The sequence below is a fragment of the Serratia surfactantfaciens genome (genome assembly GCF_001642805.2).
Taxonomy (GTDB): domain Bacteria; phylum Pseudomonadota; class Gammaproteobacteria; order Enterobacterales; family Enterobacteriaceae; genus Serratia; species Serratia surfactantfaciens.
In genome coordinates, this window is sequence record NZ_CP016948.1 from 5,014,346 (window position 1) to 5,117,644 (window position 103,299).

Genomic DNA, 103,299 nt, shown 5'->3' on the forward strand with positions numbered 1-103,299 from the left:
CACCGCGTTAACCTGGCAGCCGAACAACTGGTATATCGTCGGCACCGCCAGCTACTACAAAGACTATGTGCCGAGCACCCGCCAGCGCACGCTGTCGCATTTCTTCGCCGGCGACGGCTACGGGCTGGAAGGCTTCGTCGGTTACACCTTCAATATCGACAAGCCGTTTCTCAAATCGATCCAGCCTTACGTGGCGGCGGACTCGCTGCGGCTGAAGGGTGACGAGGCGTATCACGCCAACCACGTTTACCTCGGCGCGGGCACCACCATCGGTTACGGTCTATCGGTGTATGTGGAGCGCACCTTGGCCAACAGCAGCGACAATGAGCCGGACTCCACCTGGATTACGGTGTTCTACGACTTCTGATTTTCACCTGCTCCAAGCCGGCGCCTGCGCCGGCTTTTTCACATGGTTATCGCGCCGCCCAGGGTTTCTCCAGAGGCGTTGCGCTCCGCCAGGTAGCGCGCCGGCGGTTTGCCCACCGCCTTTCTGAACATGGTGACGAAGCCGCTGGCGCTCTCGTAGCCCAAATCCAGCGCCACCGTCTGTACGCTCTCGCCCTGCGTCAAGCGCTGCAGCGCCAGCATCACGTGCAGCTGGCGCCGCCAGTGGCCGAAGCTCATGCCCATCTGCTGTTGCAAGGTGCGGCTGAGGGAGCGCTCGCTCATGCCGATGCGCTGCGCCCACTGCCCGAGGGTGGATTTGTCCGCCGGGCTGCTCAGCATGCCTTCGGTCAACTGCCGGATGCGCGCGTCGTCGGACACCGGCAGATGCAGGTTCTCGATCGGCGCGGCCGCCAGCTGGTCCAGCAATACCGCCGTCAGGCGCCCCTCGGCGCCCTGTTCGTCGTAGAGCGGCTCGAAGGTGCTGGCCTGCAGCAGCAGCTCGCGCAGCAGCGGCGAGACCGACAGCGTGCAGCAGTTTTGCGGCAGGCCGGCGGCGGCATGTTGATCGACGAACAGGCAGTAGGCCTCGGTGGAGCCGGCGCCCTGGGCGTTGTGCAACACGTTGCCCGGCATCCACAGCGCGCACTGCGGCGGCACCAGCCACAGCCCGTTTTCCACTTCGCAGCGGATCATGCCGCGTACCGTGTAGATCAGCTGCGCCTTCTGATGGCGGTGCGGCTCGACTTCCCAGTCCTGCTCGAGGGTGGAACCTTGCAAGGCAAACAGCGGGCGCGGCACCTGATCGATATCCAAACAGTGGCGGGGGATCTGTACTTTCATGAGAACAATTCTCAATTTGGCGGAATTGAAAAGTATTATGTCCTGATTGCGCAATGTGGTCTAGCGCCGCTGCCGATAAAGTAAGCGCCAGTGCTAAACCCTTTCGTGAGGAAACTGATTATGTCATTGGATACCGCCGATTTTCCGCTGGTGTGGATGCGCCGCAGCGGGCGCGATACCCAGGCCGATTTGGCCGAATTCAGCGCGCTGCTGGCGCGCGCCGAGCCGTTCGTCCTGATGACCGACCGCAGCGTCGGCGATGAAGAAGAAGAGGGGCACGATCGCGATGCCCGCACTCAGGTGGCGCTGTGGAAACGTGATAACCGCGAGGCGCTGAAGCTATGGGTGAAAGGCATGATCATGCTGGAGCCGGACGACGCCAAACGCACGGCGGCGGAAGAGTTCGCCGAATATGGCGCCAAGTTTTGGGGCTATCCGGTGCTGGTGGCCGCCGACGAAGCCGCTGGCCGGGTGCTGGCGCAGACGTTATTGATCAAATAAGGGGAATACCATGCATCAGCAACAGGTGATTGAACAACTGCTGGCCTGGATCGAGCAGAGCCTGGATCAGCCGCTGACGCTGGACGATATCGCCGCCCGCTCCGGCTACTCGAAGTGGCATTTGCAGCGGATGTTCAAACAGCAAACCGGCCATATCCTTGGCACCTATGCGCGCCGCAGAAGGTTGACCGCCGCCGCGCGCGAATTGCGCCTGACCGGCACCAGCGTGGCCTGCATCGCCGATACTTACCAGTTCGATTCGCAGCAGACCTTCACCCGTTGTTTTCGCAAGCAGTTCGGCCTGCCGCCGGCCAGCTATCGCCGCAGTCAGGATTGGTCGAGCTATGGCCTGCAGCCGCCGCTGCGGCTGACCGAAGCGCCGTTGCCGCAGGCGGAAATCGTGACGCTGCCCGCGATGCAGCTGGTGGGGCACACTCAACGCCGCCACTGCACGCTGGGGCAGCTGGCGGCCTCCAAGTGCGAGCTGCGCCGCCACGCCTGGCGGCAACTGCTGCGGCCGCAGGCGCTGCCGGAGGTGATGTATGGCCTCACCAGCCTGGAGATCGACAGGCAGCGGCGCGGCAATCCGCGCATGGCCTACACCGCCGCGTTGCCGGACGAAGGGGCTGTGGGGGAGCGGGTGCTCATCGAACAGGGGGAGTACGCTCGCTTTACCTATCAGGGGCAGGTCGAAGGGTTACAAAACTTTATCGTCCGGCTTTATGACACCGCGATGCCGCAGATGAATGCCATTCGCCGGCCAGGGCAGGATATCGAGCGTTTCTACCCGGCGCAGGAGGGCAGCAGCCCGCTCGGCGGCGCGGCGATCCGCTGTGAGTATCTGATCCCGATCCGGCGGGTGGAGGTGCTGGCCGCCGCCAGTTAGGCGGCGGTTCTCGCAGAAAATCGCCTTCGTGGCGCGTCAGGTTACAAAAAATTGCGATATTACATCGGTAATGGTTCACACTTTGATTGATGTGCACATATAATGCGCATCCGGTCAAATCCCCCCTGGTCTTTCAGGCCGCAGCGCGCTTGGCTGCCGGCTGAAATTCATCGGGGCAAGGTGGCCGTAGAAACCGATACCCATAATCGCCAGTGGCCTTGACCAACACGAAGATGAAAATGAGCATTCGCGCGTTATTAACCCTGTTTACGGCACTGGTTGCATTCAGCCAGGCTGCCTTCGCCGTCGTTTACCCGCTGCCGCCTAAAGACAGCCGCTTGGTGGGCGAGAATATCCAAATCACCGTACCGGAAGACAGCAAACTGCCGCTGGAAAGCTTCGCCGCCCAGTATCAGATGGGGCTGAGCAACATGCTGGAAGCCAACCCGGGCGTGGATCCGTTCCTGCCGAAGGCCGGCAGCACCCTGACCATCCCACAGCAGCTGATCCTGCCGGACGCGCCGCGTGACGGCATCATCATCAACAGCGCCGAGATGCGTCTGTACTACTACCCGAAAGGCTCCAACACCGTGGTGGTGCTGCCGATCGGCATCGGCCAGCTTGGTAAAGACACCCCGCTGAACTGGACCACCACCGTTCAGCGCAAGAAAGATGGCCCGACCTGGACGCCGACCGCCAAAATGCGCGCCGAATATGCGGCAGAAGGCGAAATCCTGCCGGCGGTGTTCCCGGCAGGCCCGGATAACCCGATGGGGCTGTACGCGCTGTATGTCGGCCGTCTGTACGCCATTCACGGCACCAACGCCAACTTCGGCATCGGCCTGCGCGTGAGCCACGGCTGCGTGCGCCTGCGCGCCGACGATATCAAGTACCTGTTCCAGAACGTGCCGGTCGGCACCCGCGTGCAGTTCATCAACGAACCGATGAAAGCCACCGTGGAACCGGACGGCTCGCGCTACGTGGAAGTGCACAACCCGCTGTCGGCCAACGAAGAGCAGCTGCAATCCAAAGATCCGGTGCCGCTGACTATCTCCGCCCCGGTCGGCAAAGTGCTGATGGACGCCGGCGTCAATCAGAGCGAAGTGGACGCGGCGATCAAGGCCCGTTCCGGCATGCCGGTGAAAGTGAACTGATCGCCCTCAGGCTGCAGTGAACGAGATAAAAAAGACGCCCGCGGGCGTCTTTTTTTATGCTTTCAGCCGCACGCTGTTGGCGCGGCGAATTTATTGCTTCCCTATCATCGTCTTTAAAACGAAAAGCGCCGATTCATGTTGGTCTTTATTGACCCGTTCGAGATATCTATTATCAATCGCGTCGGCAATGGGGCGGCTGGATTCGAACAGCGCCTGCCCTGCAGGCGTCAGGTAAATAAATCGGCGGCGCTTATCATGCTCGCCGGCTTCCCGTTTTAACAGACCTTTCCCTTCCATGCGGCTGAGCAATTCGGCCAGCGCGGCTTTACTGCTGATCGCCGCTTCCATTAATTCGACTTGTTCAATGCCCGGAGTTTCTGAAACGGTGGCCAGAATGGAATATTGCTGTTTGCTGAGTTCAGGAAGCGATTTTTGCCATTGAGCACTATGATCCTGAAGCAGCTCACGGATGAGATGGAAAAAAGTATTGGCCAGCGTTCTGTTCATACGTTTATCCCAGCGAGAAAAAAGCGAGTAATAATATCAATATAACAAAACCGGCCGGTAAGAGATACTTGCCTTGATAGGTCGTTCGCTTACGAACGGTTACATCTCGCCCACTTGTTTTATCGCCATCTCGGGACTAGATTTGACATATCGTTCGTATACGAACTTTGTGAAGTGTTGCATGAGACTGGTGATCGCGATGACGGGGGCGACCGGGGCGCCGCTAGGCACGGCGCTGCTTCAGGCGCTGAAGGCCATCGAGGGGATAGAGACGCATTTGATCTTGAGTAAGTGGGCCAAAACGACCATTGAACTCGAAACAAACTTCACCGTGCATGAAGTGATGGCGATGGCTGATGTGACACACAGTTCTGCCGATCAGGCCGCCACGATATCTTCAGGTTCTTTTCATACGGACGGCATGATCATTATTCCCTGCAGCATGAAAACGTTGGCGGGTATTCGAGCTGGTTATGCCGAGGGTCTTATTGGCCGAGCGGCGGATGTGATTATCAAAGAAGGGCGGAAATTGGTGCTGGTTCCCAGAGAAACGCCACTGAGCACCATTCACTTGGAAAATATGCTCGCGCTCTCGAAATTAGGAGTGTCATTGGTGCCGCCAATGCCCGCTTATTATAACCATCCTACTCATATCGATGACGTCACCGATCATATTGTCGCACGGGTTCTGGATCAATTTGGCATTGATTACGGCCGGGCAACGCGCTGGGCCGGATTAAAAAAGAATGGCCAAAAAACCACTGACACCGAGGAGGATTAAATATGGCTTATGACGATCTGCGAAGTTATTTAGCGGCGCTGGATAAGGCCGGACAATTACTCGATATCACCGAGGAAGTTCAGGCGGAACCGGATATTGCCGCGGCGGCCAACGCCACCGGCAGAATCGGTGAAGGCGCCCCCGCCATTGCATTCAGGAACATTAAAGGCTTTGAACATGCGCATGTGGTCATGAATACCCTTGGGTCATGGCAGAATCACGCCATAGCCCTGGAGCTTCCGCCGACCACGCCGGTGAAACAGCAAATCGATGAGTATATTCGCCGCTGGGATCATTTCCCTGTCTCTGCGGAACGCCGCGATAATCCGCCCTGGGCCGAGAATGAGGTCAACGGCGAGGAGATTAATCTGTTTGATATCCTGCCGCTGTTTCGCCTAAACGACGGCGACGGTGGATTCTACCTGGATAAAGCCTGTGTCGTTTCCCGTGATCCTGAAGATCCGACCCACTTCGGCAAGCAAAACGTCGGCATCTATCGTATGGAGGTGAAGGGCAAGCGCAAGCTGGGTCTGCAACCGGTACCGATGCACGACATCGCGCTGCATCTGCATAAAGCGGAAGAGCGCGGTGAAGATTTGCCTATTGCCATTACGTTGGGTAATGACCCGATCATTACGCTGATGGGGGCGACGCCGCTGAAATACGATCAGTCGGAGTATGAGATGGCCGGCGCCCTGCGCGAAAGCCCGTATCCGATAGCAACGGCTCCTTTGACCGGCTTTGATGTGCCGTGGGGTTCCGAAGTGATCATCGAAGGGGTGATTGAGGGCCGCAAGCGCGAGATTGAAGGCCCGTTCGGCGAGTTTACGGGCCATTATTCCGGCGGCCGCAACATGACGGTGGTGCGTATCGATAAGGTTTCTTATCGAACACGCCCAATTTTTGAATCCCTTTATCTGGGCATGCCCTGGACAGAAATCGACTATCTGATGGGGCCGGCTACCTGCGTGCCGCTGTATCAGCAGTTGAAAGCCGAGTTTCCGGAAGTGCAGGCGGTCAATGCGATGTATACCCACGGGTTGCTCGTCATCATCTCCACCAAAAAGCGTTACGGCGGTTTCGCGCGCGCGGTGGGAATGCGGGCCATGACCACGCCGCATGGGCTGGGCTATGTGAAAATGGTGATCATGGTCGATGAGGATGTCGATCCCTTCAACCTGCCGCAGGTTATGTGGGCGCTGTCCGCCAAGGTCAACCCGGCCGGCGATCTGGTGCAGTTGCCGAACATGTCGGTGCTCGAGCTGGATCCCGGCTCCAGCCCGGCGGGGATCACGGACAAATTAATCATCGATGCGACAACGCCGGTGGCTCCGGATACGCGTGGCCACTACAGCCAGCCGGTCAAGGATTTACCCGAAACCGCCCTGTGGGTGGATAAATTAACCGCCATGTTGGCTAACCGTCCTTAAGGAGCTCCTATGATTTGTCCTCGTTGTGCCGATAAACAGATAGATGCCATGGCGCATTCTCCGGTCAAGGGCGTGTGGACGGTATACCAGTGTCAACACTGCCTTTATACCTGGCGGAGTACCGAACCCGCTCGCAGAACGGAACGGGAGCATTATCCGCCCGAGTTTCGTATGATTCAGCAGGATATCGATAATGCGCCGGAAGTGCCGACCATTCCTCCTCTTTTGACAAAATGAAACCGCAGGCGGGGAAAGGCCCGCCTGTACATGGATATGGCAATGATGAAAAATGAAGACGTCGTTTTGCTTGATGCCGCCTGGCAGCCTTGCGGGACGATGCCCAAAAACCAGGTCCACACGCGCCATACGCCGCTGCATTTGGCCTTTTCCTGCTATCTGTTCACCCCAGAGGGCAACGTGCTGGTCACAAGACGCGCCTTGAGCAAAACCGCCTGGCCGGGAGTCTGGACCAATTCCTTTTGCGGCCACCCTTTGCCGCAAGAAGCGCTGGAGCAGGCGGTGATGCGCCGTGCCCAGGTTGAGTTGGGCACGGAAGCCGAGCAGATAACGTTGCTGAGCGACGCCTTCAGTTATCAGGCGACCGACGCGTCCGGCGTGATGGAGAATGAGGTCTGCCCGGTATTTGCCGCGCATAGTAAAGGCGCTCTCTATGCTAATCCGGATGAAGTGGCGGATTATGCGTGGGTCGAGCTCAACCATTTAATGGCGGCGGTAAAATTAACGCCTTTCGGTTTCAGCCCGTGGATGGTTTCGCAATTGAATACCGACGCGATAATTTCAGGTTTGAAAGAATATCGGGATGCGATCGTGACAAAGCGTTCAGCGGGCGACGTAGGGCAAGGGTGGCAATAAAATAAATAGCCACCGCAAGGGTGACTATTTATTAATGCTTACAGGCTGCCGCCGACCGAGGTCGAGGTGGAGCCGATAGTTTCGCGGAAATGTTTAGCGTAGTCGGCCACTTCCTGCTGCGTATGCGTCAGACCATAAAGACCCAGCCCCACGCCGCCTGCAACGCCGCCGATGATAGTGCCGACCAATTGGCCGACGGCGCCGGCAATGAAGCCGCCTGCACCTGCGGATTTGCCTGCAATCAGCGCGCCGGTCATCGCGCCATCCAGCAACCCATCCCAGGCCGCGTTCAGATCGCCACCGCTGACGTACTGCTCTTCATATTGACTAAGTACTTTCATATACATTCCTTATAAATAAAAGGGTGACTTAGTGGGTTTAATTAACACCGAGAATAACGCTGTGGCGCTACTCCACTTTAAAAATATAACAGCTTATAATCTGTTGGCAATAATATATCCAATGAGGAATATTGTTTGGTTATATATGCGAACATTTATTTTCTGTCGATATTTTTATGACAGATATTGAGAATATTCTTGGTTAAAAAGGGCGATATCACTGGAAACGCCGCTGGAAAACTCATCATGCCTTATTGTGGATGGGCTGAGGCGATTTCTCTAAGGGGGGCTTTTTTCCGCCTTTGCCGCGCAGCCCGCTGTGGCTGTCACTATTTTCACATTTCAGGCTCTGCTACCGGTCAGGGAGTACGTCCGTATTGTGATTATTCCATTAAAAACTATAACTAATTAATAAGTTATATCTCTTCCGTTATCTCCTGCCATTGAAAAAATTCTCGCAAAAAATCCACACTGTGAAAATAAGATCACACAAGCGTAACAAAAGGTAAACAAAGCCCTCCTATATTGGCTGCTTCGCTTTTGGGAGGGAGTGTCATGCGTAACTGGAACGAACCGAAAAAGAATAAAGCGCACATCGAACTGATCCCGATGATCGACGTGATGATGTTCTTGTTGGTGTTTTTCGTCTTGATCAGCCTGAACGTCATTCCGGCGCTCGGGTTGAAAACGCAGCTGCCGTCCGCCGGCAGTGCGCAGCAGCTGAAACCGCAGAAGAAGGCGATCATTACGCTGGGGGCTGATGAGCAGCTGCAGCTGGATGGCCAGCCGATCGCGCTCGACGCGTTGGTCAACACGCTCAAGCAACAGCAGCAGGCCAACCAGACCACCACCATCATCGTCAACAGCGATAAAGGCGTGGCGGTCGAGCGGCTGGTGGCGGTCATGGACAACCTGCGCCAGGGCGGTTTCTTCTCCGTCTCCATCGCGACACGGAAGCTGTGACATGTATCTGCTCTATCGCTCACGTCATCTTTTCAGCTGGTTGCCGGCGCTGATTGTCGCCGGTTGCCTGCTGTTCGCCAGCCAGCAGGCGGCGCTGAAGATCCAGCCGCGCTACGACGAAACCGCCATCGAACTGGCGCTGGTGGAGCCTGAACCGGCGCCTGAACCTCAACCGGAAACGCCGCCGGAGCCCCAGCCTGAACCGCCGCCGCCCGAGCCGGAGCCGATTCCCGAGCCGGTGGTGCCGGCGCCGGAACCGATCGTGGAAGCCAAGCCGGTGCCGAAACCGCAGCCGAAACCCAAACCGAAACCGGTAAAAGAGAAAGCCAAACCGGTGGAAAAGCCTAAACCGACGCCGGCGCCAGCCGCGCCGCGCGCGCTGGTCAGCAAACCGGCGGCGCAGCCCGCGCCGGCCGCCCCTGCGGCGCCGAAGGTGAACGCGCAGGCGATTGAAAACGGCTATCTGCTGGCCTTGCGCCGCGAGCTGGAACAGCGCAAGCGCTACCCGACCGGCCGTCAGGCCTCGCTCGAGCGCCCGCAGGGCAACGTCGAGGTGTGGCTGGAGGTCGATCGCAGCGGGCGGGTGCTCTCTTCCGGCATCGCCAACAAGGCCGCCAGCATGCTGCTGAACCGCGCGGCGATGAGCAGCCTGCAAAGCATCAGTTCAGTGAAGCCATTCCCGAGCGACGCGTTCGCCGGGCAAACAACCAAAAGATTTACCGCGACGTTCAATTATCAGGCGCCTTAGCGCAAGAGTTAATCGTTTGATTTTTAAGGGATGCACACCATGAAATCTTTCAATCGTTCTGGGATCTATCTGGCGGTGATGTCGGCGATGCTGCCGGGCGCCGCGCTGGCGGCCGACGCCACCGATGTCGGCACCATCAGCGTCAAGGGGCAGTCGCTCGGCGGCGGCATGATGGTGCAGGACGACAGCGCCAAGGCGCGCTCCACCGTCACCAAAGAAGCGATGGACAAAATGCCGTCGGCGGCCAACGCCATCGATAAGCTGAAATTCACGCCGGGTCTGAACGTCAACAGCAACGACGCCAGCGGCCTGAGCGGCGTGGACTACACCATGCGTGGCATGAACTCGGATCAGATCGGTCTGTCGATGGACGGCATTCCAATCAACGACTCCGGCAACTACGCGGTGTACCCGAACCTGCTGGGCGACGCGGAAAACCTGGAGGAGGTGTTCGTTACCCAGGGCTCCTCCGAAGCGGACGGCCCGCACATCGGCTCCAGCGGCGGCAATATCGGCCTGGTGACGCGCCGCCCGGCGAAAGACTTCGGCGGTTTTCTCAAGCAGACGCTGGGCAGCAACAGCCTGAGCAAAACCTTCGCCCGCCTGGATACCGGCGAGTACAACGGCTTCAGCAACTGGCTCTCCTATTCGCATACCGAGGCGAAGAAATGGCGCGGCGAGGGCCGGCTGTACTCCGACAAGTTCGAGATGAATTCGCTGTACGAAGACGGCAACGGCAACAGCAGCAATCTGGTGATGAAGTACAACCGCCAGAACAACACCAACTACAACACCCTGAGCAAGGCGCAGTTCCAAAACGACGGCCGTGACACCGACTACGCCACCACGCCGGAATACAACAGCAAAGGGCAGTTGAACAAGTACTACAAGATTGAACGCAACCCGTTCGAGAACTTTACGCTGTCGTTCACCCAGAAGCTGCAGCTGCGCGACAACCTGTCGCTGACCCTGCAGCCGTATTACTACTGGGGCAACGGCGGCAGCTTCACCGGCCAGACGGCGTCGGTGCTGTCCAACACCTCTAGCAAGGCCGGGCAGTACGATCTCAGCAATCTGAAGTCCAACACCTATTACCGCCCGTCGTGGACCCAGACCTGGCGACCGGGCATCACCACCAAACTGAAATGGGACATTAACGATCAGCACAGCCTGGATATCGGCTACTGGTATGAACGCGCGCGTCAGCTGCAGACCCAGCCGTTCATCAGCATCAAGGGCGACGGCAACCCGTCGCAGATTTGGGGGCAGCCGGGCGGTTCCGATCAGGTGAAAGACGCCAACGGCAATACCGTGCAGGGGCGCAACCAGTACACCATCACCCCGGCGCAGAAGGTGTGGCTGCAGGACACCTGGTTCGCCACGCCGGACTGGACCTTCGTCGGCGGCCTGGCCTATCAGTACGTGGAGCGTAAAGGGGACAACCGCGGTAGCCTGTACAACGTGCCGGAGAAGCGCAAAGCCACCTATCATGAATTCCTGCCGAACTTCAGTGCCAGCTATAAGGTGAACCAGGAAAACCAGGTGTTCTATAACCTGACGCGCAACATGCGCACGCCACCGAACTACGTGCTGTACAACGTCGGCGATTCGCTCAGCACCAAGCCGGAGCTGAGCTGGAACCACGAGCTGGGCTGGCGTTTCCAACAGGAAGACATGCTGCTGAGTGCCACGCTGTTCTACATGCGCTACAGCGATCGCCAGATCTCCACCACCAACTCGTCGGGCGACTACGAGATGATGAACATCGGCAACGTGGAGAACAAAGGGCTGGAGCTGGAGTGGAGCGGCCAGCTGCCGCATAACTTCAACTACTACACCTCTTATACCTATACCCAATCGAAGCAGAAGAGCGACATCGTCAGCAACGGCGGGCTGCCGCTGCCGACCTCCGGCAAAGAGGTGCCGAACGTGCCGAAAAACCTGCTCAACATGACGCTGGGTTATGACGACGGGCTGTATTACGGCAGCGTCAGCGGCAAGTACGTCAGCGCGTTCTACGGCGACTTGACCAACGACGAGAAGATCGGCGGCCGCACGGTGTTCGATCTGGCGGCGGGGGTGCATCTGCCGGTGGACAAAAAAATCGTCAAAAGCGCCGCGCTGCGCTTTGGCATCAGCAACCTGTTTGACAAGGAATACCTGACCTCGGTGCGCACCACCACCTTCAACGCGGCGCCTTACGGCGGCGTGAAGGCCAGCACCCCGTATTACAACGTCGGCGAAGAACGCACCTTCAGCGTCTCGCTGGAAGCCACCTTTTAACTGAACGCCCTGCCGCCTGCCGGGCGGCGGGGCAGAGGAGCCCTGTATGGACGCCAATCTGTTGCACGACATTATTTTCTACGTGATGTACGCCGCGCTGGCGATCGCGCTGGTGATCATCATCGAACGCACGCTGTACTTCGCCTATACCCAGCGCCAGGCGCGCCGGCTGGAGCAGGCGCTGACGCCGGACGTGCGCCGCGCGGCCGATCTGCCGGACGAGCTGACCCAGCGCAACAGCCTGCCGATGGCGGTGATCGCGCCGGTGCTGGCGCAGAAACACCGCGCCGGCGATCGCGAGGCGATCGGCGATCTGATCGACGCCCAGTATCTGCTGAGCAAGCCGCCGATGGCGCGCGGCCTGTGGCTGCTGGAAACCGTGGTCACCGCCGCGCCGTTGCTGGGGCTGCTGGGCACGGTGATGGGGATCATCGAAACCTTCAAGGCGCTGGCCGCCTCGGGCGTCTCCGAGCCGAGCCTGGTGTCGGCCGGGATGGGCACCGCGCTGTACGCCACAGGTCTCGGTATCGCCATCGCGCTGCTGTGCCTGGTGGCCAACAACTTCCTGCAGAGCCGCATGGAGCGCATCAACGAGCTGCTGAAGGTGCTGCTGATCCGCGCCGGTCAACCGGCCAGCCGCCCGGAGAGCGGCAGCGGTGAACAATGGGTTGACAGCGGGGCGCCGCGCTATGCCTAATGGCCATCCAACACGGCGGCCGTTCGGCCGCCTTTATACGGCATTGTGGGGCGGTTGTTTGTTGATGTTGAGCCAGAGCGCTGCGGCGCGTTTTGCGATTCCCGGTTATGAGCTGGTGTATACCGCACCGGTAGAAACTGCGCTGCAGGCCGACGACCTGCGCAACACCGCCGAGGTGTGGCGCGAGATGTTCGACGCGGCGAAAACCCGCATCGATCTGGGGCAGTTTTACGTGGCGAATCAGGACGGCTCCTTGCTGGACGGCGTGCTGCAGCGCCTGAAGGCGGCCGGTGAGCGCGGGGTGAAAATCCGTTTCCTGATGGAGGAGAAAGGCATCCGCAACTCCACCGCCGAGACGCTGGAACAGCTGAAGGCGATCCCCAATCTGGAGCTGCGCATCATTCCTTACCAGAAGCTGAGTGGCGGCATCCTGCACGCCAAGTATCTGCTGGTGGACGGCGAACAGGCGTTTGTCGGCAGCCAGAACTTCGACTGGCGCGCGCTGGAGCATATTCACGAAACCGGGCTGCGTATCAGCGACGCCAAGGTGGTGGGGCAAATTCAGGCGATCTTCGAACAGGACTGGCAGGCGCAGGCGCTGCTGGCGCAGGATAAACCGGTGCCGGCGCTGCCCGATGCGCCGCCGACCGCGCCCCCGCAGGGCGACTATCTGGTGGCCAGCCCGCGCGCCTACAACCCGGCAGGGGTGATCGACTCGCAGGCTGAGCTGCCGCGCCTGCTGGCCGGCGCCAAGCGGCGGGTGCGGGTGCAGGTGATGGATTACGCGCCGCTGTCTTTCGGTCCGGAGCGCAGTCGTCCCTTTTATGCGGTGATCGACAACGCGTTGCGCGGCGCGGCGGCGCGCGGGGTGCAGATCGAGCTGATGGTGGCCAACTGGAACACCAAAAAGCCGGACATCGCCTGGCTCAAGAGCCTGGCGCTGGTGCCGAACGTGCAGATCAAAGTGGTGACCATTCCCCCGGCCAGCAGCGGTTTCATTCCGTTTGCCCGGGTGATCCACAGCAAGCTGATGACCATCGACGATGAGATTGCCTGGGTGGGCACCAGCAACTGGACCGGCGGCTATCTGGACAACTCGCGCAATCTGGAGCTGGTGTTGCACAATGCGACGATGAGCGGGCGGTTGGACCAGCTGTATCAACAGCTGTGGAACAGCGTCTACGCCGAGCCGTTGAAGCTGGATTACGATTACCCGACGCCCAAGCCGGGCGGCGAATCCTGATAAGCAGGGCGCGGTTAATCCCCGCGCCCCGTTTTTTTATCGCCGCCAGCCGGCCTTCTCCAGCGCCGTCACCAGCTGTTCGGCGCTCAGCCCTTCCGCCCGATGGCCGTTGCCGCTGACGCTATTGGCCGCCAGCAGCGCATTGACGATCGCTTCCTCTACCGCTTCCGCCGCCGCGGCGAACAGCGCCGAAATATAGTCGTTGTTCACCATGCGCAGCGGCGTGGTGAAAGCGCCTTTATTGGCGTAGTCGGCGGGCGGCAAGCCGTCGTTTCCGGTGGCGAAGGCGATAAAGATATCGCCGCTCGAATCTTCGGTGCCGCCGCCGGTGCGGGCGATGCCGATGCTGGCGCGCTGCGCCAGGCGCGCGCACTGGTGCGGCAACAGCGGCGCGTCGGTCGCCAGCGCCACGACGATGGAGCCCATGCCGGGATGCGGCAGCTGCGGCGTGAACGGCGAGGGGATATGCCCCAGATGGCGGCCCACCGGGTAACCGCCCACCAGCAGCGACTCGCGCTTGCCGTGGTTGGCCTGCACGATGGCGCCCACCGTCCAGCCGCCCTGATCGGCGGGCAGGCGGCGCGACGCGGTGCCGCTGCCGCCTTTGAATTCATGGCAGATCATGCCGCTGCCGCCGCCGACCGCGCCTTCCTGCGGCAAGCCGCCCCGGGCCGCCTGCTGCGCCTGGCGCACGTGCTCGGCCTTGACGTGAAAGCCGTTGATGTCGTTGAGCAGGCCATCGAAGGTTTCCATCACCACCGGCATATTCCAGTACACCGCGTGGTCGCCCGCGGGCAGCGTTTCGCGTTCCAGCGCGATCAGCGCATCGCGCACCACGCCCACGCTGTGGGTGTTGGTGAAGGCGATCGGGCTGGTCAGCAGGCCCGCTTCGCGTACCCATTCCAGGCCGGTGGCGTCGCCGTTGCCGTTCAACACGTGCACGCCGGCGAAGCAGGGCGCGTGGCGGGCGGAGCCGGGGCGCGGTTCGATCACCGTCACGCCGGTGCGCACGCTGCGCCCGTCCGCCAAATCGGCATGAATGCTGGCATGGCCGACGCGCACGCCGGGCACGTCGGTGATGGCGTTCAGCGGGCCGGGCGTGCCCTGGCCGATGGTGATGCCCAGATCCTGAGCGCGCTGCGTCATGGTTATTCTCCTTCTATTGAGGGGGCGGCGAGGGGCGCCGTCTGGCGGCCGCGCAGATGGTTCAGCGCCAGCCCGAAGCCGACGATGCCGGCAATGATAATAAAGTCTTTCAGGCTGCTGGCGATCAAAATCGTCCACAGCACGTACAGGCAGCACAGCAGCGCCGCCAGTACCGGCAGCGGCCACAGCGGCATCAGGTAAGGATGGTGGAAGTGGCGGCGGCGGCGGCTGATCAGCGCCGCGATCGCCATGATGATGTACACCAGCAGCAGCAGGATCACGGTGAAGGAGGTCAGCGATTCGAGATCGGAGCAAAACGCCAGCAGCGCCGACGGCACGCCGAACAGCAGGGTGGCGATCCAGGGTGTACCGAAGCGCGGATGGATGATTTTCAGCGCCCGGTTGAACGCCGGCAGCCAGAAACCGTCGCGCCCGCTGGCGAACATCATGCGGCTGAATTGCGCCACGATGGCGATGATGGCGTTGAACACCGACAAGTAAATCGCGCCACTCACTATCCGCGCCAGCGTCGGGCCGCCGAGCTGGGTGACCACATAGCCGACCGGGTCGGCCTGTTTGGCCATCTCCGTCAGCGACGGCGAGCCGATCAGCAGGGCGGTGAACGGCACCAGTTCCACCAGCACCACGATGACCAGCGTCAGCATGATCGCCATCGCCATCGGTCTGCCCTGTTCGCGCATGTCCTCCGCCATGTACACCGCCGCGCCGTAGCCGTTGTAGGAGAACAGCGCGACCCCGACCATCGCGACGATCAGCGGCAGCGACACCGGCGCCAGGCTGCCATGCGCATCCAGCATCACCGGCGCGGTGAGGATCTCCGTGCTCTGATGCGGGTGGCTGAAGCCGAGCCAGGCGATCAGCGCCAGCACCGCTACTTCCACCACCAGGAAAGCGCCGGTCAGCAGGGCGTTGGCCTTGATGTTGAAAATGGCGCAGATGCCGCCGACCAGCACGGTGAGCATGCCGGCGGTCGAGGCGTCGAATTGGGTGCCCAGCGCGGTGTTCAGGTAGGGCACCGCGCCGGTGGCCAGCACCGCCGGCACGAACAGCGAGGCGCTGAGGATAAACAGGTAGGTCTGCAGCCCGCACAGGGTGCCGAACAGGCGTTTGATGATGCTGTATTCGCCGCCGGCGCTGGGGTGTGCGGCGCCGAGCTCGGCATAGCACAGCGCGATGGTGGCGGCGACGCAGGCGGCGATCAGGAACGACAGAAAGGCGCCACTGCCGGCGCTGGCGATCGCCAGCGGGGCGATGACGAAGATCGAACTGGCCGGCGTCACGCCGGACGCGGTGATCATCACCACGTCGAGGACGCTGAGATTGCCTTTGAAGGTGTGTTCAGGGGCGGACTCTTGCATGGTTAACGACTCCATTAACGTGTGAGTGAGTTATTGTTTTGCTGCACAGGCTGTACGCAGGAATCAAATGGAGCGCGCGAAATGCCGGGGAGCTTTGCTCCCCGGAAGTTTATTGTTCTTATGTGTTACCCCTGCCCCGACGGGAAGCTGAAGCTGGCGCGCCGGGCGTCGCCGGAAGCCGGCCAGCGCTGGGTCACGGTCTTGCGTTTGGTGTAGAACCTGACCGCGTCCGGGCCGTAGGCGTGCAGATCGCCGAACAGCGAGCGCTTCCAGCCGCCGAACGAGTGGTAGGCCACCGGCACCGGCAGCGCCACGTTGATCCCCACCATGCCGACCTGAATGCGGCTGGAGAAGTAGCGCGCCGCTTCGCCGTCGCGGGTGAACAGGCAGGTGCCGTTGCCGTATTCGTGGGCGTCGATCAAGGCCATCGCCTCCTGCAGCGAAGCCGCGCGCACCACGCCGAGCACCGGGCCGAAAATCTCCTCCTGATAGATGCGCATGCCGGGCGTCACGCGGTCGAACAGCGTCGGGCCGAGGAAGTACCCCTGGCTGGGGCGGCCGTCGGCGTCCGTCACGCTCAGCTCGCGGCCATCCACCAGCAGCTCGGCGCCTTCGGCCACGCCCTGATCGATATAGCCTTTCACCTTCTGATAATGCTGCCGGGTCACCAGCGGCCCCATGTCGTTGCGATTATCGCTGCCGGGGCCGACGCGCATGGCGGCCATCTGTTGCCGCAGCCCGGCGACCAGCGCCTCGGCGGTGCCTTCACCCACCGCCACTACCAGCGGAATGGCCATGCAGCGCTGGCCGCACGAGCCGAAGGCTGCGCCCATCAGCGCGCCGACCGCGCCGGGGATATCGGCGTCCGGCAGCACCACCGCGTGGTTCTTGGCACCGCCCAGCGCCTGTACCCGTTTGTTCTGCGCGCAGCCGGTGTGATAAATGTGTTCCGCCACCGGCGTCGAACCGACGAAGCTGATCGCTTTGACGCGCCCGTCATGCAGCAGCGTCTCCACCGCTTCGCGATCGCCGTTGACCACGTTGAGCACCCCCGGCGGCAGCCCGGCCTCCGCTGCCAGCCGCGCGATATACAGCGCGGCGGAGGGCACGCGCTCGGACGGCTTCAGCACGAAGGTGTTGCCGCATGCCACCGCCATCGGCCACATCCACAGCGGCACCATCGCCGGGAAGTTGAACGGCGTGATGCCCGCCACCACCCCCAACGGTTGAAACTCGCTCCAGCTGTCGATGCCCGGCCCCGCCTCTTTGCTGTGTTCACCCTTCAGCAGCTCCGGCACATAGCTGGCGTATTCGATATTCTCGATGCCGCGCTGCAGTTCGCCCAGGGCGTCGCTGAGCACCTTGCCGTGCTCGGCGGTGATCAACTGGCAGACGGCGTCGGCGTGCTGCTCCAGCAGATCCTTGAGCTTCATCATGATGCGCGCGCGTTTCAGCGGCGGGGTGTCGCGCCAGGCGGGATAGGCCTGTTCGGCGGCGGCGATGGCGCGCTCCACCGTGGCGCGGTCGGCCAGCTGCACCTCCTGCGCCGATTGGCCGGTGGCCGGGTCGTAAACCGGCTGGCTGCGTTCGCCGCCGGCGGCGGGCTCGCCGTTGATCCAATGGGTAATGGTCATGGTTCTCTCCTTATTCGGTGGCGTTGAGGGCGTCGCCCACGGCGTTGATCAACGCGTCGATCTGCGCTTCGCTGCTGATGAACGGCGGCGCCAGCTGCAGAGTGTCGCCGCCGTAGCGCACGTAAAATCCGCTTTCCCAGCAGCGCATCGCCGCCTCGAAGGGGCGCCGCGCCGGTTCGCCGGGCCGCGCCGCCAGCGTGATGCCGGCCGCCAGGCCGATATTGCGAATGTCGGCGACGTGTTTGGCCCCCTGCAGACTATGCACCGCGCGCTCGAAATAGGGCGCCAGCGCCTGCACGCGCTCCACCATCTGTTCGCGCTGCAGGATGTCCAGCGTCGCCAGCGCGACCGCGCAGCTGACCGGATGGGCGGAGTAGGTGTAGCCGTGCGGGAATTCGAGCTGGTAGTCCGGTTCGCCGCTGTCCATGAAGGTGCGGTAGATCTCCGGCCGCACCACCACCGCGCCCATCGGCTGCGCGCCGTTGGTCACCTGTTTGGCGATGTTCATGATGTCCGGCGTGACGCCGAACGCCTCGGCGCCGGTCATCGCGCCGCAGCGGCCGAAGGCGGTGATCACTTCGTCGAAGATCAGCAGAATGTCATGTTGGGTACAGATCTCGCGCAGGCGCTGCAGGTAGCCGACCGGCGGCACGATCACCCCGGCGGAACCGGAGAAAGGTTCGACGATCACCGCGGCGATCGTCGAGGCGTCGCGCAGCGCGATGATGCGGCTGAGCTCATCCGCCAGCTCCGCCCCCTGTTGCGGCATGCCGCGCGAAAAGGCGTTGCCGGCCAGCAGGGTGTGCGGCAGGTGATCCGCCTCGGCGCCGGCGCCGAACGCCTTGCGGTTGCCGGCGATGCCGCCGACCGAGATGCCGCCGAAGTTAACGCCGTGGTAGCCCTTTTCCCGGCCGATAAAGCAGGTTTTGCCCGCTTGGCCCTTGGCGCGCCAGTAAGCGCGTGCCATTTTCAGCGAGGTGTCCGCCGCTTCCGAGCCGGAGCCGGTGAAGAACACGTAATCCAGCCCTGCCGGCGTCAGTGCCTTGATCTTGTTGGCCAGTTCGAACGACAGCGGATGGCCGAACTGAAACGCCGGCGAGTAATCCAGCGTCGCCAGTTGGCGCTGGGCGGCGGCGGTGATTTCCTGCCGGCCGTGCCCCAATCCGCAGCACCACAATCCGGACAGGCCATCGAAAATCTTTCTGCCGTCGTGGCTGGTGTAATACGCCCCTGCGGCCTGAGTAATGATGCGCGGCTGCGCTTTAAAATTGCGGTTGCCGGTAAAAGGCATCCAATGGGCCTCTAATCCTTCGGCATCGAGACGATTCAGCGGGTAATTTTCAGCGGCCATGTTTTCCTCCGGACAGGAAAATAAGTGCGATTAATTAAATAAAACGAGTTGTTAACGAATTGTTGTGCGAAATTGACTATGTACCGCTTGTTCTCTACTGTGAATAATCATATGTCGAAACTTACTTAAGGTTTTATGCAAGTAAAAAAGCGCGCGTTGTTAGGGCAATTGTCGGATATGGATCTGCGTTTGCTGCGGGTATTCAAGGCCGTGGTCGACTGTGGCGGCATGAGCGCCGCCGAACTGGAGCTGAACATCAGCCTGTCGACCATCAGCAAGCACATCAAGGATCTGGAGCAGCGGCTGGGCTTGACGCTGTGCCAGCGCGGGCGCGAGGGCTTTGCGGTCACCGACGAGGGGCTGTTGATCTACCAGGAAACGGTCAACCTGCTGGCGGCCACCGAGGCCTTCCGGCGCGGGGTGGACGAGGTGCATCAGCGCATGGGCGGGCAGCTGCACGTGGCGATATTCGACCATACGGTCAGTAATCCGCAGGCGCAGATCGGCCGGGCCATCGCGTTATTCAGCGAGCGCGCGCCGGAGGTTTCTTTGCAAATGTATGTGGAGCCGATTAATACCATTGAACGCGGCGTTATTGACGGGCAATTTCAGGTTGGGGTTATTCCCATGCACCGCAGCGCAGAAAGTTTATCTTATCATTCGTTATTCAGTGAGAGGATGTTCTTATATTGCGGCGCGCAGCATGAATTATTTTCCGCCCGTCATGAAACATTAAATTGGGATCTGCTGCACAATTATGCCTTCGCCGGATTAGGCTATCATTCGCCGAATATGGAACTGAGCCTGCAGCAACATTTGCATCGCAAGGCGACGGGATTTGCGCAGGAATCGATAGCGACGTTAATTCTGTCCGGCAAATACGTCGGCTTTTTGCCCGATCACTACGCGGCGTTTTTTGTGGCGCAGAACCTGATGCGGGCGATCAAACCGGCGCTGTTCCGCTATCACTGCGAATACTCCTGCGTGCTGCGCCGCTCGCCGGTACCGCAGCGGGTGGTGAAGCTGTTCCATGAGTGCCTGCTGGCGGCCCACGGAACAGCGTGACGCTTACTGCTCTTTCTTCTTGCCGAAGATTCTGATCAGCGCGCCGACCAGGATGCCGACCGCGATGCCGGCGAAGATCCAGCCGATGATGCCCATTTCCTTAACTCCTGCTAGTGCGTTGATCTGATTATATAATCATTCGACGCGAAACGCCTCTTCGATCATCCGTTGCCGCTGCGCCGGCGCATAGTCGATCCAGGAATTCTTGCTGTTGGATTTCTCCAGCGCCACCGCCAATTCCTGGCCGGAAATCGGCAAATCGTCCTGCCAGAACGGCGCGATGGCGTGACGGGTGATGAAATCGGTCAGGTAGCTCTCCGGGCTGCCCTGCCAGTGCGGATACAAGCACGCGGCCAGCTCGGCCATCAGCGCGCGCTGCTGCGGCTGTTCGCTGCTTTCCAGCAGGGCGAGGAACGGCAGCAGCAGGCGGCCGCAGACCTGGCCGTGATGGTAGTCGCGCAGTGCGCCGATCTCGCCGGCGATGCCGTGAATGACCCCCAGCCCGGCGGCGCTCAGCGTCAGCCCCCCGAGGTACGAAGCTTGCATAATCGCTTCGCGCGCCGCGTTGCTGCGGTTGAGCGCCGGCCAGGCCGAAAGGAAGTGGCGGATGCCGCTTAACGACATGTCGCGCGTCATGGCACCGGCGGTTTTCGACAGATAGGCCTCGAACAGGTGGGTGAAGGCGTCGATGGCGCAGTAGGCCAGCACCTTGTCCGGGGCGCCCGCCAGCAACTGCGGATCGAGAATGGCGGTATGCGGCACGAAGTTGTTATGGCGCAGCGAGGCCTTCACTTTGCTGACCTGGGTGTCGGTGATCACCGCGTTCTGCGTCACCTCGCTGCCGGTGCCGGCGGTGGTAGGAATGGCGATCAGCGGCAGGGTGGCGCCGCTGATTTTACTGTCGCCCACCTTTTCCATATAGCGCAGCGTCGGCAGCGGGTGCTCCACCAGCGCGGAGAACGCCTTGGCGGCGTCCAGCACGCTGCCGCCGCCGATGGCCACCACGCGCCGCACCTGGCCGCGCCAGCGCGCCACCCAGGCGTCTATTTCCTGCGGCGACGCCTCGTGGCTGACGATCTCAGTGCCGATGAACAGCGGCGTCAGCGACTCGCGCAGGCCGGCGTACACCGGGCCGTTGAGAAAAGAGCGGCAGCTGAACAGCAGCGTCGGCTGCGGATCGGCCAGCAGCAGCGGCGGCAGCTGTTGGATGCTGCCGTGGCCGAACCAGGTCTGGCGGTTGGCGATGATGTGGCTGACGGACATGAGGTCTCCTTGACGGCGTTGCGGGGCGCGATGCCACAGCATAAGCCAGCGGGCGCGGAGCGGCCACCGCTTTCCCCGCCGTGGCAACCTGTGAGTTGTTTAACATGTAAACGATCTCGTTCTTGCATTTCGGCGCGCCGGATGCTTTTTTTAACAGTACCGGCCGTCATGCGGCCAACCCCATCCGAAATCGGTAGATTGTTAATGTATTAATAATGGCGAGGCGGGTATGGATATTCAGGTTGAACGCTTGTCTGCGGTGATCGATGCGGTGGCCAGCCCGCGTTTTTATCCCAGCCTGCTGAACTGGCTGGAAGGGTTTTTCGCCTTCGACAACGCCATCGTCTATGCCTTCGAACGCGGCCGGCCGCCGCGCTGCCTGATCAAAACCGAGCGGGAAAACAGCGACGCGGTCAACCAGATCTACCAGCAGGGCGCCTATCTGCAGGATCCGTTTTACCGCGCGCTGAACGACGGCGGCGAAGGCGAGGTGCTGACGCTGCGTCAGCTGGCGCCCTGCGGGTTTTATCACAGCGACTATTACCGTAACTTTTATCGCAAGACCGGCTGGCACGACGAGGCCGGGGTGCTGCTGCAATTGACGCCGGAGCGCGGGCTGGGCGTGTTCTTTGGCTCGGCGCGCCGCACGGTGGCGGTGCGCTACCCGCAGCGGGCGGATCTGCGCAGCGCGCTGACGCTGGTGAAAAGCGTGGCGCGGCTGCACGGTGAGGTGGTGGCGGCGCCGGCCGATGCCGCGACGGTGAACGACGACGGCGCGCAGGCGCGCTATCTGCTGACGCCGCGCGAGCGCGAGATCGTCGATCTGATCCTCGCCGGCTGCGGTTCGCAGCAGATCGCCGACCGGCTGTTCATCAGCCTCGGCACGGTAAAAAATCACCGCAAGAACATCTACGGCAAGCTGAACATCGGCTCGCAGGCCGAACTGTTCAGCCTGCTGCTGACCGCACCGCAGCGGCGCAGCGCGTGAATGTTAATTTTTTGTAGCGAATGTCCCTAAGGGGACATAGCGGCACGGCTGCTGCCTCCCGATAATCCGATGTCATGGCATAGGCAATCGGGAGTGCGGCAGTGAACAACGAAATCGAGTCCTTAACCTACTACGCGGCGACCAAAAAATACGATCTGCGCTTCCCGACGCTGGAAGAGGATCTGGACGTCGACGTGGTGATCATCGGCGGCGGCTTCTCCGGTATCAACACCGCACTGGAGCTGGCAGAGAAGGGCATCACCAACATCGCCATCCTCGAAGGCCGCTATCTGGGCTACGGCGGCACCGGACGCAACGGCGGCCAGGTGATGGCCGGCATCGGCCACGATCTGGAGAAGATCAAACGCCACGTCGGCCCGTCTGGGCTGGAAACCATCTTCAAGATCAGCAACCTCGGCGCCGGCATTATCCGCGAGCGCATCAAGAAATATGACATCGACGCCGACTTCTGCTTCGGCTACGGCTATCTCGGCAGCAACGCGCGCCAGGAGAAGACCCTGCGCGGATGGCTGAAGGAGTTCAGGGCGGTGGCGCCGGACGAAGAGATCGAGCTCTACACCGGCGCGGAGGTGAAGCAGGTGGTGGGCTCCGACGCCTATACCTGCGCGCTGAAACACATGGGCGGTGGCCATGTGCATTCGCTCAACCTGTTGCTGGGCGAGGCCAAGGCGCTGAGCGGCTACGGGGTGAAAATCTTCGAGAACAGCAACGTGCTCAACGTGGAATACGGGCCGCGCATCACGGTGCGCACCGCCATGGGCTCGGTGCGCGCCAACAAGATGCTGTGGGCCTGCAACGGCTTCCTCAACGGCATGGAACCGCAGATCTACCGCAAGACTATCAACACCTACGCTTTCCAACTGGCCACCGAGCCGCTGTCTGACGATCTGATCCGTCAGATCAGCCCGATCCGCGGCGCCTACAGCGACATTCGCCCGGTGATCGACTATTACCGGGTGACCAACGAAAACCGGCTGCTGTTCGGCAGCGCCACTCGCCTGATCGAATATTTCCCGTCGGATCTCAAGGCCTGGAACCGCAACCTGATGCTGAAGGTGTTCCCGTACCTGAAAGACGTGAAGATCGATCTGGCTTGGGGCGGCCCGCTGTGCTGCAGCGCCAACCTGTTCCCGCAGATCGGCACGCTGCCGGATCGCGACAACGTGTTTTACGTGCAGGGCTACTCCGGCTTCGGCGTGACGCCGAGCCACATCGTGTGCAAGGTGCTGGCGGAGGGCATGAGTGAAGGATCCGATCGTTACGATCTGATGAGCTCGATCCCGCACGTCAACATCTTCGGCAAGGACAAGCTGCGGCGAGTGATGACCACCGCCGGTAAGGTTTGGCACCAGACATCCGGCTATTGGAAAGGCCGCCGTTAATCCTCAGAGGAGAATGACATGAAACCGTTACTGCTTAAACAACCGCTGCCGGAACTGCTGGAGATCGGCAGCGTCAGCAACCTGGGCGCCACGGTGATCGCCGGCACGCCGACCGTCGGCGTGGCCAGCATCTTCGGCGAGCCGACCGACAATCTGAACTGTGGCGTGTTCAGCTGCACCCGCGGCAGCTTCGTGATGGAATATCCGTTCGCCGAGCACGCCACGGTGTGGGAAGGCAGCGCCACCCTGACCAACGAGCGCACCGGCGAGTCGGTGCAGTACCAGGCCGGCGACTCCTGGTTCGTCGAGAAGGGCACCCCGGTGCGCTGGGACATCACCTCGGATCGCTTCGTCAAACACTATCTCGCCATCGTCGAGGGCTGACGCCGCCATGCCCCCCTCAGCCCGCTGAGGGGGAGCGCCTTAACCTAACGCCCGCGCAATAAAGTCGCTTACCCGCTTGAGGATCTGATCCTTATTGGTTTCGTTAAAGCTCTCGTGCCGCCCGCCCGCATTGATCATCCGTTCGAAATCGTCGCCCCGCAGGCGATCGAGCGCGGTTTGCGTTTCGCTCATCAGCACCAGCCGATCGTCGTCGCCGTGGATCCACAGCGTAGGCAGCGCGCCGAACCCCGGCCCGGCGTTGATGGCGGCGAGGATCCGTTGCATGGCGCGCAGGGTGGGGCGTTTGAACGGCCCGTGCCACACCAGCGGATCTTCCTGATACGCCGCGCCAACCGCCGGATCGCGTGCCAGGGTGGCGGTATCCAGCGGCGCGTCGGGGATCGTCGGCAACTCTGCCAGATCGGAGATCGCCGTTCTGTCGCCGAGCAGCGGGCCGGACAGCACCAGCGCGCTCACCTCCTCGGCGTGGCGCTGCGCGTAGCGGGTGGCGATCATGCCGCCCATCGAGTGGCCGATCACCACCAACGGCAGCGTCGGATACTGTTGGCGAAGATGCTCGACCACGCGCTGAACGTCGTCGACGACGGCGTCATAATCCTCGATCAGCACGCGCTCGCCCTGTGACAGGCCGTGGCCCAGATGATCGGGGCCGAATACCCGCGCCCCCTGCGCCTGCAGCGTGCGCGCCACGTATTGATAGCGGCCGAGATGTTCGCCGTAGCCGTGCACCAGCAGCGCCAGATAGCGCGGCTTGTCGTTTCCCCAGTCATGCAAGGCGATGTCGCCGTGGCGGCCTTTGATAAAGCTGACGGTTTGTTCGGGCATGTTATTGTTCTCATAGTGGTAGGGTTGCCCTTCAGCGTAGCGGTTGGCGGCGAGGTTGTCAGGGGCGCCGGATGCGGCGCCCGCAGAGAGGACATTACAGACCGAACTGGCGCGCCAGTTCGTCGAGCGCTTCGCGCTGGAAGCGATTGAAGGCGTCGCGCGGCTGCTGTTGCTGGATGAACGCCAACAGCGGATCCTGCACTTCAGTGCGCACGCCGCTCAGCTGCTCCATCACCGCCAGCCCGCAGAACGGCACGTAGGATTCGGCGTAGCCGCCTTCATGCACCATCACCAGTTTGCCGCCGCACAGCCGGTCGGCGGCGTCTTGCACCAGCGCGGTCATGGCGCGGAAGCTGTCGCTGTGCAGCTGCATGCGCGCCAGCGGATCGAGCGCGTTGGCGTCGTAGCCGCAGGCGACGATGATCAGCTCCGGCTCGAATTTTTCCAGCGCCGGGATGACGATGCGCCGCATGGCGTGCAGGTAGCCGTCGTCGCCGGCGCCGGCCAGCATCGGCACGTTGACGTTGCAGCCCGCCCCGGCGCCTTCACCGCGATCCCGTTCGCCGGAATAGCCCGCCGGGAAGCAGCCGTCCTGATGCAGCGACAGCGTCAGCACGTCGCCGCGCTGCCAATAGATGTGCTGGGTGCCGTTGCCGTGGTGCACGTCCCAGTCGAGCACCGCCACCTTGCCGAGGCCGTAGCGGGCCTTGGCGCGCTCGATGGCGATGGGAATATTGGCCAGGAAGCAGAAGCCCATCGATTGATCCGGCAGGCAGTGGTGGCCCGGCGGGCGCGACAGCGCATAGGCGTTATCCAGCTCGCCCTGCAGCACCGCTTCCACCGCCGCGCAGGCCAGCCCGGCGGAGAGTTTGGCGATTTCATAGCTGCCCGGCCCCAGCGGCGCCTCTTCCCCCAGCAGGCCGCCGCCGCTGTCGCTCACCTGTTTGAAGCGCTGCAGATAGTGGGCGGGGTGGATGCGCAGCAGGTCTTCTTCCGTCGCCGGTTCGGCGCTCAGCAGGGTGAGCTGGCGCGACAGGCCGGACACGTCCATCAGGTTCTTCATGCGCCGTTTGGTTTCCGGCGATTCGGCGTGGCCGGCGCCCGAAGGCGGTTGCACCCAGCCGCCGACCGGCAGGGTGGTGGCGTGCAGGCCGGTGCTGTGCCAGAAACAGCGTTCATCAAACAAGAAACCGGTTGTTCTTTTCACCTTTCTCCTCCTGTTATACGGCGCGGTGTGCGCGGTGAAGCCAGCGAAATCAACAGTAGCGACAGCAGCGCGCAGCCCAGCGCGCCGAACAGCAAGGCGTTGAAACCGCCGGAAGATTCGATCAGATAGCCGGCCAGCGTCGGGCCGATGGCCATGCCACCGCCGATCACCAGGTTGATGCCGTTCATCAGCTTGCCGTCGTTATCCAACCCGGCGACCCGCGCGAGAATGAATGGCAGCACGAAGGTCCAGGTGAATTTGAACAGCAGGGCCGCCAGGGCGAAGCGCAACAGCAGGGGCTGGCCTGTCAGCAGCGCCACGCTGGCCAGTAGCAGGGCGTAACCGAGCACGATCAGGCGTCCGCCGCCGAAGCGCGCGCCGATCATCGCCGCGGCCCCCGCGCCGACGATGCCGAGCAAGGTGGCGACGGCCAGCACCTGGCCGCTGTGGGCCGGCGACAGCCCGGCGCCGGCGGCGATGCCGCCGATGAAGGTCCAGACCGCGCTCAGGCTGATGTAAAAGGTCAGCACCGCCAGCACGGCGCACAGCTTGCGCGACAGCGAAGCAGCGGGGCCGCTGCGGGCGGCGCGGGCGGCGGTGAAGCCGCTGGGAAACGCCGGGATGAGCGGCAGGCAGCACAGCATGATGGCCGCCAAAATCAGGTAGACCGCCATCAGGCCGAAGTGCGCGAACAGCGGCGGCAGCACCAGCAGCCCGACCGCGCCCAGCACCAGCTGGCCGAGCACCCAGAAGGCATACACCCGGCTGGGATTGGCGGTGCCGGCGGCGCAGGTGATGCACAGGATCATCAGGGTGCCGCCCGCCAGCGAGGCGATAAAGCGCAGTGGCAGCAGCAGGGTGAAGTCCTGCACCAGCGCCGAAGCCAGGTTGCCGGCGATAAACACCAGCGCCGACAGCGTAGCGACCCGTCGCCAGTTGATGCGCCCGATCCACCACCACGCCGGCAGCGTGGCCAGGCTCATGGCGCCGAGTTCGGTGGAAAACAGGTGGCCAATCTGCGCCGGGCCGAGCTGCCACTGTGCGGCGAGCTGGGCGGCCACGGCGGGGGCGGTCATCAGAATGCCCGGCGCGATGGCGGCGAAGACGATAATGGCGGTCAACAGCCGCGGCGGGCAGGGGAGCGCCGCGCCGACGGCGGGCGCGGAAACCGAATCACTGGACATAAAGCTTATTCCCCAAGCGTTGAGTGACGATGAAATATCCCGCCAGGCCCGATTGCGGGCAGGGGGAGGCCGCGCCATAGATGGCGAATACGTTCTGACGTTATTTTCCGGACGCCGGCGACGGCGGCCGTTATCGGGCGTTAACCGTGGGCGAGAAAGCCGCTGGCGACCAGTTCGGTGCGATTCACCACGTCGGTTTTGGCGAAAATATTGCGCATATGGGTTTTCACCGTAGACAGCGAAATGCCCAGTTTCAGGGCGATGCGCTTATTGCTGGCGCCTTCGCGCACCATATTGACGATCTCTTGCTCTTTGGCGGTCAGCATCTGCGCCTCGCTGTCGGGCAGCAGATCGCGCGTCGCCAGCTCGATCAGCGGCAGCACCGCGCGCAGGCGGCCGCGCTCCACTTCGGTGAACGGCGTATCGCGGATCAACGACACCCCGGCGACGATGCGCTTACGCTGGCGGATGAAAATCTCCGTCATGTCGCGCATGTCGTTCGGCAGCATAAAGTCGTGGTAATAGCGGCGGTTGCCGGCGATCGCCGCCGGGCTCATGCCGACCATGGTGATGTCCTGGCGATGGAAATTGGCCGGCTGCAGCGGGTCTATCTGTTGGAAGTGGTTCAGGTACTGCTGATGCGTTTTATCGGGCATGCCGTGCAGGATGTAGTGATCCGGCCGCAGGTTGCGATCGACCAGATAAAACACCCCGGCGGAGACCGGGATCAGGTGCGTAATGGTCGCCAAACAGCTGTTGATAAAGGCATCGGATGCGGTGCTGTGCATGATTCGTGTTCCTCCCTTTATCGTTCAATCTGGAGAATGTTGGCGGTCAATATATGAACGATACAAGCATAGTTGTAGCAATTTAGCAACACAATAAAAACATATTAACAACGTGAGGCTGATTGCAATAAAACACATAAATAACAAGATGACACTGCGTTAATCAGGGCTTTTTCATTCGGATTTATCGCGATTTTCATTAATAGGTTAATGAAATAGTTCACCGCTTTTCTCGCTGAATTTACAGCGCTTTTCAATGCCTGCCCGGGGGAAGCCCTCGCCGCCCTGCGCGTGCTACAGCCGCTGCTGTCGTCGCCGTCCCTCGTTCTTAAGAACGATAGCCAGGCTTTTCCGCCGCTTTCTACACTGCGAATTGAAGATAGCGCCAGGCGGCACCAAACGTATAAGACGAAAAAATGATGACCTTTCTCGGGCTGAGGCGTCGGGTTGTTCAGTCCGCATGACCATACAGGGGACGGACGATGCAGAAAAAAACGTTGGCGGTGGCGTTGAGCGGCGCCTTATCGGGCCTGGCGCACGGGGCGGACGCCGATCGCCCCAATGTGCTGATCATTCTGGTGGACGACATGGGCTACTCCGACATCAGCCCGTTCGGCGGCGAGATACCGACGCCCAACCTGCAGGCGCTGGCCGAACGGGGCGTGCGCATGAGCCAGTACTACACCTCGCCGATGTCGGCGCCGGCGCGTTCGATGTTGATGACCGGCAACACCAATCAGCAGGCCGGCATGGGCGGCATGTGGTGGTATGAAAGCACCGCCGCGCAGCCGGGGTATGAAATGCGCCTGACCGACCGCGTGACCACGCTGCCGGAGCGTTTTCGCGACGCGGGCTACGCCACCATGATGGCGGGCAAATGGCATCTGGGCTATGTCGACGGCGCCAAACCAACCGATCGTGGCTTTGAGCGTGCCTTCGCCTTTATGGGCGGCGGCACCAGCCATTTCGACGACGCGAAACCGCTGGGCACCGTGGAGGCGTTCCATACCTTCTACACCCTGAATGGCAAGCGCGTGTCGCTGCCCAAAGATTTCTATTCCAGCAAGGCCTATGCCGACCAGCTGGAACGGTGGATCCGCGAGACACCGCAGAGCAAGCCGATCTTCGCCTATCTGGCCTTTACCGCGCCGCACGATCCGCTGCAGGCGCCGGATGACTGGATCGCCAAATTTGACGGCAAATACGACGCCGGCTATCAGCTGGCCTATCAGCAGCGCATTCAGCGCCTGAAAGCGTTGGGATTGATTTCCGATCGCACGCCGATGCCGACGCTGGCGCTGGATAAGGCCTGGAACGCGCTGACGCCGGAACAGCAAAGATATGAAGCCAAGACCATGCAGGTGTACGCGGCGATGATCGCTTATATGGACGATCAGGTCGGCGCGGTGTTGAACACCCTGAAGCAGACCGGCCGCGACCAAAATACGGTGATCGTGTTCGCCACCGACAACGGCGCCAACCCCGCCAGCGGCTTTTACTACGGCTCGAAGCCGGAGTATTGGCGGCAGTTCGACAACAGCTACGCCAACCTCGGCCGCAAGGGATCGTTCATCTCTTACGGGCCGCACTGGGCCAACGTCAGCAATGCGCCGTACGCCAACTACCACAAGACCACCAGCGCGCAGGGCGGCATCAACACCGATTTCATCATTTCCGCGCCAGGGTTGAAGGGCCGCGGCGGTATCGATCGCACGCCGATGGCGGTGTATGACATCGCGCCGACGCTGTACGACTATGCCGGCATCGACGCCAATAAACCGCTGAAGGCCAAGCCGACGCTGCCGATGGTCGGCGTCAGCTTCAAACGCTATTTCAGCGGCGAGGCCGACGGCGTGCCGCGCGCGACCTACGGCGTGGAGCTGCATAACCAGGCCGCCTACGTGGATGGCGTCTGGAAGCTGCGGCGGTTGGTGAAGGCCGGGCCGACGGCGCAGATGGCGCCGTGGGGGCTGTTCAACCTGCATGACGATCCGCTGGAGACGCGCGATCTGGCCGCCGCCGACCCGGAGCGGGTCAAACGGCTGAGCGAGGCGTATCGCCGCTTTGCGCAACAGAGCATGGTTATTGAAGCCAAAGGTGCAGCGATCGACTATCTCGGCGTCGACGCCAACACCGGCGACTACATCGGCCTGCATCCGCAGACCCACAAACCGTTGCCACAGGCGGCGCCATGAACCTGGCCCAGCTGCGCGCGCAGCAGATCCCGGTAGAGAGCGAACCGCGCGCGGCGGCGCCTTTTCACCTGCTGGTGAAACCGATCGGTGCCGGCTGCAACCTGGGCTGCCGCTACTGCTACTACCCGCAGCGCCAGCAAGCGCGGACGCGCAAGATGGACGACGACTTGCTGGCGGAGTTTATCCGCGGCTACATTGCCGCCCAGCCGCGCCACAGCCGCGAGATCAACTTCGTCTGGCAGGGCGGAGAGCCGCTGTTGGCGGGGATCGGTTTTTACAAGCGGGCGCTGGCGTTGCAGCGCCGCTTTGCGCCGCCGGGTGTGCGGATCAGCAACAGCCTGCAGACCAATGGCACCCTGCTGAACGATGCCTGGTGCCGGCTGTTCCGGCAGCATCAATTCATCATCGGCGTCAGCCTGGACGGCGATCGCGAGGTGCAGGACGCCCATCGGCCGGACAAGCGCGGCGGCGCCAGCTATGACGCCGCGCTGCGCGGCATCGCGCTGCTGCAGCGCCATCAGATCGACTTCAACCTGCTGATGGTGGTGCACGACGGCGTCGCGGACCGCGCCGAGGCGATCTACGATCATGCGGTGGCGATCGGCGCGCGCTATCTGCAGTTTCAGCCGCTGATGCTGGAAGGGGACGCGCCCGCCGCGGGTTACGGGCTGAGCGCCGCCAACTGGGGGCGTTTCATGCTGGCGGTGTATCGCCGCTGGCGCAGCCGCGGGCACGTCGGCCAGGTGTTTGTGATGAACATCGAACAGGTCTACGCGCAGTATTTCACTCACGTCAGCCCCAGCTGCGTGCACGCCGAACGCTGCGGCGGCAATCTGGTGATGGAGCCGGACGGTCGCCTCTACGCCTGCGATCACCTGATCAATGCGCAGCACCTGCTCGGCCATGCCGATCGGCAGACGCCGCTCGCCACCCTGGCGGCAAAGGCGGTGGAGATGCCGTTCGGCAAGAACAAAAGCCTGCGCCGCGAGTGCCAACGCTGCAGCGTGAAAAGCGTCTGCCAGGGCGGCTGCCCGGCGCATGTGGGCGAAGATCGCTACAACCGGTTGTGCGCCGGCTATTACGCCTTCTTTTCCGCGTTGCTGGCGCCGCTGCTCGCCTACCCGCGCAGCCCGCAGGGGGCGATGCAGTGGCGCGCCGCCGTGAGCGCGGCCGCAGGTTGAAAGCGTCTCGTCCTTAAGGACGATAGTCAGCATTTTCCTTTCCTCTCTATAGTGAGATGACCGCCACTGGCGGTGAAAAACCTGCAAGCACCTGCATGCATCAGGCCAAAACTATAAGAGGAAATAACCATGAACCTGTCGTCGCGGTTGCACGCCCACCTGGCTCGAGGCAAGGTCGGCTTTCCCACCACCCTGGCCAGTTCGGTCGGGGTGATCATGGCCAGCCCGGTGATCCTGACGGTCACCAGCGGCTTCGGCATCGGCGGCGACACCTTCGCGCTGGCGATGCTGATCGCCTTCATCATGATGCAGGCGCAGCTCACCACCTTCTCCGAAGCGGCGGCGCTGCTGCCGACCTCCGGTTCGGTTTACGACTACATCTCCTGCGGCATGGGGCGCTTTTTCGCCATCACCGGCGCGCTGTCGGCCTACCTGATCGTGCATATCTTCGCCGGCACCGCCGAGACCATTCTCTCCGGCATCATGGCGCTGGTGAACTTCGAGCACCTCAACACCCTGATGGAAAGCCACAACGCCTCCTGGATGGTCGGCGTCGGGTTGGTTGTGGTGTTCGGCCTGCTCAATGCGTTCGGCATCGAGGCCTTCGGCAAGGCGGAGATCGTGCTGACCTTCGCCATGTGGAGCACGCTGGTGATCTTCGGCATCGTCGGGCTGCTGTCGCCGCATGCGGTGCCGCTCGAGGGTTGGTTCGGCAGCACGCTGAGCCTGAACGATCCCTTCGCGGTATTCAGCCTGATCGGCATGGCGATGTTCATGTTCGTCGGCTGTGAGCTGGTGACGCCGATGGCGCCGGAGATCAAACGCTGCGATCGGGTGATCCCGCGCGCCATGGCGCTCGGGCTGTGCGGCGTGGCGGTGTGCATGGCGCTGTACGGCGCGGCGCTCAGCCACCAGGTGGAAAACGTGGTGGTCGACGCCGCCAGCGGCACGCGCCTGCTGGAAACGCCGATGGCCATCCCGGCCTTCGCCGGCCAGGTGATGGGCCAGTTCGGCAAATACTGGCTGGGCGTCGGCCTGCTGCTGGCGGGCGCGGCGACCATCAATACGCTGATGGCGGCGGTGCCGCGCATCCTTTACGGCATGGCGCTGGACGGCGCGTTGCCGCGCATGTTCGCTTATCTGCACCCGCGCTTTAAAACGCCGGTGGTCGGCATTCTGGTGGCGGTTCTGATCCCCTGCGTGCACGCCTTCGCCATTCAGGGCAACCTCGACAAGATCATTCCGTTGGTGCTGGCGGCGGTGTGCGCCTGGGGCGTGGCCTACCTGCTGGTGACCTGCTCGGTGGTCATCCTGCGCCTGCGTCGCCCCGATCTGCCGCGCGCTTATAAATCGCCGTGGTTCCCGCTGCCGCAAATCGTCTCCAGCGTCGGCATCGTGCTGGCCATCGTCTACATCACGCCGCCGGGGATGAACCCGAGCGACGTTTACATTCCCTTCGGCTGGATGATCGGCCTGACCGCCGCCTATGCGCTGTTCTGGACGCTGTGCGTGCAGAAAGTGAATCCATTCAAGCCGGTGCCGGTCGAGCAGGTGCTGGAAAATGCCTTCGCCAAGGGCGAAAACGAGGAGGCGCAGTTTGATCGGCTTACTTCCCTCACTTAATCGCGCCTGGCGGCGAGCGCCGTCGGGCTATCGTCCGGGCGCCGCGCTGGATCGTCTGGCCCGCAACCTGGAACCCTACGCGTGCGAACGTCTGGCGCCGGGCCTGCTGCGGCTGACGCTGCCGCAGGGGCCGCAGATCGAGGTCAGCGAACAGGTGCAGGGGCTGTTTATGGCGCATATCGTCAGCCATCGTTTTCGGTTGCAGGGCGCGTGCGCGGCGCAGCCCCCGCTGACGCTGGACGTGGTGACCGGCGGTTGGCTGCGGCGGCGCGGCGTGCGCTATCTGCTGCGCCAGCGCCATGCGGCCGCGCAGCGGGTGCTGGATGGCCTGCTGCGCTACCCGCAGATCGGCGAGACGCTGGCGCAGCTGGATTTTCGCCGCGTGCGGCTGACGGTCAAAGACGGGCGCTGGCAGGTGGATATCGAGCATTTCGCCGCATCGGAGGTGGTCAGCCGTTTGCCGGCCGGCCGCCGCTATCTGCGGCTGGACGCCGAACAGCGGCGGCTGCTGTTGAGCAGCCTGCTGATGATCGGCCAACTGATGGAGAAGCTGAATCATGAATAGAGTGGTTGTGATTACCGGCGGCGGCACCGGCGTCGGCGCCGCCTGCGCCCGTCTGCTGGCGGCGCAGGGCGATCGGGTGTTCATCATCGGCCGCCGCCCGGAACCGCTGGCGGCGCTGGCGCATGAGATCGGCGCGCAGGCGCTGGTGGGCGACGCCGCCAGCGGCGAGAGCTGGAACCACACGCTGCTGCCGGCCATTCTGCGCGACGCCGGGCGCATCGACTGCCTGATCGGCAGCGCCGGTGGCATGGGCTTCAAGCGCATTACCGAGATGACCGACGAGCAGTGGCAAGGGGCGATGGACAGCAACCTCAACAGCGCTTTCGCCAGCGCGCGCGCCTGCTTGCCGGAGCTGATCAAGAGCGGCGGCAACCTGCTGTTTGTCGCCTCGATCGCCTCGCTGGCCGCCGGGCCGGAGGTCTGCGGTTACGTCACCGCCAAGCACGCGCTGATCGGACTGATGCGCTCCATCGCCCGCGACTATGGCCCGCTGGGCGTGCGCGCCAACGCGGTGTGTCCCGGCTGGGTGACCACGCCGATGGCGGACGAAGAGATGCAGCTGCTGATGGACGCCCATCAGATTTCGCTGGAGCAGGCTTACCAGATGGTCTGCCGCGATGTGCCGCTGCGCCGGCCGGCCAGCGCCGAGGAGATCGCCCGCGTCTGCCGTTTCCTCTGTTCCAGCGAGGCTTCAATCATTACCGGCGCGGCGCTGGTGGCCGACGGCGGCTCCACCATCGTCGATGTGCCGACATTGGCTTTCACTTCCCTGTAAGGAGCATTTCCATGAGTTCAGAAGCGGTATTCATTCAGGTTGGCGCGCTGGCGGAAGGCTTTGCGCCGCACAGCAATACGCTGGAACGCCAGCACGGCCTGGCGGGCACCACGCTGACGCTGCGCTTTCGCGACGGTGCGACACAGCGCTGCCGGTTCACCGACGAGCAGACGCTGGAGTGGGGAGAGCGGCGCGGCGTCGCCTATCGCGCCACCAGCATTCGCCCCGGCGTGCTGTTCATCGATTTTCTCGACCCCGCACGCGCCAACGCCAGCATTACGCTGGTGTGCGACCGCAATCAGGGCAACTTCACCGCGGTGTACGGCCAACTGCCGGACGAAGCGCAGGCGCGGCTCGACGCCTTCAGCCGGGTGGAACAGGGGCTGCCGCTGACCGCGGTCGAGGCCGAATTCCGCTTCGGCACGCTGGATGACGCCGACGTGGCGCCGCCGGGTTTTACCGATGAGCTGATCGGCATGCGCAATATGTACACCTACAGCCCGACCGAACGCTACGAGCATATCTACCTGAACGACAACTTCTACGCCTGGCAGTGTCTGGACGGGGTGGAGAAAGGGCTGGCGGACGTCGATCGCTGTCACTACGTGAAGGTGGCGGAGCAGCTTTATCTGTTCGTCTGGCGCGAGAAGATCATTCCGACGCTGGGCGTGGTGGTGATCGATCTGCAAGGCATGCGCACCGACGGCAAGATCCTCGGCTATCAGGGCAGCGATTTCAGCGCGCTGAGCAACTTTGCGGTCGGCGCCCACGCGCAGGTGCTGAACACCACGCGCCACCCGCGAGGATAGGCCGATGAACGCAACCTATGCGGCCGACGCCTTCGCGGGGCAGGCGGTGCTGGTGACCGGCGGCGCTCAGGGCATTGGGCTGGCGATCGTCAGCGCCTTCGCCCGGTTGGGCGCCGAGGTGACGATCGCGGACGTGCAGCTGCCGCAGGCACAGGCGGCGGCGCAAGCGCTGCGGGACGAAGGGTTGAGCGTGCAGGCGCTGGCCTGCGATCTGGCCGAGCCGGGGCAGATCGCCGAGGGGGTGGCGGCGGTGGGCGAGCGGCATCAACGGCTGGATGTGGTGATCCACAACGCCGCTTACTTTCCGCTGACGCCGTTCGCCGCCATCGACGCGGCCCTGCTGCAACGCACGCTGAGCGTCAATCTGATGGCGCCGTTCTTTCTGGCGCAGGCAGCGCTGCCGTGGATGCGCCGCTCCGGCGGCGGCAGTCTGCTGGTGACCTCGTCGGTGACCGGCCCGCGGGTGGCCTACCCGGGGCTGGCGCACTACGCCGCTTCCAAGGCCGGGGTGAACGGGTTTATTCGCGCGGCGGCGCTGGAGCTGGCGGCGGAGAAAATTCGCGTCAACGGCGTGGAGCCGGGGATGATCCGCACGCCGGCGATGGCCAACCTGGGCGACGCGCAGGTGAATCAGGCGATCGCCGCTGCGGTGCCGCTCGGGCGGCTGGGTGAACCGGAAGACATCGCCGCGGCGATGGTGTTTCTCGCCTCGCCGGCGGCGGCCTATATCACCGGCCAGACGCTGGTGGTGGACGGCGGCGCGCTGTTGCCGGAAACGAATTCTCCGCTTGCTTGACGCTGCAGCGTTGTTGGCTGCAGACGCCAATTAATTTGAGAATTCCGGTGGGTTAAATCACTGCTTGGCAGGATGCGCGGTGACGTTGGCGGGCAGGCTGTCGCCCAGGGTGATCAGCTCGTCCAGCAACGTCATCAACTGGTCCATTTTCTGCCGCGAAAAGGCGGCTTCAATCTCGGCGTAGCCCTGTTCCACTTGGTGGCGCGCCACTTCATACAGATCCTGACCCTGTTGGGTCAGCGACACGTACAGCTTGCGCTGATCGTTGACGGGTTTCAGGCGGAAGATCAGCTTGTCGCGCTCCATGCGCGACAGAATGCCGGTCAGGCTGGGGCGCAGGATACAGGTTTCCGCCGCCAGCTCGTGGAATTCGATCGAACGGCTGTTGGCCAGCACGCGGATGATGCGCCACTGCTGCTCGGTGAGATTGTGGCTTTTCAGGATCGGGCGGAAGAACCCCATGGCGGTTTCACGCGCCTGCAGCAGGGCGATGGTTAACGATTCATGCATAAGTTTGGCCTTAGCTATCAAGGTGTTCGTTATTACGGCGCTCGTTATGGGGGCGCCTGCCCCACAAAGCCCGATTTTGTTAATAACTTAATAGTAGCCAAAGTTACCCGTAGGGATAAAGCAAAAATGCAAGGCGCAGCGAAAAATGGTGTGAAAAAGGGTTAATACGTTGAGTAATCACGCTAATGTTCTTGTTTTGTGAATATTTTGTTATCACGATCACAAATCACTCCAAGCGCGTTGCGTAAAAGCTGCACAGCGTATAAAAGTAATCATTAATATATTAATGAATACCGGTTGTCATGTTTTGCCATTGGAGGAGTTCGCATGAAAGGCACCGTATTTTCCGTTGCGCTGAACCACCGCAGCCAACTGGACGCCTGGGATCAGGCGTTTCACCAGCCGCCGTATCAGACCCCACCCAAAACCCCGGTGTGGTTTATCAAACCGCGCAACACTCACCTCGCCAACGGCGGGGCGATCCCGTTTCCGGCCGGTGAAACCGTGCAGAGCGGCGGCACGCTGGCGGTGATCATCGGCGACACCGCGCGCAAGGTGCCGGCGGCGCAGGTGAGCCGTTATCTGGCCGGTTACGCGTTGGCCAACGACGTCAGCCTGCCGGAGAGCAGCTTCTATCGCCCGGCGATCAAGGCCAAATGCCGCGACGGGTTCTGCCCGCTGGGAGAGATCGGCCAGCTGGAGAATGCCGATCGGCTGGAGATCGTCACCGAGATCAACGGCGTGGAGCAGGATCGCTGGTCCACCTCCGATCTGGTGCGCTCGGTGCCGGAGCTGATCGCCGCCATCAGCGATTTCATCACCCTGCAGCCGGGCGATGCGGTGCTGATCGGCACCCCGCACCAGCGGGTGGAGATCAAACCGGGGGATGAGGTGACGGTGCGCGCCGCCGGCCTGCCCACTCTGAGCAACCGCGTCACCCAGGCAGGAGCCACATCATGAAACATGCCCGTATTCGCCATCATGGCCAGATCGTCAACGTTCAGGTGGACGACCAGCTGCGCGTCACGCTGCCAAACGGCGAGGTGCTGCAGGAGCGCGAAGTGGAATGGCTGCCGCCGGCGCAGGGCACGGTGTTTGCCCTGGGGCTGAACTATGCCGACCACGCCAGCGAACTGGAATTCAAAGCGCCGGAAGAGCCGCTGGTGTTCCTCAAGGCACCGAACACCCTGACCGGCCATCGTCAGGTATCGGTGCGTCCGGCCGACGTGGAGTACATGCATTACGAAGCCGAGCTGGTGGCGGTGATCGGCAAGACCGCGCGTAACGTCAGCCGCGAGCGCGCCATGGAGTATGTGGCGGGCTACACCCTGTGCAACGACTACGCCATCCGCGACTACCTGGAAAACTACTACCGGCCGAATCTGCGGGTGAAGAGCCGCGATACCCTGACGCCGATCGGGCCGTACATCGTCGATCGCGACGACGTCGCCGATCCGCACCGGCTGGCGCTCAGCACCTACGTCAACGGCGAGCTGCGCCAGCGCGGCAGTACCGCCGACATGATTTTCGACATTCCGTTCCTGATCGCCTACCTGAGCGAATTCATGACGCTGCAGCCGGGTGACATGATCGCCACCGGCACGCCGAAAGGGCTGGCCGACGTGCGGCCGGGCGACGAAGTGGTGGTGGAGATCGAGGGCATCGGCCGTCTGGTTAACCACATTATCAGTGAAAAAGATTACGAGGAGAGCCTGCGATGAAAACCATCAACCACTGGATCAACGGCAAGAACGTCGCCAGCAAAGAGTATTTCACCACCACCAACCCGGCGAACGGCGAGGTGCTGGCGGAAGTGGCCTCCGGCGGCCAGCTGGAGATCGACCAGGCGGTGGCGGCCGCGAAAGAGGCTTTCCCCAAATGGGCCAACACGCCGATGAAAGAGCGCGCGCGCCTGATGCGCCGTCTGGGTGAACTGATCGACCAGAACGTGCCGCAGATCGCCGAAATGGAAACTGCCGATACCGGCCTGCCGATCCATCAGACCAAAAACGTGCTGATCCCGCGCGCCTCGCACAACTTCGAGTTCTTCGCCGAGGTGTGCCAGCAGATGAACGGCAAGACCTACCCGGTGGACGACAAGATGCTCAACTACACGCTGGTGCAGCCAGTGGGGGTCTGCGCGCTGGTGTCGCCGTGGAACGTGCCGTTCATGACCGCCACCTGGAAAACCGCACCTTGCCTGGCGTTGGGTAACACTGCGGTGTTGAAGATGTCCGAACTGTCGCCGCTGAGCGCCGATCGCCTGGGCGAGCTGGCGCTAGAGGCCGGTATTCCCGCCGGGGTGCTGAACGTGGTGCAGGGTTACGGCGCCACCGCCGGCGACGCGCTGGTGCGCCATAAAGACGTGCGCGCGGTTTCGTTCACCGGCGGCACCGCCACCGGCCGCCGCATTATCGAAAGTGCCGGGCTGAAGAAATTCTCCATGGAGCTCGGCGGCAAGTCGCCGGTGCTGATCTTTGAAGACGCCGACATCGAGCGGGCGCTCGACGCCGCGCTGTTCACCATCTTCTCGATCAACGGCGAACGCTGCACCGCCGGTTCGCGCATCTTCATTCAGGAGAGCATCTACCCGGAATTCGTCAAACGCTTCGCCGAGCGCGCCAACCGTCTGCGCGTGGGTGATCCGCAAGATCCCAACACCCAGGTGGGGGCGCTGATCAGCCCGCAGCACTGGGAAAAAGTCTCCGGCTATATCCGCCTCGGGGTGGAAGAAGGGGCGACCCTGCTGGCCGGCGGCCCGGACAAACCGGCTGGTTTGAGCCACGGCAACTTCCTGCGCCCGACGGTGCTGGCGGATGTCGATAACCGGATGCGCGTGGCGCAGGAGGAGATCTTCGGGCCGGTGGCCTGCCTGCTGCCGTTCAAGTCGGAAGAAGACGGCCTGCGCATGGCCAACGACGTGGAGTACGGCCTGGCGTCGTACATCTGGACGCAGGATGTGAGCAAGGTTCTGCGCCTGGCCCGCGGCATCGAAGCCGGCATGGTTTTCGTCAACACCCAAAACGTGCGCGATCTGCGCCAACCGTTCGGCGGCGTGAAAGCCTCCGGCACCGGCCGCGAAGGCGGCGAATACAGCTTCGAAGTGTTCGCCGAAATGAAGAACGTGTGCATTTCCATGGGCGACCACCCGATCCCGAAATGGGGCGTCTGAGCCTCAGACCACAATAATAACGAGAGAGATGAGAACAATGACGACAAAACTGACCACTAATGCTGTCCCTGCTCCCGACGTCGTGCGCTGTGCCTACATGGAAATTCAGGTCACGAACCTTAAAGCCGCACGCGAATTTTACGTCGATATCCTCGGCTTGGTCGTGACCGCCGAAGATGACAAAACCCTCTACCTGCGTTCGATGGAGGAGTTCATTCACCATAACCTGGTGCTGCGCGAAGGGCCGGTGGCCGCCGTGGCGGCGTTTGCTTTCCGCGTGCGCACGCCGGAAGACGTCGATCGCGCCGAAGCGTATTTCAAGGCGCTTGGCTGCCGCACCGAGCGGCGGGTGAACGGGTTCGCCAAAGGCATCGGCGATGCGGTGCGGGTAGAAGATCCGCTCGGTTTCCCGTACGAATTTTTCTACGACGTGCAGCACGTCGAGCGTCTGGCCTGGCGTTACGATCTGTATACGCCGGGCGCGCTGGTGCGCCTCGATCACTTTAACCAAATCACCCCAGACGTGCCGCGCGCCGTGGAATATATCCAGGGGCTGGGCTTCCGCGTAACGGAAGACATCCGCGATGAAGACGGCGTGGTTTACGCCGCCTGGATGCGCCGCAAGGCGACGGTGCACGATACCGCGATGACCGGCGGCGCCGGGCCGCGCATGCACCACATCGCCTTCGCCACCCATGAAAAACACAACATTTTGGCCATCTGCGACAAACTCGGCGCACTGCGCAAATCCGATTTGATCGAACGCGGCCCTGGCCGTCACGGCGTCTCCAACGCGTTCTATCTCTACCTGCGCGATCCCGATGGCCACCGCGTGGAAATCTACACGCAGGATTACTACACCGGCGATCCGGACAACCCGACCGTGACCTGGGACGTGCATGACAACCAGCGCCGCGACTGGTGGGGCAATCCGGTGGTGCCGAGCTGGTACACCGAAGGATCGCTGGTGCTGGATCTCGATGGGCAGCCGCAGCCGGTCATCGAACGCAGCGCGCCCAGCGAAATGGCTGTCACCATCGGCGCAGACGGTTTTTCCTATACCCGCGAGGGCGATACGGAAAAAGGTTTCAAACTTGGCAATACGCTGTAAATGCCGTTGCGCGGGCCTGGCCCGCGCATATTCGCCGTCTGGAGAACGCTATGCCCCATTTTTACGCTGAATGTACCGACAACATCCGCCGCGAGGCGGATTTGCCGACTCTGTTCGCCAAGGTCAACGAAGCGCTGGCGGCGACCGGCATCTTCCCGTTGGCCGGCGTGCGCAGCCGCGCCATCTGGCTCGACACCTGGCAGATGGCCGACGGCAAGCAGGATTACGCCTTCGTGCACATGACGCTGAAGATCGGCCACGGCCGCAGTCTGGAAAGCCGGCAACAGGTGGGTGAGATGCTGTTTGCTCTGATCAAGGAACACTTCGCCGCGCTGATGGCGCAGCGTTACCTGGCGCTCTCTTTCACTATGGAAGAGCTGGATCCGGTACTGAATTACAAACAGAACAATGTCCACGCGCTGTTCAACAAAGCGTGAATAAGGGGTCGTAAATGCTGGATAAAGAGCAGGTTAACCGCGCCGTGCAGCGTCTGCATCAGGCGGAAAAGAGCCGTGAGCAGATCCGCGCGCTGTCGCTCGATCATCCCGAGATCACCATCGAAGACGCTTACGCCATTCAGCGGCAGTGGGTGGAGTTGAAGATCGCCGAAGGGCGCACGCTCAAAGGCCACAAGATCGGCCTGACCTCGCGCGCCATGCAGGTGAGCTCGCAGATCACCGAACCGGATTACGGCGCGCTGCTGGACGACATGTTCTTCAACGACGGCAGCGACATTCCGATCGATCGCTTTATCGTGCCGCGGGTGGAGGTGGAGCTGGCGTTCATACTGGCCAAGCCGCTGCGCGGGCCGAACTGTACGCTGTTCGACGTCTACAACGCCACCGATTACATCATTCCGGCGCTGGAGATTATCGACGCGCGCAGCCATAACGTCGATCCCGAGACTCAGCGGCCGCGCAAGGTGTTCGACACCATCTCCGACAACGCCGCCAACGCCGGGGTGGTGATGGGCGGGCGGCCGATCAAGCCGGATGCGCTGGATCTGCGCTGGATCTCTGCGCTGCTGTACCGCAACGGCGTGATTGAAGAGTCCGGCGTGGCGGCGGCGGTGCTCAACCACCCGGCCAACGGCGTGGCCTGGCTGGCCAACAAGCTGGCGCCGTATGAGGTGGAGCTGGAAGCAGGGCAGGTGATCCTCGGTGGCTCCTTCACCCGGCCGGTGCCGGCGCGGCGCGGCGATACCTTCCACGTCGACTACGGCTCGATGGGCTGCATCAGCTGCCGCTTCGTCTAATAAGCAGGCTCGGCGAACCGGGCCGCACTAAACCGGGCGGGGGCCATGCGCCGCGCCCGCTTGTCAGGGAGAATGCGATGTTAACCAACCACTTCAAACGTGCGCTGCAGGAAAAACGCCCGCAGATCGGGCTGTGGCTCGGGCTGTGCAGCAGCTACAGCGCCGAGCTGCTGGCCGGCGCCGGTTTCGACTGGCTGCTGATCGACGGCGAACATGCGCCCAACAACGTGCAAACGGTGCTGGGGCAGCTGCAGGCGGTCGCGCCTTACCCCAGCCAGCCGGTGGTGCGTCCGCCGTGGAACGACGCGGTGATCATCAAGCAGCTGCTGGACGTCGGCGCGCAAACCTTGCTTATCCCGATGATTCAAAACGCCGAACAGGCGCGTGACGCGGTGCGCGCGACGCGCTATCCACCGCACGGGGTGCGCGGCGTCGGCAGCGCCCTGGCGCGCGCTTCACGCTGGAACCGGGTGCCCGATTACCTGCAGCAGGCCGACGAGCAGATGTGCGTGCTGGTGCAGATTGAAACCCGCGAAGCGGTGAAAAACCTCGACGCCATTTTACAGGTGGAAGGGGTGGACGGCGTGTTTATCGGCCCGGCGGATCTCAGCGCCGACATGGGCTTCGCCGGCAACCCGCAGCACCCGGAGGTGCAGCGCACCATCGACGACGCCATCGCGCGCATCCGCGCCGCCGGCAAGGCGCCGGGCATTCTGATGGCCAACAAGGCGCTGGCGCAGCGCTATCTGGAAGCCGGCGCGCTGTTCGTCGCGGTAGGGGTGGACACCACCCTGCTGGCGCGGGCGGCGGAAGCCCTGGCGGACGAGTTCAAGCAGGGCGGGGCGTCAGCACCTTCATCGGGAGTCTACTGAACCATGAACCACGTCGATTCGCTGCAGCCGGCCAACCCGGCGCAGCAACATAAAGCGTTAACCGCCGCCGAGCAATCGGTGATTAAAAAGTTGTTTCGGCGCCTGATCATTTTCCTGTTCGTGCTGTTTGTTTTCTCTTTCCTCGACCGCATCAACATCGGCTTCGCCGGGTTGACGATGGGCAAAGATCTCGGCCTCAGCTCGACCATGTTCGGGCTGGCGGCGACGTTGTTCTATGTCACCTACGTGATCTTCGGCATTCCCAGCAACATGATGCTGAGCCGGGTCGGCGCGCGGCGCTGGATCGCCACCATCATGGTGCTGTGGGGCATCGCCTCCACCTGCACCATGTTCGCCACCGGGCCCACCAGCCTGTACGTGCTGCGCATGATCGTCGGCATCACCGAGGCCGGCTTCCTGCCGGGCATTCTGGTGTACCTCACCTACTGGTTCCCGGCGTTCTACCGCGCCCGCGCCAACGCCTTGTTCATGATCGCCATGCCGGTGACCATGGCGATCGGCTCGCTGGTCTCCGGCTATATTCTGGCGCTGGACGGGGTGATGAACCTGAAGGGCTGGCAGTGGCTGTTCCTGCTGGAAGGCATTCCGTCGGTGCTGCTGGGCGTGGTGGTGTGGTTCTATCTCGACGATACGCCGGCCAAGGCCAAGTGGCTGAGCGACGAGGAGAAAGCCAGCCTGAAGGCGATGATGGAGGCCGACAAGCTGCAGCTGGTGCAACCCAACGGGCCGAGCAGCCACCGCGCGCTGCAGCAGCGCAGCCTGTGGCGCGAGATCTGCACGCCGATCGTGCTGATGTACACGCTGGCCTATTTCTGCCTGACCAACACCCTGAGCGCGATCAATATCTGGACGCCGCAGATCCTGCAGAGCTTTAACCAGGGCAGCAGCAACGTGACGATCGGCATCCTGGCGGCGATCCCGCAGATCTGCACCATCGCCGGCATGGTGTGGTGGAGCAAACGATCCGATCGGCTGCAGGAGCGCAAGCATCACACCGCGCTGCCGTACCTGTTCGCCGCCGCCGGCTGGCTATTGGCGTCGGCCACCGATCACAGCCTGATCCAACTGCTGGGGATCGTGATGGCCTCGGTCGGCTCCTTCACCGCCATGGCGATCTTCTGGACCACGCCGGATCAGTCGATCAGCCTGGAAGCTCGGGCGGTGGGGATCGCCGTGATCAACGCCACCGGCAACATCGGATCGGCGCTCAGCCCGCTGTTGATCGGCTGGTTCAAGGACATGACCGGCAGCTTTAACTCCGGGCTGTATTTCGTCTCGGCGCTGTTGATCGTCGGCGCCGTGTTGGTGTGGCGCATCCCGATGAAGGATTCGCGCCCGAGAGCGACGCCTTGATGCGCAGATAGGCAGGATTGCAGGAGGTCATGAGGTGCGGAAAAGTACCGGCTTTATCGCCAACATCGATATTTGCAAAGAGTATGACGCGCGCTACGCCGCCGACGAGGTGCATTACGAAACCTTCGCCGGGCTGGCGGCGTTCTTCGGCCGCGACATGCAGGTGCATTGGCACGACTGCTTTTTCCAGGTGCATTTCCTGGAGACCGGCAAGATAGAGCTGCAGCTCGACGATCAGCACTATTCGGTGCAGGCGCCGCTGTTCATTCTCACGCCGCCGTCGGTGCCGCATGCGTTCTTCACCGAACCGGACAGCGACGGCCACGTGCTGACGGTGCGCCAGGAGCTGATTTGGCCGCTGCTGGAGCGCCTCTATCCCGGCAGCAATCTGGCGTTGGACATGCCTGGCATCTGCCTGTCGCTGGCCGACGCGCCGCAGGAGCTGACGGCGCTCAGCCACTATTGGGCGCTGATCCGCCGCGAGTTCGCGCAGAACCTGGCCGGGCGCGAACAGACGCTGGCGCTGCTGGCGCAGGCGGTGTTCACACTGCTGCTGCGCAACACCGCGCTGGAAGACAGCGCCAACAGCGGCGTGCGCGGGGAATTGCAACTATTTCAACGATTTAACAAGATGGTGGACGAGCGTTTCCGCGAGCACCTGCCGGTGCCGGAGTATGCGCAGGCGCTGGGGGTGACCGAATCGCGGCTCAACGACCTATGCCGGCGCTTCGCCAATCGGCCGCCCAAGCGGCTGATCTTCGATCGGCTGCTGCGCGAGGCCAAGCGCATGCTGCTGTTCAGCGCCTGCACGGTGCATGAAACCGCCTACAGCCTCGGCTTCAAGGATCCGGCCTATTTCGCCCGGTTTTTCAATCGGCTGGAAGGCTGTTCCCCTTCGACCTACCGCGCGGCGCAGCACGCCCTTTCGTAACCGCGATCACAGTTTGCCGCGAAAGCGGCAAACTGACCTGAAAAGTACCGGCGATTGCCGCAAAAGTCTCTTCTCGAAACCGGCTTTGGCAGCTTCAATTAAGCAACCAAAAGAAAACATTATTTTAACAAATGGCCAGCTCCACGGCCTGAAAAATGCCGATGACGAGGAAGACCCGATGAAACCAGAAGACTTTCGTGCCGACAGCAAACGCCCGTTCACCGGCGCCGAATACCTGAAAAGTTTGCAGGACAGCCGCGAAATCTACATTTACGGCGAGCGCGTGAAAGACGTCACTACGCACCCTGCGTTCCGCAACGCCGCGGCGTCTGTCGGCCAGCTGTACGACGCGTTGCACGATCCGGCCAGCCAGGATCGCCTGTGCTGGAACACCGACACCGGCAACGGCGGTTACACCCACAAATTCTTCCGCTATGCCCGCAGCCCGGAAGAGATGCGCCAACAGCGCGACGCCATCGCCGACTGGTCGCGCCAAAGCTATGGCTGGATGGGGCGCACGCCGGACTACAAGGCGGCCTTCGGCTGCGCGCTGGGCGCTTATCCGGAGTTCTACGGCCAGTTCGCCGACAACGCGCGCCACTGGTACAAACGCATTCAGGAAACCGGGCTCTATTTCAACCACGCCATCGTCAACCCGCCGATCGACCGCCATAAGCCGGTCAACGAGGTGAAAGATGTCTACATTCAGGTGGAGAAAGAGACCGACGCCGGCATCATCGTCAGCGGCGCCAAAGTGGTGGCCACCAACTCGGCGTTGACCCACTACAACTTCATCGGCTTCGGTTCGGCGCAGGTGATGGGCGATAACCCGGACTTCGCGCTGATGTTCGTGGCGCCGATGGACGCCGAAGGGGTGAAGCTGATTTCGCGCGCCTCCTACGAGCTGGTGGCTGGCGCCACCGGATCGCCGTTCGACTACCCGCTCACCAGCCGCTTTGACGAGAACGACGCGATCCTGATCATGGATCATGTGTTGATCCCGTGGGAAAACGTGCTGATCTACCGCGATTTTGACCGCTGCCGCCGCTGGAGCACCCAGGGCGGTTTCGCCCGGCTGTTCCCGCTGCAGGCCTGCGTGCGCCTGGCGGTGAAGATGGATTTCATCACCGCGCTGCTGCAAAAGAGCCTCTCGTGCACCGGCGTGCTGGAGTTCCGCGGCGTGCAGGCCGATCTGGGCGAAGTAGTGGCCTGGCGTAACCTGTTCTGGTCGCTGAGCGACGCGATGTGCGCCGAAGCCACTAAATGGGAAAACGGCGCCTACCTGCCTGATTCCGCCGCGCTGCAAACCTACCGGGTGATGGCGCCGATGGCCTACACCAAGGTGAAACACATCATCGAGAAGAACGTCACCAGCGGCCTGATCTACTTGCCGTCCAGCGTGCGCGACATGAACAATCCGGAGATCGACAAGTACCTGGCGCGCTACGTGCGCGGATCGGACGGCATGGATCATGTCGAGCGCATCAAGATCCTCAAGCTGATGTGGGATGCGATCGGCAGCGAATTCGGCGGCCGTCACGAGCTGTATGAGATCAACTACGCCGGCAGCCAAGATGAGATCCGCCTGCAGTGCCTGCGCCACGCGCAGGGATCCGGCAACATGGATCGCATGATGCAGATGGTCGACAAATGCCTGGCCGATTACGATCAGCACGGCTGGAAGGTGCCGCACCTGCGGAACAATGACGATATTAATCAGTTGGATAATCTGCTGAAGTAATTCAGGAGGAGGTTGTATGTCTCAGGAAAATGAACAGCGGTTGCGCTTTCGCGATGCCATGGCCAGCCTGTCGGCGGCGGTGAATATCGTCACTACCGATGGCCCGGCGGGGCGCTGCGGCATCACCGCCACGGCGGTGTGCTCGGTAACCGATACGCCGCCGACGCTGCTGGTGTGCATCAATCGCAACAGCGCGATGAACCCGGTGTTTCAGGAAAACGGCAGGCTGTGCGTCAACGTGCTCAACCACGAGCAGGAGCTGATGGCGCGCCACTTCGCCGGCATGACCGGCGTCAGCATGGAGGAGCGTTTCCGGCTGGAAGAGTGGCAGCTTGGCGCGCTGGGGCAGCCGGTGCTGCGCAATACCCTGGCCAGCCTGGAAGGGGAGATCGAACAGATCCAGAGCATCGGCACCCACCAGATGTACCTGGTGCAGATCAAGCAGATCGCGCTGAGCGAAGCCGGCAACGGTCTGATCTACTTCAAGCGCAACTTCCATTCGGTGATCCACCAGATGGCGGTGCCGGCCTGAGGCGTTGGGGCGCAGCAGCCTGCGCCCCGCGTTTCAACTCTTGTTGGCTGCCAGATCGCTCACCAGGCGGTTGACCGGATCGCTCATGTTGGTGAACTTGCTTAGCTCTGAGCGTGTCACCACCACGAACACCCCGACGTTTTTCGCCGGAATCATCGCCATGTAGGTAATGAATCCGCCGCCGCCGCCGGTCTTCTGAATGATGCCCGGCAGCCCGTCTTTCGGTGCCATATACACCCAACCCAATCCCAGCGCATCCGCTTGCCCCGGCACGTCCATGCCCTTCAGCGACACCAGATCGTGGCGCTGGAAGTACATGGTTTGCTCGCTGGCGGCGGTGGCTTTGCGCGGGCCGCTGGCGCTGGAAGAGAGGAACTGCTGCATCCAGCGCTGCATGTCGCGCGGGGTCGAGTAGACGCCGCCGCTGCCGGCTGCGGCGGTGGTGTCGCGGCAGGCGCTTGGGCCGGCCGCCGCCACCATCAGGCGAGAGCACTGTTCGGGGCTTGGCGTCAGCGTGGTGTCGACCATGCCGAGCGGCGCGGTGATTTTCTCTTTCAGCAGCGCGTTGTAAGGCTTGCCCGCGGCGCGCGACAGCGCATCGGCCAGCAGGTCATACGCCAGGTTGGAGTAGGCGGCGTGCACCCCCGGCGGCACCGTGACGTTGGCGTGCGCCAGCCACTGCCAGCGCTGGGCCTTGGTCGGCCAGGTGAACACCGGCGTTTTCGGCGGCTTCTTGCCCGGCTGCTCGCGCGGCAGCGAACTGGTGTGGGTCGCCAGGTTCAGCAGGGTGATCGGTTGACCGGCGTTGTAAGCCGGTACATAGGCGCCTTTGGGGGCGTACTTGCGCAGCGGGTCGGTCAGCTTGACCTGGCCATCCGCCGCCATTTTCACCATCACTTCGCTGGTCATCAGCTTGGTGATCGAGGCGATGCGGATCAGGGAATCCGGGCGCGGGCGCAGGTTGTTGCCGGGTTTGGTGTCGCCAAAGCTGCGGTTAACCACCTGATTGCCGTCGATCACTACCAGCGCCATGCCGGTGGCGCCGCTGTTGTAGAAAATATGTTCGGCATACTGGTCGACGATTTGCGAAGCCAGCTGCGGGGGCGCGGCCTGCACGGTCAGCGGCGCGGCGCACAGGCCCAGCGCCAGCAATAAAGCGGAGACAGAGTTCTTCAACGGTCGTTATCCATTTAACAATGCAGCGGGAAAGGGCGTCATTCGTCGCCCAGTGTAATGCGCCCAGGCCCCGGCTGCATGTAGAAAAAAGAGCGGTGACGATAAAATTTTTTAACCGCCGGCGGCCTACTGCGCGCGGGCGAAAATGGCGATCACTTCGTCCAGGTGCGCCTTCATCGCCTTGCGGGCGCCGCGCACGTCGCGCGCTTCGATCGCTGCCAGGATCGCCCGGTGTTCCAGTTCGGAGCGGTGCGGCATATCGTCCGGCGTATAGTGGCGCTGCAGCACGCGGAACATGCTGCCGTAGCGGTGGCCGAGCAGGTGGCCGATGATGAACGCATAGGCCGGGTTGCCGCTGGCCTGGGCGATGCGGATGTGGAACAGCCGATCGCCGGGGTGGGTGGCGGAACCGGCCCGGTTATCGCGGCAGTTCTGCTCATAGGCGGCGCGGATGCCCGCCAGTTCTTCGTCGGTGGCGTGGCGCGCGGCCAGCGCGGCGGTTTCCGGTTCGATCAGCAGGCGGGTTTGCAGCAGAGAAAACGGCGGCAGCTCGGCGTTGAAATCCAGCTCGATGTTCAACTCGTCGTCGATCTCCGCCCACTGGTTGCGGCCGGCCTGGGCCATCACCGGCTCCTTCGACGTCGCCAGCGGCGTTGGCGAACGCACGATCACCCCGTTGCCGACCTTAACGTCCACCAGGCCGATCACTTCCAGCGCGATCAGCGCCTCGCGCACCGACGCGCGGCTGACCTGCAACTGCTGGGCAAGATCGCGCTCCGAGGGCAGACGGCTGCCCGGCGGAAATTCGTTATTTTCGATAAGACGTTTGAGCTGATCAGCTATCTGTCTGTAAATTCGTGGGTTTTCCAGTCGGGTAATCGGCATTTTTGACCTTTGACGATTCGGCGTTCAGTGATTTGGCGCACAATTATGCGACAAGGCGCTTGAGTAATCGTTATTCAAGTGTAAAAAAATGGTTAATTGAAATGCGGTTTCAAGGCTGTTTTATTAACTTCTTCCCCCAACGATAACGCGTAAAGCGTCTTTTGTCATGTTAGAGGCCTGACCTTTAATCGCCCTTAGTGGCCTGACCATTAGACCTTTAGGCCGAGGAGTCAAGATGGATTTAACCGGGAAACGCGTACTGATCACCGCCGCTGGGCAAGGGATCGGATTCACCACCGCCAGGCTGTTCGCTGCCGCCGGCGCCGAAGTGATCGCCAGCGACATTAACCTCGAGCGCCTGCAGGGCTGCGCCGGGATCCGCGCGCTGACGCTGAACGTCACCGATCCGGCCGCCATCGCGGCGGCGGCGGAAGCGATCGGCCCGATCGATGTGCTGTTCAACTGCGCCGGCGTGGTGCACAGCGGATCGATCCTCGATTGCAGCGAAGATCAGTGGGCGTTCGCGCTCGATCTCAACGTGACCGCGATGTTCCGCATGATCCGCGCCTTCCTGCCGGGCATGTTGGCGCGCGGCAAAGGCTCGATCATCAATATGTCCTCGGTGGCCTCGAGCGTGAAAGGGGTGCCGAACCGCTTCGCCTACGGCGCCAGCAAGGCGGCGGTGATCGGCCTGACGCGCTCGGTGGCGGCGGATTACGTCACCCAGGGCATCCGCTGCAACGCCATCTGCCCCGGTACGGTGGAATCGCCGTCGCTGCGCCAGCGCATCGCCGAGCAGGCGCGCGAGCAGGGGCGCAGCGAGCAAGAGGTGTATCAGGCGTTCGTCGCCCGCCAGCCGATCGGGCGCATCGGTACCACCGAGGAGATCGCCCAATTGGCGCTGTATCTGGCCTCTGACGCCAGCTCATACACCACCGGCACGGTGCAGATCATCGACGGCGGCTGGAGCAACTGAACCGTCATTTTTGAGAGAGGAAGGCATGAAACTTTTACGTTACGGGCAACCCGGGCAAGAACGCCCCGGCATGTTGGATGCGCAAGGTCGCCTGCGCGATCTGTCGCAGCATATCGCCGACGTGGGCGGCGCTGCGTTATTGCCGGCGTCGCTGGCCAAACTGCGCGCGCTGGACAGCGCCGCGCTGCCGCTGGTCGAAGGGCAGCCGCGCCTCGGCGCCTGTGTCGGCGGCATCGGCAAGTTTATCTGTATTGGCCTGAACTACGCCGATCACGCAGCGGAAACCGGCGCGGCTATCCCTGAAGAGCCGGTGGTGTTTAACAAATGGACCAGCGCGGTGGTTGGCCCCAACGATCGGGTGGAGATCCCGCGCGGTTCGCAGAAAACCGACTGGGAAGTGGAGCTGGGCGTGGTGATCGGCCAGGGCGGGCGCTACATCAGCGAAGCGGACGCGATGCGCCACGTCGCCGGCTACTGCGTGATCAACGATGTCTCTGAACGCGAATATCAAATTGAGCGCGGCGGCACCTGGGACAAGGGCAAAGGCTGCGACACCTTCGGGCCGATCGGCCCCTGGTTGGTCACCGCCGACGAAATCGCCGATCCGCACAGCCTGAATCTGTGGCTGGAGGTGGACGGCAAGCGCTATCAGGACGGCAACACCAGCACCATGATCTTCCGCATTCCGCAGATCGTCAGTTACCTCAGCCGCTTCATGAGCCTGCAGCCGGGCGACGTGATCTCCACCGGCACGCCGCCGGGCGTCGGCATGGGGCAGAAACCGCAGCCTATCTATCTGCGGGCGGGCCAGACGATGCGTCTGGGTATTGAAGGGCTGGGCGAACAGCGCCAGCAAACCGTACAGGCTTAACCGGGAGCGCTGCCATGACCACCATTACCGCACTGCGGGTTGAAGACATTCGTTTCCCCACGTCGCTGGGGCTGGACGGATCCGACGCCATGAATCCGGATCCCGACTATTCCGCCGCTTACGTGATCCTGGAGACCGATCGCGCTGATCTCAGCGGCCACGGGCTGACGTTCACCATCGGCCGCGGCAACGAGATCTGCTGCGCGGCGATCCGCGCGCTGGAGCATCAGATCGTCGGCGAACGGCTGGAGACGATCGCCGCCGACATGGGCGCCTTCTGGCGGCACTTCACCAGCGACAGCCAGCTGCGCTGGATCGGGCCGGACAAAGGCGCTATTCACCTGGCGACCGGCGCGGTGGTCAACGCGGTGTGGGATCTGTGGGCCAAATCGGTCGGCAAACCGGTGTGGCGGTTGGTGGCGGAGATGACGCCGGAGGAGCTGGTGCGCTGCATCGACTTCCGTTACATCACCGACTGCATCACGCCGCAGGAAGCGCTGGCGCTGCTCAAGCAGCGGGCCGAGGGCAAAGAACGCCGCCTGGAACGGCTGCTGCAGGAAGGGTATCCCTGCTACACCACTTCGGCAGGGTGGTTGGGTTATCCGGACGACAAGCTGCGCCGCCTGTGCCAGGAGGCGGTCGACGCCGGTTTCTCCTACCTGAAACTGAAGGTCGGGCGCGATCTGGAAGACGACATCCGCCGGGTGCGCATCGCCCGCGAGGTGATCGGCCCGGATCGCCGGCTGATGATCGACGCCAACCAGGTGTGGGAAGTCGATGAAGCCATTCCGTGGGTGAAGCATCTGGCGTTCGCTAAGCCCTGGTTTATCGAAGAGCCGACCAGCCCGGACGACGTGGAAGGGCATCGCCGCATCCGCGAAGGGGTGGCGCCGGTCAAGGTGGCCACCGGCGAGATGTGCCAGAACCGCATCATGTTCAAGCAGTTCATCATGCGCGGCGCGGTGGACGTGGTGCAGATCGATGCCTGTCGCCTCGGCGGCGTCAACGAAGTGTTGGCGGTAATGCTGATGGCGGCCAAATACCAGTTGCCGGTCTGTCCGCATGCCGGCGGCGTCGGGCTGTGCGAATACGTGCAGCACCTGTCGATGATCGACTATCTGTGCATCGCCGGCACCCACGAGGGCCGGGTGATCGAGTATGTCGATCATCTGCATGAGCACTTTGTCGATCCTTGCGTAATCAAGGGCGCGGCCTACATGCCGCCGAGCCGGCCCGGCTATTCGATCGAGATGCATCCGGCGTCGATCGAGCAGTATCGGTTCCGCGGGTGAGGCAGGGGGATCCCATGCTGCGCATCGACGCTCACCAGCACTACTGGCGCTACCACCCGCAGCACTACCCGTGGATCGACGAGCAGATGCGCGTGCTGCGGCAGGATTTTGGGCCGACCCAGCTGCGGCCGCTGTTGCAGGCGCACGGTTTCGACGGCGCGCTGGCGGTGCAGGCGCGTCCCAGCGAGGAAGAGACGCTGGCCCTGCTGGCGCTGGCTGAGCAGAGCGAGGGCGTATGCGGCGTGGTGGGGTGGCTGGATATCGCTTCGCCACAGCTGGCGCAGCGTCTGGAGGCCTTGCAGCCTTATCGCGCGCTGCGCGGGGTGCGCCATCAGGTGCAGGACGAGGCGGAGCCGGCAGCCTGGCTGGCGCGGCCAGAGGTGGAGCGCGGCATGCAGACGCTGCAGCGCGCCGGGTATGTATACGAGATCCTGGTGACGCACCGGGATCTGGCGGCCGCGGCGGCGTTCGCCGCCCGCCACGACCAACACTGGCTGGTGTTGGATCATCTCGGTAAGCCGGACGTGGCGCGCGGTGCGCGGCACTGGGCGCAGCAAATCCGGCCGCTGGCGGCATTACCGCACGTGGCCTGCAAGCTCTCGGGGCTGATCACCGAGGCACCGGGCGGCCGGTGGCGGGCGGAGGAGCTACTGCCGTTCTTCGCCGCCGCGCTGGAGGCTTTCGGCCCGCAGCGGCTGATGTTCGGCTCCGACTGGCCGGTGTGCCTGTTGGCCGGCGACTACCGTCAGGTGGTGCAACTGTGCGAACAGGCGCTGTCGACGCTGGGGGCCGCCGAACAGGCGGCAATTTGGGGCGGCACCGCCTGGCGAATTTACGGTTTAACGGAGTCTGGTTATGGATCTGTATCTGCAAGATAAGGTGGTGTTGGTTACCGGCGGCGGTTCCGGCATTGGCGCGGCGATTTCTCATGTGCTGGCCGAAGAGGGAGCGATTCCGGTGCTGGTCACCAACGCCGCGCCGGAGGCGGCGCTGCTGGCTGATTTGCAGCGGCTGCAGCCGCGCACCGAGGTGATCCTCACCGAATTGTGCGACGAGGCGGCCTGCCGCTGCGCGGTTAGCCAGACGCTGGCGACCTTCGGCCGCATCGACGGGCTGGTGAATAACGCCGGGGTCAACGATGGCGTCGGGCTGGAGGCGGGGCGCGAAGCGTTCGTCGGCTCGCTGGAAAAGAATCTGGTGCACTACTACCTGATGGCGCACCTGTGCCAGGCGGCGCTGCGGGAGAGCCGAGGCTCCATCGTCAACATCGCCTCCAAGACCGCGCTCAGCGGGCAGGGGGGTACCAGCGGTTACACCGCCGCCAAGGGCGCGGTGCTGGCGCTGACGCGCGAATGGGCGGTGTCGCTGCGCCATGACGGGGTGCGGGTGAACGCGGTGGTGCCGGCGGAGGTGATCACCCCGCAGTACCAGCGCTGGCTCAACACCTTCGCCGAGCCGCAGCGGCAGATGGAGAAAATCACTGCGCGCATTCCGCTCGGACAGCGCATGACCACGCCGCAGGAGATCGCCGATACCGTGGCGTTTCTGCTGTCATCGCGGTCATCGCACACCACCGGGCAATGGCTGTCGGTGGACGGCGGCTACCTGCATCTCGATCGGGCGCTGACGTGAGCGGCGCGGCGGCTGGGCGGCGCCGTTTCTGCCAGGCGCTCGATCTGATCGACTCACCGGCGCTGATTGCGGAGTACCAGCAGCATCACCAGCGCATTTGGCCGGGCATCGCCGCGCATTTGCGCGAGCACGGCATTCTGGAGATGGAGATTTACCGGTTGGGCACCCGGCTGTTCATGATCGTGGAGGTCTGCGCCGACTTCGACGCCGCGCGCTTTGACGCCGCCAGCCTGAACAACCCCGAAGTACAGCGATGGGAAGCGCTGATGTGGCACTACCAGGCCGCCACCCCCTGGACGCCGCAGGGCGAAAAATGGGTGGAAATGACGCGGATTTTCTCTCTGCAACAGCAATAACGCCGACATCAACATCGCTAGCCGATACGAGGATATCACCATGCTTGCTGAAAAAAGCGCGGCCTCCGCGCAGCCGGGCGTCCCCGTGACCGCCAACCTGCGCTGGGCCTTTATCCTGGTCACCAGCCTGTTCTTCATGTGGGGGCTGTCCTATGGCCTGCTGGACGTATTAAACAAACATTTTCAGGAGACGCTGCACGTCACCAAGGCGCAGTCGGGGCTGCTGCAGGCGGCCTATTTCGGCGCCTATTTCCTGGTGGCGCTGCCCGCCGGCTATTTCATGGACCGCAAGGGCTATAAGGCGGGCATTCTGGTCGGGCTGTGCCTGTATGCGCTGGGGGCGCTGCTGTTCGTGCCGGCGGCGTCGGCCAACAGCTTCGGCGTGTTCCTGTTCGCGTTGTTCGTTATCGCCAGCGGCCTGGGCTGCCTGGAAACGGCGGCCAACCCTTACGCCACGGTGCTGGGCGACGCGCAGGGCGCCGAACGGCGGCTGAACCTGGCCCAGTCGTTCAACGGCCTCGGGCAGTTTATCGGCCCGCTGATCGGCGGCACGCTGTTCTTCTCCGCCAGCCAATCCGCCGGCGGCGGCGATCAGAGCGCGGTGAAGATGACCTACGTGGCGATCGCCGCGCTGGTACTGCTGATCGCGCTGTTGTTCAGCCGCACCCGGCTGCCGGCGATCCGCGAGGAGGAGAAACCGGTGCACGGCGTGATAGCGCAGGGACTGTGGCAGCATCCGCATTTCGTCGGCGGGGTCATCACGCAGTTCTTTTACGTGGCGGCGCAGGTGGGCGTGGGGGCATTCTTCATCAACTACGCCACCGAGCACTGGCGCGATGTGTCCAACCAGAGCGCTTCTTACCTGCTGTCGATCGCCATGATCTGCTTTATGGTCGGGCGCTTCTTCAGCACCTGGCTGATGGGGCGGGTCAAGCCGGCGACGCTGCTGGCGGCCTATGCGCTGATCAACATCGCGCTGTGCGGCGTGGTGATGCTGAGCGTCGACGGAGTGTCGGTGGTGGCGCTGATCGCGGTGTTCTTCTTTATGTCGATCATGTTCCCAACCATTTTCGCCCTGGGGGTGAAAAATCTGGGCAAGCACACCAAACGCGCCAGTTCCTTCATGATCATGGCGATCGTCGGCGGCGCCATCATGCCGTACTTTATGGGGGGGCTGGCCGACCGCTACAGCACCGCGCTCTCTTATCTGCTGCCGCTGCTGTGCTTCGCGGTGGTGCTGGTTTACGGCCTGCGGCAGCGCCGCGCCTGATTCAACCCGGCGGCGAATCGGCCTTCGCCGCCGTTGTCAGCGCCTGTGGGCGCGTTCGCATCAGGATCGCCAACGCCAGCAGCAGCACCATGCCGGACAGCGCACCGTTTATCGTCAAGCCTCCGGCGTCCACCACCAGCCCGCCCGCCAGCGAACCGCAGGAAATCGCCAGGTTAAACAGCGCGATATACAGCGAAGAGGCGACCTCGACCGCGTCGGGCGCCGCCTTGAGCATCCACGCCATCAGCGAAACGGAAACGCCGCCGTAGGCGATGCCCCACAGCAGGAGGAAGGCGCCGCCGCTCATCGGCGCGTGGCCCAGCAGCGGCAGCAGCAGGACGGCGAGCGCCAGCCCGAGGGCGATCAGCGCCAGGGTGCGGCGCAGCCGTTTGGCGGCGGCCTGGCCGGCGATGAAATTCCCGATGATGCCGGCGACGCCGTAGGCGAACAGCAACGGCCCCATCCAGCGGCCCTCGATGCCGGCAACCGTCTGCAGCAGCGGGCGGACAAAGGTGTAAGCCATAAAGTGGCCGGCGACCAGCAGAAACGTCAGCAGCAGCCCGGTCAGCAGCCGGCGATTCGCACGCTGCGCGGTGAACGACCGCCAGCTCACCGCCTGCGTGACCGGCAGCGGTGGCAGCACGCACAGCAGCAGCAGCAGGGTCAGCGCCGCCAGGACGGCGACGGCCAGAAACGCCAGGCGCCAGCCCAGCGCCTCGCCGAGGAACACCCCGAACGGCACGCCGAACACCGAGGCCGCCGCCACGCCGCCGAAGATGATCGACAGCGCCAATCCGACGGAGGCCGGCGGCACCAGACGTTCCGCCAGCCCGCCGGCGATGACCCAGATACCGCCGATGCAAAAGCCCAGCAGGATGCGAGCGGCGAACAGCAGGGCCATGGAGGTGGCGGCGGCGGCCAGCAGGTTGGCGGCGATCAGCAGCAGCAGAAAGCCCACCAACAGGCGGCGGCGATCCGTGCGCCGGGCGCCCAGCACCACCAGCGGGGCGAACAGCGCGGCGAACAGGGCTGGCAGAGAAATCAGCAGCCCCGCGCGGCCGACCGTCGCGTTCAGCGTGCTGACGATCGGGGTCAGCAGCCCGACGGGTAGCATTTCTGCGGTAACGACGGTGAAGGTGGACAGGCCGATGGCGAAGGTCGCCAGCCAGGGTTTTGCGCCGCCGTCGGCGTGTAAGGCATTCATAAGGATCCTCCCAGCAGATGAATAACCTCAGTGTATCCGCGCCAAAATGGCTGATAAACTGGCCTTGATGCGCAATATTGGGGACAAAACGTGGCTAATTTACCGTCTATGCCGTTGGATAACCTGACCGATCTGCTGGTGTTCATTCGCGTCGCCGACGCCTGTAGCTTCACGCTGGCGGCCGAGAGGCTGGGCATCTCCCGATCGGCGGCGGGCAAATGCGTGAACCGGTTGGAGGAGCGACTGGCCACCCGGCTGCTGCAGCGCACCACGCGCAGCGTCAGCCTGACCGAAGACGGCGCGGTGTTTTACGAATATGCGCAGCGCATCCTGTCGCAGGCCGAAGAGGCGGAAACAGCGCTCAATACGCGGCGGCAAACCCCGCGCGGGCGGCTGCGGCTGGATTTGCCGGTCGCGTTGGGGCGGTTGCATATTCTGCCGATTTTGCGGGAGTTTTTGGCGCAGTGGCCGGAGGTGGACGCCGACGTCAGCTTTTCCGATGATTACAGCGATCTGGTGCGCGACGGTATCGACGTGGCTGTCCGCGTCGGCGGCAGCGACGACAGCCGGCTGGTGCGGCGGGTGCTCGCGCCGCATCGTCTGATCACCTGCGCTGCGCCGGACTATCTGGTGCGGCACGGTACGCCTGCGAAACCGGAGGCGTTGGGCGATCACCAGACGCTGGTCTTCAGCCATCAGGGGCTGCCGGCGCCCTGGCGCTATCGGGTCAACGGTCAACTGCACGAACAGCCGGTGCGCGGCCGGATGCGTTTCAACAACGTCGAGGCCTTGCGGGATGCGGCCGTCGCCGGGGCCGGCCTGTGCCAGGTGGGGGCGTTTCTGGTCGGCGAACAGATTGCGGCCGGCACGCTGGTACCGGTGCTGGAGCGCTATTGTCGCCCAGGGCCGCCGATCTGCGCCGTCTATCCCAGCCGGCGCCACCTCTCCCCCAAGGTGAAGCTGTTCCTCGCGGCGATCGAACAGCGCTGGCAGGGCAAGGCGATTTGGGAAACCGCTTAGCGCGGGCGGCTCACGCCGCTTGCACGGCCAGCGTTCGCCGCATTAAGCGATAGCCGCCGGCCGCCACCGCCATAACCACCAGGCCGGCAATGAGCGTGACGCCGAAGCCGGCCTTGATCCCCACCGCATCGATCGCCAGCCCCGCCAGGGCGGCGCCGAGCGCCACGCCAATCCCCAGGCCGGTCACCATCCAGGTCAATCCTTCCGTCAAGCGTGAAGGCGGCACGAGGCGTTCAACCAACCCCATGGCGACGATCATGGTTGGCGCGAAAAACAGTCCGGCGACAAACATCGCCGCCGCCAGCGTTAAGACATTGTGCACCCACAGCAGCGGCAGCGCGGTGAGTGCGGTGGCGAAGGCGGCGTATAAGAACTGCCGGGGCAAGGGAGACGGCAGCTTTATTGCGCCGAAAATCAGCCCGGCGAGGCAGGAGCCGCCTGCATAAACAGACAGCACGATGCTGGCGGCGGCCGGCTGCCCTTGCTGCTCGGCTAAGGCCACGCTGATGACGTCCACGGTGCCGACGATGGTGCCCAGCGCGATCAGCGCCAGCACCAGGATCTGCATCGACGGCATCGCCAGGATGGCGCGCTGCCGCTGGCGAGTGCGGGGGTAAACCGGAGGCTGAGTGCTTTTTTGCCAGGCGAACGCCGTGACGCCCGCCACCAGAAGCAGCGCGGCCGCCAAAGGGCCGGCCTCAGGGAAGAGTGAAACGCTGAGCCCCACGGCGATCGGCGGGCCGATGATAAAGGCGACCTCATCCAGTACGGATTCGAATGAAAATGCCGTGTGCAGCTGCGGCGTGCCGCGATAAATTTCGCTCCAGCGGGCTCTGACCATCGCGGAGATGCTGGGCATGCCGCCCGCGAGCGCGGCGAAGACGAACAGCGTCCAGTCCGGCGCCCGATAGTGGGTGCAGATCAGCAGCAGCAACAGGGCGAGTGCGCTGACCCCGGTGGCGTAGGGCAGCACGCGGTTTTGGCCGTGGCGGTCCGCCGCGCGTGCGATTTGCGGCGCGAGCAGCGCCATGGAAAAGGCGAATGTCGCCGCCACCGCACCCGCCAGCCAATAGGAGCCGCGTACCTGCGAAAGCATGGTGATGATGCCGATACCGGTCATTGAGATCGGCAGGCGTGCGATCAACCCGGCAGAGGAAAACGCCTTGCTGCCCGGTGCGCTGAACAGTGTGAAATAAGGATTTGCCATGAAAAGGGCTCCTGAATGTTGGCGGCTCGGTATTCGCGCAATGCCCATCATTGACATACGCCACGTATGTTACGTTAATTGACATACATGGCGTATGTCAATTATAACGTCATCAATGGCGAGACGGGAGTGAATCCATGGCACGTAAAGCGCGCACAGAAATGATTGAAGAAACCCGGCGTAAGCTGGTGGCGGCCGCCCGTCAGCAGTTCGGCGGCGTGGGGTATGCCGAGACGGTAATGGATGAGCTTACCGCGCAAGCCGGTATGACGCGCGGTGCGCTCTATCACCATTTTGGCGACAAGAAGGGATTGTTTTTGGCCGTCGTGCAGGAAATCGACGCCGAAATGGATGCGCGCCTGGCCGACATTACCGCGAGCACGCCAGATGACTGGGAGGCCTTCGCGGGCCGTTGTCGCGGTTACCTGATCATGATGACGGAGCCGCATGCGCAGCGCATTCTGTTACGCGATTCGCCTTCGGTGCTGGGAGCCGACTATCTGCAGGCCAGCAAGTTGGGTTGCATCACCTGGATGACGGGGGCTTTACAGGCGTTGATGGCGCAGCGGCGTATCGCTACCGCCGAACCGGAAGCGCTGGCGCATTTAATCAATGGTGGCCTGATGGATGCTGCGCTGTGGGTCGCACATCAGCCGGAAAAAGAAACGGCGTTGGAACAGGCGTTAGCCGGTCTGAACCTGTTGCTGAACGGGCTGCGTTTTCCCGTCGCTTAAATGTTGAAGCCGGCCACCGCGCGTTGCGGCGGCGGCTTAGGAGTGAAGGGGAGCGGGCTGGACGTTTTGCGCCAGCTGGATATTGTTGCGGCCGCTGTGTTTCGCCAGGTAGAGCGCAGCGTCGGCTGCACCGATCGCCGATTCGACGTCCAGCTTTTCCAATGCCGAGATGCCGGCGCTGAGCGTCAGCGTGCCGCTGTGCTGTGGGCTGGCGCCGTGCGGGATGTTCAGTTCCGCCACCCGCTGGCGTACCCGTTCTGCCAGTTGCGCCGCGTAGCCTTCGTGCACGTTGGTCAGCAGCACCAAAAACTCTTCCCCGCCGTAGCGCACCACGATATCGCGCGAACGCACCGCATCGCGGATGGCGACCGCCACTTGTACCAGCGCCCGATCGCCCATCGCATGGCCGTAGCTGTCGTTGTAGACCTTAAAGTGGTCGATATCCAGCAGCAATACGTAGTGGCGGCCGGTTTGCGGCTCCAGCAGCATATTGATCTTATTCTCCAGCCCACGTCGGTTATAAAGGCCGGTCAGGGGATCGAGCATGCTCAAATTATTGAATCTGTCCCGTTCGTTATACAGATTGGCCACCAACGCATGGGTGAAGATTTCGCTGCGTTTCAACATCAGATGATGGAGCGAGAAAGCAATAATAGGTAATACCGTAGTGAATAATATCCGCAGGGTATTATGCATGCCGTCCAGGGCCAGGATCATCATTGCAGAGGGCACGGCGTGCAAACAAAAGGCGGTGAAGTTATCCGTCAGAGAAATAGCGCTGATAAAAAAGATACTGAACAAACTAATTAATAAAAAATCTTGGTTATTCGGTAGGCAATACTGACTTTTGACATAGATATGTGCGGCCCACAGCAGGCCGAGCACGCTGGCGAACAGGTTGAGTTTGCACTGGTATTGCCGCGGTGTGTACAACGAAAATAGCGCCGCCGCCAGACAAAATAACGGTATGCATAATAAAGGCAGAGTAAAAGAAGGGACATCCCTAAAAGGGAACAATAACGTAAATATGGAAGAGGCGGCATTCATCATTAGAAAAATAAATAATGCCAGGCGCTGCTTGCTGTTCAGTAATTCCTGATAAGAACGGGCGTTCATACGGAGGTCACTCTTTGCAAAGTCGTACTGTCGAATAATTAAGGTTGAGAAGCATTCCCTCGGCGCGAAATATCCACTTGAATTGCATGGTTGACCGTTGTGATTATTATCATGCAAACAGGACTAGGAATTTTCTTATGTCAAATTATCATTTTTTCATGCTGGTGTCATCTGGGTTTGGTCACCGTAGCGAAAATGATGCGGCGGCCAAAAAAGTGTTATATGATATTGGTTATCATTATCACTTGAGGGGGTGTCATGCTTACTGCCATGATTGCCGCATGCGGGCTGTGGGGCGTCAGTTGGTGCCTCGGCGATCGTCTGGCCAGCGCCTGGGGCGTTTTGCTGCCGTGCGCGCTGATGCCGCTGCTGGCCTTGATCGACCTGGATATGATGCAGTTGCGCACCCTGATCGTGATAGCGATGTTGGCGACGCTGGTGATGTTGTTTAACAGCCGGCTGCGTCACTATCTGCTGCTGCCTTCCTGTATGGCGTTGGCGGGCGGCCTGGCGGCCATCAGTCTGAACTTCAGCGTCGGCTAAACGCCGGAAACGGCAAAACCACGCTTATGCGTGTTTATCATCAATGCGTTGGGATTTTTTCGAGGGAACTGCCGGAGAGATCATCAATTGGTGCGAAGAGAGGGACTTGAACCCTCACGTCCGTAAGGACACTAACACCTGAAGCTAGCGCGTCTACCAATTCCGCCACCTTCGCACAGTCGATGTTGTTGCTTTGATTTATATTACGTCGCCAGCTTGGTGCGAAGAGAGGGACTTGAACCCTCACGTCCGTAAGAACACTAACACCTGAAGCTAGCGCGTCTACCAATTCCGCCACCTTCGCATCGATGCTGAGTGCAATATAAATCATGTGGTTATTGGTGCGAAGAGAGGGACTTGAACCCTCACGTCCGTAAGGACACTAACACCTGAAGCTAGCGCGTCTACCAATTCCGCCACCTTCGCGTACCAGAAACATTACCGGAGTAACGTTACCACGGAGGCGAATTCTAGAGATTTTGGCGGACACGTCAATAGTTATTTCCCCGCTTTGCGGGCGTTTGCTGGAAAAACAGCCATATCGCCGCTTTTCTGCTGGTCAAACAGCCAAATCAGCCAATCAATCAACACTCTGACCCGCGGCGCCAGGAAACGGCCGGGTGGATACATGATGTAAATCGGCATCGGCGGAGGCGGCGTTTCCGCCAACACTTCCACCAGTTCCCCCTGTTTCAGCCAGGGTGCCAGCGAATAGCGCGCCGCCTGAATCAATCCCATGCCGGCGCGCGCGCCGGCGATGTAGGCATCGGCGCCGCTGACGCTGAGCCGCGCGGGCAGCTCGCGCAGTTCCAGCTTGCCGCCGCGGCAGAATTCCAGCGGGTAATCGCGGTTGCTGGCCAGGGAAAAATAGCCCACCGCGCGATGCGGCGCCAGGCTATCGATGTCGAGTGGCGTGCCGTGAGCCTGCAGATAAGCGGGGGACGCGCAGGTCACCTGCGGCAGCTGGGCGATGCGCCGCGCCGCCAGGCCGTCGTCTTCGGTTTCCCAGGCGCGCAGCACGCAGTCTACGCCTTCGCGCAACAGATCGACGTGGGTGTCGTTGGCGCCCAGCGCCAGCGTGATGTCGGGATATCGCCGATAAAAGTCGTCCAGCGCCGGAATCACCACCTCGCGCGCCAGCGAATGGGGCATATCGATGCGCACCTTGCCGGATGGCTGCAGCTTATGCTGGCTGAACAGCGTGTCCGCCTCTTCCAGCGCCCCCAGCAACTGCACGCAGCGCTGGTAATAGAGGCTGCCTTCGCTGGTCACCTGCACCTGGCGGGTAGTGCGGATCAGCAGGCGCACGCCCAGCCGCTGTTCCAGCCGTTTCAGCGCGTTGCTGACCGTGGCGCGCGGCAGCTGCAGGCGTTCGGCCGCCCGGCTGAAGCTGCCCAGTTCGACGATGCGGGTAAAAATGCGCATGGCTTGAACCTGATCCATGTCCACTCCGGATTGTTGGCGATTTTTAAACAGTGATGTGCAATCTGCATTATTTATCTTTGCCGCGTAAACAACCAGACTTTGCTGCGTTATCCATTCACCGCATGAGGGCAGCACAATGCAACAACGTAAACTCGGTTCCAACGGTCCCGTCGTCTCCGCCCTGGGGCTGGGGTGCATGGGCATGAGCGACTTCTATTCCACCGGCGCCGATCGGCAAGAAGCCATCGCCACGCTGCACCGGGCGCTGGAGTTGGGCGTCACGTTGCTCGACACCGCCGACATGTACGGGCCGCACACCAACGAACAGCTGGTGGGGGAGGCGATCAAGGGCAAGCGGCGGCAGGTGTTCCTGGCCACCAAGTTCGGCATTCTGCGCGATCCGGCGGATCCGTCGGCGCGCGGCGTCAGCAGCCGGCCCGAGTATATCCGGCGCTCGGTGGAAGGCAGTCTGCGGCGCTTGGGCGTGGAGGAGATCGATCTCTATTATCAGCACCGGGTCGATCCGCAGGTGCCGATCGAAGATGTCGTGGGCACGATGGCGGATCTGATCCGCGAAGGCAAGATCCGCCATATCGGCCTGAGCGAGGCGTCGGTCGCCACGCTGGAGCGGGCGCACAAGGTGCATCCGATCACCGCGCTGCAGACCGAGTATTCGCTGTGGACGCGCGACGCCGAACAGGGCGTGCTGGCGGCCTGTGGGCGTCTGGGCATCGGCTTTGTGCCATACAGCCCGTTAGGGCGCGGTTTTCTCACCGGCGCTATCCGGCGGCCGGAGGATCTGGCCGAGGACGATTTCCGCCGCAGTAACCCGCGCTTCCAGGGGGAAAACTTCGCCCGCAACCTGGCGCTGGTGGAGAAGGTGGGCGAGCTGGCGGCGCAGAAGGGCGTCAAGCCTTCACAGCTGGCGTTGGCCTGGGTGTTGGCGCAGGGCGAGCACATCGTGCCGATCCCCGGCACCAAACGCCGGCGCTATCTGGAAGAGAACGTCGCCGCGGCGGAGATAACGCTGAGCGCGGCGGCCGGCGATCGCTACGGCGCGGAGTCGATGACCTATATCAACGGCTAAAAAAAAGCGCGGCCTCGGGCCGCGCTCTATCGTTTTCCGCCAACGGGAACTTATTTCTTCTTCGGCGCGCGCGGTGGGCGGCCGACGGTAGCCTGGTACACCTTGAAGCGGCCGTTCTGCGCCAGCACTTCGTGGCTGCCGAAGGTGGCGTCTAGAATGTCCGGGTACGGCAGGAAGGCGTTGGCGACGATGCGCAGCTGGCCGCCGATCGGCAAATGCTTCACCGCGCCGCGGATCAGGGTTTCCGCGGCGGTCAGGCTGGTCTGCAGCCCGTCGTGGAACGGCGGGTTGGAGATGATCATGTCGAAACGGCCGGTGATGTCGGAGTAAACGTTGCTGACGATCACTTCGCCTTCGATGCCGTTGGCGGCCAGCGTCGCACGGCTGGATTCCACCGCGGCGGCGTTGACGTCGCTGAGGGTCAGTTTCACCTTCGGCGACAGCTTGGCCATCACCGAGGCCATCACGCCGGCGCCGCAGCCGATGTCCAGCACCTTGCCTTTCATGTGTTTTTCCAGCGTCGACAGCAGCAGCGAGCTGCCGACGTCCAGGCCATCGCGGCTGAACACGCCCGGCAGCGTTTTCACTTCCAGATCGTGCAGCTGATAGCTGTCCCACCAGTCGTTCAGATCGAACTCGGTCTGCGCGTCCAGGCGGCCGTGATACAGGCCGCAGCGCCGTGCGCTGTCGATTTTCACCAGCGCAACGTGGCCTTCCAGCGTTGGCTCGGCGCTGCGCACGCCGCTGCGGTTTTCACCGACCACGAACACGTCCACGCCTACCGGCAACAGCGCCAGGAGGTTGCACAGTTGGAATTGCGCCTCCTGCTTGCTCTTCGGCCAGTAGTAAACCAGCGTGTCGCAGTCGGCGACGAAAGCGGGATCGACGGTCAAACCGAACTGCACGTTATCGCCCATCGTCCGGTTCAGTAACTGCCAGTGATGGTAATGCTGAGTGTGGACGCGCACGTCCGCGGCCTCGAATTGGGCCGGCAGGCTGTCCTGCAGGTCGCCGGCAAACAGCACGCGGCGTTCGATAAATTCATCACTGTGGCGCAGCATGACTTCACTGGCGGGGGTTAATGCAGACATCAGATATTGGCTCCTGGAAATGAGACCGGGGATTATAGAGCTTTGTGGCGATATGTTCGACGGGTTTGTTGGCGCGGGCTGCGCGGGTTTGTTAGCATAGCGCGGCGCATGGCAGGCATGGCGCACCACAACGGGTAGGAATCGGCATGGCATCAAAACGCGACTGGCTGTTACAACAACTGGGTATTACGCAGTGGACATTGCGCCGCCCGGGCGTGTTGCAGGGCGAAGTGGCGGTCAGTCTGCCACCCGAGGCGCGCCTGCTGGTGGTCGCGCAGACGTTGCCCGCGCCCGACGATCCGCTGTTTTGCGACGTGCTGCGCAGCCTGGGGCTGACGCCGGCGCAAACCTACAGCCTGACGCCGGAACAGGCGGCGATGCTGCCTGAAGAGACCACATGCAACAGTTGGCGGCTGGGCGTGGCGGAACCGCTCGCGGTCGCCGGCGCGCAGCTACACAGCCCGGCGCTGGCCGAGCTTTCCCAAGACGCGGGGGCCAAACGCGCCCTCTGGCAGCAGATTTGTCATCATGAACACGATTTCTACCCTGACGGCGGCCGACCTGGCCACAGCCTTCACCATTGAGCAAGCCAGCCACGCCTTTCCCTGGACGGAAACCACCTTCGCCAGCAATCAGGGCGATCGCTACCTTAACCTGAAGCTGAGCGCCGACGGGGAGATGGCGGGATTCGCCATCACGCAAATCGTGCTGGATGAAGCCACGCTGTTCAACATCGCCATCCATCCACAGTGGCAGCGCCGGGGTTTTGGCCGCCTGCTGCTCAACGGGTTGATCGAACAGCTGGAGAGCCGTGGCGTGGTCACGCTGTGGCTGGAGGTGCGCGTCTCCAACCAGGCGGCGATCGCGCTGTATGAAGATCTCGGCTTCAACGAAGTCACCGTGCGCCGCAATTATTACCCGAGCGCCCACGGCCGCGAAGACGCGATCGTGATGGCGCTGCCGTTGGCGTAATCTAAAAACATCCTATTGATTGTTTTCTTCCCTTTAACAACTTAAAAGTTGTTTCCTGATTAATTTACATCAAACAAGTTGTTTTTCGCTGTGACGACAACTAATTTGTTGTTTATTGTTGAGGAAACAATCAATGCGTTGTTTGGAGGTGGGGATGAGAAAATTATCAGAAATATCCGCGTTGCTGAAAGAAAAGCGCATTGAGTTGGGCTGGAGCCAAAAAGACTTTTTGATGAAGATTGGCATGACTCAACAGCAATATCAGCGTGTTGAATCGGGCAGCGATATGCGGATGAGCACGCTGCTACGGATATTGGCGGCGATGGATTTGGAATATGTTATCGTGCCGAAAAGGTCTGTCCGTGATGTGGAGTGCTTGCTGCAACAGACAGTGAGTCATGCACCAGAAGTGAGTAACTTACAGAATTTCGAAGAAAAACTGAAAGATCTCGAGGACTAGCGAATGAAAGGGCGGCGACAGGTTGAATCGGTGCAGGCGTTAGCCTTGATATTGCATGGTGTGCGGGTGGGCGTGCTGGCGCACTACAGCGGCGGCAGAAACATCCTGACGTTTGATCCGCACTACCTCGCTTTGCCGGAGCCTGTTCGTCCCCTGTTTACGCTAAGGCAGAAGGCGCACGCAGGGTATCTTGAGCAAGTTTTACAGTCATCGCAGCGCCTTCCGCCCGTCTTATCCAATTTATTGCCCGAAGGCGCACTGCGCAGTTGGTTGGCCCAGTCGTTGAAAACCCATGTGAATGAGGAGTTTCCTTTAATTGCCTGGGCGGGGGAAAACTTGCCGGGAGCGCTTGAAGCACGGCCGCTGGCCGCAAGTGATATTCCCGCTTGGGCGTTAATGTCGCGCGGAGAGCTGGAAGCCGTGCAAATTGATGTTGGAGTGGTGGCGCAGAAATTTTCTCTGGCAGGGGTACAAATGAAATTTTCCTCTGTGCGCAAAGATGGCCGCTTCAACATTTCTTCTCAGGTGGGTGCTGATAGCTGGATCATTAAAACGCCTTCAACCGTTCATCGTCATCTCCCCGAAAATGAATATACGGCAATGCGCTTGGCGCAAGCCATCGGCGTGGATATTCCCGATATTGAGCTGGTTGAGCTGACACGGCTTGAACACTTGCCTGATATTCGCTTGGCGGATGAACCCTATGCTTATGCCATTCGTCGTTTTGACCGCAGTGAAAGTGGGCGAGTGCATACAGAAGATTTTGCCCAGATATTCGAGATCTATCCACACGACAAATACCGCGGCAAAAATTACGATCAGATAGCGGCTTATCTCTATGAGTTTGGCAGTGAATCTTTAGCGGATACGCAGCAAATGGCGCGCCGTCTGTTGGCGAATATTCTGCTCGCCAATGGCGATGCTCACGTAAAAAATTGGTCCATGATCTATCCAAACCAGGCCGATGTGCGGCTTGCCCCCGCTTATGACATCGTCACTACATTGGCTTATATCCCTGGTGAGTCTGAGGTTGCGCTCAATATGGCGAAGGAAAAACGCTGGGATAGGATCTCAATGCGAACCTTCGAGCGCTGGTCTGATCGAGTCGATATTCCCTGGCCTGCAATACGGGTGCATCTCTTGGATGCCATCGACAAGGCGCGAGCTTTGTGGCCGGCATTGTTGGAAAACCTGCCGATGGCGGACGATCACAAATCGGTATTGCGTCGGCATTGGGCCGCCTTGTCCCCCGATTTCCGCCTGCGTTAGCGGGAAATCGGATCCATTGATTGTCACCGGTTGGCAAATCGGCGAAAATGCCCGGCTGTTATCTTTTATTCACCGCTTTGCCCGGCGCCGCGATCGGCGCGTTCTGATGATGTCGCAGGGCGGACTAACCGTAGAACCTGAAAACCATGTCTCCTAGTGAATTTGCCCGCGAAGTCTCCAAAAGAAGAACTTTCGCCATCATCTCGCACCCCGATGCCGGTAAGACCACCATTACCGAAAAAGTGCTGCTGTTCGGACAGGCGATCCAGACCGCCGGTACGGTAAAAGGCCGCGGCTCCAGCCAGCACGCCAAATCCGACTGGATGGAAATGGAAAAGCAGCGTGGGATCTCGATCACCACCTCGGTGATGCAGTTCCCGTATCGCGACAGCCTGGTCAACCTGCTGGACACCCCGGGGCACGAAGACTTCTCCGAAGATACTTACCGTACCCTGACCGCCGTCGACTGCTGTCTGATGGTGATCGACGCCGCCAAGGGCGTTGAGGATCGCACCCGCAAACTGATGGAAGTCACCCGTTTGCGCGACACGCCGATCCTGACCTTCATGAACAAACTGGACCGCGACATCCGCGATCCGATGGAAGTGATGGACGAAGTTGAGCGTGAACTGAAGATCGCCTGCTCGCCCATCACCTGGCCGATCGGCTGCGGCAAGCTGTTCAAAGGCGTTTACCACCTGTACAAGGATGAAACCTACCTGTATCAGACCGGTAAAGGCCACACCATTCAGGAAGTGCGCATCGTCAAAGGCCTGAATAACCCGGAACTGGATGTCGCCGTGGGCGAAGATCTGGCGGCGCAGCTGCGCGATGAGCTGGAACTGGTGCAGGGTGCTTCCCACGAGTTCGATCAGGAGGCTTTCCTGAGCGGCGAACTGACCCCGGTGTTCTTCGGTACCGCACTCGGCAACTTCGGCGTGGATCACATGCTGGACGGCCTGGTGGCCTGGGCGCCGGCGCCGATGCCGCGCAAAACCGATACCCGCGAAGTGACGGCGGCGGAAGAGAAATTCACCGGCTTCGTGTTCAAGATCCAGGCCAACATGGATCCGAAGCACCGTGACCGCGTGGCCTTTATGCGCGTCGTGTCCGGCCGTTATGAGAAGGGCATGAAGCTGCGCCAGGTACGCACCGGCAAAGACGTGGTGATCTCCGACGCGCTGACCTTTATGGCTGGTGACCGCTCGCACGTGGAAGAAGCCTACCCGGGCGACATCATTGGTCTGCACAACCACGGCACCATTCAGATCGGCGATACCTTCACCCAGGGTGAAGACATGAAGTTCACCGGTATTCCGAACTTCGCGCCTGAACTGTTCCGCCGCATTCGCCTGCGCGATCCGCTGAAGCAGAAACAGCTGCTGAAAGGGCTGGTGCAGCTGTCCGAAGAGGGCGCGGTGCAGGTATTCCGTCCGATCGCCAACAACGATCTGATCGTCGGCGCGGTCGGTGTGCTGCAGTTCGACGTGGTGGTGGCGCGCTTGAAGAGCGAGTACAACGTGGAAGCGCTGTATGAGTCAGTCAACGTGTCGACCGCGCGCTGGGTCGAGTGCGACGACGTGAAAAAGTTCGAAGAGTTCAAGCGCAAGAACGAGATCAACCTGGCGCTGGACGGTGGGGACAACCTGTCCTACATCGCGCCGACCATGGTGAACCTCAACCTGACGCAGGAACGCTATCCTGACGTGACCTTCCGCAAGACGCGCGAACACTGATAAATCGGCAGGGCGCCCGGTGCGCCCTGCCAACCTCCCTCATCCTCACTCCGCTAATTAATAAAAATTCCTCACCTTTTATGCCGCAAACCGATGTCGCCAGGCAGCGTTCGTTTGGCCTGCGTTTTTCGTCTGATGGTCTATGTTTAACAAGATGCCCACACATTGCTTGAGAGTAAATCACTGTAATGCGTTGGTTATTTGGTGACTTATTCCAATGTGTTGCCGATAGGAGACAGTGTGTTTCCTTGAATATCAATGAGATGGCTGTTTTACCGTTTTGTGTCACTTAGTCTGTCGTCAATAGGCGACAGTTTTTTGATTAAAAATCCGACGCAATGATTTATATATTTGATTTTAAATGTATTTATTGAGTTGGCACGACGGTTGCACTACTCCTGTCGTGAACGCTTAATCGTATAGCGATGATGAAGTATTTACCGAGCAGGCCGCGTGAAGGCGGCTGCAGGGTTCCGGCGCTCTGGCGCTGAGGGCCCCCAACAAAAGGAAGAGATCGATGAAAAAGACCAAATTTGCACACTCGCTGATGGCTGTCGTATTGGGTTCTGTTTTGGTGAGCGGCAGTGCGCTGGCCGAAGACAGTCTGCTCAACAAGGCGTCTAACGCCGCGGATAGTGCCGGTGCCAAAATCGATAGCTCCATGAAAAAAGTTGACGGTTACATGGATGACAGCGCGATAACGGCTAAAGTTAAAAGTGCGTTGGTGGAAGATAAGACCATCAAAAGTTCTGACATTTCGGTGAAAACCGAAAAAGGCACGGTGACCCTGAGCGGGTTCGTCGGCAGCCAGGCGCAGGCGGAACATGCGGTCGCGGTTGCCGGTAAGGTGGAAGGCGTCAAGACCGTCAGCGACAAGCTGCACGTGAAAGATGAAGCCAACCAGTCGATCAAATCGTATGCCGGCGACACCGCCACCACCAGCGAGCTGAAAGCCAAGTTGCTGGCCGACGACATCGTGCCGTCGCGCAATGTGAAAGTGGAAACCACCGACGGTGTGGTGCAGCTTTCCGGCGAAGTGAAAACGCAGGCGCAGTCTGAGCGTGCGGAAAGCATTGCCAAGGCCATCGACGGCGTGAAAAGCGTGAAAAATGACCTGGTGGTCAAGCAGTAATCCCGCCAGGCGCCCGTAACAAGTCACAACAAGCTGCATCTGTCGGGCCGTGAAGGCGGCCCGACGTGTACCACCAAAAAAAGAAACTGATTTGCCGTCGATGCCCCGTTGTCGGGGCGGGAGACAGCAGCGATTTTTTCACAATGGTAAGGAGAAGCTTATGTTTCGTTGGGGCATTATCTTTTTAGTCATCGCGCTTATCGCTGCGGCGCTGGGGTTCGGTTCGCTGGCGGGTACCGCCGCCTGGGCCGCCAAGGTGGTGTTCGTCGTCGGCATCATCCTGTTCCTGGTCAGCCTGTTCACCGGCCGCCGGCGCCCTTAGCCGGCCGGCATTTTCCTGTAAACTGTAACAAAGCTTAATTCCTTTTCTCACGTCGGGAGGGCCGGCCATGAACAGCGATATCGTCGTCGGACGCTGGAAACAGCTGAAAGGCCAGGTATGGCAGGCGTGGGCCGAATGGTCCGGCAGCGATTGCGCCTGGCTGGCCGGCAGCAATGATTTCCTCGCCGGCGTGCTGCAAGAGGATTACGGAAGAGAGCGAGACGCGGTATCCTCGGAAAAAACGTCTCACTGAGGATGCCAAGTTGGGATACAGAATACCCATCACGCTCGGCAATATAGAACCGCTGGCGTCTAAACCCTTTCGGCCAGGAAAAATGGCGTTGGTCTGCGAAGGCGGCGGCCAGCGCGGCATTTTCACCGCCGGCGTGCTGGACGAGTTTCAGCGCGCGGGCTTTAACCCTTTCGATTTGTTGATCGGCACGTCTGCCGGCGCGCAAAATCTGTCCGCCTACATCTGCGGCCAGATGGGCTACGCGCGTCGAGTGATCACCCGTTACACTACGTCGGCGCAATTTTTCAATCCGCTGCGTTTCGTACGCGGCGGGCATCTGATCGATCTCGATTGGTTGGTCGACACGGCGGCGGCACAGATGCCGCTGGCGATGGACGTGGCGGAACAACACCTCACCGATGGGCGCGAGTTCCTGGTGTGCGCCTGCCGCAGCGATGATTTTGAACCGACCTATCTGCCGGCGCAGCGTGAACGCTGGCTGCCGGCCATCAAGGCGTCCAGTGCCATTCCCGGCTTTTATCGTCAGGGCGTGGAGCTGGATGGCGTCAGCTATCAGGACGGCGGTATCAGCGATGCGATCCCGGTGGAAGAGGCCTACCGTCGCGGCGCCGACACCATCGTGGTGATCCGCACCGTCCCATCGCAGATGTACTACACCCCGCAGTGGATGAAGCGCATGGAGCACTGGCTGAGCGACAGCAGCCTGCAGCAGATGGTACGCATCCTGCAGCACCACGAGCAAAGCTATCACCGCATCCAGCGCTTTATCGAGAAGCCGCCGGGCAAGCTGCGCATCTTCGAAATCTTTCCACCGAAGCCGCTGGCCAGCAATGCGCTGGGCAGCCGACTGGGTTCGCTCAATCAGGATTATCATCTGGGGCGCCGCTGCGGCCGTTACTTCCTGGCCACCGTCGGCCAGTGGATGGCGCAGCCGGAGCCGGACGGCATGAAGGTGCAGAAATCGCTGTCGCGCCGTCTGATCCAGCCGGAGAACGTCAGAATGCCTTCGCCGATCGTGACCGATATCGCCATGCCGTCCGATCTGGGCGCGCAGCCGGAGGCCGCGGTGGCGGCGCCGAAAATTATCCTGCCGGGCGATCTGCCGCCGGGTGAAGGGGGCGCGCTGTGAGTTACGCCTTTACCGATACCCACTGCCATTTCGATTTCCCACCCTTTACCGGGCATGAGGCCGAGAGCCTGGCGCGGGCAGCCGACGCCGGCGTGCAGCGCATCATCGTGCCGACGGTTACCGCCGATCGCTTCGCGCGGGTGCTGCGGCTGGCGCAGGAGCACGCGCCGCTGTTCGCCGCGCTGGGGCTGCACCCGCTGTATATCGCGCAGCATCATGAACCGCAGTTGGAACAGCTGGCGGCGTTGCTGGCCGAACGGCCGCACAAGCTGTTGGCGGTGGGGGAAATCGGGCTCGATCTGTATATGGACAACCCGCAGTTCGAGCGGCAGCAAAGCGTGCTGCTGGCCCAACTGAGGCTGGCGAAACAGCATGACCTGCCGGTGATCCTGCACTCGCGCCGCACTCACGATCAGCTGGCCGCGGCGCTGCGGCGCATACAGCTGCCGCGTCGCGGCGTGGTGCACGGCTTCGCCGGCAGCCTGTCGCAGGCACAGGCGTTTATTCGCCTTGGCTATTATATCGGCGTGGGCGGCACTATCACCTATGAGCGGGCGCAGAAAACGCGCGGCGTGATGGCGCAGCTGCCGCTCGAGGCGCTGCTGCTGGAGACCGATGCGCCGGATATGCCGCTGGCCGGCTATCAGGGGCAGCCGAATCGCCCCGAACGCGCCGCCGAGGTGTTTCAAACGCTGTGCGCGCTGCGGCCGGAACCGGCCGACGAGATCGCCGCCCACCTGCAACGCAATACTCAGGCGCTGTTCGCCATGCCGAACTGAGATGACTATAACGTGACCTGCGTCACGTTATAAGATTTTCATTTGCGTCTCGTTGTATACATTTGTGACATAAATCGGTGCGAGGGTGACCTCGCTCAGTATAATCCCCCCCGAAACTCTCCAATAGCAGACCTCTCTTCATGAGCAGGGATGTATTTTATTTTTTGCAACAGGGAAACTTTGCATGCAACTCATCATGAGTCTGGTTGGGATGGCGGTGCTGATCGCCATTGCGGTGCTGCTCTCCAGCAACCGCCGGGCCATCAAATTGCGCACCGTCGTGTGGGCGTTCATCATTCAGGTCGGCATCGGTGCGCTGGTGCTGTACGTGCCGCTGGGCCGCAGCATCCTCGGCAGTATGTCTAACGGTGTGGCAAACGTTATCGCCTACGGCAATCAGGGCATTTCGTTCATCTTCGGCGGGCTGGTGTCCGACAAGATGTTCGAGGTGTTCGGCGGCGGTGGCTTCGTGTTCGCGCTGCGCGTCCTGCCGGTGATCGTGTTCTTCTCCTCGCTGATTGCGGTGCTGTACTACCTCGGCATCATGCAGTTGGTGATCCGCGTTCTGGGCGGCGGCCTGCATAAGCTGCTGGGCACTTCGCGCACCGAATCGCTGTCGGCGACCGCCAACATTTTCGTCGGCCAGACCGAAGCGCCGCTGGTGGTGCGTCCGTATATCGCCACCATGAGCCAATCGGAACTGTTCGCCGTGATGTGCGGCGGCCTGGCCTCGGTGGCCGGTTCGGTGTTGGCGGGGTACGCGCAGATGGGCGTGCCGCTGGAATACCTGATCGCCGCGTCCTTCATGGCGGCGCCGGGCGGGCTGTTGTTCGCCAAGCTGATGGTGCCGGAAACTGAGCAGACCCACGATAAAGACGATGCGATGAAGCTGATCGCCGAAGAAGATCGTCCGGCCAACGTGATCGACGCGGCGGCTTCTGGTGCGGCTTCCGGCATGCAGTTGGCGCTGAACGTCGGTGCGATGCTGCTGGCGTTTATCGCGCTGATCGCCTTGCTTAACGGCATTCTCGGCGGTATCGGCGGCTGGTTCGATTATCCGCAGCTGTCGCTTGAACTGATCCTCGGCTGGGTGTTCTCGCCGATCGCCTTCCTGATCGGCGTGCCGTGGAGCGAGGCGATGACCGCCGGTTCGTTTATCGGCCAGAAGATCATCGTCAACGAGTTCGTCGCCTACATGAACTTCGGCGCCTATCTGCGTCCGGACGACGTGGTGGCGGCGGAAGGCCTGCAGGTGCTGTCGGCCCACACCAAGGCGATCATCTCCTTTGCGCTGTGCGGTTTCGCCAACCTCTCCTCGGTGGCGATCCTGCTGGGCGGTTTGGGCAGCATGGCGCCTAACCGACGCCATGACATTGCGCGCTTCGGCCTGAAGGCCGTGGCGGCGGGCACGCTGTCCAACCTGATGAGCGCCACCATCGCCGGCTTCTTCCTGGCGCTGTAAGCCATCCCAGAGCCCGCGACGGTGCGACCGAACGCGGGACTCCGCCTATACTCTAAGCAACGCGGGTGCTTGCCGCACCCGCGATCTTCAGCCGCTTCTTTAGCGAATTTGTGAACGATATCGCGTTATTTTGTGATGCTCTTCACATATAATTCCGGTCTGTTACAGTGCTATTTCATATAGTGTGACGCTGAACGCGAATCGCCCCCGGCATTCGTGTTCAAATAGCTATTACTGGCCGGCCGCAAGGCGGGTGGCCATGTGCGGTGAGAAGGATCTCAGTTGCCGCCGCGGGAACGCCGTTCCCCAGCGCTATCTTCATGGAACCAAGTCCGCTCGCCAACACCCAGGTACTCAGTTGGAGAGTTTTATGACCGAATTAACCGCAGCAGCGCAACGTGCGCTGAACCTGATGGATTTAACCACGCTGAATGATGACGACACCGATGAGAAAGTGATCGCGCTCTGTCGTCAGGCCAACAGCCCGGCCGGTCACACGGCGGCCATCTGCATTTACCCGCGTTTTATCCCGGTGGCGCGTAAGGCGCTGCGCGAGCAAGGCACGCCGGACATTCGTATCGCCACCGTGACCAACTTCCCGCATGGCAATGACGATATCGACATCGCGCTGGCGGAAACCCGCGCGGCGATCGCCTATGGTGCGGATGAAGTGGACGTGGTGTTCCCTTACCGTGCGCTGATTGCCGGCAACGAGCAGGTTGGCTTCGAGCTGGTGAAACAGTGCAAACAGGCTTGCCAGGCGGCCAACGTGCTGCTGAAAGTGATCATCGAAACCGGCGAACTGAAACAGGCCGATTTGATCCGCAAGGCGTCCGAGATCGCCATCAAGGCCGGGGCTGACTTTATCAAGACCTCCACCGGCAAGGTGCCGGTTAACGCCACACTGGAGAGCGCCGAGCTGATGATGTCGGTGATCCGCGATATGGGCGTGGCGAAGACGGTGGGCTTCAAGCCGGCCGGCGGCGTGCGCACTGCGGAAGACGCGCTGCATTATCTGCAACTTGCCGATCGTATTCTGGGCGAGGGCTGGGCCGACGCGCGGCATTTCCGCTTTGGCGCTTCCAGTCTGCTGGCCAGCTTGCTGACCGCGCTGGGCCACCAGACCCAGACCGCCGGTGGCGGCTACTGATCGATTTCGTTGGCGGGCGCCAGGCGCGCCCGTCTGCACCGACTCTCGGCGACACAGGGGGATGCCTTGTTCCTGGCTCAAGAAATTATTCGTAAAAAACGCGACGGCCAGCCGTTAAGCGAAGCGGAAATCCGCTTTTTCATCAACGGCATTCGCGACAACGTGGTGTCGGAAGGGCAGATCGCCGCGCTGGCGATGACCATTTATTTCCACGACATGAGCATGCCGGAGCGCGTGGCGCTCACCATGGCGATGCGCGATTCCGGCACCGTGCTGGACTGGAAGAGCCTGGCGCTGAATGGCCCGATCGTCGACAAGCATTCGACCGGCGGCGTGGGCGACGTGACGTCGCTGATGCTCGGCCCGATGGTGGCGGCCTGCGGCGGCTATGTGCCGATGATCTCCGGCCGCGGCCTGGGGCATACCGGCGGCACGCTGGACAAACTGGAAGCCATTCCGGGCTTCAATATTTTCCCGGACGATAACGCCTTCCGTAAAATCATTCAGGACGTCGGCGTGGCGATCATCGGCCAGACCAGCTCGCTGGCGCCGGCGGACAAACGTTTTTACGCCACCCGCGACATCACCGCCACCGTGGATTCGATCCCGCTGATCACCGCCTCCATTCTGGCCAAGAAGCTGGCGGAAGGGCTGGATGCGCTGGTGATGGACGTGAAGGTCGGTTCCGGCGCCTTTATGCCGACCTACGCCCTGTCGCAAGATCTGGCGCAGGCGATCGTCGGCGTGGCCAACGGCGCGGGCTGCAAGACCACCGCGCTGCTGACCGACATGAACCAGGTGCTGGCCTCCAGCGCCGGTAACGCGGTGGAAGTGCGCGAAGCGGTGCGCTTCCTGACCGGCGAATACCGCAATCCGCGTCTGCTGGAAGTGACGTTGGCGCTGTGCGTCGAGATGCTGCTGTCCGGCGGCCTGGCGCAAGACGAGGCCGACGCGCGCGCCAAACTGCAGGCGGTGCTGGACAACGGCAAGGCGGCGGAGGTGTTTGGCCGCATGGTGGCGGCGCAGCAGGGGCCGATAGACTTCGTCGAACGCTATGATAGCTATCTGCCGGCGGCGACGCTGAGCAAGCCGGTGTATGCTGAAAAGCCAGGCATCATCAGCGCTATGGATACCCGCGCGCTGGGCATGGCGGTGGTTTCGCTGGGTGGCGGCCGCCGCCGGGCGAGCGACGCCATCGATTACAGCGTCGGTCTGACCGAGGTGGCGCGCCTGGGCGATAAGGTGGATGCCCAGCAGCCGCTGGCGATGATCCACGCCAATGATGAAGAGAGCTGGCAGCAGGCGGCCGATGCGGTGCGCAGCGCGATGACGCTGAGCGATAAGGCGCCGGAAGCGACGCCGGTGGTGTATAAGCGCATCACGGAATAACCCAAGAATCAGGAACGGCCGCGGCTTTTTCGCGGCCGTCCAAAGCGTGAGAACACGCAGGAGAGCACAGATGAAACGCACATTTATTATGGTATTGGACTCCTTCGGCATCGGCGCCAGCGAAGACGCCGAACGTTTTGGCGACCAGGGTTCCGACACTCTGGGCCACATCGCCGAGGTTTGCGCGCGCGGTGAAGCCAACGTGGGCCGTCAGGGCCCGCTGACGCTGCCTAACCTGAGCCGTTTGGGTCTCGGCAAAGCGGCGGAAGAGTCCACCGGCAACTTCCCGCAGGGGCTGGATCGCAATGCCGATATCATCGGCGCTTATGCTTACGCCAGCGAGCTCTCTTCCGGTAAAGACACGCCGTCGGGCCACTGGGAAATCGCCGGCGTGCCGGTACTGTTCGACTGGGGCTACTTCAAGGACGAGCACAACAGCTTCCCGCAGGAGCTGCTGGATAAGCTGGTGGAGCGCGCCAACTTGCCGGGCTACCTGGGCAACTGCCACTCATCCGGCACCGTGATCCTCGATCAGCTGGGCGAAGAGCACATGAAAACCGGCAAGCCGATTTTCTACACCTCCGCCGACTCGGTGTTCCAGATCGCCTGCCATGAAGAAACCTTCGGCCTGGAGCGCCTGTACGAGCTGTGCGAAATCGCGCGTGAAGAGTTGACCGAAGGCGGTTACAACATCGGCCGCGTGATCGCGCGTCCGTTCGTCGGCGACAAAGCGGGTCACTTCCAGCGCACCGGCAACCGTCACGATCTGGCGGTAGAGCCGCCGGCGCCGACCGTGCTGAAAAAGCTGGTGGACGAGAAGGGCGGTGAAGTGGTGTCGATCGGTAAAATCGCCGACATCTACGCCAACGTCGGCATCACCAAGAAGGTGAAAGCGGCCGGCATCGATGCGCTGTTCGACGCGACCCTGACGGAAATGGAAAAGGCCGGCGACAACACCATCGTGTTCACCAACTTCGTGGACTTCGACTCTTCCTACGGCCACCGCCGCGACGTGGCGGGCTACGCCGCCGCGCTGGAGCTGTTCGACCGCCGCCTGCCGGAGCTGCTGAAGCTGGTGAAAGATGAAGACATCATCATCTTCACCGCCGACCACGGCTGCGATCCGACCTGGCCAGGCACCGACCACACCCGTGAACATATCCCGGTGCTGGTCTACGGCCCGAAAGTGAAACCGGGCTCGTTGGGCCACCGCGAGACCTTCGCCGACATCGGCCAGACCGTCGCCAATTATTTTGGCCTGTCGCCGATGGATTACGGTAAGAGCATGTTTTAATTCGTGAGTCTCAGACGGCGGCGCAGCTGGCCGCCGTCTGACATGCCACGGTTTATACGTTTAACGCTATTTAATACGATTTAAAGGAAGAGAATTATGGCTACGCCGCACATTAATGCTGAGATGGGTGATTTCGCTGACGTAGTACTGATGCCGGGCGATCCGCTGCGCGCAAAATACATCGCCGAAACCTTCCTGGAAGGCGCGGTGGAAGTGAACAACGTGCGCGGCATGTTGGGCTTCACCGGCACCTATAAAGGCCGCCGCATCTCCGTAATGGGCCACGGCATGGGCATCCCGTCCTGCTCCATCTATGCGCGCGAGCTGATCGCCGAATTCGGCGTGAAGAAGATCATTCGCGTGGGTTCCTGCGGCGCGGTGCGTGACGATATCAAACTGCGTGACGTGGTGATCGGCATGGGCGCGTGCACCGACTCCAAGGTGAACCGTCTGCGCTTCAAGGACAACGACTACGCGGCGATCGCCGACTTCGACATGGTGCGCAACGCGGTCGACGCCGCGGCGGCGCAGGGCATTCCGGCGCGCGTGGGCAACATCTTCTCTGCCGATCTGTTCTATACCCCGGATCCGGACATGTTCCAGGTGATGAAGAAGTACGGCATCCTGGGCGTGGAAATGGAAGCGGCCGGCATCTACGGCGTGGCGGCGGAGCTGTATGAAGAGTTCGGCTGTAAAGCGCTGACCATCTGCACCGTGTCTGACCACATCCTGCGTCACGAAGCGACCACTGCAGCGGAACGCCAGACCACCTTTAACGAAATGATCGTTATCGCGCTGGAATCCGTACTGCTGGGCGACAAAGCCTAATACCCCGGCGGGCGTCGTTATGGCGCCCGCCTGTCAATCTATTCACTCCACCTGGCCTGAGTCACTCTTTCTTCGGCGCTTCCTGCTTGTTCTCCGGCGCATCCTCTTCGTCGTCTTCCACGGTATTGCCTTCTGCCAACGGCGTGTTGGCGGTCAACAGGTACGGCGACTGCTGCCAGCGGCTGCGGCGGTGTTGCAGCAGGGTGCGCGCCAGAATGATACCGATCGCCAGCGCCAGCAGGATCATCAGACGCAGCAGGTTGGTGGTGTTGTCCACCTGTTTGGATTCGGTCGCCAGCACGTGGGTGTCGAGGGTGATACGGATAAAGCCGATCGGGCCGTCTTTGCCCTGAATAGACTCGACCAACTGGTGGTTGAAGTAGCTGCCGGCGCGTTTGCCGTCGAGCGACAGGCGATCGCGTATACTTATCTGTTCCCCGGCGTGGGAGACCAGTGTGCCGTCCAGCTGATAAACGCTGACGTCGAGAATGCGGCTGTGATCGGTGAGCTGCTTGAGGATGGCGTCGATGCGCGGGTTGTTGCCGTCGTCGTCCAGCAGCGGCGCCAGGCTGTAGGCGACCTGTTTGGTCAGCGTCTGCGCCAGCTCTTCAACCTGCTCGGATCGCGCCATTTGGTGACTCAGGCTAAAATAAGAGGCGCCCTGCATCAGCAACACCAGCAAAGCCAGGCAAATCAGGATAATAGCGGTGCGGTGCAGGCGAAATTTCAGTTTAGCGCGGGCCATGCAGGTTCCTTGGGCATCGGGGACACTTTATGTTGCCAGAACCGCTGGCGATAGGATAGCTTGATGCGTCGTTTTATCATGCAGCGTTTTTGTCCATTCAGGAGTCAATGATGTCAAACAGTCTGACCTATTGCGATCTTCCGGCGGAGATCTCTCAATGGCCGGGTCTTCCCCTTTCGCTTAGCGGCGACGAAGTGATGCCGCTCGATTACCGGGCGGGCAATACCGGGTGGCTGTTGTACGGCAGAAAACTGGACAAGGCGCGCATTACCCAATTCCAACGCAAGCTCGGCGCGGCGATGGTGATCGTCACCGCCTGGGGCGTGGACGACTATCAGGTGGTGCGGTTGGCGGGCACCCTGACGCCGCGCGCCAAGCTGCTGGCGGCGGAGAACGGGCTGGACGTGGCGCCGCTCGGCAAGATCCCGCACCTGCGCACGCCGGGGCTGCTGGTGATGGACATGGATTCGACGGCGATCGAGATCGAATGCATCGATGAGATCGCCAAGCTGGCGGGCGTCGGCGAGCAGGTGGCGGAAGTCACCGAACGCGCGATGCGCGGCGAGCTGGACTTTACCGCCAGTCTGCGTCAGCGCGTCGGCACGCTGAAAGGGGCCGACGCCAACATCCTCAAACAGGTGCGCGACGAGCTGCCGCTGATGCCGGGGCTGACCAGCCTGGTGGGCAAACTGCAGGCGATGGGCTGGCATGTGGCGATCGCCTCCGGCGGCTTCACCTACTACGCCGAACATCTGCGCAACCGGCTGCGGCTGGTGGCGGCGGCGGCCAATGAGCTGGAGATCCGCGACGGCAAGTTGACCGGCGAAGTGCTGGGGCCGGTGGTGGACGCGCAGTTCAAAGCCGATACGCTGCTGCGGCTGGCGGAGAAGCTGGAGATCCCGCTGGCGCAAACCGTGGCCATCGGCGACGGTGCCAACGATTTGAAAATGATGCAGGCGGCGGGGTTGGGCATCGCCTACCACGCCAAACCGAAAGTATATGAAAAAGCGCAGGTGGCGATCCGGCATGCGGATCTGATGGGCGTGCTGTGCATTCTCACCGGCAGCCTGAAACACGAAGTGCGATAACGAAAGATTGAGGTAAGACGTGGCAAAAGCGGCAAAACGGGCATTTGTGTGCAATGAGTGCGGGGCGGACTATCCGCGTTGGCAGGGGCAGTGCAGCGCCTGCCATGCCTGGAACACCATCACGGAAGTGCGTTTGGCCGCGTCACCCGCAGCGGCGCGCAACGATCGCCTCAGCGGCTATGCCGGCGACGCCGGCGTCAGCAAGGTGCAGAAGCTGTCGGAAATCAGCCTTGAGGCGCTGCCGCGCTTCACCACCGGCTTTCTCGAGTTCGACCGCGTGCTGGGCGGCGGTGTGGTGCCCGGCAGCGCGATTCTGATCGGCGGTAACCCCGGCGCCGGCAAGAGCACCCTGTTGCTGCAGGTGTTGTGCAAGCTGTCTGAACAGATGAAAACCCTGTATGTCACCGGCGAGGAGTCGCTGCAGCAGGTAGCGATGCGCGCTCACCGTCTGGGGCTGCCGACCGGCGGCCTGAACATGCTGTCGGAAACCAGCATCGAGCAGATCTGCCTGATCGCCGAGCAGGAGCAGCCGAAGCTGATGGTGATCGACTCGATTCAGGTGATGCACATGGCGGACATTCAGTCCTCGCCGGGCAGCGTGGCGCAGGTGCGTGAAACCGCCGCCTACCTGACGCGCTTCGCCAAGACGCGCGGTGTGGCGATCGTGATGGTCGGCCACGTCACCAAAGACGGCTCGTTGGCCGGGCCGAAAGTGCTGGAACACTGTATCGACTGTTCGGTATTGCTGGACGGCGACGCCGATTCCCGCTTCCGCACCCTGCGCAGCCACAAAAACCGCTTTGGCGCGGTCAACGAGCTGGGGGTGTTCGCCATGACCGAGCAGGGGCTGCGCGAAGTCAGCAACCCTTCGGCGATTTTCCTCAGCCGCGGCGATGAAGTTACCTCCGGCAGCTCGGTGATGGTGGTGTGGGAAGGCACCCGGCCGCTGCTGGTGGAGATCCAGGCGCTGGTGGATCACTCGATGATGTCCAACCCGCGCCGCGTGGCGGTGGGCCTGGAACAGAACCGCCTGGCGATCCTGCTGGCGGTGCTGCATCGACACGGCGGGCTGCAGATGTCGGATCAAGACGTGTTCGTCAACGTGGTCGGCGGGGTGAAGGTCAGCGAGACCAGCGCCGATCTGGCGTTGCTGATGTCGTTGGTTTCAAGCCTGCGCGATCGGCCATTGCCGAACGATCTGGTGGTGTTCGGCGAAGTGGGGCTGGCGGGAGAGATTCGTCCGGTGCCGAGCGGTCAGGAACGCATCTCCGAAGCGGCCAAGCACGGCTTTAAGCGCGCCATCGTGCCGCACGGCAATATGCCGAAAAAGCCGCCGGCCAACATGCAGGTGTTCGGGGTCAAGAAGCTGGCGGACGCACTGGACGTGCTGGAAGAGTTTTATTAATGTCGCCGGCGGCGAGAGAGATATGCTATTTTGTTTAGCATACTAAACGGAGGTGGCCATGCCGCAATTTGATTACCTGAAGACGTCCATCAAGCAAAAAGGCTGTACTTTGCAGCAGGTGGCGGATGCCAGTGGCATGACCAAAGGCTATCTCAGCCAGCTGTTGAACGACAAGATCAAAAGCCCGAGCGCGCAAAAGCTGGAGGCGCTGCACCGTTTTCTCGGGCTTGAGTTCCCGCGCAAAGAGGTCAAAGTCGGTGTGGTGTTTGGTAAATTTTACCCGCTGCACACCGGCCACATCTATCTGATCCAGCGCGCCTGCAGCCAGGTGGATGAGCTGCACGTCATTTTGTGCCACGACGAGCCGCGCGACCGCGAACTGTTCGAGAACAGTTCGATGTCGCAACAGCCGACGGTCAGCGATCGCCTGCGCTGGCTGCTGCAGACCTTCAAGTACCAGAAAAACATCCATATCCACTCATTCGACGAGCAGGGCATCGAACCCTACCCGCACGGCTGGAACGTATGGAGCGATGGCATGAAGGCCTTTATGGAACAGAAGGGCATCGTGCCGAGCTTCATCTATTCCAGCGAAGCGCAGGATGCGCCGCGTTACCGCGAGCATCTGGGCATCGAAACCATTCTGGTCGACCCCGAGCGTTCGTTCATGAACATCAGTGGCAATCAGATCCGCCAGGATCCGTTCCGCTATTGGGATTACATCCCGACCGAGGTGAAGCCGTTCTTCGTGCGTACCGTGGCGATCCTCGGCGGCGAGTCGAGCGGCAAGTCGACGCTGGTCAACAAACTGGCCAACATCTTCAACACCACCAGCGCCTGGGAATATGGCCGCGACTATGTGTTTTCGCATCTGGGCGGCGACGAGATGGCGCTGCAGTACTCCGACTATGACAAAATCGCCCTCGGGCAGGCGCAATACGTGGATTTTGCGGTCAAGTACGCCAACAAGGTGGCGTTTATCGATACCGATTTCGTCACCACCCAGGCGTTTTGCAAAAAGTACGAAGGGCGTGAACACCCCTTCGTGCAGGCGCTGATCGACGAATACCGTTTCGATCTGGTGATCCTGCTGGAAAACAATACGCCGTGGGTGGCGGACGGCCTGCGCAGCCTCGGCAGCACCGCCGATCGGCTGGCGTTCCAGCGCCTGCTGGAGGAGATGCTGCGCGCCAACAATATCGAGTATGTGCACGTTGAATCCAGCGATTACGAGGAGCGTTTCCTGCGCTGCGTCGAGCTGGTGCAACAGCTGCTGGCGGCGGACGCCGGCCGGTTGAGCGCGCCCGCTTCTCGCCACGCCGCAGGCTGAGCAGAATTAGCGGAATGTGCGATCGCGGCGGCAGAAACGCCACCCGGACGCACATTTAACGGCTTGTTTAAACATGGTTCATTCGACAGCGACTAAGTTAAGATTTTCTTTACAATAACGCTTAGAAGAAGACATGTCTTATCGCTTACTTGCTCTCTGGTTGGTCTGCTATGCCGCAGCCTGGACGCTGCTGACGGTTCATCTTGATCCTACCCTGCCTTACGACGCCGTCGAGGCGCTCAACTGGGGCCTCAACGGCGAGTGGGGCTCACCGAAAAACCCGTGGCTGGTCGGTGCGGCGATGCATCCGGCGATTTGGCTGTCGTGGCTGCCGCTAAACGTTTACTGGTATGGCGGGCACTTCATCGCCATCGCCATCGGCATGTTGGGCGTCTGGCTGTTGGCGCGACGCCTGAGTGGCAGCACCTCGCTGGCCTGGATGGCGCTGCTGACGCTCAACCTGTCCGGCATCATCAATTTCGACATCATTCCCTATAACGACAATTACCTGTTGGTGATGCTGTGGCCGTGGATGGCGCTGTTCTTCCATATGGCGATCTCCCGTTCGGCCAATTGGTGGCCGGCCTTCGCGTTGGTCGCCGGTCTGGCGATGATGGCCAAGTACTCGACCTTCGCCTTCGTTTACTTCGCGGCGCTGTCGACGTTGTTCGTGCCGCAGGTTCGCCGCTGCTATCGCCAGCCGCAGTTCTATCTGGCGGTGGCGATCTGGTTGGCGCTGGTGCTGCCGAACGTGGTATGGCTGTGGAATCACGACTTCGCCGCCTTCAAGTGGGTCGATTCGCAGATCAAGATGCAGCTCAATCTCGACATGCTGCAGTCGCTGCTGCTGGTGTTCTATCCGTCGCTGGTGCTGTGGTGGATCCTGCGCCGTAGCGGGGCGGTGCTGGCCTGGCCGAAGGCGTTGCCGATGCGGGTGCTGCTGTGGATCTATCTGCTGCCGCTCGGCATCATCACCTTCTGGTTTTCCTTCAACGTCGGCGGCCGGCTGACCGAGTGGCTGCAGCCGTTCTTCATGCTGGCGCCCGCGCTGCTGGTCGGCTGCGTGCGTCAACCGCCGGTGCGTTCGCTGCGCGCGGCGACTATTGGGCTGATGTGCGCGGCGCTGGCGGTCTATCTGGGGTATGCCGCAGTGATGGTGGGCAACGTGCGCAACGCCGGCCAGAAGATGGTGGGCATCAAGGCCTTCAGCAGTGAAGTGGAACAGCATTGGCGGGAGCGCTACGGCGTCGATCTGCGCTACGTCGGCGGTGAGTATCTGTCGCAATGGATGACGGTGTATGCCGATTCCCGGCCACAAACCATTACGCGCTGGTCCAATCATGCGCGGCCAAATATCTACAACGCCAACATCAGCTATCCGCAGATTGCCCAGCATGGCGTCGCCCTGTTCGGCCGGTTGGGTGACGATTGCGCGCACAGCGATTTCGGCGGGGAGCTGGCCCACTGGCCGAAGATGCGCCTCGACTGGCAGCAGAACATGACGTTCCGTTCCGATCCGCACGCCGATGAGCAACGGCTATGCGTCGGGTTCGTGCGGCCGCAGTAACGGCGACGCTGTGCGCCGCCGCGAGCCGGCTCAGTACGCAATAACCAGCTTGCCTTGCATATGGCCGCCGAGCAGTTGTTGATGCGCGGCGGTCAGCGTTTCCACCGTCAGCCCGTGCAGGGTTTCGCTCAGCGTGGTGTTCAGCTTGCCGTCGTCCAGCAGCTGCGCCACCTGCTGCAGGATCTTGCCCTGCTGGGCGATGTCCGGGGTGGTGAACATGCTGCGGGTGAACATGAACTCCCAGTGCAGCGCGGCGCTCTTCAGCTTCAGCGCGTTTTGGTCCAGCGGCTGCGCGTTCTCGACGATGGTGCAGATATGGCCCAGCGGCGCGACCAGCTCGGCCATCGCCGGCCAATGGCCGTCGGTATCGTTCAGACACAGGATGTAATCCACCTGCTCGATGCCGTGCTGCGCCAGGTTGCCCTTCAAATCGCGGTAATCCACCACCAGATCGGCGCCGCGTTCGAGGCACCAGGCGGCGGATTCAGGCCTTGAGGCGGTGGCGATCACTTTCACCTTGCTGCGCAGCGCGGCCAGCGGGATCGCCAACGAGCCTACGCCGCCGGCGCCGCCGATGATCAGCAACGTCTTGTGCTCCGGCGCGTCCTGAATGTTCAGGTGCTCGAACAGCGCCTCCCAGGCGGTGAGGGCGGTCAGCGGCATGGCGGCGGACTCGGCCCAGTTCAGGCTGCGCGGTTTGTGCGCGGCGATGCGTGAGTCGATCAGTTGGTGGCTGCTGTTGCTGCCGGGGCGGGTGATGTCGCCGGCGTACCACACTTCATCGCCGGGCTTGAAGCCGCTGACGCTGCTGCCTGCGCTCACCACGACGCCGCTGGCGTCCCAGCCGAGAATGCGCGGCTGCTGCAGGCCGCTTTTCTGCAGGCCGGCGTGCACTTTAGTATCCACCGGGTTAACCGACACCGCTTTCACTTCCACCAGCAGATCGTACTGGCCGGGAACCGGCATCTCCGGTGAGATTTCGATGAAACCGGCAGGGTTCTGCGGGTCTACGGCAATGGCTTTTATCGACATGGTTGTACTCCTTTCAAATGATGCCCACAGTGTAGACCCGCGATAGTGGAGTGATAAGATGGACAATATCTAACTGAGTGTTCGTTTAAGGTGAACAATGGAATTCAAACAGCTGCAGGACATGGCGCTGTTCGCGCTGGTGGCGGAATGCGGCAGCTTCACCGCCGCCGCGCAGCGTGTTGGGCTGCCGAAATCCAGCGTCAGCCAGCGTATCAGCCAGCTTGAGCAGACGCTGGGGCTACGGCTGCTCAATCGCACCACGCGCCAGTTAAATCTCACCTTCGCCGGCGAGCGCTATCTGGAGCATTGTCAGGCGATGATGTCCGCCGCCGAGCGGGCCGATCTGGCGCTGCAGCGGCTGCGCGATAACCCGAGCGGGCGCCTGCGCATCTCGACGCCGGCCGGGCTGGGCGCGACCCTGGTGGCGCGGCTGGCGGCGGATTTTCAACGCCAGTACCCGGACGTTTCGCTGGAGGTGTCGGTGTCCGACGCGATGGTGGATCTGGTGCAGGAAGGTTTCGACGCCGCGCTGCGCACCGGCAAGCCACAGGATTCTTCGCTGATCGGCCGCCGCCTCGGCTATGCGCCGCGCTATCTGCTGGCGGCGCCGTCCTATCTGGCGCAGCACCCGCCGATCGAACATCCGCAACAGCTGCAGCAGCACCGCTGCATCGCCCATCGCGCCTGGACGGCCTGGAACCTGCGTTGCGGCGACGATTACTACCGCTGGCAGTTGCCGCTGGCGCACACCACCGACAACCTGCTGTATGCGCGCGAATGCGCTATCGCCGGCGCCGGCATTACGCTGCTGCCGGCGTTTCTCAGCCGTGAGGTGGTGGCGCAGAAGCTGTTGGTGGAAGTGCTGTCGGCGTGGCGTGCAGAGGGCAACGAGCTGTATCTGGTCTACCCGAGCCGCAAGCTGAACTCCCCGGCGCTGGCCTGTTTCATTGATGTGGTGCTGCAGCACCCGGCGTTCGACGACTACGCGCGCGAGCTGGCGCGGGAGTGACGGCGGGCGCGCGCAGAGCCTTTTAGGTTCAGGCGGCGCGCCGCGCCACCTGAACGATGCGTTTCCCTCTATTTTCGCCCGCCAGCAGGCCGATCAGTGCGGCGGGCAGCAGCTCGAAACCGGTGATCAGGTCTTCGATAATTGCGAGTTTTTCCTCAGTGACCCAGGCCGCGAGTGCCGCCAACGCCTGTTCTTGCCGATGAAGGAAATCGGCCAACAGGAATCCCCGCATCGTCAAACTGTTGACGATCAGCAAACCGGGTATCCCGGCAGGCGCTGCCGGCGGGGAGGCCGTATCGTACTGCGACACCGCACCGCAGCAAACGATGCGTCCATGCTTCGCCATATGCGGCAGGCTGGCCGCCAAAATATCGCCGCCGACGTTATCGAACAGCACATCGATGCCGTTGGGACACGAGCGGCGCAGGGCGTCATGCAGATTTTCCTTCTTATAATCTATCGCCGCGTCGAAACCCAGCCTGTCCGTCAGCAGAGCCGTTTTGGCGCCGCCGCCGGCAATGCCCACCGTGCGGCAGCCGCGAAGCCGGGCGATTTGTCCGGCGAACATGCCTACCGCCCCCGCGGCGGCAGATACGACGACGGTTTCACCGGCCTCTGGGCGTCCGCATTCCAGCAGACCGAAGTAAGCGGTGAGTCCAGGCACGCCGTAAACGCTGAGCAAGTGCGTATGCGGAACGATGCCCGACTGCTTGAGCGCGCCAGCCGCCGGTACGGCCGCAAAGGTTTGCCAGCCGGTTTCCGCCAGCACTAAATCTCCGGCGGCCAGCAGGGGAGAGCGCGACTCGACGACTTCGGCCAGCGCGGTTGCGGCCATGACGTCTCCCGCCTGCAATCCGGAACGATAAGTGACGCCCTGCATCCAGGCTCTGCTGGCCGCATCCAGTGGCACGTAAAGCGTGCGCAACAGCACCTCTTCGGGGCCGGGGAGCGGCATGGGGGCCTCTCGAGTCTGAAAACAATCGAGGGTCAGCTTTCCTTGCGGGAGTTTAGCGAGGATGATTTGACGATTCTGCATAGAAGGTCCCCTATTTAAATCTTGCCGAAGGCATCGACACCGGTGAGTTGCGCCGACAGTTTCCACAGGCGTTGGGCTTGTTCAGGATCGACGGCGTAGCTTTTTACGCCGCTGAAGGAAAAGCCGTTGTCATCGTTGCGCCGGGCGACATCGCAATCTTCGCAATACAATCCGCCAAGGCCATTGAGTTGAGGCGATGTCGCCGCCCAAACCTGGGTTGCCGCGCCTTGTTGCGGGGTTTTCAGCATTTCCGGGTGGGCGGGTTTGCCGTCGGCGTCGATCCAGTCCAACGCGAGCATCTCTTCCTGCGAGAGATAGCGCTGCAGCGGCGTTGGGATCATGCCGGGATGCAGCGAGAAGGCGCGCACGCCAGCGTTTTTCCCCAGCTTGTCAAGCTGCAGGGCGAAGAGCGCGTTAGCGGTTTTCGATTGGCCATAGGCCAGCCACTTGTCATAGCCGCTGTGAAATTGGACGTCATTCCAGCGTATGGCGCTGGCATGGTGACCGGAAGATGAGATGACGACAACGCGGGCGTCGCCCATCAACGCCGGCCAGAGGTGGTTCACCAAAGCGTAATGCCCCAGGTGGTTGATCGCGAATTGAGCCTCCCAGCCTGGGCCGATACGGGTTTCAGGACAGGCCATGATGCCGGCGCCGCAGATCAACATATCGAGGTGGACGTCTGTCGCCAGAAGTTGTTGCGTGAACCCTTTGATGTTGCTCAGATCGGCCAAATCAAGCTCATAAACCTCAGCGTTGCTGATGCCGGCGATAGCCAGACGCGTGTGGGCGATAACGGGGTCGCGGGCGGCGACGATCACCTTCGCCCCCGCCTGCGTCAAAGCGCGAGTCGTTTCCAACCCCAGGCCGGAATGACCGCCGGTCACCAGCGCTGTCATGCCGGCCAGTTGACGGTCTTTGAGCACGTCGGCGGCGGTGGTGGTAGCGTTGAAGCCGGAGTTGAGGGGCACTTGTCTGTTCATTGGGAATTCCTCGCTGCAGTTGACTGTGACACTGGGAGTGTAAGTCGGCGTTATCGGCGGCTGAATGCAACAAAAACCTAATTTCTGTCGCCATCGTCCTAAAACCTTTGGCTGGGGCATCGCACGGGCTATGCTCTTGAAAGGGCCTTAGGGGGAGAGGGTATGGATCCTTTATCGGAAGTGCTTGCGCCGTTGAACAGCCAGAATGCGTTTTTCGGCGGCCTGAAGGCCGGCGGCGACTGGGCCGTTCATTTTCCTGCGCCGCAGAGCGGGAAGTTCAACGCTGTGGTGCGTGGCGGCTGTTGGCTGGCGGCGGAAGGGCTGGCCGAACCGCTGTGGCTGGCGGCCGGCGACTGTTTGTTGCTGACCCGCAGCTTGCCGGTCACCGTTGGCAGCGATCTGTCGCTGCCAGCACTCGATGCTGACGCACTTTATCTGCAGGCAAAAAACGGCGTGGCGAGCTGTGGCGAGGCGGAGGATTGTCTGTTTATCGGCGGGCGTTTTACCTTCGGCGAGGAGGTGGAGCGGTTATTGGGTACTTTGCCGGCGCTGATGGTGATTCGAGGCGGCACTGAAGAGGCCGCGGTGTTGCAATGGGCGTTGCAGCGGCTGGCGGGCGAGCTGCTGAAGCCTTCACCGGGCAGTGCCTCGATGGTACACCATCTGGGGCAGATCATGTTGACTCAGGCGCTGCGGATGTACCTGATGGGAGAAGAGAGCGTGGCGTCCGGTTGGCTGCCCGCCTTGTTCGATCCGCGCATCGGCGCCGCGATGCAGGCGGTGCATGCCGATCCTGGCCGGCGCTGGACGGTGGCGTCGCTGGCCGCCGCTGCGAGCGTTTCCCGCTCGACGTTGGCGTTGCGCTTTAAGCAGAAGGCCGGCATGGCGCCGTTAGAGTATGTGTCGCGCTGGCGCATGCTGTTGGCTGCACGGGCTTTGCGTACCGGCAGCGAACCGGTGTCCGCCATCGCGCAGCGCTTGGGATACGATTCAGACAGCGCGTTCAGCCACGCCTTTAAGAGAATGATGGCGTGCTCGCCGCGCGAGTATCGCCGGACACGGGCATAAAAAAAGGCGCCGCATGCGGCGCCTTTCGGATCACTTGGCGATCTTTTTGTACTTGATGCGGTGCGGCTCGAGCGCGTCGGCGCCCAGCGTACGCTTCTTGTACTCTTCGTACTCGGTGAAGTTACCTTCGAAGAATTCCACCTTGCCTTCGTCCTGGTAGTCCAGGATGTGGGTGGCGATACGGTCGAGGAACCAACGGTCGTGCGAGATCACCATGGCGCAGCCAGGGAATTCCAGCAGGGCGTTTTCCAGCGCGCGCAGGGTTTCGATATCCAGGTCGTTGGTCGGTTCATCGAGCAGCAGTACGTTGCCGCCAACCTGCAGCAGCTTGGCCAGGTGCAGACGGCCACGCTCACCGCCGGACAGCTCGCCCACGCGTTTGCCCTGATCGACGCCCTTGAAGTTGAAGCGGCCGACATAGGCGCGGCTTGGCATCTCGGTGTTGCCGATGCGCATGATGTCCTGCCCGCCGGAGACTTCTTCCCAGACGGTTTTCGAACCGTCCATGCTGTCGCGGAACTGATCGACGGATGCCAGCTTGACGGTGTCGCCCAGCACGATGCTGCCGGAATCAGGCTGCTCCTGGCCGGACATCATGCGGAACAGCGTGGATTTACCCGCACCGTTCGGGCCGATGATGCCGACGATCGCGCCTTTTGGCACCGAGAACGACAGGTCGTCGATCAACAGGCGGTCGCCATAGGACTTACGCAGGTTGCTGACTTCGACCACTTTATCGCCCAGGCGTGCGCCAGGCGGAATGAACAGTTCGTTGGTTTCGTTACGTTTTTGGTATTCGGTGTTGTTCAGCTCTTCAAAGCGGGCCAGGCGGGCCTTGCCTTTGGACTGACGGCCTTTGGCACCCTGACGCACCCACTCCAGCTCTTTCTCGATCGATTTGCGGCGAGCGGCTTCGGCGGATGCTTCCTGCGCCAGACGCGCATCTTTCTGCTCCAGCCAGGATGAGTAGTTGCCTTCCCACGGAATGCCCTCGCCACGGTCCAGCTCGAGGATCCAGCCGGCGACGTTGTCCAGGAAGTAACGGTCGTGGGTGATCGCGACGACGGTGCCTTCGAAGTCGTGCAGGAAGCGTTCCAGCCAGGCCACGGACTCGGCGTCCAGGTGGTTGGTCGGTTCGTCCAGCAGCAGCATGTCCGGTTTTTCAAGCAGCAAGCGGCACAGCGCCACGCGGCGGCGTTCACCGCCGGACAGGTGGGCGATTTTGGCGTCCCAATCCGGCAGGCGCAGCGCATCGGCGGCGCGCTCCAGCTGCGCGTTGAGGTTGTGGCCGTCGTGCGCCTGAATGATCTCTTCCAGGCGGCCCTGTTCGGCGGCCAGCTTGTCGAAGTCTGCGCCTTCTTCCGCGTACAGCGCGTACACTTCGTCCAGGCGTTTCAGCGCGCCGACCACTTCCGCCAGCGCTTCTTCCACCGACTCACGCACGGTGTGTTCGAGGTTAAGCTGCGGCTCCTGCGGCAGGTAACCGATCTTGATGCCCGGCTGCGGGCGCGCTTCCCCTTCGATATCGGTATCGATGCCGGCCATGATGCGCAGCAGGGTGGACTTACCGGCGCCGTTCAGGCCCAGTACGCCGATTTTTGCCCCAGGGAAGAAGCTCAGGGAGATGTTTTTCAAAATATGACGCTTCGGCGGTACCACTTTGCCGACGCGGTGCATGGTATAGACGTATTGAGCCACGTTGCTCTAAGCCTCTCTATATCAGTATTTATAGGATGTCTGGGGCATGAGTGTAGCCCGTTTCGATCTCGGATCCCAGACATCGCTCAGCGATCGCCAAGTATAACCGTTTATGCGCCGATAAAGGCGCATATTGGTGGCTTATGGCGTGACGACGATCGCGACGCGGCGGTTTTCCGCACGGCCGCTGGAGGTGCGGTTGTCGGCGACGGGATCGCGTTTGCCCATGCCGCGGGTTTCGATATTGGCGCGCGGAATGCCGACGCTGGCCAGCAGATCGGCCACCGCATCGGCGCGGCGCAGGGAGAGCTGGTCGTTATAGCTGTCTTCGCCGTAGTTGTCGGTATGACCGTCCAGACGGAATTTGGTGATGCCGACGCTCAGCAGCGCGCGCCCCATCTTCTGCACCGTCTCGGTGCTTTCCGGGTTCAGCTTGCCGATGTTGTTGCCGAACAGCACTTTATCCGACAGGCCGAACTCCCAGCCGTTGTCGGTCAGTTTGAAGCCCTGCGACTGCAGCAGCGCGACCTGCTCGGGCGTCAGCCCCTGCGGTTTGCTCTGGCAGCCGGCGAGCGCCAGCAGGGCGACGAACACCATCGTCAACAGTGAAAAACGGCCTTTAAACAGTTGCTGTATCATAGTCAAAATCCCTAGTTCAAGTGTTATAGCTGCGGCTCTTATTTGTGTATCGCCAGCCGCCAGCCTCCGTGATAACGATGCTTTGCCTGATACATTGCATCGTCAGCTTCGTGCAAAAGACCCTGAGGCGTCGCCGCGTGATCAGGGTACAGCGCAATACCGATACTCAGAGAGGTGATGATCGTCTCGTCGTTCGGTAAAATGACCGGCTGCGTCATGCAGTCGATAATATTATCGGCGATCTGCAGGACATCTTCCGTGCTGTGCACCGGCGCCAGCAGCACGGCGAACTCATCCCCTCCCAGGCGCGCGACCAGATCGGTTTCACGCAGCTGCGCGCGAATGCGCCCGGCGATGGTGGTCAACACCGCATCGCCTGCGGCGTGGCCGTAACTGTCGTTCACTTCCTTGAAGCGATCGCCATCGATAAATAGCACCGCCAATTTTGCCGACGGCTCGATATCGCCCAGGGCGCGGCTCAGCCGTCCTTCGAAGAAGGCGCGGTTCGGCAAGCCGGTCAGACTGTCGTGCGTCGCCCGGTGGGCCAGCGAGTCGTTCTCCTGTTTCAGGTGGGCCTGCCAGGCCTCCAGCTCGTCGAGCAAGCCGTTGAAGTCGTTGCTGAGCTCGTGCAGTTCGGCGATCGGCGCCGACGGCACCCGCAGGCCGAAGGTGCGATCGCGGCGTACCGCATGCGCCACGTTGGCGATGTCGTCCAGCGAACTGACGATGCCGACCAGCATGCGGCGCGACAGTACCAGGGCGCACAGGGTACTGAGCACCAGACAGGCGATCATGCCGACCAGGCCGCGCAGCAGGAAACGCAACAGGCTGCCGCCGTTGCCGCTCAGCCAGACCTGACCGACCTGCTTGCCCTCATGTGTGATGGGCAGGATGACCGGCTCGGGCAGCGCCCAGTGCGCGACGATCTGCTCCAGACCGTGTAGCGGCCCGTCGGTGGGATGGCGCCAGTTGGCCAGCATCTTGCCGTTATTGTCGAGGATCCGCGCGTCCGACACCTCTTCGTTGGACGCGATCAGCATCAGCGCCTCGCGCGCGGCAGCGCGATCTTCAAACACCACTGCCGCTTCAACGGTATAGCTGATGGAGCGCGCGATCAGATGCAGGTTGTGGTTGGCGTAAGCGCGCAGCGCAAACAGCGCCACCAGCGTCAAAAAGATGCCGGCGGTGCCGACGGCGATCAGCGCCAGCCCAAGATGCACCCGCTGCAGCACCCGGCCCAGCGTCGGGCGCGCATTGCCGGAACGGTTTTTACGCAACAGTCTCATAGCGGCGGCGCCTGTTTGCGCGCCAGTTGCAGCACGTTGGGGTGAACGCGTACGCCGCTGCGCGCCAGGGCGTCCAGGTTGACCTTGAAGCTGGCCTGATCCCCATCGATCTGCAGGCAGAATGCGCTGCCGGCGGAGCATTCGCTATCGTTCTCGCTGATGCTGAGAATGGAGTTGCCGGAAATGCGCTGCATGAAATTTTGTCTCTGCGCGGCGTTGATGTTCCCTAGATAGATGACATCACAGCCGGTACTCAGCGTTGGGCTGTCGAACGGCACACGTTCAGTTTTAATTGGACGCGGCGCGCTCAGCAGAATCGGATCGAACAGCCCCTCGGCATACTGGGTGGGTGCGGTCACGCACAACCGGATAGGATTGGGTTCACGCGACCAGCGGGCGTAGCTGATGATGCCTACCACCACGGTCGTCACGGCGTGCGTGCGCTTTTGATAGGGATCATCGGCGGCGTGCGCAGGTCCGGGCAACGTCAGCAGAACCAACATGACGATCAGCAACAGGCGGCCGATATGCAGACGTGCGGCAAGGAAGCCCGGCACGGGGCTTTTTGCGCAACGCATCACTATCGCGGTGTTATTCGCCATCTTCACCCGCCATTCCGGTCTGATCCACCGCCCGCAGGCCGTGGCCCGACAAGGGAAAATCCGGCCCGCTTGCAGGGACAATCGTTTTGCTGAAAGCTGTCAGTTGCACTGCCTAATGAACACTATCTAACCCATAATTGGCGCGGATTGTATTATAAGATGTCTTCGTTGGGCGCTTTATGTGCTGTTTTCTCGGAATTATCCTACTTATTTTTGATAGTATAAAAATGCCCACTCGGGTTTGCCACCGCTTTTCTGCAAAGTTGGTGCGTTTGGCCAGCTGTCAGGCGATTTGCGCAACGGTTGCGCCATCCTGTAAATGCAATAATGTGATAGCTAATAATTAAAAGGTATTTTACTTATCTCTGAGCTGCGAGGTCGGCTAATAAAAATCCGGCTGACGAAAATAGCCGGGCGTCCTGATTTGTCAGCCTAAGTAAACGTTTTTTACCTGGCTCCCGCCATGGCGATACACTTCTTCTTCTACAGTATTGAATGGATGGGCGATCGCGCTGTCTATGGTAGATATCTGCGTCCGGGCCGTGCGCCCGGTTTTATTTTGTCCCGCGGCGCCGTGGCGCGGCGGTCACCGGGGAGCTGGGCGGCTCCTGCGGCACAACCTGTGAGGAAAGAGCGAGGATGGTCAAGGTGGACAAGCGACGGCTGTTGGCGATGGGGCTGTGCCTGACGGCGTTTTCTGGCGCGGCGCTGGCGGATTCTCTGGATGCGCAGCGTCAGCGCTACCAGCAGATCAAGCAGGCGTGGGACGGCAATCAGATGGACGTGGTGGCGCAGTTGATGCCGACGCTACGCGATTACCCGCTTTATCCTTATCTGGAATACCGCGAGCTGACTCAGGATTTGAGCCAGGCGGGATTCTCCGAGGTGAACGACTTCATCAAGCGCAATCCGACGCTGCCACCGGCTAAATCACTGGCGCCGCGCTTCGTCAATGAACTGGCGCGTCGCGAAGACTGGCGCACCCTGTTGGCTTTCAGCCCGCAGCCGCCCAAACCGGTGGCGGCACGCTGCAACTATTACTACGCCAAATGGGCCACCGGCGATCAGCAGGCGGCCTGGAGCGGTGCCGACGAGCTGTGGCTGAACGGCAAAACGCTGCCGGGTGCCTGCGATCGGCTGTTCAGCGTCTGGCGCGGCGCAGGCAAGCAGACCCCGCTGGATATTCTGGCGCGCATGAAGCTGGCGCTGAAAGAGGGCAACAGCTCGCTGGTCAGCAACCTCTATAGCCAGCTGCCGGCCGATTATCAGACCATGGGCAACGCCCTGGTGCGCTTGCAAAACGATCCGACCACCGTGGAAGCCTTCGCCCGCAGCGTGGGGCCGACCGACTTTACCCGCGCCGCCACCGGCATCGCCTTTGAACGCCTGGCGCGGCAGGATGTGGAAAACGCGCGGGCGATGATCCCGACGCTCGCGCGGCTGCAGAAAATGAGCGACGACGAGCGGCTGGGGCTGGAAGAGGCGGTGGCCTGGCGCCTGATGGGCAGCGATGCCACCTACGAGCAGGCGCAATGGCGCGATCAGGTGATCCTGCGCAGCCGTTCGCCTTCGCTGCTGGAGCGCCGGGTGCGCATGGCGCTGGGTAACGGCGATCGGCAGGGGGTGGCGACCTGGCTGGCACGCTTGCCGGAAGAGTCGCGCAACAAGGATGAGTGGCGCTACTGGCGCGCCAGTCAGCTGATGGACGAAGGCAAACGCGCCGAAGGCGAGGAGATGTTGCGCAACCTGATGACCGAACGCGGCTTCTATCCGATGGTGGCGGCGCAGAAGCTGAACGCCACTTACCCGGTGATGGTGGCGGTGGCGGCCAAGCCGCGCGCGTCGCTGACCGACGGGCCTGAAGTCGCCCGGGTGCGCGAGCTGATGTACTGGAACATGGACAACCTGGCCCGCAGCGAGTGGGGTTCCTACGTCGCCAGCCGCAGCCGGCCTGAACAAGAGGCGCTGGCGCGTTACGCCTTTGAGCAGAAATGGGCCGATCTGAGCGTGCAGGCGACCATTGTCGGCAAGCTGTGGGACCACCTGGAGGAACGTTTCCCGGTCGCCTGGCCGCAGGAGTTCCGCCGCGCCACCGATGACAAGGGGATCACCAGCAGCTATGCGATGGCGATCGCGCGCCAGGAGAGCGCCTGGAATCCGAAGGCGCAGTCGCCGGTCGGCGCTTCCGGCCTGATGCAGGTCATGCCACGCACCGCGCAGCATACGGTGCAGATGTTCAATATTCCCGGCTATGTCGGCCCGAGCCAGCTGTTCGACCCGCAGACCAACATCACCATCGGCACCAGCTATCTGGAGTCGGTCTATCAGCAGTTCGGTCGCAACCGCATTCTGTCGAGCGCCGCCTATAACGCCGGCCCGTCGCGGGTGAACACCTGGCTGGACAACAGCGCGGGGCGGATCGATCCGGTGGCGTTCATCGAAAGCATCCCGTTCTCGGAGACCCGCGGCTACGTCAAGAACGTGCTGGCTTATGACGCGTTTTACCGCTACCTGACGCATCGGCCGGCCAAGGTGCTGACCGACGCCGAGTGGCAGAGACGTTATTGATTTTGACGGCCCTATGGTATGCTGCTGTACTAGTTAAATAGTATGGTGGCTGCCATGACGCAATTATCGTTAAACGACCCCGCTCTTTCAGAACAAGGCAATGAGGATTGGCTGCGCTTCGTCGCGCTGCTGCAGAATTCGTTTGCGCAAGAACTGCATCAACCGCTGTTGCAGCTGATGCTGACGCCGGACGAACGCACCGCGCTGGGCACCCGGGTACGGATCATTCAGGAATTGATGCGCGGCGAGATGAGCCAACGCGAGCTGAAAAATGAACTGGGCGCGGGGATTGCCACCATCACCCGCGGTTCAAACAGCCTGAAAGCGGCGTCGCCCGCGCTGAAACAGTGGCTTGAGCAGCAGCTGCTGCACGATGCGCCCTAGCAGGCTCTGCGCTATTGCTGATAGATGGCGTTGTGGAACGGCACCAGCGCCAGCAGCAACGCCTGATGGTAGACGCTGGTGCGGCTCAGCCGGCCGTCGGTGAAGACGCCGATGGCGCCGCCCTGACGTTTCACCTCGGTGTTACCGGTGATCGCCGCCATTTCGCTGCCTAATTCGCGGCCGTCGCGAATACCCTGTAAGATGACTTCCGGCAGCATCAGGCTCGCCGAACGGGATTCGCCGCGGATGTGCGGGTTCTCGACGGTCATCCAGGCGAAGGTCATATTCTCTTCAATCCCGGCTTCCACGCCGACCCAAAAATCGGCCTCGGGCCTGACCTGGCGCGCTTCCATCACGCGTTGACGCGAGCCGGTGCGGGTTTCGTGATTGCCTATCGGCTGCAGCGAGACGCCGCTGGCGACGTCGACGGATTCAATGCGGTACTGGTCCGCGCCAAAGACGTCATCGAAGGCCAGCTGAATAGCCTTAATCTTTGCCGGGTTGGTAGTTGCAGCGACAACATGGTACATAACGGGTTTGATATCCTTCTGGCCGATACGCCGGGCAGCGGCAACAGCGCCGCCGGGCCGGGGATAAACGCAAATTTCACGCAGTATAACGGAAAACAAAAATGTTACAGGTATACCTCGTTCGCCATGGCGAAACGGAATGGAACGCGGCTCGCCGCATCCAGGGTCAGTCCGACAGCCCGTTAACCGCCATTGGTGAGCACCAGGCTCGCCTGGTCGCCAGGCGCGTCAGCAAGGAAGGCATCACGCACGTCATTACCAGCGATCTGGGGCGCACGCGCCGCACCGCGCAGATCATCGCCGAAGCCTGCGGCTGCGAAGTGATTTGCGATCCGCGTTTGCGTGAGCTGCACATGGGGGTTCTGGAAGAACGCCTGATCGACAGTTTGACGCCGCAGGAAGAACAGTGGCGCAAACAGATGGTCGATGGTACTCCTGACGGCCGCATCCCTCAAGGCGAATCCATGGAGGAGCTGGGTGAGCGCATGCGCGCCGCGCTGGAGAGCTGCCTGATGCTGCCGGAAGGCAGCAAGCCGCTGCTCGTCAGCCATGGCATCGCGTTGGGGTGTTTGATCAGTACGGTGTTGGGGCTGCCGGCCTATGCGGAACGCCGTTTGCGCTTGCGCAACTGCTCACTGTCGCGCGTCGACCACCAGCAAAGCCCGTGGTTGGCTTCCGGCTGGATCGTTGAAACGGCGGGCGATGTCACGCACCTGGACATGCCCGCGTTGGACGAACTGCAGCGTTAACGCCGAATCGGGATCAGGTAATCGCACTTGATCTCGATAGGCGCCTGATGTGGACGGCGCTCGCCTTTCGGATAGAAACGTTCGATGTCGTGCCCTTTGCGGCGCGTCAGTTTGAGCGCCGGCAGGCAGGTGCCGTAGACCGTCAGAATAAAATCTTGCAGACCCTCGGTAGGCCCTTCATAGCTGAACATGGCAAACTCGCCGCCCGGCAGTACCAGTGGCTGGCCGTCCTGTACCTTTTCCGGCACCTGATCCGGCTCCAGCGCCGTGGTGTACAGCACTTCCTGCTCGTCGTCCTTCTCCTGGCTCGGACGTGAGTGATGCAGCCCGTACAGCACCGGCGGCAGGGTTTCTACGTCCCCGAGGAACTGACGCCAGAACTGCGAGCGCAATTCGGTGCGCACGGTGGTGATCTGTTCCAGCGTACAGGAGTAGCTTTGGGTCAGGCCGACCAGCTGCTTATCCGGCAACGAGACGAACTCCGGCTGCGGCAGGGTGAAGGCCCCCAGACGGATCGGCGGGCAGATGCCGAACGCGTTCCAGTCCTCGGCACGGCGGTACAGCGCCGGCGTTTGCGCAAACTGTTTTTTGAAGGCGCGGGTGAAGGTCTGCTGTGAGTCGAAGCGATATTGCAGGGCGATATCCAAAATCGGCCGGCCGGTCAGACGCAGCGCGACGGCGGCTTTGGACAGCCTCCTTGCCCGGATGTAAGCACCGATGGCGTTACCGGTAATATCTTTGAACATCCGTTGCAGGTGCCATTTGGAGTAGCCGGCCTTGGCCGCTACGTTATCCAGCGACAAGGGTTGGTCCAAATGGCTTTCCAGCCAGCTAAGCAGATCACGAATGATACCGGCTTGATCCATAGATCTTCCTCGTAAAGCTTGGGGGTAGGAACCCGAACTGTTGATTCGTCACGCTGGTGCTGCGCTATCAGACCGATCCATGAGCCATTATGCGTTGCACTCTTTGCCTCTGCTGCGCATGCCGCGCCAGAGTTGGATTGGGGTACACCGTAGTGGGCGCAAAGAAATAACGACGCCGCATCATAGCAATTTTTTTCCTCCGCGACTCTCAAAGATTTTTGTCACGCTCTGTGCTAAAACGGACGGTGCGGACCCGTAAAAACCCGATTCCGTGAGCTTAGACATAAATAATGGTGATCGCCGAGCCTATTTTCGCGGCATGGTTATATCGGAGTTAAGTAAATGAAAAAAAGCTGGATATTATTATTCGGTTTGGTTTGCGCAACCCTGGGTAGCGCACAGGCGGAGCAGGTAGGTTCCGTTGATACGGTGTTTAAATTATTGGGGCCGGACCACAAAATCGTGGTGGAGGCGTTCGACGATCCTGATGTTAAAAATGTAACTTGTTATATCAGCCGTGCCAAAACCGGCGGCATCAAAGGCGGCCTGGGGCTGGCGGAAGATACCGCCGACGCGGCCATTTCCTGCCAGCAGGTGGGGCCTATCGAGCTGAGCGACAAGATCAAAAACGGCAAGGCGGAAGGTGATGTGGTATTCCAGAAACGCACTTCGCTGGTATTCAAGAAGCTGCAGGTGGTGCGTTTCTACGACGCCAAGCGCAATTCGCTGATTTACCTGAGCTACTCCGACAAGGTGATCGACGGTTCGCCGAAGAACGCGCTGAGCGCGGTGCCGATCATGCCGTGGGCTGAGACGAAATAAAAAAACGGGGTTCAGCATGCTGAACCCCGTTTTCATGACGGCAGGCTGGAATTACTCTTCCAGATCGCCGCAGAAGCGGTAACCTTCGCCGTGAATGGTGGCGATGATCTCCGGCGTGTCCGGCGTCGATTCGAAGTGCTTGCGAATGCGGCGGATGGTGACGTCTACGGTGCGGTCATGCGGCTTCAGCTCGCGACCGGTCATCTTCTTCAGCAGTTCGCCACGGGATTGGATCTTGCCCGGGTTTTCGCAGAAGTGCAGCATGGCGCGGAATTCGCTGCGCGGCAGCTTATACTGTTCGCCTGCCGGGCTGATCAGCGAGCGGCTGTTGATGTCCAGCTCCCAGCCGTTGAACTTGTAGCTCTCGACCAGGCGACGCTCTTCACCGAGGCTGCCCAGATTCATGGTGCGCGACAGCAGGTTGCGCGCGCGGATAGTCAGCTCACGCGGGTTGAACGGTTTAGTGATGTAATCGTCGGCGCCGATTTCCAGGCCGAGGATTTTGTCCACTTCGTTATCGCGACCGGTCAGGAACATCAGGGCAACGCTGGCCTGTTCGCGCAGTTCGCGCGCCAACAGCAGGCCGTTTTTGCCCGGCAGGTTGATGTCCATGATGACCAGATTGATATCATTTTCGGACAGGATATTGTGCATCTCTGCACCATCATTGGCTTCATGAACAATGTAGCCTTCCGCCTCGAAAATGCTCTTCAGGGTGTTACGAGTGACTAACTCGTCTTCGACAATCAGAATGTGCGGGGTCTGCATATTTGCTACCTAAAATTGCCAACAAAATAGAAAATCGGAAGTACAGAAGTCTCTGTTTTCTTAGAGGAGGGCAGAGATAGCGCCACGTTCCCTCTCAGCAAATGACTAAAGTACGTAAACTCGTTCTTGATGCACTTTCCATCTCATGTCAACAAGATCGCTAGCTTGGTGGGGATGCCGTTCCCTACAACCCCTGAGGTGCCAAAACGGCGCATATCCTAACCCCATTAACAGCAATATAACAGCGCGTGCCGAATTCATCACCCAACAAAACTACGCTTTGTTGACATATATCAAATTCAATTGTAGCACGTTAACAGATTTGTGAAAAACACTTACAGAAATGCCAGTTTAAGTCACAGAACCTCAAATTCTGTGAACGATTCAGCATTATCTCCTGCGATAGGGTACAATTATTCGCTTATTGATCATCGTGTTGTTTTAACTCATTGATAAATAAATGAGGTAAAACATAAGCATGAATAATGACTATTACGACGGGTTTATTAGCTCAACGAGCCGTTTAATCTTGTTTGTTGCTATTAACGCGTTTATTGTTACGCAATTGTAAATATAAGCGGGCGCTGCGCCATCGTCAAAAACGCAGGCTCGCCTTCGGTGGATGAGTGATGCAGCTTCATATTGTTTTAGTGGCTCCGGCGCGGCCGGAAAACGTCGGCGCGGCGGCGCGCGCGATGAAAACCATGGGCTTCGCTTCGTTGCGCATCGTCGACAGCGAGGCACATCTGCAGCCGGCGGCGCGCTGGGTGGCACACGGGGCCGGCGAGATCCTCGACGGCGTGCAAACGTTCGCCACGCTGGAACAGGCGCTGGCGGACGTCGACTTCACCGTCGCCACCACCGCCCGCAGCCGCGCGCGTTTTCACTACTACTGCACGCCGCCTGAACTGCTGGAACAGCTGAGCGAGCGCCGACAATGGGTCGGCCAGGCCGCGCTGGTGTTTGGCCGTGAGGATTCCGGCTTGACCAACGAAGAGCTGGCGCTGGCGGATTTGCTGACCGGCGTGCCGATGCAGGCGGATTACCCGTCGCTTAACCTGGGGCAGGCGGTGATGGTGTACTGCTACCAACTGGCGAGCCTGATGGGCGTCAGCACGGCGCAGGAAACCACGGCATCGCAAGGGCAACTCAAGGCGCTGCGCCGCCGCGCCGATGCTTTGTTGAATACCCTGGATGTCGGCGACGATCAAAAATTGCGCGACTGGCTGCATCAGCGCCTCGGTGCGCTGCAACAGCGAGATACGGCGATGTTGCATACGCTGCTGCACGACATCGAAAAAAAACTCGCCAAGTGATAGCGGCTACATCAGGCGGTTACTCAGTGTGATC

Annotated in this window: 102 protein-coding genes, 3 tRNA genes and 1 pseudogene (1 of these 106 running past the window's edge); 72 read left to right on the forward strand and 34 right to left on the reverse strand. The window is 61.6% G+C overall.

Going from position 1 to position 103,299, the window contains the following annotated elements:
• Positions 1-367: the 3' end of a porin gene (locus ATE40_RS23415; protein WP_025159602.1), read on the forward strand. 770 nt of this gene lie to the left of the window's left edge; only the last 367 of its 1,137 coding nucleotides appear in the window; its start codon lies beyond the left edge, outside the window; its stop codon occupies positions 365-367.
• 38 nt (positions 368-405) lie between these two features.
• Here ATE40_RS23415 and ATE40_RS23420 read toward each other — a convergent pair whose 3' ends face one another.
• The gene (locus tag ATE40_RS23420; RefSeq protein WP_019453262.1) at positions 406-1,227 is read right to left on the reverse strand and encodes an AraC family transcriptional regulator; all 822 of its coding nucleotides are present in this window, start codon (positions 1,225-1,227) and stop codon (positions 406-408) included.
• A gap of 120 nt (positions 1,228-1,347) precedes the next feature.
• On the opposite strand from ATE40_RS23420, the gene ATE40_RS23425 reads away from it, so the two are divergent.
• From ATE40_RS23425 to ATE40_RS23435, 3 genes and pseudogenes are all read left to right on the forward strand, one after another.
• Entirely contained in the window at positions 1,348-1,728 is a 381-nt protein-coding gene (locus ATE40_RS23425) for a hypothetical protein (protein ID WP_019453261.1), read from the forward strand.
• Positions 1,729-1,738: 10 nt separating this feature from the next.
• Positions 1,739-2,614 (forward strand): helix-turn-helix domain-containing protein, encoded by an 876-nt coding sequence (locus ATE40_RS23430; RefSeq protein WP_019453260.1) that lies wholly within the window; start codon positions 1,739-1,741, stop codon positions 2,612-2,614.
• Between the two features lie 233 nt (positions 2,615-2,847).
• Positions 2,848-3,765, forward strand: a pseudogene (locus ATE40_RS23435) (L,D-transpeptidase family protein); the annotation flags it as partial.
• 93 nt (positions 3,766-3,858) lie between these two features.
• Here ATE40_RS23435 and ATE40_RS23440 read toward each other — a convergent pair.
• Entirely contained in the window at positions 3,859-4,275 is a 417-nt protein-coding gene (locus ATE40_RS23440) for a MarR family winged helix-turn-helix transcriptional regulator (RefSeq protein ID WP_019453258.1), read from the reverse strand.
• 181 nt (positions 4,276-4,456) lie between these two features.
• Between ATE40_RS23440 and ATE40_RS23445 the strand changes: the two genes are divergently transcribed.
• Genes ATE40_RS23445 through idi form a run of 4 tightly spaced genes read left to right on the forward strand, consistent with a single transcriptional unit; the run spans position 4,457 to position 7,359 of the window.
• Positions 4,457-5,056, forward strand: coding sequence for a non-oxidative hydroxyarylic acid decarboxylases subunit B (locus tag ATE40_RS23445; protein ID WP_025159604.1), 600 nt, complete (start codon positions 4,457-4,459; stop codon positions 5,054-5,056).
• 2 nt (positions 5,057-5,058) lie between these two features.
• Positions 5,059-6,486: a non-oxidative hydroxyarylic acid decarboxylases subunit C gene (locus ATE40_RS23450; RefSeq protein ID WP_019453256.1), complete on the forward strand. Its 1,428-nt coding sequence runs from the start codon at positions 5,059-5,061 to the stop codon at positions 6,484-6,486.
• 9 nt (positions 6,487-6,495) lie between these two features.
• Positions 6,496-6,723, forward strand: a complete 228-nt coding sequence (locus tag ATE40_RS24455) for a non-oxidative hydroxyarylic acid decarboxylases subunit D (RefSeq protein ID WP_071532813.1) — start codon at positions 6,496-6,498, stop codon at positions 6,721-6,723.
• 42 nt (positions 6,724-6,765) lie between these two features.
• Positions 6,766-7,359 carry an isopentenyl-diphosphate Delta-isomerase gene (idi, locus tag ATE40_RS23455; protein WP_063918089.1) on the forward strand — a complete coding sequence of 198 codons (594 nt, stop codon included), beginning with the start codon at positions 6,766-6,768 and terminating at the stop codon, positions 7,357-7,359.
• 38 nt (positions 7,360-7,397) lie between these two features.
• On the opposite strand, the gene ATE40_RS23460 is transcribed toward idi, so the two are convergent.
• Positions 7,398-7,700: a DUF5862 family protein gene (locus ATE40_RS23460; protein WP_004933246.1), complete on the reverse strand. Its 303-nt coding sequence runs from the start codon at positions 7,698-7,700 to the stop codon at positions 7,398-7,400.
• Between the two features lie 555 nt (positions 7,701-8,255).
• Here ATE40_RS23460 and ATE40_RS23465 point away from each other — a divergent pair.
• From ATE40_RS23465 to ATE40_RS23485, 5 genes are read left to right on the forward strand one after another with little or no spacing between them, the layout of a single operon-like run.
• Entirely contained in the window at positions 8,256-8,663 is a 408-nt protein-coding gene (locus ATE40_RS23465) for an ExbD/TolR family protein (RefSeq protein ID WP_004933244.1), read from the forward strand.
• Position 8,664: 1 nt separating this feature from the next.
• Positions 8,665-9,411: an energy transducer TonB gene (locus ATE40_RS23470; RefSeq protein WP_019454929.1), complete on the forward strand. Its 747-nt coding sequence runs from the start codon at positions 8,665-8,667 to the stop codon at positions 9,409-9,411.
• Between the two features lie 39 nt (positions 9,412-9,450).
• The gene (locus ATE40_RS23475) at positions 9,451-11,694 is read left to right on the forward strand and encodes a TonB-dependent receptor family protein (RefSeq protein ID WP_019454930.1); all 2,244 of its coding nucleotides are present in this window, start codon (positions 9,451-9,453) and stop codon (positions 11,692-11,694) included.
• Between the two features lie 46 nt (positions 11,695-11,740).
• Positions 11,741-12,391 carry a MotA/TolQ/ExbB proton channel family protein gene (locus ATE40_RS23480; protein ID WP_019454931.1) on the forward strand — a complete coding sequence of 217 codons (651 nt, stop codon included), beginning with the start codon at positions 11,741-11,743 and terminating at the stop codon, positions 12,389-12,391.
• On the forward strand, positions 12,384-13,634 hold the full coding sequence (locus ATE40_RS23485) for a phospholipase D-like domain-containing protein (RefSeq protein WP_063918090.1): 1,251 nt from the start codon (positions 12,384-12,386) through the stop codon (positions 13,632-13,634). Before ATE40_RS23480 ends, ATE40_RS23485 begins: the two co-directional genes overlap by 8 nt.
• A 36-nt stretch (positions 13,635-13,670) precedes the next feature.
• Here ATE40_RS23485 and ATE40_RS23490 read toward each other — a convergent pair whose 3' ends face one another.
• The 4 genes from ATE40_RS23490 to aptA form a co-directional block, all read right to left on the reverse strand.
• Positions 13,671-14,780 carry a DmpA family aminopeptidase gene (locus ATE40_RS23490; protein WP_063918091.1) on the reverse strand — a complete coding sequence of 370 codons (1,110 nt, stop codon included), beginning with the start codon at positions 14,778-14,780 and terminating at the stop codon, positions 13,671-13,673.
• Between the two features lie 2 nt (positions 14,781-14,782).
• A complete protein-coding gene (locus ATE40_RS23495; RefSeq protein WP_063918092.1) occupies positions 14,783-16,159 on the reverse strand; it encodes an APC family permease in 1,377 nt (458 codons plus the stop codon).
• Between the two features lie 125 nt (positions 16,160-16,284).
• Positions 16,285-17,793 carry a CoA-acylating methylmalonate-semialdehyde dehydrogenase gene (locus ATE40_RS23500; protein ID WP_019454935.1) on the reverse strand — a complete coding sequence of 503 codons (1,509 nt, stop codon included), beginning with the start codon at positions 17,791-17,793 and terminating at the stop codon, positions 16,285-16,287.
• A 10-nt stretch (positions 17,794-17,803) separates the two neighbouring features.
• On the reverse strand, positions 17,804-19,144 hold the full coding sequence (gene aptA / locus ATE40_RS23505; protein ID WP_063918093.1) for an omega-aminotransferase AptA: 1,341 nt from the start codon (positions 19,142-19,144) through the stop codon (positions 17,804-17,806).
• A 135-nt stretch (positions 19,145-19,279) separates the two neighbouring features.
• On the opposite strand from aptA, the gene ATE40_RS23510 reads away from it, so the two are divergent.
• On the forward strand, positions 19,280-20,209 hold the full coding sequence (locus tag ATE40_RS23510; RefSeq protein ID WP_063918094.1) for a LysR family transcriptional regulator: 930 nt from the start codon (positions 19,280-19,282) through the stop codon (positions 20,207-20,209).
• 135 nt (positions 20,210-20,344) lie between these two features.
• Here ATE40_RS23510 and ATE40_RS23515 read toward each other — a convergent pair whose 3' ends face one another.
• The gene (locus tag ATE40_RS23515) at positions 20,345-21,472 is read right to left on the reverse strand and encodes an iron-containing alcohol dehydrogenase (RefSeq protein ID WP_063918095.1); all 1,128 of its coding nucleotides are present in this window, start codon (positions 21,470-21,472) and stop codon (positions 20,345-20,347) included.
• 229 nt (positions 21,473-21,701) lie between these two features.
• Here ATE40_RS23515 and ATE40_RS23520 point away from each other — a divergent pair, with 229 nt between their 5' ends.
• From ATE40_RS23520 to ATE40_RS23530, 3 genes are all read left to right on the forward strand, one after another.
• Positions 21,702-22,460, forward strand: a complete 759-nt coding sequence (locus tag ATE40_RS23520) for a helix-turn-helix transcriptional regulator (protein WP_063918096.1) — start codon at positions 21,702-21,704, stop codon at positions 22,458-22,460.
• A gap of 101 nt (positions 22,461-22,561) precedes the next feature.
• Complete coding sequence (locus tag ATE40_RS23525) at positions 22,562-23,863, forward strand: NAD(P)/FAD-dependent oxidoreductase (RefSeq protein ID WP_063918097.1); 1,302 nt, start codon at positions 22,562-22,564, stop codon at positions 23,861-23,863.
• Positions 23,864-23,881: 18 nt separating this feature from the next.
• Entirely contained in the window at positions 23,882-24,247 is a 366-nt protein-coding gene (locus tag ATE40_RS23530; RefSeq protein ID WP_019454941.1) for a cupin domain-containing protein, read from the forward strand.
• 39 nt (positions 24,248-24,286) lie between these two features.
• Here ATE40_RS23530 and ATE40_RS23535 read toward each other — a convergent pair whose 3' ends face one another.
• From ATE40_RS23535 to ATE40_RS23550, 4 genes are all read right to left on the reverse strand, one after another.
• Complete coding sequence (locus ATE40_RS23535; RefSeq protein WP_019454942.1) at positions 24,287-25,093, reverse strand: alpha/beta hydrolase; 807 nt, start codon at positions 25,091-25,093, stop codon at positions 24,287-24,289.
• A gap of 94 nt (positions 25,094-25,187) precedes the next feature.
• Entirely contained in the window at positions 25,188-26,300 is a 1,113-nt protein-coding gene (locus tag ATE40_RS23540; protein WP_063918098.1) for a class II histone deacetylase, read from the reverse strand.
• Positions 26,297-27,484: an MFS transporter gene (locus ATE40_RS23545; protein WP_063918099.1), complete on the reverse strand. Its 1,188-nt coding sequence runs from the start codon at positions 27,482-27,484 to the stop codon at positions 26,297-26,299. Before ATE40_RS23545 ends, ATE40_RS23540 begins: the two co-directional genes overlap by 4 nt.
• A gap of 140 nt (positions 27,485-27,624) precedes the next feature.
• The gene (locus ATE40_RS23550) at positions 27,625-28,272 is read right to left on the reverse strand and encodes a helix-turn-helix transcriptional regulator (RefSeq protein WP_019454945.1); all 648 of its coding nucleotides are present in this window, start codon (positions 28,270-28,272) and stop codon (positions 27,625-27,627) included.
• A 482-nt stretch (positions 28,273-28,754) separates the two neighbouring features.
• On the opposite strand from ATE40_RS23550, the gene ATE40_RS23555 reads away from it, so the two are divergent.
• The 7 genes from ATE40_RS23555 to ATE40_RS23585 all read left to right on the forward strand — a co-directional run bounded on the left by ATE40_RS23555 (position 28,755) and on the right by ATE40_RS23585 (position 36,216).
• Complete coding sequence (locus ATE40_RS23555) at positions 28,755-30,467, forward strand: arylsulfatase (RefSeq protein ID WP_063918100.1); 1,713 nt, start codon at positions 28,755-28,757, stop codon at positions 30,465-30,467.
• Positions 30,464-31,648: an anaerobic sulfatase maturase gene (locus ATE40_RS23560; protein ID WP_063918101.1), complete on the forward strand. Its 1,185-nt coding sequence runs from the start codon at positions 30,464-30,466 to the stop codon at positions 31,646-31,648. Before ATE40_RS23555 ends, ATE40_RS23560 begins: the two co-directional genes overlap by 4 nt.
• Positions 31,649-31,777: 129 nt before the next feature.
• Entirely contained in the window at positions 31,778-33,271 is a 1,494-nt protein-coding gene (locus tag ATE40_RS23565) for an APC family permease (protein WP_019454948.1), read from the forward strand.
• Positions 33,246-33,836, forward strand: coding sequence for a DUF3156 family protein (locus tag ATE40_RS23570; RefSeq protein ID WP_019454949.1), 591 nt, complete (start codon positions 33,246-33,248; stop codon positions 33,834-33,836). Before ATE40_RS23565 ends, ATE40_RS23570 begins: the two co-directional genes overlap by 26 nt.
• Entirely contained in the window at positions 33,829-34,611 is a 783-nt protein-coding gene (locus ATE40_RS23575; protein ID WP_025159608.1) for an SDR family NAD(P)-dependent oxidoreductase, read from the forward strand. The genes ATE40_RS23570 and ATE40_RS23575 overlap by 8 nt, the downstream gene beginning before the upstream one ends.
• Positions 34,612-34,622: 11 nt before the next feature.
• Entirely contained in the window at positions 34,623-35,420 is a 798-nt protein-coding gene (locus ATE40_RS23580; RefSeq protein ID WP_063918102.1) for a molybdenum cofactor biosynthesis F family protein, read from the forward strand.
• A 4-nt stretch (positions 35,421-35,424) separates the two neighbouring features.
• Positions 35,425-36,216, forward strand: a complete 792-nt coding sequence (locus ATE40_RS23585) for an SDR family oxidoreductase (protein ID WP_063918103.1) — start codon at positions 35,425-35,427, stop codon at positions 36,214-36,216.
• Between the two features lie 57 nt (positions 36,217-36,273).
• On the opposite strand, the gene hpaR is transcribed toward ATE40_RS23585, so the two are convergent.
• The gene (hpaR, locus tag ATE40_RS23590) at positions 36,274-36,726 is read right to left on the reverse strand and encodes a homoprotocatechuate degradation operon regulator HpaR (RefSeq protein WP_004933183.1); all 453 of its coding nucleotides are present in this window, start codon (positions 36,724-36,726) and stop codon (positions 36,274-36,276) included.
• 327 nt (positions 36,727-37,053) lie between these two features.
• On the opposite strand from hpaR, the gene ATE40_RS23595 reads away from it, so the two are divergent.
• The 11 genes from ATE40_RS23595 to hpaC all read left to right on the forward strand — a co-directional run bounded on the left by ATE40_RS23595 (position 37,054) and on the right by hpaC (position 47,714).
• A complete protein-coding gene (locus tag ATE40_RS23595; protein WP_063918104.1) occupies positions 37,054-37,686 on the forward strand; it encodes a fumarylacetoacetate hydrolase family protein in 633 nt (210 codons plus the stop codon).
• A complete protein-coding gene (locus ATE40_RS23600) occupies positions 37,683-38,447 on the forward strand; it encodes a fumarylacetoacetate hydrolase family protein (RefSeq protein ID WP_004933177.1) in 765 nt (254 codons plus the stop codon). The genes ATE40_RS23595 and ATE40_RS23600 overlap by 4 nt, the downstream gene beginning before the upstream one ends.
• Positions 38,444-39,898, forward strand: a complete 1,455-nt coding sequence (gene hpaE, locus ATE40_RS23605) for a 5-carboxymethyl-2-hydroxymuconate semialdehyde dehydrogenase (protein ID WP_033631722.1) — start codon at positions 38,444-38,446, stop codon at positions 39,896-39,898. The genes ATE40_RS23600 and hpaE overlap by 4 nt, the downstream gene beginning before the upstream one ends.
• A gap of 37 nt (positions 39,899-39,935) precedes the next feature.
• Positions 39,936-41,009, forward strand: coding sequence for a 3,4-dihydroxyphenylacetate 2,3-dioxygenase (gene hpaD / locus ATE40_RS23610; RefSeq protein WP_004933173.1), 1,074 nt, complete (start codon positions 39,936-39,938; stop codon positions 41,007-41,009).
• Between the two features lie 50 nt (positions 41,010-41,059).
• Positions 41,060-41,446: a 5-carboxymethyl-2-hydroxymuconate Delta-isomerase gene (locus tag ATE40_RS23615; protein WP_004933172.1), complete on the forward strand. Its 387-nt coding sequence runs from the start codon at positions 41,060-41,062 to the stop codon at positions 41,444-41,446.
• 14 nt (positions 41,447-41,460) lie between these two features.
• Positions 41,461-42,264 carry a 2-oxo-hept-4-ene-1,7-dioate hydratase gene (gene hpaH, locus ATE40_RS23620; protein ID WP_063918105.1) on the forward strand — a complete coding sequence of 268 codons (804 nt, stop codon included), beginning with the start codon at positions 41,461-41,463 and terminating at the stop codon, positions 42,262-42,264.
• Between the two features lie 77 nt (positions 42,265-42,341).
• Entirely contained in the window at positions 42,342-43,136 is a 795-nt protein-coding gene (gene hpaI, locus ATE40_RS23625) for a 4-hydroxy-2-oxoheptanedioate aldolase (protein WP_019454958.1), read from the forward strand.
• Between the two features lie 3 nt (positions 43,137-43,139).
• Positions 43,140-44,510: a 4-hydroxyphenylacetate permease gene (hpaX, locus tag ATE40_RS23630; RefSeq protein ID WP_063918106.1), complete on the forward strand. Its 1,371-nt coding sequence runs from the start codon at positions 43,140-43,142 to the stop codon at positions 44,508-44,510.
• A 34-nt stretch (positions 44,511-44,544) separates the two neighbouring features.
• Positions 44,545-45,441 carry a 4-hydroxyphenylacetate catabolism regulatory protein HpaA gene (gene hpaA, locus ATE40_RS23635; RefSeq protein ID WP_004933161.1) on the forward strand — a complete coding sequence of 299 codons (897 nt, stop codon included), beginning with the start codon at positions 44,545-44,547 and terminating at the stop codon, positions 45,439-45,441.
• Between the two features lie 178 nt (positions 45,442-45,619).
• Positions 45,620-47,182: a 4-hydroxyphenylacetate 3-monooxygenase, oxygenase component gene (gene hpaB / locus ATE40_RS23640; RefSeq protein ID WP_019454961.1), complete on the forward strand. Its 1,563-nt coding sequence runs from the start codon at positions 45,620-45,622 to the stop codon at positions 47,180-47,182.
• Positions 47,183-47,198: 16 nt separating this feature from the next.
• Entirely contained in the window at positions 47,199-47,714 is a 516-nt protein-coding gene (gene hpaC, locus ATE40_RS23645) for a 4-hydroxyphenylacetate 3-monooxygenase, reductase component (protein ID WP_019454962.1), read from the forward strand.
• A 33-nt stretch (positions 47,715-47,747) separates the two neighbouring features.
• On the opposite strand, the gene ampH is transcribed toward hpaC, so the two are convergent.
• Both ampH and ATE40_RS23655 read right to left on the reverse strand, forming a co-directional pair.
• Entirely contained in the window at positions 47,748-48,890 is a 1,143-nt protein-coding gene (gene ampH / locus ATE40_RS23650) for a D-alanyl-D-alanine-carboxypeptidase/endopeptidase AmpH (RefSeq protein ID WP_063918107.1), read from the reverse strand.
• 126 nt (positions 48,891-49,016) lie between these two features.
• Positions 49,017-49,775, reverse strand: coding sequence for a FadR/GntR family transcriptional regulator (locus tag ATE40_RS23655; RefSeq protein WP_063918108.1), 759 nt, complete (start codon positions 49,773-49,775; stop codon positions 49,017-49,019).
• Positions 49,776-50,010: 235 nt separating this feature from the next.
• On the opposite strand from ATE40_RS23655, the gene ATE40_RS23660 reads away from it, so the two are divergent.
• The 7 genes from ATE40_RS23660 to fucP are packed head-to-tail and all read left to right on the forward strand — an operon-like array spanning position 50,011 to position 56,172.
• Positions 50,011-50,751, forward strand: coding sequence for an SDR family oxidoreductase (locus ATE40_RS23660; RefSeq protein ID WP_019454965.1), 741 nt, complete (start codon positions 50,011-50,013; stop codon positions 50,749-50,751).
• 25 nt (positions 50,752-50,776) lie between these two features.
• The gene (locus ATE40_RS23665; RefSeq protein ID WP_063918109.1) at positions 50,777-51,622 is read left to right on the forward strand and encodes a fumarylacetoacetate hydrolase family protein; all 846 of its coding nucleotides are present in this window, start codon (positions 50,777-50,779) and stop codon (positions 51,620-51,622) included.
• A gap of 14 nt (positions 51,623-51,636) precedes the next feature.
• Positions 51,637-52,914, forward strand: coding sequence for an L-fuconate dehydratase (locus ATE40_RS23670; protein WP_063918110.1), 1,278 nt, complete (start codon positions 51,637-51,639; stop codon positions 52,912-52,914).
• A 14-nt stretch (positions 52,915-52,928) separates the two neighbouring features.
• Positions 52,929-53,792, forward strand: coding sequence for an amidohydrolase family protein (locus ATE40_RS23675; RefSeq protein ID WP_063918111.1), 864 nt, complete (start codon positions 52,929-52,931; stop codon positions 53,790-53,792).
• Positions 53,770-54,546, forward strand: coding sequence for an L-fucose dehydrogenase (locus ATE40_RS23680; protein ID WP_063918112.1), 777 nt, complete (start codon positions 53,770-53,772; stop codon positions 54,544-54,546). The genes ATE40_RS23675 and ATE40_RS23680 overlap by 23 nt, the downstream gene beginning before the upstream one ends.
• On the forward strand, positions 54,543-54,902 hold the full coding sequence (locus tag ATE40_RS23685) for an L-rhamnose mutarotase (RefSeq protein WP_063918113.1): 360 nt from the start codon (positions 54,543-54,545) through the stop codon (positions 54,900-54,902). The genes ATE40_RS23680 and ATE40_RS23685 overlap by 4 nt, the downstream gene beginning before the upstream one ends.
• A gap of 40 nt (positions 54,903-54,942) precedes the next feature.
• Positions 54,943-56,172, forward strand: coding sequence for an L-fucose:H+ symporter permease (gene fucP / locus ATE40_RS23690; RefSeq protein WP_063918114.1), 1,230 nt, complete (start codon positions 54,943-54,945; stop codon positions 56,170-56,172).
• Position 56,173: 1 nt separating this feature from the next.
• On the opposite strand, the gene ATE40_RS23695 is transcribed toward fucP, so the two are convergent.
• On the reverse strand, positions 56,174-57,376 hold the full coding sequence (locus ATE40_RS23695) for an MFS transporter (protein WP_063918115.1): 1,203 nt from the start codon (positions 57,374-57,376) through the stop codon (positions 56,174-56,176).
• 108 nt (positions 57,377-57,484) lie between these two features.
• Here ATE40_RS23695 and ATE40_RS23700 point away from each other — a divergent pair, with 108 nt between their 5' ends.
• A complete protein-coding gene (locus tag ATE40_RS23700; protein WP_063918116.1) occupies positions 57,485-58,396 on the forward strand; it encodes a LysR family transcriptional regulator in 912 nt (303 codons plus the stop codon).
• 10 nt (positions 58,397-58,406) lie between these two features.
• Here the strand turns inward: ATE40_RS23700 and ATE40_RS23705 are convergent, their stop codons facing one another.
• Positions 58,407-59,603: an MFS transporter gene (locus tag ATE40_RS23705; protein WP_063918117.1), complete on the reverse strand. Its 1,197-nt coding sequence runs from the start codon at positions 59,601-59,603 to the stop codon at positions 58,407-58,409.
• Positions 59,604-59,740: 137 nt separating this feature from the next.
• Here ATE40_RS23705 and ATE40_RS23710 point away from each other — a divergent pair, with 137 nt between their 5' ends.
• Complete coding sequence (locus tag ATE40_RS23710; protein ID WP_019454975.1) at positions 59,741-60,337, forward strand: TetR/AcrR family transcriptional regulator; 597 nt, start codon at positions 59,741-59,743, stop codon at positions 60,335-60,337.
• A 36-nt stretch (positions 60,338-60,373) separates the two neighbouring features.
• Here the strand turns inward: ATE40_RS23710 and ATE40_RS23715 are convergent, their stop codons facing one another.
• Entirely contained in the window at positions 60,374-61,453 is a 1,080-nt protein-coding gene (locus ATE40_RS23715; RefSeq protein WP_025159610.1) for a GGDEF domain-containing protein, read from the reverse strand.
• A gap of 258 nt (positions 61,454-61,711) precedes the next feature.
• Here ATE40_RS23715 and ATE40_RS23720 point away from each other — a divergent pair, with 258 nt between their 5' ends.
• Complete coding sequence (locus ATE40_RS23720) at positions 61,712-61,996, forward strand: DUF1435 domain-containing protein (protein WP_025159611.1); 285 nt, start codon at positions 61,712-61,714, stop codon at positions 61,994-61,996.
• An 88-nt stretch (positions 61,997-62,084) separates the two neighbouring features.
• Here the strand turns inward: ATE40_RS23720 and ATE40_RS23725 are convergent.
• The 4 genes from ATE40_RS23725 to ATE40_RS23740 form a co-directional block, all read right to left on the reverse strand.
• Positions 62,085-62,171: transfer RNA gene (locus tag ATE40_RS23725), tRNA-Leu, on the reverse strand.
• 42 nt (positions 62,172-62,213) lie between these two features.
• A tRNA-Leu gene (locus tag ATE40_RS23730) sits at positions 62,214-62,300 on the reverse strand.
• A gap of 35 nt (positions 62,301-62,335) precedes the next feature.
• Positions 62,336-62,422 (reverse strand) — tRNA-Leu (locus tag ATE40_RS23735).
• Positions 62,423-62,494: 72 nt separating this feature from the next.
• Complete coding sequence (locus ATE40_RS23740) at positions 62,495-63,439, reverse strand: LysR family transcriptional regulator (protein WP_019454978.1); 945 nt, start codon at positions 63,437-63,439, stop codon at positions 62,495-62,497.
• 118 nt (positions 63,440-63,557) lie between these two features.
• On the opposite strand from ATE40_RS23740, the gene ATE40_RS23745 reads away from it, so the two are divergent.
• The gene (locus ATE40_RS23745) at positions 63,558-64,508 is read left to right on the forward strand and encodes an aldo/keto reductase (protein WP_063918118.1); all 951 of its coding nucleotides are present in this window, start codon (positions 63,558-63,560) and stop codon (positions 64,506-64,508) included.
• A gap of 50 nt (positions 64,509-64,558) precedes the next feature.
• On the opposite strand, the gene rsmC is transcribed toward ATE40_RS23745, so the two are convergent.
• Positions 64,559-65,599: a 16S rRNA (guanine(1207)-N(2))-methyltransferase RsmC gene (rsmC, locus tag ATE40_RS23750; protein WP_049241930.1), complete on the reverse strand. Its 1,041-nt coding sequence runs from the start codon at positions 65,597-65,599 to the stop codon at positions 64,559-64,561.
• A 146-nt stretch (positions 65,600-65,745) separates the two neighbouring features.
• On the opposite strand from rsmC, the gene ATE40_RS23755 reads away from it, so the two are divergent.
• From ATE40_RS23755 to deoD, 15 genes are all read left to right on the forward strand, one after another.
• Positions 65,746-66,183 (forward strand): DNA polymerase III subunit psi, encoded by a 438-nt coding sequence (locus tag ATE40_RS23755; RefSeq protein WP_019454981.1) that lies wholly within the window; start codon positions 65,746-65,748, stop codon positions 66,181-66,183.
• Positions 66,128-66,571: a ribosomal protein S18-alanine N-acetyltransferase gene (rimI, locus tag ATE40_RS23760; RefSeq protein WP_063918119.1), complete on the forward strand. Its 444-nt coding sequence runs from the start codon at positions 66,128-66,130 to the stop codon at positions 66,569-66,571. Before ATE40_RS23755 ends, rimI begins: the two co-directional genes overlap by 56 nt.
• 154 nt (positions 66,572-66,725) lie before the next feature.
• Entirely contained in the window at positions 66,726-67,031 is a 306-nt protein-coding gene (locus ATE40_RS23765) for a helix-turn-helix domain-containing protein (protein ID WP_019454983.1), read from the forward strand.
• Between the two features lie 3 nt (positions 67,032-67,034).
• Positions 67,035-68,300, forward strand: coding sequence for a type II toxin-antitoxin system HipA family toxin (locus ATE40_RS23770; protein WP_063918120.1), 1,266 nt, complete (start codon positions 67,035-67,037; stop codon positions 68,298-68,300).
• Positions 68,301-68,446: 146 nt separating this feature from the next.
• Entirely contained in the window at positions 68,447-70,036 is a 1,590-nt protein-coding gene (prfC, locus tag ATE40_RS23775) for a peptide chain release factor 3 (RefSeq protein WP_049241937.1), read from the forward strand.
• Between the two features lie 517 nt (positions 70,037-70,553).
• Positions 70,554-71,168 carry a molecular chaperone OsmY gene (gene osmY, locus ATE40_RS23780; RefSeq protein WP_063918121.1) on the forward strand — a complete coding sequence of 205 codons (615 nt, stop codon included), beginning with the start codon at positions 70,554-70,556 and terminating at the stop codon, positions 71,166-71,168.
• 160 nt (positions 71,169-71,328) lie between these two features.
• A complete protein-coding gene (locus ATE40_RS23785; protein ID WP_004933089.1) occupies positions 71,329-71,490 on the forward strand; it encodes a DUF1328 domain-containing protein in 162 nt (53 codons plus the stop codon).
• A 67-nt stretch (positions 71,491-71,557) separates the two neighbouring features.
• Positions 71,558-71,743, forward strand: a complete 186-nt coding sequence (locus ATE40_RS23790) for a CsbD family protein (protein WP_019454987.1) — start codon at positions 71,558-71,560, stop codon at positions 71,741-71,743.
• A gap of 10 nt (positions 71,744-71,753) precedes the next feature.
• Complete coding sequence (locus tag ATE40_RS23795) at positions 71,754-72,872, forward strand: patatin-like phospholipase family protein (RefSeq protein ID WP_063918122.1); 1,119 nt, start codon at positions 71,754-71,756, stop codon at positions 72,870-72,872.
• Positions 72,869-73,651, forward strand: coding sequence for a TatD family hydrolase (locus ATE40_RS23800; protein WP_063918123.1), 783 nt, complete (start codon positions 72,869-72,871; stop codon positions 73,649-73,651). The genes ATE40_RS23795 and ATE40_RS23800 overlap by 4 nt, the downstream gene beginning before the upstream one ends.
• A 184-nt stretch (positions 73,652-73,835) precedes the next feature.
• Positions 73,836-75,113 (forward strand): NupC/NupG family nucleoside CNT transporter, encoded by a 1,278-nt coding sequence (locus ATE40_RS23805; RefSeq protein WP_019454990.1) that lies wholly within the window; start codon positions 73,836-73,838, stop codon positions 75,111-75,113.
• 370 nt (positions 75,114-75,483) lie between these two features.
• Complete coding sequence (gene deoC, locus ATE40_RS23810) at positions 75,484-76,263, forward strand: deoxyribose-phosphate aldolase (RefSeq protein ID WP_016929165.1); 780 nt, start codon at positions 75,484-75,486, stop codon at positions 76,261-76,263.
• A 66-nt stretch (positions 76,264-76,329) separates the two neighbouring features.
• The gene (gene deoA, locus ATE40_RS23815; protein ID WP_019454991.1) at positions 76,330-77,652 is read left to right on the forward strand and encodes a thymidine phosphorylase; all 1,323 of its coding nucleotides are present in this window, start codon (positions 76,330-76,332) and stop codon (positions 77,650-77,652) included.
• 70 nt (positions 77,653-77,722) lie between these two features.
• A complete protein-coding gene (deoB, locus tag ATE40_RS23820; protein WP_063918124.1) occupies positions 77,723-78,946 on the forward strand; it encodes a phosphopentomutase in 1,224 nt (407 codons plus the stop codon).
• Between the two features lie 96 nt (positions 78,947-79,042).
• Positions 79,043-79,774 (forward strand): purine-nucleoside phosphorylase, encoded by a 732-nt coding sequence (gene deoD, locus ATE40_RS23825; RefSeq protein WP_004933059.1) that lies wholly within the window; start codon positions 79,043-79,045, stop codon positions 79,772-79,774.
• A 61-nt stretch (positions 79,775-79,835) separates the two neighbouring features.
• Here the strand turns inward: deoD and ATE40_RS23830 are convergent, their stop codons facing one another.
• Entirely contained in the window at positions 79,836-80,519 is a 684-nt protein-coding gene (locus ATE40_RS23830) for a YtjB family periplasmic protein (protein WP_019454993.1), read from the reverse strand.
• A gap of 110 nt (positions 80,520-80,629) precedes the next feature.
• On the opposite strand from ATE40_RS23830, the gene serB reads away from it, so the two are divergent.
• From serB to ATE40_RS23850, 4 genes are all read left to right on the forward strand, one after another.
• Positions 80,630-81,607: a phosphoserine phosphatase gene (serB, locus tag ATE40_RS23835; RefSeq protein ID WP_025159616.1), complete on the forward strand. Its 978-nt coding sequence runs from the start codon at positions 80,630-80,632 to the stop codon at positions 81,605-81,607.
• Between the two features lie 19 nt (positions 81,608-81,626).
• Positions 81,627-83,012 (forward strand): DNA repair protein RadA, encoded by a 1,386-nt coding sequence (gene radA / locus ATE40_RS23840; protein ID WP_025159617.1) that lies wholly within the window; start codon positions 81,627-81,629, stop codon positions 83,010-83,012.
• A 58-nt stretch (positions 83,013-83,070) separates the two neighbouring features.
• Complete coding sequence (gene nadR / locus ATE40_RS23845) at positions 83,071-84,342, forward strand: multifunctional transcriptional regulator/nicotinamide-nucleotide adenylyltransferase/ribosylnicotinamide kinase NadR (RefSeq protein WP_019454996.1); 1,272 nt, start codon at positions 83,071-83,073, stop codon at positions 84,340-84,342.
• A gap of 133 nt (positions 84,343-84,475) precedes the next feature.
• The gene (locus tag ATE40_RS23850) at positions 84,476-85,909 is read left to right on the forward strand and encodes a glycosyltransferase family 39 protein (protein ID WP_025159618.1); all 1,434 of its coding nucleotides are present in this window, start codon (positions 84,476-84,478) and stop codon (positions 85,907-85,909) included.
• 30 nt (positions 85,910-85,939) lie between these two features.
• Here the strand turns inward: ATE40_RS23850 and ATE40_RS23855 are convergent, their stop codons facing one another.
• Complete coding sequence (locus ATE40_RS23855; RefSeq protein ID WP_063918125.1) at positions 85,940-86,941, reverse strand: zinc-binding alcohol dehydrogenase family protein; 1,002 nt, start codon at positions 86,939-86,941, stop codon at positions 85,940-85,942.
• Between the two features lie 97 nt (positions 86,942-87,038).
• Here ATE40_RS23855 and ATE40_RS23860 point away from each other — a divergent pair, with 97 nt between their 5' ends.
• Positions 87,039-87,950 carry a LysR family transcriptional regulator gene (locus tag ATE40_RS23860; RefSeq protein ID WP_019454999.1) on the forward strand — a complete coding sequence of 304 codons (912 nt, stop codon included), beginning with the start codon at positions 87,039-87,041 and terminating at the stop codon, positions 87,948-87,950.
• Positions 87,951-87,978: 28 nt separating this feature from the next.
• Here the strand turns inward: ATE40_RS23860 and ATE40_RS23865 are convergent, their stop codons facing one another.
• Positions 87,979-88,986: an NADP-dependent oxidoreductase gene (locus ATE40_RS23865; protein ID WP_025159619.1), complete on the reverse strand. Its 1,008-nt coding sequence runs from the start codon at positions 88,984-88,986 to the stop codon at positions 87,979-87,981.
• 14 nt (positions 88,987-89,000) lie between these two features.
• Positions 89,001-89,969, reverse strand: coding sequence for an SDR family NAD(P)-dependent oxidoreductase (locus tag ATE40_RS23870; RefSeq protein ID WP_019455001.1), 969 nt, complete (start codon positions 89,967-89,969; stop codon positions 89,001-89,003).
• Between the two features lie 162 nt (positions 89,970-90,131).
• Between ATE40_RS23870 and ATE40_RS23875 the strand changes: the two genes are divergently transcribed.
• Positions 90,132-91,037 (forward strand): AraC family transcriptional regulator, encoded by a 906-nt coding sequence (locus tag ATE40_RS23875; RefSeq protein WP_063918126.1) that lies wholly within the window; start codon positions 90,132-90,134, stop codon positions 91,035-91,037.
• A 30-nt stretch (positions 91,038-91,067) separates the two neighbouring features.
• Here ATE40_RS23875 and ettA read toward each other — a convergent pair whose 3' ends face one another.
• The 4 genes from ettA to yfiR all read right to left on the reverse strand — a co-directional run bounded on the left by ettA (position 91,068) and on the right by yfiR (position 95,268).
• A complete protein-coding gene (ettA, locus tag ATE40_RS23880; RefSeq protein ID WP_025159620.1) occupies positions 91,068-92,735 on the reverse strand; it encodes an energy-dependent translational throttle protein EttA in 1,668 nt (555 codons plus the stop codon).
• Between the two features lie 141 nt (positions 92,736-92,876).
• Positions 92,877-93,374 carry an outer membrane lipoprotein YfiB gene (yfiB, locus tag ATE40_RS23885; RefSeq protein WP_019455003.1) on the reverse strand — a complete coding sequence of 166 codons (498 nt, stop codon included), beginning with the start codon at positions 93,372-93,374 and terminating at the stop codon, positions 92,877-92,879.
• Between the two features lie 38 nt (positions 93,375-93,412).
• Positions 93,413-94,660, reverse strand: a complete 1,248-nt coding sequence (gene dgcN, locus ATE40_RS23890) for a diguanylate cyclase DgcN/YfiN (RefSeq protein WP_019455004.1) — start codon at positions 94,658-94,660, stop codon at positions 93,413-93,415.
• The gene (gene yfiR, locus ATE40_RS23895) at positions 94,657-95,268 is read right to left on the reverse strand and encodes a regulatory sequestration protein YfiR (protein WP_063918127.1); all 612 of its coding nucleotides are present in this window, start codon (positions 95,266-95,268) and stop codon (positions 94,657-94,659) included. The genes dgcN and yfiR overlap by 4 nt, the downstream gene beginning before the upstream one ends.
• Positions 95,269-95,901: 633 nt before the next feature.
• On the opposite strand from yfiR, the gene sltY reads away from it, so the two are divergent.
• Both sltY and trpR read left to right on the forward strand, forming a co-directional pair.
• Positions 95,902-97,830, forward strand: a complete 1,929-nt coding sequence (sltY, locus tag ATE40_RS23900) for a murein transglycosylase (RefSeq protein WP_063918128.1) — start codon at positions 95,902-95,904, stop codon at positions 97,828-97,830.
• Positions 97,831-97,884: 54 nt separating this feature from the next.
• Positions 97,885-98,214: a trp operon repressor gene (trpR, locus tag ATE40_RS23905; RefSeq protein ID WP_016929152.1), complete on the forward strand. Its 330-nt coding sequence runs from the start codon at positions 97,885-97,887 to the stop codon at positions 98,212-98,214.
• Between the two features lie 11 nt (positions 98,215-98,225).
• Here the strand turns inward: trpR and yjjX are convergent, their stop codons facing one another.
• Entirely contained in the window at positions 98,226-98,744 is a 519-nt protein-coding gene (yjjX, locus tag ATE40_RS23910; protein ID WP_063918129.1) for an inosine/xanthosine triphosphatase, read from the reverse strand.
• A 101-nt stretch (positions 98,745-98,845) separates the two neighbouring features.
• Here yjjX and gpmB point away from each other — a divergent pair, with 101 nt between their 5' ends.
• Positions 98,846-99,493 carry a 2,3-diphosphoglycerate-dependent phosphoglycerate mutase GpmB gene (gene gpmB, locus ATE40_RS23915; protein WP_063918130.1) on the forward strand — a complete coding sequence of 216 codons (648 nt, stop codon included), beginning with the start codon at positions 98,846-98,848 and terminating at the stop codon, positions 99,491-99,493.
• On the opposite strand, the gene robA is transcribed toward gpmB, so the two are convergent.
• Positions 99,490-100,359, reverse strand: a complete 870-nt coding sequence (gene robA / locus ATE40_RS23920; RefSeq protein ID WP_019455009.1) for an MDR efflux pump AcrAB transcriptional activator RobA — start codon at positions 100,357-100,359, stop codon at positions 99,490-99,492. The genes gpmB and robA overlap by 4 nt on opposite strands.
• Positions 100,360-100,701: 342 nt before the next feature.
• Here robA and creA point away from each other — a divergent pair, with 342 nt between their 5' ends.
• A complete protein-coding gene (gene creA, locus ATE40_RS23925; RefSeq protein ID WP_019455010.1) occupies positions 100,702-101,181 on the forward strand; it encodes a protein CreA in 480 nt (159 codons plus the stop codon).
• 51 nt (positions 101,182-101,232) lie between these two features.
• Here the strand turns inward: creA and arcA are convergent, their stop codons facing one another.
• Positions 101,233-101,949: a two-component system response regulator ArcA gene (gene arcA / locus ATE40_RS23930; protein WP_004933003.1), complete on the reverse strand. Its 717-nt coding sequence runs from the start codon at positions 101,947-101,949 to the stop codon at positions 101,233-101,235.
• Between the two features lie 629 nt (positions 101,950-102,578).
• On the opposite strand from arcA, the gene ATE40_RS23935 reads away from it, so the two are divergent.
• On the forward strand, positions 102,579-103,265 hold the full coding sequence (locus ATE40_RS23935) for a tRNA/rRNA methyltransferase (RefSeq protein WP_063918131.1): 687 nt from the start codon (positions 102,579-102,581) through the stop codon (positions 103,263-103,265).
• Positions 103,266-103,299 lie beyond the last annotated feature (34 nt).

Excerpts from the sequence above, each read along its gene's own strand:
- ATE40_RS23420 (WP_019453262.1), bottom strand. The coding sequence starts at position 1,227 with ATGAAAGTACAGATCCCCCGCCACTGTTTGGATATCGATCAGGTGCCG.
- ATE40_RS23425 (WP_019453261.1), top strand. The coding sequence starts at position 1,348 with ATGTCATTGGATACCGCCGATTTTCCGCTGGTGTGGATGCGCCGCAGC.
- ATE40_RS23430 (WP_019453260.1), top strand. The coding sequence starts at position 1,739 with ATGCATCAGCAACAGGTGATTGAACAACTGCTGGCCTGGATCGAGCAG.
- ATE40_RS23440 (WP_019453258.1), bottom strand. The coding sequence starts at position 4,275 with ATGAACAGAACGCTGGCCAATACTTTTTTCCATCTCATCCGTGAGCTG.
- ATE40_RS23445 (WP_025159604.1), top strand. The coding sequence starts at position 4,457 with ATGAGACTGGTGATCGCGATGACGGGGGCGACCGGGGCGCCGCTAGGC.
- ATE40_RS23450 (WP_019453256.1), top strand. The coding sequence starts at position 5,059 with ATGGCTTATGACGATCTGCGAAGTTATTTAGCGGCGCTGGATAAGGCC.
- ATE40_RS24455 (WP_071532813.1), top strand. The coding sequence starts at position 6,496 with ATGATTTGTCCTCGTTGTGCCGATAAACAGATAGATGCCATGGCGCAT.
- idi (WP_063918089.1), top strand. The coding sequence starts at position 6,766 with ATGATGAAAAATGAAGACGTCGTTTTGCTTGATGCCGCCTGGCAGCCT.
- ATE40_RS23460 (WP_004933246.1), bottom strand. The coding sequence starts at position 7,700 with ATGAAAGTACTTAGTCAATATGAAGAGCAGTACGTCAGCGGTGGCGAT.
- ATE40_RS23465 (WP_004933244.1), top strand. The coding sequence starts at position 8,256 with ATGCGTAACTGGAACGAACCGAAAAAGAATAAAGCGCACATCGAACTG.
- ATE40_RS23470 (WP_019454929.1), top strand. The coding sequence starts at position 8,665 with ATGTATCTGCTCTATCGCTCACGTCATCTTTTCAGCTGGTTGCCGGCG.
- ATE40_RS23475 (WP_019454930.1), top strand. The coding sequence starts at position 9,451 with ATGAAATCTTTCAATCGTTCTGGGATCTATCTGGCGGTGATGTCGGCG.
- ATE40_RS23480 (WP_019454931.1), top strand. The coding sequence starts at position 11,741 with ATGGACGCCAATCTGTTGCACGACATTATTTTCTACGTGATGTACGCC.
- ATE40_RS23485 (WP_063918090.1), top strand. The coding sequence starts at position 12,384 with ATGCCTAATGGCCATCCAACACGGCGGCCGTTCGGCCGCCTTTATACG.
- ATE40_RS23490 (WP_063918091.1), bottom strand. The coding sequence starts at position 14,780 with ATGACGCAGCGCGCTCAGGATCTGGGCATCACCATCGGCCAGGGCACG.
- ATE40_RS23495 (WP_063918092.1), bottom strand. The coding sequence starts at position 16,159 with ATGCAAGAGTCCGCCCCTGAACACACCTTCAAAGGCAATCTCAGCGTC.
- ATE40_RS23500 (WP_019454935.1), bottom strand. The coding sequence starts at position 17,793 with ATGACCATTACCCATTGGATCAACGGCGAGCCCGCCGCCGGCGGCGAA.
- aptA (WP_063918093.1), bottom strand. The coding sequence starts at position 19,144 with ATGGCCGCTGAAAATTACCCGCTGAATCGTCTCGATGCCGAAGGATTA.
- ATE40_RS23510 (WP_063918094.1), top strand. The coding sequence starts at position 19,280 with ATGCAAGTAAAAAAGCGCGCGTTGTTAGGGCAATTGTCGGATATGGAT.
- ATE40_RS23515 (WP_063918095.1), bottom strand. The coding sequence starts at position 21,472 with ATGTCCGTCAGCCACATCATCGCCAACCGCCAGACCTGGTTCGGCCAC.
- ATE40_RS23520 (WP_063918096.1), top strand. The coding sequence starts at position 21,702 with ATGGATATTCAGGTTGAACGCTTGTCTGCGGTGATCGATGCGGTGGCC.
- ATE40_RS23530 (WP_019454941.1), top strand. The coding sequence starts at position 23,882 with ATGAAACCGTTACTGCTTAAACAACCGCTGCCGGAACTGCTGGAGATC.
- ATE40_RS23535 (WP_019454942.1), bottom strand. The coding sequence starts at position 25,093 with ATGCCCGAACAAACCGTCAGCTTTATCAAAGGCCGCCACGGCGACATC.
- ATE40_RS23545 (WP_063918099.1), bottom strand. The coding sequence starts at position 27,484 with ATGTCCAGTGATTCGGTTTCCGCGCCCGCCGTCGGCGCGGCGCTCCCC.
- ATE40_RS23550 (WP_019454945.1), bottom strand. The coding sequence starts at position 28,272 with ATGCACAGCACCGCATCCGATGCCTTTATCAACAGCTGTTTGGCGACC.
- ATE40_RS23555 (WP_063918100.1), top strand. The coding sequence starts at position 28,755 with ATGCAGAAAAAAACGTTGGCGGTGGCGTTGAGCGGCGCCTTATCGGGC.
- ATE40_RS23560 (WP_063918101.1), top strand. The coding sequence starts at position 30,464 with ATGAACCTGGCCCAGCTGCGCGCGCAGCAGATCCCGGTAGAGAGCGAA.
- ATE40_RS23565 (WP_019454948.1), top strand. The coding sequence starts at position 31,778 with ATGAACCTGTCGTCGCGGTTGCACGCCCACCTGGCTCGAGGCAAGGTC.
- ATE40_RS23575 (WP_025159608.1), top strand. The coding sequence starts at position 33,829 with ATGAATAGAGTGGTTGTGATTACCGGCGGCGGCACCGGCGTCGGCGCC.
- ATE40_RS23580 (WP_063918102.1), top strand. The coding sequence starts at position 34,623 with ATGAGTTCAGAAGCGGTATTCATTCAGGTTGGCGCGCTGGCGGAAGGC.
- ATE40_RS23585 (WP_063918103.1), top strand. The coding sequence starts at position 35,425 with ATGAACGCAACCTATGCGGCCGACGCCTTCGCGGGGCAGGCGGTGCTG.
- hpaR (WP_004933183.1), bottom strand. The coding sequence starts at position 36,726 with ATGCATGAATCGTTAACCATCGCCCTGCTGCAGGCGCGTGAAACCGCC.
- ATE40_RS23595 (WP_063918104.1), top strand. The coding sequence starts at position 37,054 with ATGAAAGGCACCGTATTTTCCGTTGCGCTGAACCACCGCAGCCAACTG.
- ATE40_RS23600 (WP_004933177.1), top strand. The coding sequence starts at position 37,683 with ATGAAACATGCCCGTATTCGCCATCATGGCCAGATCGTCAACGTTCAG.
- hpaE (WP_033631722.1), top strand. The coding sequence starts at position 38,444 with ATGAAAACCATCAACCACTGGATCAACGGCAAGAACGTCGCCAGCAAA.
- hpaD (WP_004933173.1), top strand. The coding sequence starts at position 39,936 with ATGACGACAAAACTGACCACTAATGCTGTCCCTGCTCCCGACGTCGTG.
- ATE40_RS23615 (WP_004933172.1), top strand. The coding sequence starts at position 41,060 with ATGCCCCATTTTTACGCTGAATGTACCGACAACATCCGCCGCGAGGCG.
- hpaH (WP_063918105.1), top strand. The coding sequence starts at position 41,461 with ATGCTGGATAAAGAGCAGGTTAACCGCGCCGTGCAGCGTCTGCATCAG.
- hpaI (WP_019454958.1), top strand. The coding sequence starts at position 42,342 with ATGTTAACCAACCACTTCAAACGTGCGCTGCAGGAAAAACGCCCGCAG.
- hpaX (WP_063918106.1), top strand. The coding sequence starts at position 43,140 with ATGAACCACGTCGATTCGCTGCAGCCGGCCAACCCGGCGCAGCAACAT.
- hpaB (WP_019454961.1), top strand. The coding sequence starts at position 45,620 with ATGAAACCAGAAGACTTTCGTGCCGACAGCAAACGCCCGTTCACCGGC.
- hpaC (WP_019454962.1), top strand. The coding sequence starts at position 47,199 with ATGTCTCAGGAAAATGAACAGCGGTTGCGCTTTCGCGATGCCATGGCC.
- ATE40_RS23655 (WP_063918108.1), bottom strand. The coding sequence starts at position 49,775 with ATGCCGATTACCCGACTGGAAAACCCACGAATTTACAGACAGATAGCT.
- ATE40_RS23660 (WP_019454965.1), top strand. The coding sequence starts at position 50,011 with ATGGATTTAACCGGGAAACGCGTACTGATCACCGCCGCTGGGCAAGGG.
- ATE40_RS23665 (WP_063918109.1), top strand. The coding sequence starts at position 50,777 with ATGAAACTTTTACGTTACGGGCAACCCGGGCAAGAACGCCCCGGCATG.
- ATE40_RS23670 (WP_063918110.1), top strand. The coding sequence starts at position 51,637 with ATGACCACCATTACCGCACTGCGGGTTGAAGACATTCGTTTCCCCACG.
- ATE40_RS23675 (WP_063918111.1), top strand. The coding sequence starts at position 52,929 with ATGCTGCGCATCGACGCTCACCAGCACTACTGGCGCTACCACCCGCAG.
- ATE40_RS23680 (WP_063918112.1), top strand. The coding sequence starts at position 53,770 with ATGGATCTGTATCTGCAAGATAAGGTGGTGTTGGTTACCGGCGGCGGT.
- fucP (WP_063918114.1), top strand. The coding sequence starts at position 54,943 with ATGCTTGCTGAAAAAAGCGCGGCCTCCGCGCAGCCGGGCGTCCCCGTG.
- ATE40_RS23695 (WP_063918115.1), bottom strand. The coding sequence starts at position 57,376 with ATGAATGCCTTACACGCCGACGGCGGCGCAAAACCCTGGCTGGCGACC.
- ATE40_RS23700 (WP_063918116.1), top strand. The coding sequence starts at position 57,485 with ATGCCGTTGGATAACCTGACCGATCTGCTGGTGTTCATTCGCGTCGCC.
- ATE40_RS23705 (WP_063918117.1), bottom strand. The coding sequence starts at position 59,603 with ATGGCAAATCCTTATTTCACACTGTTCAGCGCACCGGGCAGCAAGGCG.
- ATE40_RS23710 (WP_019454975.1), top strand. The coding sequence starts at position 59,741 with ATGGCACGTAAAGCGCGCACAGAAATGATTGAAGAAACCCGGCGTAAG.
- ATE40_RS23715 (WP_025159610.1), bottom strand. The coding sequence starts at position 61,453 with ATGAACGCCCGTTCTTATCAGGAATTACTGAACAGCAAGCAGCGCCTG.
- ATE40_RS23720 (WP_025159611.1), top strand. The coding sequence starts at position 61,712 with ATGCTTACTGCCATGATTGCCGCATGCGGGCTGTGGGGCGTCAGTTGG.
- ATE40_RS23740 (WP_019454978.1), bottom strand. The coding sequence starts at position 63,439 with ATGGATCAGGTTCAAGCCATGCGCATTTTTACCCGCATCGTCGAACTG.
- ATE40_RS23745 (WP_063918118.1), top strand. The coding sequence starts at position 63,558 with ATGCAACAACGTAAACTCGGTTCCAACGGTCCCGTCGTCTCCGCCCTG.
- rsmC (WP_049241930.1), bottom strand. The coding sequence starts at position 65,599 with ATGTCTGCATTAACCCCCGCCAGTGAAGTCATGCTGCGCCACAGTGAT.
- ATE40_RS23755 (WP_019454981.1), top strand. The coding sequence starts at position 65,746 with ATGGCATCAAAACGCGACTGGCTGTTACAACAACTGGGTATTACGCAG.
- rimI (WP_063918119.1), top strand. The coding sequence starts at position 66,128 with ATGAACACGATTTCTACCCTGACGGCGGCCGACCTGGCCACAGCCTTC.
- ATE40_RS23765 (WP_019454983.1), top strand. The coding sequence starts at position 66,726 with ATGAGAAAATTATCAGAAATATCCGCGTTGCTGAAAGAAAAGCGCATT.
- ATE40_RS23770 (WP_063918120.1), top strand. The coding sequence starts at position 67,035 with ATGAAAGGGCGGCGACAGGTTGAATCGGTGCAGGCGTTAGCCTTGATA.
- prfC (WP_049241937.1), top strand. The coding sequence starts at position 68,447 with ATGTCTCCTAGTGAATTTGCCCGCGAAGTCTCCAAAAGAAGAACTTTC.
- osmY (WP_063918121.1), top strand. The coding sequence starts at position 70,554 with ATGAAAAAGACCAAATTTGCACACTCGCTGATGGCTGTCGTATTGGGT.
- ATE40_RS23785 (WP_004933089.1), top strand. The coding sequence starts at position 71,329 with ATGTTTCGTTGGGGCATTATCTTTTTAGTCATCGCGCTTATCGCTGCG.
- ATE40_RS23790 (WP_019454987.1), top strand. The coding sequence starts at position 71,558 with ATGAACAGCGATATCGTCGTCGGACGCTGGAAACAGCTGAAAGGCCAG.
- ATE40_RS23805 (WP_019454990.1), top strand. The coding sequence starts at position 73,836 with ATGCAACTCATCATGAGTCTGGTTGGGATGGCGGTGCTGATCGCCATT.
- deoC (WP_016929165.1), top strand. The coding sequence starts at position 75,484 with ATGACCGAATTAACCGCAGCAGCGCAACGTGCGCTGAACCTGATGGAT.
- deoB (WP_063918124.1), top strand. The coding sequence starts at position 77,723 with ATGAAACGCACATTTATTATGGTATTGGACTCCTTCGGCATCGGCGCC.
- deoD (WP_004933059.1), top strand. The coding sequence starts at position 79,043 with ATGGCTACGCCGCACATTAATGCTGAGATGGGTGATTTCGCTGACGTA.
- ATE40_RS23830 (WP_019454993.1), bottom strand. The coding sequence starts at position 80,519 with ATGGCCCGCGCTAAACTGAAATTTCGCCTGCACCGCACCGCTATTATC.
- serB (WP_025159616.1), top strand. The coding sequence starts at position 80,630 with ATGTCAAACAGTCTGACCTATTGCGATCTTCCGGCGGAGATCTCTCAA.
- nadR (WP_019454996.1), top strand. The coding sequence starts at position 83,071 with ATGCCGCAATTTGATTACCTGAAGACGTCCATCAAGCAAAAAGGCTGT.
- ATE40_RS23850 (WP_025159618.1), top strand. The coding sequence starts at position 84,476 with ATGTCTTATCGCTTACTTGCTCTCTGGTTGGTCTGCTATGCCGCAGCC.
- ATE40_RS23855 (WP_063918125.1), bottom strand. The coding sequence starts at position 86,941 with ATGTCGATAAAAGCCATTGCCGTAGACCCGCAGAACCCTGCCGGTTTC.
- ATE40_RS23860 (WP_019454999.1), top strand. The coding sequence starts at position 87,039 with ATGGAATTCAAACAGCTGCAGGACATGGCGCTGTTCGCGCTGGTGGCG.
- ATE40_RS23865 (WP_025159619.1), bottom strand. The coding sequence starts at position 88,986 with ATGCAGAATCGTCAAATCATCCTCGCTAAACTCCCGCAAGGAAAGCTG.
- ATE40_RS23870 (WP_019455001.1), bottom strand. The coding sequence starts at position 89,969 with ATGAACAGACAAGTGCCCCTCAACTCCGGCTTCAACGCTACCACCACC.
- ATE40_RS23875 (WP_063918126.1), top strand. The coding sequence starts at position 90,132 with ATGGATCCTTTATCGGAAGTGCTTGCGCCGTTGAACAGCCAGAATGCG.
- yfiB (WP_019455003.1), bottom strand. The coding sequence starts at position 93,374 with ATGATACAGCAACTGTTTAAAGGCCGTTTTTCACTGTTGACGATGGTG.
- dgcN (WP_019455004.1), bottom strand. The coding sequence starts at position 94,660 with ATGAGACTGTTGCGTAAAAACCGTTCCGGCAATGCGCGCCCGACGCTG.
- sltY (WP_063918128.1), top strand. The coding sequence starts at position 95,902 with ATGGTCAAGGTGGACAAGCGACGGCTGTTGGCGATGGGGCTGTGCCTG.
- trpR (WP_016929152.1), top strand. The coding sequence starts at position 97,885 with ATGACGCAATTATCGTTAAACGACCCCGCTCTTTCAGAACAAGGCAAT.
- yjjX (WP_063918129.1), bottom strand. The coding sequence starts at position 98,744 with ATGTACCATGTTGTCGCTGCAACTACCAACCCGGCAAAGATTAAGGCT.
- gpmB (WP_063918130.1), top strand. The coding sequence starts at position 98,846 with ATGTTACAGGTATACCTCGTTCGCCATGGCGAAACGGAATGGAACGCG.
- robA (WP_019455009.1), bottom strand. The coding sequence starts at position 100,359 with ATGGATCAAGCCGGTATCATTCGTGATCTGCTTAGCTGGCTGGAAAGC.
- creA (WP_019455010.1), top strand. The coding sequence starts at position 100,702 with ATGAAAAAAAGCTGGATATTATTATTCGGTTTGGTTTGCGCAACCCTG.
- arcA (WP_004933003.1), bottom strand. The coding sequence starts at position 101,949 with ATGCAGACCCCGCACATTCTGATTGTCGAAGACGAGTTAGTCACTCGT.
- ATE40_RS23935 (WP_063918131.1), top strand. The coding sequence starts at position 102,579 with ATGCAGCTTCATATTGTTTTAGTGGCTCCGGCGCGGCCGGAAAACGTC.